A 115,343-nucleotide genomic window follows, 5' to 3' on the forward strand; every position below is an offset into this window, starting at 1 on the left:
CGCGCATGACGTTCACCGCCGAAATCGGCTCGACCGCGCAGCTGCAAAAGGCGCTGGGGGCGATCATGGAGGTAGGCGGCGTGCAAGAAGCGCGGCGGCAGTAAGTGGCGATGCTGCCCAAGTCGTTCCTCTACTCCAAGCCGCGCGACTGGGGCCGGCACGCCTTTCGTTTCGTGTTCAGCTGGTGGTACATGGTGTACCTGGGGGCAATCGCGCTGGTGATGGCGTTTTCGCCCTCGACCTACAACCGCGATAACCGCCTGACCACCTCGCGCTATATCTACACCAGCACCTGGCAGGTGCTGCCGTGGTTCACGGTGCTCGCCGCGCTGGTCAGCCTGGTGCTGATCCGGGTCGTGGTGGTCACGTCGCAAAGCTATGGCTTGTCGCGCTACGCGCTCGAAATGGTGGTGCGGGTGCTGGTGCTCGAACTCATTCCCCTTACCGCCGCCATGTTCGTGGCGCTGCGCGCGGGACTGGCCTTCAACGCCGGCGACGCGCTGGCGCTGGCCGCCGCCGCCACGCCGGACCGTTCGCGCCAGGCCCAGAACCGCCTGCGCCGGGACCTGGTGCCGCAGGTGATCGCCAACGCCTTTGCGGTGCTGAGCCTGGCCATGGTCAGCAGCGTGATCGTGCTGGTACTGGCGTATATGAGCGTGTACGGCCTGTCGCCGTGGGGCGTGGGCGATTACACGCGCACCGTGGGCCGCATTTTCAATCCGGCGGTGACCATCGGCTTCGTGCTCAAAACCGTGTTCTTCGGGCTGTCGGTGGCGGTCATACCGACCGCGGCCATCCTGGAATCGCACCGCTACGGGCGCACCTCGTCGTCGACGGTGCAGCCGGGCGCGGTGCGCCTGCTATTCGTGCTGCTGCTGATCGAAGCCGGCTCGCTGGCCGTCAAATACATTTAAATGGAATCGAAGATGAGCCAACCCAACACCAATCCGGCGGACGATGAGCCGGCCGAGGCGGTCGCCCATGTCGAAGTCAAGGCGGTCGTGCTGCTGGTGCTGATGAGCGCCCTGATCGTCACCTTTTTGCTGTACGTGATGTACGCGCGCGGCGTGTTCGAAAGCACGCAGCGCCTGGTGCTGCTGTCCGAGGATTCGGACGGCGTCATTCCCGGCATGGACATGACCTTCTCCGGCTTTCCGGTGGGGCGCGTGCAGCGGGTCGAGCTGGCGCCGGACGGCAAGGTGCGCATCCTGATCGACGTGCCGCGCAAGGACGCCAAGTGGCTCAAGACGTCGAGCGTATTTACCATCGAGCGCGGGCTGGTGGGCGACACGCGCATCAAGGCGTTTACCGGCATCCTGACTGACCCGGTGCTGGCGCCCGATTCGGTGCGCACGGTGCTGCGCGGCGACACCGCCGCCGAGATTCCGCGCCTGGTCGCGAGCGCGCGCGCCTTGCTGGAAAACCTGGACAACATGACGCGCAGCGATTCGGCCATTAATACGAGCCTGACGAATATCCAAGCCGCGACCGGGCGCCTGTCGGGCAAGTATGGCTTGCTCGGCACGGCGCTGGGCAGCGATACCGAGGCCAGGAAGCTGCTGCAAACGCTGGAGCACGTCGATACTCTGCTGCTCAAGGCCGACAAGCGCGTGTTCGGCAAGCAGGGCGTGATGGACGAGGCGCAGCTGGCCATCGTGCAGTTGCAGGTGGTGCTCAAGGACGCCAGCAACAGCCTCAAAAAGGTCGACGCGGTGCTGGTCGAAGCGCAGGCCGTCGGCGCCAACGCCAAGGTGGCGACCAAGGATTTGGGCGCCCTGCGCGCCGAAGTGGACGCCAGCCTGCGCAAGGTGACGCGCCTGATCGATGAAATCAACCGCAAGTGGCCATTTGCACGCGAGACGGAGCTGAAACTGCCATGAAAACCATTTGCCTCGCCGCGCTGCTGTGCGCGGCCTTCGCCGGCTGCGCCAGCAACCCGCCGCCGCCCGCCTGGAAGGGTAACGCCGGCAGCGCGCTGGCCGCGTTCAGCGATGCCTACCTGCGCGGCGACAGCCATATCGCCGATGCGGAATTCGCACGTGCGCGCGGCGAGATGGCCAGCACCGGCCGACCCGACCTGGTGGCGCACGCGGAACTGGTGCGCTGCGCCACGCGCGTGGCGAGCCTGGAATACGACGCCTGTCCCGCCTTCGAGGCGCTGGCGCAGGACGCCACGCCGGCCGAACGCGCGTACGCGGCCTATCTGGCCGGCCGCTGGGACGGACTCGATGCGGCGCTGCTGCCCGAGCAGCACCGCGCCGTGGCGGCGGCGGCGCGCGCGGCCGACGGCAAGAGCGTGCTGGCGGCAATCACCGACCCGCTGTCGCGCCTGGTCGCCGCAGGGGTCCTGATGCGCCAGGCGCGCATTGCGCCGGCCGATATCGTGGTAGCCACCGGCACCGCCTCGGAGCAGGGCTGGCGCAGGCCGCTATTGATGTGGCTGGGCGTGTCGCTCAGGCGCGCGCAGGCCGCCGGCGACACGGTGGAGGCGGCGCGCCTGCAGCGCCGCATCGACCTGGCGGGCGCCGCAACGGTTCCGGTACCCTGATTTTTTCCAACCCTGAAGGCTTTATGAACCACCCGCTGCGCACCCTGGCCACATGGAGCATGCTCGCCGTGTTGTTATCGACCGCGGGTTGCCAGGCCAAGGAGATGCCCGACGCGCGGCGCGACTACCTGCTGGCGCACGACCATGGCTGGATCGACCTGACCGTCAAGGCGCCAACCGGCGCGCCGGGCTTCAAGGCCGGCGAAGCCTGCCAGGTTGCCTTGCTGGTCAATGGCGAAACGCTGCTGCTGGAGAGTGCCAACCTGGCCGAGGCCGACGGCGCCGGCATCCCGGTCGGCTACCGTTTCGTGGCGCCTGCCGGCAAACTGCAGGCCGAGCTGCACATCGGCGCGTGCGTGAAGGAGGCACTGGTGGTGAAGGTCCCGCTGCAGCTGGACAAGGATCACCTGCTCGCGCTGGCGTTCGACGGCGCGGCCGCCAAGGCGGGCGCCGCGACAGCGTTCGAGCCGGCCTCGCTCGAATGGGTGCGCGCCGAAATGCTCAGGATGCAAGCCAACGGCCGGGCCAATGACGCGGCGACGGACAAACTGACCCGGCTCGCCATCTACAGCGCCGTCCTGAATGCGATCGGGGTGCTGGCCCTGCTGGGCTTTACCCTGAGACGGCGCAGCCGCTAATGCGTTCTTGATGGCCTGATCGCCACTTCCAGGTCGACGCACGAAGACAGTGCGCGCGCGCCGACCAGTTCCATGCGAAGCGGCACGCCCGCGATCTCGATCTGCCGGGTGCGCGGCGCTACCAGCTTGTAGTCGCCGCGCTTGAGGATATCGACGAAGAGCGGGCAGTGCGCCATGCCGTGCAACCTGGCGCTGAGCGTCCATTTACCCGCAGGCGTTTCGGAAAACACCACGGGTACGGAAAAGGCGCCGATGGCGGTCATGAGGATTTCATCCTTGCCGTCCGCATCGAAATCGATCAGGAACACATCGCACCGTCCTTGCCCCTCGGTCAGGCATGGCGGCACGCCGGTGTTGCGCTCCCAGTCCGATAGCGGAAAGCTGGCCGGCAGGCTCGCCGATGCGGGCCAGATTGACAATTGCCCAGGCTTGACGGTGTGCTCTTCAAATCCAGCGTAATAATCGGACTCGGCCAAAGTACGCGTGGCGTGCCCGGCGGCGAGCGTCGCTTGCGGGCCGGTTTTGCCTTCCTTGAGCTTGAGCAGGGCGGCGGCGCCGTAGCGCTTCGACTGCGTCTTGAGGAATTTGTAATCGAATTCCGCAGCGCTGACGGCGCCGCTTTCAAGACGGGCGATCTGGCTGTTGACGGCGATCCGGTCCGGGTCGGCCAGCGGGGAGAGTAGCGCCAGAAGGACGGTGATGGCCGCATACGCCGCCGCCAGGTTGACCGGCGCCACGCGGCGCAGCCAGGCGCCCCGATCAATGGCCGCGTACAAGTAGCCGAGTGCGTAAAAGCTGGCCACCAGCAGCGCGGCGGCCGCGAAAATGCGGTCCGAGGTCCAGCCGTGGTCAGCCACGCGCAGGCCCAGCGCATAGATGGCAATGGCGGTCAGCGGCAGCAGCAGTACGCAGGCGATGCGCGCGGAGAAGCGCACGACACGCGCCACGGAGTCGCCCATGTCGCCGTTCTGCCAGGCGGCATTGATCAGCACGACCAGCAGCGCGACCGCCGCCAGCAGGGCCACGGTGGCGTGGCGGGTGGCCCACAGCGCATCGAGACCGGTGAACGGCAGGCACAGCACGAAGCCGCCGATCAGCAGGGTGGCGACCGGTAGCAGCCACGACATCAGCACCAGCAGCAGGCCGCGGATGCCGTGCACGATGGCCGGGCGCACGTCGGTCAGGTGCAGGGCGCAGGCGAAAGCGCAGGCCAGGAGCGGGCTCAGGAACGCGGACGACTTCATCAGCTCGGTCAGGAAGCGGATCTTGACCAGATCGAACAGGGACGCTCCCAGCCACATGGCGAGATACAGCGCGCCGGTAAAGAACACCGAAAACGCCAGCTGGATGAAGAGTTTCCAGGCGATATCGAAATGGGTGGCATAGCTTGCAAGGCGGCGCCGGTCCTGGGCCGCGGCAAGGACCAGCGAGTGTGCGATGAAGAGGATGATCAGGCTGAAAGCGCACACCAGCGGCAGCATCGTGGGCCATGTCGGAATGGTCGCCGGATCCTCGAGCAGCCGCATTTCGCGCCACGCGGCATGCGTGCCGATCATGGTCAGCGCGGCCGCGGTGACGGCGCTCCACAGGCCAAGCATGGCGGGGCGCAGGTTGCCGAGGCCGGAAATGGCAACGACGGGGGTCAGCGCGCAGGCCAGCAGCGCCGCGGTATGAATGAGAGGGTTGGTGAAGACTTTGTCGGAGAACAGCAGGTAGAGCAGCAAGCCCTGCACCAGACCGATGGCGGCGCGCGCCAGGCCGATGTGTTTCGGAGTTTCCGGGGCGGTGAGAACGGGGTCGGTGGGCATGGTGGTGTGCTTGTGCTCGCTTATTGATCGAGAGCGGGCGGCGCCCACCCGGTGTGGCAGCCGCGTCGCCCCGTGATGGCGCGACGCGGTCATTCCTGCTTACTTGTGCTTGAGCGCCCAGTTGCCTGGCGCGGCGGCGCCGGCCAATGAACCGCTCATGTCGAACAGCGCTGCCTGGCCGACGTTGGTTTCGGTGGCGCCGCCGGCTACGCTCATGGTCAGTTTTACCACGCCTGCCTTGTCGACGCTACCCGTCACTGAGGTAGTGCGGGTGGCGGCCTTGCATGCGCCGGTAATCAAGCCCGTGAACGTGATGTTGACGTCGCAGGTGCCGTAGTACGCGCCGAAGCTGCCCGTCCATGGGCCGGCGAAGCGGATCGGATCGAGGAATTCGCGCTTGGTTGCCGCTTGCGAGAAGCTGACCAGTTCGCTGGCGCTGGTATAGCTCATGCCGCCAGTACCTTTGGAGTCGGTCGACGTGTTGCAGGCAATGATCAGGCCGGTGACGGTGTCGCGCCAGCAGGTTTTTTCAACCCAGTAGTTGGCCGAGGCGCCGGCGGTGCGCAGGTCGAAGTTGGTTTCGCTGGAAACGATTTTGAGGGCGGTAAACGTGCCCGCAGGAACGGTCTTGCTTTCGATGGCAACGACCTTGCCCTTGCTGGTGAGCGCGCGCGAGGATTCTTCTTTGGAACAAGGAATCGACATCGTGCTGGCGTACTCGAAGGTGGCGCCGACGGTTGCGCTTGGTGGCGCTTGCAGGGCGGCCGGCGCATAGGTAACGCTGCAGCCGTAGCCGGACGAGTTGGTGGACAGCATGCCGCCTTGCTTGTCGAACACTTCGATCGTTTGCGCGCCTTTTTCCTGGCTCACCGAATCGGCGTTTTCCCAGCCGCCATTGGCATCGACCTTGGTGATGCGCTGGGTAACCGACACTTTCCAGCCCATCGTCACGTCCGTATAGGTGGCGAAGTCGCCCACCGTGCGCGCGGGGAGGGTGTACGGCCCGGTGGAAGGCGTGGCAGGCACGGTCGGTTCGGTGACCGGTGGCGTGACAGGTACCGGTGGGGTGACTGGTACTGGCGGCGTGACTGGTACCGGTGGGGTGACTGGCACCGGCGGCGTGACTGGCGGTGTTACCGGCACCGGCGGCGTCACCGGCGTGGCTGGTGTCGGCTCGGCCGAGGTTGGCGGCACGACTGGAACTGGCGGGGTTGGCTCGGCCGGCGTGGACGGCGCGGGCGGAACTACCGGGGCGGGCGGCGTGACAGGCACGGCAGGTGCAACCGGGATAGCCGGTGTCGGGGCCGGTGTCGAATCGCTGCCGCCGCCACATGCAGTCAGGGCCGTCGCCGAAATCAGTCCAAGTATACGCATCCGCATCGCTGTCATTCCTTTTCAGTAAAGTGTAAGGTGCCACATATGTATATCCATACAACTATAAAAGTTAATATTGAATAAACAGCACCGAAGGGCGCGATTATACACGTGGCATAGCGTCGAAATTATCAGAGATTTAATTTTGTTGGAAAAAAATACTGGTGGTTTCGGTGACGTAAACATTAAATCGGCTGCACCAGGGGAAGACCGCAGCGGATAAACTGCGGTCCGGGGTTTTCGCCTTTCACCAATTTAACAATTCACGGACGAGTATGTATATCAGCGAATTAGGTCGCCGCGCCAAGGCCACTCCAAAAGCGATCCGGCTATATGAATCACTGGGATTACTGGGCCAGGTCGGCCGCAAGGGAACGTACCGTATTTACTCGGAACAGAATGTGTATCAGGTTCAATTGATCCGCCAGGTGCAGGCACTGGGATTCCGCTTGGCCGACATGGGGCCGCTGCTGCTGTCCGGCGAGGGCGCACCGGACTGGGGCCAGTTGGTGGCGCTGCTGGAGGCGCGCCGCGTCGCATTGCGCGTCGAGGTGGCACGTCTGCGGCAGCTCGACAGTAAACTCGGCGAGGTCTGTGCCGAGATTGGCGTTTGCCTGACCGCGCCGGTGCCGCCCACGCTGGCCGATTGCATCGACAAGCCGCTTGACTCTGTCCCAAGGGACAAGCTGCATACTTCCTGAAACTTTTTTCAGGGGATTACGATGGGTAATAAAACAGGATCGCGACGTGTTTTGGTTATTGCAGCGCATTCGTCGCAGGAGACCTTCGGCAGCGCCCTTGCGGTGGCTTATGCGGCAGCGGCGACGGCTGCGGGTCATGAGGTGCGGCTGCTGGAACTGGACCGGCTGGCATTCGATCCGATCCTGCATCACGGTTACAAGGTGGTCCAGGAACTGGAACCGGACCTGAAAACCGCGCAGGAGCTCGTTACGTGGGCCGATCACCTGGTCTTCGCCTATCCGGTCTGGTGGGGCAGCATTCCCGCGCTGTTCAAAGGTTTTCTCGACCGGATCATGCTGCCTGGCTTCGCATTCAAATACCGCAAGGGCAAGGCCTTTCCGGACAAGCTGCTGACGGGGCGCAGCGCGCATTTGCTGGTGACGATGGATACGCCGCCGTGGTATTTCCGGCTGGCGTACCGCGCACCTGCCATCCATCAGATGAAAAAGACCACGCTGGAGTTTTGCGGTGTGACGCCGGTGAAAACGCTGCTGTGCGGGCCGGTGCTCGATTCGACGCCGGAGCGGCGCAGCAAGTGGCTGGCCCAAGCCTGCGAATTGGCCGGGCGAATTTAAGCGCGCGCCTTGCCCTTCTTGCCTTGTTTTCCCTGTTTTCCTTGTTTGCCGCGGGCGAAATACAGCGCGAGGCCGGCCAGCGCGGCCGGCAGCCATATCCAGAGCAGTTCGGAGAGCATCACGACCACGCCCCGCGAGCCCAGGAACGTTTTCAGGGACAGCGGGCTGACCCGGATAACGCGGACTGGAAAGAACAGGCGCGCATCGGACACCGGCCAGGCCAGCGCCACGCCCAGCCCGCCGGTGGTGAACATGTCGAGCAGGCCGTGCGATACGGTGCACACCGTAATGAACAGGAATGCGGCAAGGCGCGATGCGCGCAGACGGCTCGCGAACGCCACCGCCAGCAGTCCCAGCACGATGGCGAACGCCAGCGAATGGGACGCGCCGCGGTGGCCCAGTTCGTTCGCATACGGAATTCCCAGACGTAAGCCGATGACATCGAAGTCCGGCACGATCGACGCCACCACGCCGGCGACCAGCAAGCGGCCGGGGATGATCCGGGAACCCAACGCCAGACCGATGGCGAGGGGAACGGCGGGGTGGGAGAGGATGGTTGGCATGGGAATCGGCGGATTGTGCGGTCGGTATTGACGGGCGATATCATAGCGTTTCGCCGCGGCTTATGGCTATCGCCGCTCATCTATATTTCACACCGGTAGAGGGTAGAACCGGCGCAAGCGAGTATGGATGCCGCGGTGAAGTCCGCTATTCATGTTTCCTTTCTGTGGGGTGTCCACTCTTAAACATCAATGGGATCAGCTGGCAACCAATAAAGTCTGCTGAGCTAGTCAGCATCGCCGCAGTGACATAATGGTTTATCGCACATGGCGGGCGAGCCAGACGAAAATGCTGACCTTGAGTTCGCAGAGTCAGGCTCGACCGCATCTTGCCTAGATGGTACTAAAATAGTCGGCGAGCGTCGTCGGGCCGCGGATTACTTCGCCGACCGCGGGCCATACGCCTTGCGTGGTCGCCCTAGCCATACATGCGTACGACTGCGCTGCCGCCTGCGAGAATCCCGCTTTCCGGAACCATCCGTTTAGATCTTGGCCGGCGACAACGCGCACCTCTACCGGCCTTCCTAAACGCTGCGCAAACACATCTGCAACGTGCCGGGGCGAGTAGCGTTCCGGCCCTTCCACAAAGGCCAAGCTACTTCCAACGTCGCCGCGCATGAGTTTGGCGCATTCTGCGCCAATATCTTCGGGCGCTGCCATCGGGAAAACGAGGTCAGCGGGAAGCACTGATTCTATGAAACCCTGGTCCTTGGCTGTCTCGATTCCAGCGCACCAGTTCGCGTAATGGTAGGCTGCTCTGATGATACGACTTGGAATTGGCTGGGCAGACAATCCCTGCTCAAGCTCATACAGTACGTTGAGATCCCCGCATGGAGCCCCAGGACGGGCTCCGTAGGTGGACTGTGCCACGATCAGCTCGAGTCCACTGCCTGTGACTGCCGCGAGCAAGTCCGCGACGGACTGGCGCTCAACGGCATCTGTATCTGTTGAAGGATCGGCAGGCGGGTTAAGTAGAAAGGCGCGGCTGCCGCTCTTGAATACTCGGCGCAGGCCTTCGATGTCGCGTACATTGACTTCAGCGAGCAGTGCGCCACGATCGCCCCACCCGGCCGCTGCCGCTGCGTCGCGAGTCACAATAGTTACCTTCTCCCCAGCGTCGAGTAATGCCCGCGATACAGCGCCGCCGACGTGCCCGGTTCCACCAACGATAATGTTCATAAAATGGCCTCCATGTGATGATTAATTCTAACGGCGATGTGCGACACGTTTTGTCAGTCATCGACGTGGCACCTCAGGCTCCTGGACGTACGACCGGTCCCGCTTACGTCTTCATGCGCAGACCGTAGGCGGACAGGACTGAAGCTTGGAAAATGGCCTGATGAGTGATTAAACCAGGTAGATCCAGGGGCAGTAGCGGCCATTCATGAGCGCTCTGAGCTCCCCACACGATACGCCGTCCCGGATCGTGCGCCCGCGATGACCTGAAGGCCGCGCTTGAGACAAGCTCTGCATATCTGCCTCATTGTTCCTAGCCTGATCGTCTTTAAGCATGGCTTAGCTGACTCCTTTCGGGCGACCGTAGCCAGCAGCCAGTTGAATGCGAGCCACCGGCCCAGTGGTGGGCGCCGCCGCTGCAGCTCCAGGCAAGTTGCTTGAATATGCAAACCGGGCCAATTTTGGCCAGTATACGGAGTTACCGTGTCAGCGTATGTCAGTCATGGGTAATCCCATTTTCTCGCTGCCACTCGGCCAGCAGAACTCGCCGGGGCTTGGGCAGCCGCTTCGCTGTCACTGTGACGGCAACCATTCGGCTAATCCGAAAATGGCGAAAAGCGTTCCGAAGTTCGCAGTGTGCGGCCAGCATTTGGCAGTCTTGAAACATACCGACGACTATGGGCCACAATATCCTTACCGTACTATTGCCCAGCGCGTCGCGATATGTAACTTTCAACTCGCAGCTCGCGCGTCATGGCGCCGTGGAGCACGTCGATGATCTGCGCGTGACCGGAATCGGGCGCGACAGTAAACGATGCGTGTCGGCTTGCCATTTCCATGGCATGGGAACTATCGACCATTTTCCGATGAGCTGAGCGTGCTGCTTCCCGTAATGGTGTGCTGCCACGTTCTTCAATCAAACGAAGTCCAAGATGGACGGCCTCAGCCTCCAAAGCAGAGAACGAGGCTGGCCGTAGGAAGCCTTGCGGATCGAGCAAATATCCTGCTTGCGGAATAGCGCGTATAGGCAAACCTTCGGCCTGCAGCGCGACAATGTTGCGATAAACTGTCCTGACCGATACCTGTAGCTCATCGGCGAGAACCTGCGCGGGTGTCGGCATCCGGCGCCCGCGCAGCAGCTCTAGCAAGCGTAGCGTCCGACCTATACGTGCCATTCATGTCTCCTGTATTGCCGCCCCATCGGCCTGCGCATAAGGCGCTGCGGATGGACGGTTGAATTCAACATCTGCGTTCAGTAATCCCAGGCAACGAGCACACTAACGGTTCCAACTTTTAAAAGCCAGCAACACGGCTTGCCCGGGTGCCTCGACAGATCGGTCCTGGAATTGACCCATGCTGGTCGTGCGTAAGCGATCACGCCCGCAAAGGTCATGCAAGTCCGAGCGTAGCGGGTTGTCGGCAAACATTTCTCATAAATTAATGTCTGCTGTGGCAGTAAGTCGTCTCAATTAAATACGCCCTATGGCTGCCGATAAGATGCGTTGCCATTCCAGTGAATCTTAAAGCAATTTGCTGTGCGATCTATTTGATACCGCCGTATGGAATCAAGGCGATTTCGGGCAAGGTGGAAGAGGCGGGGCTTGACGGCTTGATCAAAGCAGCCGGCGTCGTTGAAGAACGCCGGCCAGGCTTGAGCTGAAACGTCGTGGGCATGGCGACTTGCGCGCCTCTGCGGTTGCCTTGGGCATCAAGGCTTGGGTAACACGGTGTGGCCCGCTGCCGAATGGTGGCTTCGATACGATTACGCGCCGCGTGCCTATCTTATCTGGTGATCTTCTTCATATCCAGTTCAATCCAGGTCGGCGCATGGTCGCTCGGCTTTTCGCGTCCGCGCACGTCGCGGTCGACATTGGCGGCAGTCAGCGCGCCCGCCAGCATGGGACTGAGCAACAAGTGATCGATACGCAGGCCGGCATCGCGCCCATACGCATCGCGGAAGTAATCCCAGAAGGTGAAAATGCGTTCGTCCGGATGCATGGTGCGCAAGGCGTCGGTCCAGCCCTGCGCCATCAGGCGATGGAAGGCTTCGCGTGTTTCTGGCCGGAACAGGGCGTCGGTAACCCAGCGTTCGGGCTTGTAGACGTCCAGTTCGGTCGGGATGGCGTTGAAGTCGCCCGCCAGCACCACCGGCGCGCCGCTGGCCAGCAAGCCTTCGGCGTGGGTGATCAAGCGCTCGAACCAGGCCAACTTGTAGTCGAACTTGGGTCCGGGCGAGGGATTGCCGTTGGGCAGATACAGGCAGGCGACCAGGACGCCGTCGATGGCCGCTTCCAGGTAGCGGCTTTGCTCATCCGCATCGTCACCCGGCAAGCCGCGCCGCACCTCCACCGGCGCGGTGCCCCGCGCCAGGATCGCCACGCCATTCCAGCTCTTCTGGCCGATCCAGAGTGCCTGGTAGCCGGCTTCGTTAATCGCCGCTTCCGGGAATCTTTCCTGGGGGGCCTTGAGTTCCTGTAGGCAGGCGACGTCCGGTTGGGTCTCTTCGAGCCATTGCAGCAGGGAGGGAAGCCGGCTGCCGATGCCGTTGATATTGAAGGTGGCGATGCGCATGGGGTCTCCGCGTGAAATATCAGTAATGATATTTTGAACGCAGATGCGCATCGGCTGCCGCACAGTAGTACCGAGGTGGCGTCCCCACTATAAAAATTGCCATCATCTATCGGCAGACGAGCGTGACGCATTAACAACTTCCCGGCTAGGGATTGCTTTTAGGAATTGATAGTTTCGGATAGAATTGCTCTTCCTGGCGTACTTACGCGCGCATTCCCGAGGTACGCTGTTGTTCACTTTTCCATGACCCTACGCTGGCACAGCACGCCCCTGGCGCGCACGGCCGTGGTCTGCCTTGTGGTCGGTGCCACCTGCCTGCGGCTGGACTGGCTCGCCACGCAGTCCTTCCATGCGCGCGAACGGGCGCGGGTGGCCGAACAGGTCGCCGCTTTGCGATCCATGCTGGAACAGCGGCTGCACCTGCACCTGGCCCCGCTGGCGGCGAGCGCGGCGGTCGTCCAGCTGAAACCGGACCTCACGACGCTGCAGTTCCAGCGCCTTGGCCAAAGCCTGCTCAAGGAGGCGCCCGCAGTGCGCACCCTGGCGCTGTCGCCGCATGCGGTGGTGAGTCACGTGTTTCCTCCCGAGCAAGCCCGTGAGCTGCACGCGATGCCAGGCGAGAGCGCCGTGGCCAGGGTAGAGCAAAGCGCGCGCGAGGGCACCGTTCGGCTGGCCGGGCCGATGCAGCTCACCGATGGCGCGATCGGCATGCTGGCGCGCCGCCCGGTCTACCTGGACCCGGAGACCCGCCTGCAGTTTTGGGGCTTTGTCAGCGCGGTAATTGATTACGAGCGCTTCATCCTGCCTGCCCGACCACTGCTGGCCGGGGCGGACATCGACGTTGCGCTGCGCCATGTCGGTCCGACTGGCGCGCCGGGGACCGCGTTCCACGGTATGGCGGCCACCTTCGCTGGATCGCCGGAAACAGCGCTGATTGCCACGCCCGATGGGTTCTGGGAGATCGGCGCGCGCCTGCGCGGAGGCTGGGACCAGCCGCGCCCGTATTCGCTGGCGCTGCGCCTGCTGATGCTGGCCGTATTGCTCATCGTCGGCGCGGCCACGTGGCTGCTGCGCGCGCGCGGATTGCGCAACAAGATGCTGCTGCGCAAACTGGAGTCGGGCGAGGCGGCCCGGGTGCAGTGGGTGGCCGATACCTCGCACGAATTGCGCACGCCGATTACCATCCTGGCCACCCACCTCGACGCCATGCAGGACGGCATCATTGCGCCGACACCAGCCAATCTGGCGGTACTGTCCGACACGGTCAAGGAGATGGAAAGGCTGGTGTCCGACCTGCACGTGCTGGCGCGCGCCGACGCGGGCGCCCAGGCGCTGCAGTGCCAGGCGGTCGATCTGGCCGAGCTGTGCGCTGAGGTGGCGGCCGCCTTCGCGCCGCGCCTAACCAGCCATCCTCTGCGCTACAGCCTGGTCGACGCCTTGCCGCCCGGCTGCGTGGCCCAGGGCGACCGCCAGCGCCTCGGCCAGGTCCTGTCCAATCTGCTCGGCAATTCGCTGCGCTACACCGATGCCGGTGGGCAATTACAGATTGGGCTGGCGCTGGACGGCCAGCACATCGTCGTCAGCGTCGAGGATTCCACCCCTGGCGTGCCGGATGCCGCGCTGCCGCGCCTGTTCGAGCGTTTCTACCGCGTCGACGAGTCGCGCAGCCGGGCCAGCGGCGGTTCCGGGCTGGGCCTGGCGATCTGCGACGCCATCATCGCCGGGCATGGCGGCCGCATGCAGGCCAGCCATTCGCCCTTGGGCGGCTTGCGCATCGACATCCTGCTGCCGGCCCACGCGCCGCTCGCCCACCACGGAGATTGCCCATGACATTACCCCTTGTTTTGCTGGTCGAGGATGAACCGCGGATTGCCGAGATCCAGCTTGCTTACCTGGAGCAGGCCGGCATGCGCACCCATCATTTGCTGCGCGGCGACGAGGTGGTCGACTGGGTGCGCGCCGAACTGCCCGACCTGGTCTTGCTCGACCTGATGCTGCCCGGCCTGGACGGCACCGCCGTGTGCAGCCAGCTGCGCGCCTTTACCGACGTGCCGGTGATCATGGTGACCGCGCGGGTGGAGGAAATCGACCGCCTGCTCGGCTTTGACGTGGGTGCCGACGATTATCTGTGCAAGCCGTTCAGCCCGCGCGAACTGGTGGCGCGCGCGCAAGTCTGCTTGCGCCGGCGCGGCAAGGCGGCGGCCGGGCCGCGCGCACCCACCAGCGCGCTGTCGATCGACGAGGAGCGCCAGTGCGCCACCTGGAACGGGGCGCGGCTGGAACTGACGGCGCAGCAATTTCGCCTGCTGAGCGTGATGGCGCGCCAGCCCGGCCGCATCTTTTCGCGCGCGCAGCTGCTGGAACTCGCTTTCGAAGCCGGCAGCGAACGTTTCGACCGCGCCATCGACAGCCAGATCAAGAATCTGCGCAAAAAGCTGTCTCAGCAGGTTGCCGACCAGGAATTGATTCATTCCGTGTACGGCGTCGGCTACCGGTTTGAATGCCAGCCAGCCTGATTTATATTGCCCTGACACCACATCTTATTGCCCCTCTGCCACAATTGCGCCACATTTGCTCGTCAATATACAAGCTCGGCAAACGGCGATGCGACACGACACCAAGGTCCATCCGTTGCCATTCATGTACTAGGGAGAGAAAATGGGTATCGGAAAATGGGTCAAGAAAACGGTCAAGAAGGTCGGCAAGTCGTTTAACGATGTCGTCAACGACACGGTCAAGGATATCGGCGGCGGCATCGACGACATCGGCAACAGCTTCGAAGGCATGGGCGACGTGGCGCGCGATATCGCCGAGGACATTGCGGAACTGGGCTATACAAAGAAGAATTTCGGCAACGGTAACGACAATTTCACGTCCAGCTCGGCTGGCGGCAACTTTTTGTACGGCGGTGGCGGCAACGATACCCTGCGCGTCACGGCCGGAGCCTACAACGTGCTCAAGGGCGAAGACGGCGACGATACGCTCAGCGTGCAGGTTGGCGGCTACAACAAGCTCGACGGCGGCAACGGCAATGACAATCTGTCCGTCAGCGCTGGCGCGGACAACGTCCTGATCGGTGGCGAGGGCGACGATACCATCTCGATCGGCGCCGGCGCGAGCGCCGAGATCGATGGCGGTGGCGGCAACGACCGCATCAATGTGGCCGCTGGCGGCGCGGTCAAGGTGACCGACTGGAATGGCAACAACACCATCAGCTACAACGCCTTGTCGGGCTCGGTCAGCACCGGCGGCGGCAACGATACCGTCACCGGCAACGGCGCCAAGAACAACATCAACACCAATGACGGCGACGACAAGGTCGACATGACCGGCGCCAGCAATAACGTGAACGTTGGCAACGGCAACAATACGGTCAACCTGAGCGGCGGCAGCAATGTGGTCCACGCCGGCAATGGCAGCGACCGCATCACGGTCGGCGGCGGCAAGAATGTGGTGAACGCCGGCGATGGCGCCAACGTCATCAAGGCAGATGGTATCGCCAACAAGATCACGACCGGCAATGGCGCCGACAAGGTGACCGTGGGCGCCGTCTCGAACGAGATCAGCACCGGCCAGGGCAACGATGAAGTCATTGCCAACAGCGCCAGCAATATCATCGATAGCGGCGACGGCAACGATACGGTCAAGGTCGATGGCGCGTCGAACGTTGTTCGCACCGGCAACAATGACGACACCGTCACCGCGAAGGGCGGCTCGAACGTGCTGGAACTGGGCAGCGGCAACAACAACGCCAACGCGGCGGGCTTGTCCAACGTGATCAAGGCGGGTGACGGGAATGATACCGTGGTCGCCATGGGCGGCATCAATACCGTTGCGATTGGCCACGGCGACAACAATGTCACCGTGGGCGGCGGCGCCAATATCGTGACGACCGGCAACGGCCACGACAAGATCAACGCTTATGGCGGCACCAACACCCTCAACATCGGCAACGGCAACGACAAGCTGGTGGTGCTGGGCGGTGTCAATGTGGTGGTCGCGGCCGACGGCAACGACAACATCATCGCCGGCGGCGGCGGCAACGTGATCGGCAGTGCCGGCGGCAGCAACAGCATCCTCGCGGGTGGCTTGCTGAACGTGGTCTTCGCCGGCGGCGGCAGCAACAAGATCGGCGCGCTCGGCAATACCAACGCGCTGGTGAGCAATGGCGGATCCAACCTGACGGCGGCGGTCGGCAATACCAACGTGGTGCTGGCGAACGGCGGCAATAACACCGTGCTGGCCGCTGGCATGGGCAATCTGGTGGCCAGCACCGTGGGCGGCAACACGATTGCGGCGGTCGGCGGCGCCAACGTCATCCTGACCGAAGTGGGCGGCATGCTCGATGCCGCCAGCGGCGGCCTGGGCAAGGTGCTGGCCGGCGCGGTACCGGACAAGACCGTCTCCACGGCAATCAACAGCGCCACCGGCAAGCTGACCGGCGCCATCCAGAGCGGCAGCGGCAAGGATGTGGTGATCGCCGTCGGCGGCACCAACGTCATCTACACCGGCGCCCAAAACGATGTGGTCGCGGCCATCGGCGGCAATAACGTGGTGCTGGCCAACGGCGGCAACAATGTCACCACGGCCATCGGTGCGAACAATCTGGTGATCAATACGGCTGGCAACAACGTGGTCACCACGCTGGGCAACGCGAACGTGGTATTGACCGGCGTGGGCGAAGGCATCACGGATCTGGCCAAAAAGCTGGACAAGGCCACTGCCGGCAGCGCCACCAGCGCGATCTCCAAGTTCCTCGGCAACACCCTGGACAAGGGCGACGGCAACGATATCGTTACCGCGATCGGTGCGGCCAACGTGGTCTACACCGGCACCGGCAACGACGTGATCACGACCTTGGGCTCGACCAACGTGGTGTGGGCAGGCGCGGGCAACGACGTGATCACCACGGCCGGCTCGAACAACATCGTGTGGACGGATGGCGGCGTCGATATCGTCACCGCCGCCGGCAACAATAACTTGATCGTGACCGGCAATTACGCCGAAGTGGCGGCCACCGCCGTCGGCCTGGTCGATTCGATCGCCGCCGGCGTGGCCGCCATCGATCTGGTCGGCAAGGCTGGCCTGGGCGCTGCGGCCACCAGCCAGGGCGGCACCGAAGTGGTGACCGTGATGGGCAAGAACAATGTGGTGGTCGGCGGCAGCAGCGCGACCGTCATCACCGCACTGGGCAGCAATAATCTGCTGGCGACCGGCGCCGGTAACGACGTCATCAGCGCGGCGGGCAGCAAGACCGGCATCGTCTCCGGTGCCGGCAACGACGTGGTGACCGCGCTCGGTTCGTACAACGTGGTCGTGGCGGGCGAGGGCAACAACGTCGTCACCGCCGTCGGCAAGGGTAACCTGATCAGCGGCGGCAGCGGCAACGATGTGCTCACCGCAATTGCGGTCGGCTCGGCCGGCACCACCAAATCGAACCTGAACGTGGTGCTCGGCGGCGACGGCAACAACGTCATGACGGTAGTCGGCAAGGACAATATCGCGATCAGCGGCGGCGGCAAGGATGTGCTGGTCATGGCATCGTACGGCTCGCAAAAGAAAACGACCGAAAGCGGGGAAGAGGGCTCCGATACCACGACCACCAGCACCACCAAGTTCGACACCCAGGCGAACGTGGCGTGGACCGGCGGCGGCGACGATACCGCCCTGGTGTACGGCACCCACAACGTGCTCGTCACCGACAGCGGCAACGATACCGTCATCGTGGTCAATGCCGGCAGCAAGCTCGATTACAAGAGCGAAACGACCAACGGCGCCGACGAAGTCGTGTCCTCGACCAAGGTCAACGTCGATACGGGCTTCAATTTCGTGCACACCGGCAGCGGTAACGACAGCTTGATCCTGGCGGGCACCACCACCATCGGCATGGGCGGCGAAGGCAATGACCTGATTGTCACCGCCGCGCAAAACAATATCGCCATTGGCGGCGCGGGCAACGACGTCATCATCGGCCTGGCCGAAGCGACGGTGTTCAATGCGGTTGAAAGCCTGGTCGAGAACGACTACGAAAACGCCGGCGACTGGATCGGCGCCGCCATGAGCCACAATTTTGTCTCGTCCCAGATCAAGGCATTGACTAGCGGCAATTTGAGCAGTCTCAACCTTGTCGGCAACGTCTTGCTGGGCGGCGAAGGCAACGATACCGTGTTCGCCACCAACGCCGGCACCTACATCAGCGGCGGCAATGGCGACGACGTGATGATGGGCATGGGTTGGGGCGTCATTACCCAGTTGCTGGGCAAGGATGGCAGCAATCTGAACGGTGCCTGGACAGCGATGAGCGGTGGCTTTGCCGATGTCAGCAAGTATGTGGGCGATACCATGCTCAAGGACTTGTCGACCGGCTGGGACCAGATGGGCGCGGGCATCAAGGCCAAGCTGGCGGCGGCAACGAGCAGCGCCGGCAGCCTGGGCACCAGCCTCGACGGCGTAAGCGGCAAGGCGCTCGACGCGGTGTCGAACGTGAGCGGGCTGGAACTGAGCGACTTCAGCGTCGCCGGCGGCCTGAAAACGGCGGTCAATGGCGTATCGAGCGGCGTGAACAGCGCGGTGGCGGGCATCGGCAAGGGCTTCAGCTACGCGGCGGACGCCGATGTGGCGGGTGCGCTGGCGGACAGCGCCAGCTTCCTCGGCAGCAAGGTTGCCGCAGGCAGCGAGGCGACCTTCGACGGGCTGGAGTGGCTGACCGACAAGCTGGGCCTCGACATGAACTTCGGCAATTTCGATGGCGCCGAAGGCCTGGTCAGCGGCTTCCTCGCTTACATGATCGGCTACAAGTATGCTGGCGACAACGATCTGACTGGCGGCGCCGGCAACGACACCTTGTACAGCGGCATGGGCAACGACGACTTGCGCGGCGGCAGCGGCACCGACACCTACGTCATGTCGATGGGCGATGGCGAGGACACGATCTACGAAAGCGCGGGCGGCAACGACATCATCAAGTTCGCGGCCAACAGCATTTTCTCAGGCGTGACGATGGATGCGGCCGGCGTGAAGGCCAATGTCAGCGGCAAGGACCTGGTCATCAATTACGTCAACGACAAGGTCTCGTTCGCGAAAGTGACGATCGCCGACTATGCCAGCGTCAACATGAAGGAAGTGCAGTTGATCGACCAGTACGGCAAACTGGTGTCTACTATCAGTATGAATAGCCTGATCGCCGGCGCTGGCGACAGCGACCCGTACGCGATGACCTCGGTGTGGACCGCGAACCACCTCGATGCCTTCGCCGAGCTGATTCTCGTCGGCACGCAGCAGACGGCATAAACCGGTCTGCTCAGCACAGAAAACGCAGCGTGCGCAAGCGGCTGCGTTTTTTTGTTGTTGGGCCCGTTGCTGCATGTAGGCAAGACGGAAATATGTCAATTGGCATGGTAAAATTTCAAGATTGCCAGGGCGATTGGCGCCATCGGCTTCTCCTTTTTCCGGACGCAAAACATGTCGATTTCAGAAAGCACTGTCACCTTTTTCAACAAGACGGTCACCGAGTACGATTCCGAAGAGCCGGTCGAGTTGTCCGACGATACCGTCTACCGTTTGGCAATCGACTACGACGAAGAGGGCACGATGACGGAACTGATCGAAGAGTTCCTCGGCCGCGTCGACAAATCCAAGCTCGACGCGCTGATCATCGGCAAGTGGAGCGATGACTGCGATGAGAGTTCGGAGTCCATCGTCAAGACCCTGGTTGCCCACGCCGCCGAATTGCCTGCGCTGCGCGCCCTGTTCATCGGCGACATGACGTACGAAGAGTGCGAAATTTCCTGGATCATGCAGAGTGACGTGACGCCGCTGCTCAACGCGTTTCCTCTGCTGGAAGAATTGCGCGTGCGCGGCGCCAACCAGCTGGCGCTCCAGCCGTTCACCCATGCGAACCTGCGCACGTTCGCCATCGAAAGCGGCGGCCTGCCGGCCGAATTGGTCGAAGCCTTGATTGCATCGACCATGCCGGCGCTGACCCATCTGGAACTGTGGCTGGGTACCGAAGACTATGGTTTCTCGGGCGACGTGGCGCTGTACGAGCGTCTGGTGGCCAAACTGCGCACCCCGACCCTGGAATACCTGGGTTTGCGCGACTCCTACCTCGCCGACGAGCTTGCGGTGTGGCTGGCCGGAGAAGAATTCGTCGCTTGCCTGGAAACGCTCGACCTGTCGCTCGGCACGATCGGCGATGTCGGAGCTGAAGCCTTGTTCAACAGCCCGTACGTGGCCAAACTGCAAACCCTGGACCTGGAGCACCACTACATTTCCGAAGAATGGCAGGAAAAGCTCAAGACGCTGCCGATCACGGTTGACCTGTCCGATCCGCAAGAGATCGAGGACGAAGAAGACGGACGCTACGTCGCCGTCTCCGAGTAAGAGATGCCGCGGGTGAGCAAAGCCGGTCGCCGCGCATGCTAGACGGCGCCGGCGAGCGCTTGCCGGACGACCGGCCGAACGGCAAGCCGTACGGCCAGCCGAACGGCCAGCCGAACGGCGAGCCTTTGGTCTTGTTGGGCGTGCGTGGTGGCAAGCGGGAAAAGCTGATGCAGGCAGCACGCCAGGCGCTCGGCCTGCCTGCGGCGGTGGTTGTCGACTGGGCCGAGTGGCTGGATCAGCCGGCGCTGCTGACAGCCAGCCTGGCCCAGCGGCCTTGTGTGTTCAAGATTGACTCGCCCGGTGACGATGGGCGCCTGCACGGCATGCTGATCCGGCAGGGTTGCAAGGTGCTTGGCCTTGGCATGTCGCGCCTGCCTGATCGTGGGGAAATTTCCGTCTCCGGCGAATGGTTCGCCGGTTTCACGCAGGCCCTGCAGCGCGTGGCGGCGGAACTGTCGGCGCTGTCCCATGTCAAAGTAATGAACGCGCCGCATGAACTGCTGCTGATGATGGACAAGCTGGCTTGCCAGCAGCACTTTGCCGCGCGCGGCATTCCGATTCCCCGTTTGCTCGGTCCCATCGAAGGTTACGCGCACCTGCGCGCCGTTCTCGATGAGCATCATCTCAATCAGGTTTTCCTGAAAACGCGCTACGGATCGAGCGCATCCGGCGTGGTGGCTTACCGCCGCAATAGTCGCGGGGCCGAGCAGGCCACCAGTTCCGCCGACCTCGTGCAAGGGGAGGGCGGGCCGCGTCTCTACAACGTCAAGCGCTTGCGCAGCTACAATGCGCAGCCCGACATTGTGCAACTGGTCGACTTGCTGGCGGGCCAGCAAACCTATGCCGAAGCGTGGATTCCCAAGCCGCGCCACGGCGATGGCCATTACGACCTGCGCGTAGTGACACTGGGCGGCCAGCCGGCGCACCGGGTGGCGCGGGTCGGCACGCGCATGATGACCAATCTGCACCTCGACAACCAGCGCGCCGATGTGGCGAGCTTGCTGGGCGAAAAGGATCATGTAGCGCTGGAGCAGACCGCGCGCGCGGCGGCTGCCATTTTTCCACAAAGCCACGTCATCGGCCTCGATATGGTCGTGCGCAAGGGGCACGCTCATGTGCTCGAAGCGAACGCCTTCGGCGACCTGCTGCCCAAGCTGCTGTGGCAGGGGCACGATACCTATGGCGCCCAGTTGCAAACCGTCTCATCCCATGAAGCCTGATCCACGCTCGATTCCCGACATGAATCAGGTTGTCGGCAGTCACGACATTGTATTCATCACGCTCGACACCCTGCGCTACGACGTGGCCCAGCGCCTGTACGAGGCGGGCGAGCTGCCGGTGCTGGGGCCGCACTTGCCGCCCGGCGGCTGGGAGTGCCGGCACAGCCCGGCCAGCTTTACGTACGCGGCCCATCACGCGTTTTTTGCCGGATTTTTGCCCACGCCCGACCGCCCGGGACGTCATCCGCGCCTGTTCGCGACGGCCTTTCGCGGCAGCGAGACGACCTCGGCCCATACCCACGAGTTTGCGCAGGAGAGTGTGCCGGCCGGCCTGGCTGGCGCTGGCTACCGCACCATTTGCATCGGCGGAGTAGGCTTTTTCAACAAGGAAACGGCGCTCGGTTGCGTGTTGCCGGGCATGTTCCAGGAGAGCCACTGGAAGCGCTCGCTCGGCGTGGAAGGCCGCAACTCGACCGAGCGTCAGGTGGCGCTGGCGATTGCGCGTTTGAGCGAGCTGGGCCAGCAGCGGGTATTCTTGTTCATCAATGTCGCGGCCATCCATTCGCCGAACCGTGGCTATCTGCCGGGCAGCACCAGCGATACGATCGACAGTCACGCCGCGGCGCTGCGCTATGTGGACGGGGCGCTGGCGCCCCTGTTCGCCGCCTGCGCCGCGCGCGCGCCGACGTTTGCCATCGTCTGCTCGGACCACGGCAGCGCCTACGGCGAAGATGGCTTTCGCGGCCATCGCATTGCCCACGAAACCGTATGGAACGTTCCATACGCCCATTTCTTTATCGACTTTAACGGAACGACGCCATGAATCATCCCGCCACTCCCGGCACGCTCGCCCAGCGCATGCGTCACACGCCGTATCAGGCGTATTCCTATTCCTATCCGCACAAGGCGGCCTACCGGGCGCTGGCGACGCCGGCTTCGCTGGAGGATCTGTGGGCCGGGCAGGACCGTTCGGCCCTGTTCGCCTACATCCACATCCCGTTCTGCGAAATGCGCTGCGGCTTTTGCAATTTGTTTGCGATGGCGCGTCCGCAACCGGATATGGTGGAACGTTATGTGGCGCAGGTGGTCCAACAGATGCGCGTGCTCGACAAGGTGCTCGGCGAGCGCCGGTTTGCACGGTTTGCGCTCGGTGGCGGCACGCCCACGTTTTTGTCGGCGGCGCAGTTGCAAACGCTGCTCGATGGCGCGCGCGATATTCTGGGCATCGATTTGCAGACCACGCCGGCCGGCATTGAAGCCTCGCCCGAAACCGTGACGCCGGAGCGCATGGCGGTGTGCCGCAGCATGGGCATCGACCGTGTCAGCCTCGGCATCCAGAGCTTTGCGGCGGGCGAGATGCGTTCGCTGGCGCGGCCGCAGCAGAACGAGGTGGTGACGCGGGCGATCGGATATATCCGCGATGCAGGCTTCCCCACGCTCAACCTCGACCTGATTTACGGTATCGGCGGGCAGACGGTGGAGAGCTTGCTGGCGTCGATCGACAGAGCCCTGGCCTTCAGGCCGGAGGAGTTGTATTTGTATCCCTTGTACGTGCGCCAGCATACGGGGCTGGGCAAGATTGCGAACAGAAAGGGGGCCGCTTCATTCGATCCGATTGTGCTCAATCAGGAAGGCGACAGCCGCATGCAGCTGTACGAGGCGGCGCGCGATCATTTACGCGCGCGCGGCTACGTGCAGGTGTCGATGCGCATGTTCCGCGCGCCGCATGCGCCTGACGATACCGGGCCGTCCTATTGCTGCCAGAACGATGGCATGGTGGGCCTCGGTACCGGTGCGCGCTCGTACACGCGGGACCTGCATTATTCGACCGATTATGCGGTTGGGCGTGCGGACACGATTGGCATCATCGACAGTTACCTGGCGCTGGACGCCGACAGTTTTACCCATGCGCACCACGGCTTTGCGCTGGGGCAGGATGAGCAGCGGCGCCGCTACGTGATCCAGTCGCTGCTGACCGATCCGGGGCTCGACCCGGCGGCCTATACGCAGCGTTTCGGCGGCGATTGCATGCAGGATTTGCCGCAGCTGCACGAACTGGGCGAACTGGGTTTGCTGGAACAGGGCAGTGCCATTTTGCGCCTGAACGACCGTGGCTATGGCTATGCCGACACCATCGGCCCTTGGCTGGCGTCGGAAGACGTGCGCCTGCTGATGGCCGACGGCGGCACGGCATGCTGACCATGCTGCCGGCTGCCGCGCTCGATCAGGCGCAGCCGGCGCAACAGGCGCAGCGGTCCGGACAAATGGCGGAGCAGGCGGTACTGTCGCTGCTATACCGTGGCACCCTGTCGGGATGCAATTACGATTGTGCGTACTGTCCCTTCGCCAAGCGGCGCGACAGCCGGGCCAAGCTCGCGCGGGACGCCGCCGAGGTGGCGCGCTTCGTGGCCTGGGTTGGTGCGCAGGAGCGGCCCATCAGCGTGCTGTTCACGCCATGGGGCGAGGGCATGATCCGGCGCCATTATCGCGATGCGATTACGGCCCTGTCGGGCATGGCGCACGTGTGCCAGGTGGCGATCCAGACCAATCTGTCCGGGCCGCTGGCATGGCTGGAGCAGGCCGACAAGCGCAAGGTGGGGCTGTGGTGCACTTACCATCCGAGCCAGGTGCGCATGGATCGCTTTATTGACCGTTGCGAGCGCCTGGAGCGGATGGGCGTCCATTTTTCGGTGGGCATCGTGGCGATGCGCGAGCATTTCGACGATATCCGCGCCTTGCGCGCCGCGCTGCCGCCGCGGCATTATCTGTGGCTCAACGCCTACGACCGGCGCGGGCCGGGTTACTATCGGCCCGAGGACCTCGCGTGGCTCGACGGCATGGACCCGTGGTTCAGCTACAGCCGCAATCCCGAGATGTCGCGCGGAAAGCCATGTCGGGCCGGGTCGGAAGCGCTGTCGGTTGACGGTGACGGGGAAGTGCAGCGATGCCATTTTGTGACCGAGCGGCTGGGCAATCTGTACGCGGATCGCCTCGAAGACATGCTCGCCGAGAAGCCGTGCAGCCGCCTGCGCAAATGCGACTGCTACATTGGTTACGCGCACCGGCAGGAGCTGCCGTTTTATGATGACTTCGGCGCTGGCGTGCTGGCCCGCATTCCAGTGCGGCTGGCACCCGTGCAGGGGTAAACGCGACCTTGGAGCGCTGGGGCCTGATGAAGCGATCGTCACGTTTTCCATTGGCACCGGCCAAGACCGTGCTCGTGGAATGGCCGCCGCGCGGCGTGTTACCCAATGATCGGTCTTCTATGGAAGAGGATCAGCGCCGGCCATGTTGGAGTGCAACATCGCTTTGATCCGCCGAATATGGATGTTCGATTGCTCCACCCGCTCGACATACGATGGGCTGGCAGTGCCGTCCGCGCCCATCCGGACGAGCAGATTCTTGTTTTCTTCGAACATACGCAGGGCGACCCAGAGGGTTTCCTCCATCTTCGCCGTCTGTTCCGCGAGCAGCGTTGCCGCCGTATAGGCGTGACCGGTATGGCAACGGAAGCGCAGATGGTTTCCAATCTTCATTTGCCACAACACGCCGCCGCAGCCCGGACAGTTGAACGGCACCTGCGTACCAAGGAACTCGACCGATTCCAGGTCGCTCAATACGCGCTGGGCGATCTTGGCCTCGACTGCGACATCGTCAGGGACCCGGATGCTGGCTCCCCGGTCGTGAAGCGCGAGCCATGTGAGTAGGCTACCCATCTCCGCCAGCGGCACGCAGTGATCGACCTTGACATGATTGAGCACGTTTTGCGGCATATCCGGATACGCGGCGTCGGCCGGATCCTGGACGACGCAGATCCCGCCGCAGCGTCGGATCACCTCCATGCCCGACGTGCCATCGTCGAGATAGCCAGTGAGGACGACTCCAATGACCCGATTCCCGAATTCAATGGCGGCGGAACGGAACAGGGGATCGATCGCGGGCCGCGCCCGATTTTCGCGCGCGCCCTTGGTCACCAAGGTCTTCGCTTCCGAGATCATCAGATGATGATCCGGCTGCGCCAGATAAATACAACCGCTCTTGATAACGCCATGCTGCACCGCTTGTTTGCAGGGCAAATTCCCTTTGTCGGCAAGCATGCGCAACATGGCGTCGTTTGAGCCTGTCGCCGCCATGTGATGAACGATGAGAATAGCGGCGGGGAAATCCGCCGGCAGTTGTGCAACGAGAGCGCCAAGCGCACTTTGTCCGCCGGCGGAGGTGCCGATCACGATGACCGGGAAGTCGCTTCGTTTCGCCGCAGAATCCGCGTTCGCCGTCTTTTTCGTGGATGCCGCCGTCATAAAATTCCTATGAATTGCCAATGGGTGCTATCAGGAATAATGCCATACAAGACGCGTCGGCAGCGCGCAAGAGCGCGGCGATGGAGATTTCGATAAGGAGGAGGTGGCCGGACCGCCACCACCACGACCACGGGCGTTGAACCGGGCTTACGCTATTTCTATGTGGCGCAGCAGCTGGCGCGTAAAGGTGAGGTATGGCCCGATGCGTGCCCCCGGTGTCGCGGTGGCGCCCCGCTGACTATCTGGCGCAGCGCCACCGTACGCTATTTACTCCAGCACAGGCGTGCTGCCCTGGCGCACCGGCTGCCGCACCGGCTGCCGCACCGGTCCAGGAACGGCACGTACGGCAACCAGCCGAGCACGCCGTTTGCGCACCCAGATGATGACACCGGTGACGCTCAGCATTGCCACCACCACACCCAGGAACGACAGGACGATGCGGCCGGCCAAGCCGGCAATCCGGCCGGAGTGCAGGGGGAACTGGAGTTGCAGGAAAATATCGCCTGCGCTGCCGGTGCCGGGCACGCGCTCGGAGACCAGTTTGCCATCGTTGCCATCGAAATACAGCCAGGAGTTGCCCAGGCCGACGTCGCCGTGGTCGTTGCCCGGCTCAAAGAAGCCGATGCCGTACAGCCCGAACGCGGATGCGTAGAACACGCCGCCGACCGGCGCTGTCCAGCCGCGTTTGGTTCCTTCGGCATGGGCCAGCGCCATCACTTCGTCGCGGCTGATAAGCGCCGGAATCGGTTTTTCCGGCGGATTCATGGTGCGGCTGGCGAAGGCGTCCGGGCTGAGAGTGGAGACGGTGGACAACAGCGGCCGCACGACGCGGTCGTTCAGGTTCATCGAGACCGAGGTGATCGCCAGCACCAGCAGCAACAGCCAGACCCACACGCCGCCGGAGCGGTGCAGGTCGAAGTTGAGCTTGAGCCCGCCGGCTTTCCAGCGGAAGGCGAACGACTTGCGCCAGCTGCGCCAGTTGGGAAACGACAAATACAGGGCGATGAAGCAATCGAGCACCCACACGATGGCGATGATGCCCATGAACCAGATGCCCAGTTCGATCCCTTTGACTTCCGGAATATGCATCGAGTAGTGCAGCTTGTACAGGAACGGCAGCAGGTTTTCGCGCGAGAGCGAAATTTCGCCCCACTGGCGTTTGGCCTGCACCTTGCCGGTTACCGGATCGACGCCGATCTGGTTAAAGCCCAGCTCGTATGGCTTGCCGGTGGCCGGATCGATCTTGCCCTCGACCGACATCATCGAGGTGTGACCCGGCTCGACCTCGGTCAGCACGTAACCGATGCGCAGGCGTGGATCGGCCGCTTCGATGGCGCGCGCCAGTTCGGTGCCGGGAATCTGGCGCTGGGCCGTCTCGCCGCTGTGGGCGTGAAACAGGTCCGGGTTGAGGGCCGCATCCAGTTCGTGGTCGAAGGAAATCAGGGCGCCCGTTGCACCGGAGATGAACAGGAAGATCGCCACGCCCAGGCCGAACCAGCGGTGGAGCAAAACCAGTGCAGGGCGCATATCAGTATGTCCAGTTGAGGGTGGCGCTGGCGCTGCGCGGCGCCGCGTAATAGGCCTGGCTCCAGTACAGCGAGGTCAGGTACTTTTTATCCGTGACGTTGTTCAGGTTCACGGCCAGCGTCATGTTGCGGTTGATCTCGTAGCGCGCCATCAAACCCAGCACGGCGTAGCTGTCCTGGCGCGTGACGATGCCCGGTTTCTGCTCGCGCTCGATATCGCTCTGCCAGTTCACGTTGGCGCCGATCTTGAGCTGCGGCACGGCAGGCAGGCGGTAGGTGGTGGACATGCGCAGCAGGCGGCGCGGCACGTAGGTCTTGGCGGCCTTGCCCTGGCTGTCTTCCACCTTCAGGCGGGTGAAGCCGGCGCTGGCCAGCCAGCCTTTGGCCAGCTCGCCCGTCACTTCCAGTTCGGCGCCGGTCGATTCGGCATTGATGCCGCGGTAGTACGCCTTGCCGCCGTTCATGTCGACCTGCTCGGCGGTATTGTTCTGGCGCGCCCGGAAGATGGCGCCGGAGAAGCTGGCCTTGCCACCCAACAGATCGCCCTTGAAACCGGCCTCGGCGCTGCTGCCCATGATCGGATCGAGCGCGACGCCGTTGATATCCTGCTCGCTTTGCGGGCTGAAAATTTCGGTGTAGCTGGTGTACAGGCTGACCTGCGGCGCCACGTCGTAGACCAGGCCGACGTAGGGCGACGTCTTGCTGGCCGACTTTTGCTTGCTGCTGCCGTAGGACAGGCCGGTGGAATCGGCCTTGGTCGAGTTAAAGCCGGTCAGCAGCTTGACCTTGTCGGCCAGCGCAAAGCGTGCGGCCGCGTAGACGGTCTTGCGCACCTCTTCATAGCTGCTGCCATCGAAGCGGTCGTCGAATTCCGGCTGCGGATAGCCGCCGGTAAAGTCGGTCGCTGCGGTGAGCGGAGTGCCGATGCCGCGGCCGTAGCCGGACAGATCGTCCAGGCGCGAGCGCGACCAGCTGGCGCCGAAGGCCAGGTCATGCTGGCGGCCGGCGAGGTTGAACTGTCCGCTGGCGCCGATGTCGAACAAGGTCTGGCTGTGGTCGGAGCGGTAGGCGGACGGGTAGGAAAACAAGCCGTCGCCTGTCGCTTTGTCCGGCGTGCCGTACACGTAGAACAATTTCGAGCGGGACGCTTCCTTGTTGTGGCTCAGGGTCGACTTGAGCGCCCAGCCCTGGCCCAGTTGGTGATTCAGTTCGGCAAAGCTGCCATTGGTCTTGTTATCCCAGTGCGACCAGTCGGCCGAGGTGTTGGTGCCGGCCGGGTAGTTGGTCGGGCTGCCGTCGGTGTAGTACAGGGGCAGGGCGCCCCACATGCCGCCGCTGGACTTGTTGTCTTGCCAGGCATGGCCGATGCTGAGCAGGGTGTCGCTGCCCAGTTTGGCTTCGACGATGCCGTAGACAACGTTTTTCTTGGTCGCGTAGCGGTCCAGGTAGGAATCGCCCTGCTGGCTGACCGCCACCACACGGCCCTTGACGCTGCCGCTCGCGCTGAGCGGGCTCGACAAATCGGCATCGAGACGGCGCGTATCCCACGAGCTGAGAGTCAGGCCGGCGCTGGCGGCCAGGGCAGGACCTGGACGCTTGCGGATGAAGTTGACCGTGGCGGACGGGTTGCCCGTGGACGCGGCCAGGCCGTTGGCGCCGCGCACGATATCGACGCGGTCGAACAGCGCGGTGTCGAGGTTGCCCATCATGTTGCCGAACACCAGCGGCATGCCGACACCGTCGACCTGGAAATTGATGATATCGAAGCCGCGCGCGACGTAATAGGTGCGGTCGGTTTCGACTTTCTCGACGGTGACGCCGGTGGTGTTGGCGAGCACATCGTTGACATTGTCGAGACGGAAATCGTCCATGCGCGCGCGCGTGACGACCGACACCGACTGCGGCGTTTCGCGCAGCGTCAGGCTGAGTTTGCTGGCACTGTCGCTGTCGCGCGCCTGATAGCCGTTCTGGTCGTTCGCGCCTGTGATTGTGATGACTGGCAGGACGGCCGCCTCGGGCGCGTCGTCGGCGGCGCTGGCGGCACCGGCATGGCCGAGCGCGAGCGACAGAGCGAGCACCAGCGGACGCAGGCGAGGATGGGAAGACGACGGGACGGACGTGTTGATACGGCGGGGCATGCAAAAACTCCTGGTGTGAGAAAGATCGTCACTGGCTTGGAGACTGCAACCTGGCTTGTCAACGATGGGGTGCGCTGTCGTAAAGACAGATGCGAATGATTCTCATTTTACCAAAAATGGAAAGGTTTCGCAATCGACCCCGGCAAGACCATCGCGCGAATGAGCTGTTGCAATGCATGGATTTCTGCCAAGTTGTGCTGGGCTGAAGTGCGGCGGAAGGTTATGCTCGCCGGATAGACACTTGGCGAGCTGGCGAGCTGGCGTGCACAGGGCGACCGTCAGGTGCGCCTTGGAGAGTATTTCCGTGAAAGTGGCAACACAGTTAAGCAGCGTTGAAGGGCACCGCATGCGTCTTTTTGGATTGATTATTCCTGCCTTGCTGGCATGTCCGGCTACGGTAGCGGCATGCGACATTCCGTCCCCAGCGATTGCCGACTACCTCAATGGCCACGCTAACGGCCGCGTCGTGTTCGTTGGGAATGTGGTGGCGTCGACCGCGCGAAAAACCGACGGCTTGGTGATCGAAGACCTGACAGTGAGCGTGAGCAAGTCATTTGGAGTGGCTACACTTCCCCGGACCTTACCGGTGCTGAGCCGAATCAGCGGCGGCAGTAATCCATGCGGCCGTGCTGATTTTTCTGCCAGGGCGGGAGAGCAATGGTTGATCTTCGGACAACGTGACGCAGAGCGCGTCTGGCCGGATCTTTATCTGAGCCGCAAACTCGTCAATGGGCGCATCGGCGCGGCGCTCTTGCGGCAGCTCAGCCCAGCAGCGTCATTGAAGATGCGGGAATGACGGAGCTAAGTTTCGGAGCAACAATGGCATTCCCGCCTGACACCGGCTAGCGCCGGCGAACGTCCACGGCTGGCCAGGTTGGCTGGCGGTCGCAATACTAAAAACCGTTCAATAGTCGCAGCGGTAAAAATGCCCCATGATCGGCACCACGCGTCCGGCGCACTCGGAGAAAGGGAACAGCTCGCTGCTCGACCACGCCACGTGGCCCTTGGGCTCGGCAATGCGGCCGCTGGCATCGTAGATAACGTAGGTCGTATCGGTCCCGACGGTGCTCCAGTCGTAGGCCAGCACGGGGCGATTGCCCGGTGGGTGGGTTTGCATTTTTTTATCGAAGCTCTGGCCTTCCGACATCACGTGCACCACGTTGGAAGCGCGGCCCACGGTGGCCTGCAACAGTTCCGGCACTGAAAACAGCGCCCCAAGCACGACGATATACGTTGCCATCGAGGCTGCGCGGCGCCAGTGGTGGTGGTGCAGGGCGCGCACCAGTCCGAACACCGAACAGAGGCCGCCAAGCAGCGCGACGGGGAGGATCAGCATCCCCGCGACGCCCGAAAAGGGGACCACCAGCACGAACGTGAGCAAGGATGCGCTCAGGAGCCAGATGGGCCAGCTGAAGTAGGCATCGCCACGCTGTGCGTGGGATGCATGTTTGCTGCCGTGGGCGATTGTTGCCATGATCGTAAGCTTTCGCAAGTTGACTGGCGGCTTTATTTTGTCCTACTCGGCCAGTGGCGTGGCCTATATTGTCACTACCTTGCCGTTAGCGCAATTTGTTTTTACTGTCGTGCGGCGCTCCCTCTATGCGGAGTGCTTGCGAAAGTGATAAGGCAAGGCATTGTGAATGCGGGTTGCCGCCACCGCAGCTTGCCCTGCGGCTACACTAATCTGGTTCAATCCCTGGGCTACATCGCCGATGGCGTACAGGCCTTCCACGGTCGTCGACTGATGGTCGTCGACCTTCAGTTCCATGCAGGCCGAGGTTTGCGCGCCGAGCGATACCGCCAGGTCGGAGCGCGCCGTTTCGCCCAGCATGGGGTAGAGCACGTCGCTCTCGTAGGCCTCGCCATCTTCCGTGTGCATCACCGGTGTCATGCGCTCGCTCATGGTCACGCCCAGCAGTGGCGAGGTAACGTAGCGAATGCCGGCATCATGCAGGCGCTGGCGGTCGGCCGGGTCGACCAAGGCCTCCCTGGTGCGCTCGAACAGCGTGACGTCCGTGGAAAAGGTGCGCATGAACAGTGCGTGGCCGACCGGGTTGGTGTCGGAAGTGACGACGGCAATTTTCTGGTCGAGGACGTCGTAGCCATCGCATACCGGGCACAGGCGGACCGCGCCGCACGCCACGGCCTCAAGGAAATTTTCGATGGGCATGCCGGTGTCGGCGATGCCGGTTGCCAGCAGCACGGTGCGGGCGCGAATTTCGCCGCCCTCGTGCGCGGCCACGAAGCAGCCGTCTTCGCGCACCAGCCGGGTCACTTCGCCCTGGATCACCTCGCCGTCGTAGCGTCGCAGCTGGTGGCGCAATTTGTCGAGCAATTCCTTGCCGTGGATGCCGTCCGGGAAGCCCGGATAGTTATGTGTGACCGGAATCCAGCCGAGCCGGCTGTTACCTTTGTCGACCAGGATGATATTGCGCCGGAAGCGGCGCAGGTAAATCGCCGCCGTCAGCCCGCCCGGGCCGCCGCCGATGATCAGGGTGTCGTGGATGGTGGGGGAGGGGGTGTACGGGATCATGCCGCATTATCGGTAATGCGCGTTGGGCGGGGCATCGGTGCGCCCGCCGCCGCCGGGTAAGACAGGGCTTACAGCATCGCCTGGCGTCGCGCTAGTCGTGCGACTCGGGCTGCAGGGTCACATGGTCGATGCCGTGGCGGGTCAACAGCATGTCCTTGACTGTGGCCAGCACCTGGGGCCAGTCGCGCAGGTTGCCGATGCGCAGGTGGCCGATCAGGGCCGGTTGTCCCGGCGACATATCCCACACATGCAGATCGTGCACCGACAGCACGCCCGGTATGGCGGCCAGGTCGGCGCCGACCTGCAGGTAATCGATCTGGTGCGGCACGCCTTCCATCAGCGCGTGGTAGGAGTCGCGCAGGATGCCGGCGGTCGAGCGCAGGATCAGCACGGAGACGAAGAGCGACAGCAGCGGGTCGATCGGCATCCAGCCGGTGAAGTAAATCACGGCGCCGGCGGCGATCGCCGCGATCGAGCCGAGGATGTCGCCCATCACGTGCACCAGCGCGGCGCGGGTGTTGATGCTTTCCTGGTCGCGCGAGAGCAGCCAGGCCACCAGCAGATTGATGGCCAGGCCGATTGCGGCAACCACGAACACGGTGCCGCCCTGCACCTGCTGCGGGGCGCTGAAGCGGTGCACGGCTTCAAAGACGATCCAGCCGACCACGGCCAGCATGGCCAATGCGTTGACGAAGGCGGCCAGCGCTTCGGCGCGGCCGAAGCCGAACGAGTGGCGCGCCGAGGGCGGGCGCTTGGCGATCAGTTGCGCCAGCAGCGCCAGGCCCAGCGCGGCGGCGTCGGTGACCATGTGGCCGGCATCGGAAATGAGGGCCAGCGAATTGGAGGCGAAGCCGGTCAGCACTTCGATCACGGCAAATACCAGGGTCAGGCTCAGGGCAAAGGCCAGCGCGCCCTGGCTGCGGCCGACGGTGACGTGGGTATGTTTGGCGTCGCCCTTGTGGTGGGCGTGCAGGTGGGCGGAGGAGGGCGTGGGTTTGGCGTGCATGGGCAAAGTGTAATGGAAAAAAGCGTCCGATTTCCCTGCCGCCAGCCGGGGTACTTCCTGGCGCCTGAACATCGTGTTTAAAAAGCGCTTGTCATCCCGGGGATGCCTCTCTATAATGCTGGTCTTCGGGCGGTTAGTTCAGCTGGTTAGAATACTTGGTCGACATCCAAGGGGTCGGGGATTCGAATTCCTCACCGCCCACCAGTTTTAGCGGTAAAAAGCAGTAAAGCGCAGTAAGGCAGAGTTGTTCCAGCAACGCTCATGCTATATCAGGGCGGTTAGTTCAGCTGGTTAGAATACTTGGTCGACATCCAAGGGGTCGGGGATTCGAATTCCTCACCGCCCACCAGAACATGCAGTACCCAGTAAGAGAGAGAAAGGCACCATGGTTATGACACCGCGAACTACGACGGAGTTGTTCCAGCGACGCTAGTCGAGGTGCTTCCTTTTGCTTACTCAAAATGAAAAACGCGGCTAGTCCGCGTTTTTTTTCGTCCGCATTTTCGTTTGCACTTTTGTTTGTACTTAAATATCAGTTTTGTTCAGGAGAACAGCATGGTTTCAGTCCGCCTTCCCGATGGTTCCGAGCGCCAGTTTGATGGCCCAGTCACCGTAGCCCAGGTTGCAGCGAGCATCGGTACAGGCCTGGCCAAAGCGGCGCTGGCCGGCAAAGTCGACGGCAAAGTCGTCGACACCTCCTTCCTGATCGAGCAAAACGCCGATCTGGCCATCATCACCGATAAGGATGCGGAAGGCCTGGACGTGATCCGTCACTCCACCGCCCACTTGCTGGCCTACGCGGTCAAGGAACTGTATCCGGAAGCGCAGGTCACCATCGGTCCGGTGATCGAGAATGGCTTCTTCTACGATTTCTCGTACAAGCGCCCGTTCACGCCGGAAGATCTGGCGGCGATCGAAAAGAAAATGACCGAGCTGGTCAAGAAAGACGAGAAAGTCACGCGCACCGTGCTGCCGCGCGACGAAGCGGTGGCGTACTTCAAGTCCATCGGCGAAGACTACAAGGCGGAAATCATTTCCTCGATTCCAGCCGGTGAAGACGTGTCGCTGTATGCCGAAGGCGGTTTTACCGACCTGTGCCGCGGCCCGCACGTGCCCAACACCGGCAAGCTGAAAGTGTTCAAGCTCATGAAAGTGGCGGGCGCCTACTGGCGCGGCGACTCCAAGAACGAGATGCTGCAGCGTATCTACGGCACCGCCTGGCTCAAGAAGGAAGACCAGGAACTCTACCTGCACAATCTGGAAGAGGCGGAAAAGCGCGACCACCGCAAGCTGGGCAAGGCGCTCGACTTCTTCCACTTCCAGGATGAAGCGCCGGGCTTGATCTTCTGGCATCCGAAGGGCTGGTCGATCTGGCAACAGGTTGAGCAATACATGCGCAATGTGTACCAGGTCAATGGCTACCAGGAAGTGAAAGCGCCGCAAATCCTCGACCGCGGCCTGTGGGAAAAGACCGGTCACTGGGATAACTATCGCGACAATATGTTCGTCACCGAGTCGGAAAACCGCTCGTACGCACTGAAGCCGATGAATTGCCCGGGCCACATCCAGATTTTCAATTCCGGCATGAAGAGCTACCGCGACCTGCCGCTGCGTTACGGCGAGTTCGGCCAGTGCCACCGCAACGAGCCGTCCGGCGCGCTGCACGGCATGATGCGCGTGCGCGGCTTTACCCAGGATGACGGCCATATTTTCTGTACCGATGAGCAGATTCCGGGCGAAGTGGCGGCCTTCCACGCACAGGCGATGGAAGTCTACACCGCGTTCGGCTTCGACAATATCGATGTCAAGCTGGCCCTGCGTCCGGACAGCCGCATCGGCAGCGAGGAAAGCTGGGACATCGCCGAAGAGTCGCTGCGCAGCGCGCTGCGTGCCTGCGGCGTGTCCTGGACCGAACTGCCGGGCGAGGGCGCGTTCTACGGTCCGAAGATCGAATACCACCTGAAAGACAGCCTGGGCCGCGCATGGCAGGTTGGCACGGTGCAGATCGATCCGTCGATGCCGGGCCGTCTGGGCGCCGAATACACGGCTCCCGACAACACCAAGAAGGTGCCGGTCATGCTGCACCGCGCGATCGTCGGTTCGCTGGAGCGTTTCATCGGCATCCTGATCGAAAACTACGCCGGCGCGATGCCGCTGTGGCTGGCGCCGGTGCAGGTTGCGGTGCTCAATATTTCGGACGCGCAGGCCGACTACACCCAGGAAATCGCGACGAAGTTGCGCAAACTGGGGTACCGCGTTCACGCTGATTTGCGCAACGAGAAAATTACGTTTAAAATACGTGAACATTCCGTCCAAAAACTGCCGTACATCCTCGTGATTGGCGACAAGGAGCGGGATGCCAACACTGTGGCCGTGCGAGCTCGTGGCAATGTCGATTTGGGCGTAATGTCCATCGATGCCCTGGTGGAGCGCCTCAAACACGAGGTCGATTCCAAAGCTTGACGAGTTAATTCTCGACGCGGCTAATTCATCAGATTTTAAAAGGAAACAACATAGCTACTGACAAGTCGCATCGCATCAATGGCGAAATCACCGCCCCCGAAATGCGTTTATCCGGGGTGGAAAACGAGCCGCTTGGCATTGTGAGCCTGGCTGAGGCTTTTCGTCTGGCCGAAGAAGCGAACGTAGATCTGGTGGAAATTGCGCCAACCGCGCAACCACCGGTATGCCGTCTGATGGACTACGGCAAGTTCAAATATTCGGAACAGAAGAAGGCGCACGAAGCCAAATTGAAGCAAAAGATCATTCTCGTGAAGGAAGTCAAATTCCGTCCGGGTACTGATGATGGCGATTACAATATCAAGCTGAAAAACCTGATGAAGTTCCTCGATGAGGGTGACAAAACCAAGATCACGCTGCGTTTCCGCGGCCGTGAGATGGCGCACCAGGACATCGGCTTCCGCATGCTGGAACGTTTGAAGGCCGATCTTGAGCCGTATGGCCAGGTCGAGCAGTTCCCGAAGATGGAAGGTCGTCAGATGATCATGATCCTCTCGCCGAAGAAGAAGAAATAAGCAAAGAACGGGTTGCCCAGGCAGCTTGTGCAAAGAAGCGCCCCGCCACGCAAGTGCCAGGGGCGCTTTGTTTTGTGGGGTGGCCACGCAACGTCGTCGTCGCTCTCGCTATCTTTTGATCCGTGGTCATGGCGTCAAGGTGGTATCCACGTGCAAGCATATACCCCAAAGAAACTTTGCCACAACAAGCTTGCATTTGCAGGCAACTTCTGTGTTATGATCTCCGGCTTCCTCCTTCACTGGCGGAAGACAATGTGAAAGCAGGCATCTAAGTGCAGCACAGCGTTGCCACCTGCAATCCTATAATGGAGCTGTCCGGAAGGACAGAACTGCTATGCCTAAAATGAAGACCAAAAGCTCCGCGAAGAAGCGTTTTCGCGTGCGTCCAGGTGGAACCGTTAAATCGGGTCACGCTTTCAAACGTCACATCCTGACCAAGAAAACCACCAAGAGCAAGCGCCAACTGCGCGGAATCACGAACGTCGATGCAGCGGATGTCAAGTCCGTCATGCGTATGATGCCGTCGGCTTAATCTCACCACTCAATTTAAGGAGTTACTATGCCTAGAGTAAAACGTGGGGTTACAGCTCGTGCCCGTCATAAGAAAATTCTTGTACAAGCTAAAGGCTACCGTGGTCGCCGCAGCCGTGTATACCGTGTTGCCAAGCAAGCAGTCATGCGCGCTGGCCAATACGCTTACCGCGATCGCCGCAACAAGAAACGCGTATTCCGCCGCCTGTGGATCGCCCGTATCAACGCCGCTTCCCGTGAGCATGGCGTAACGTACAGCGTATTCATGAACGGCCTGAAAAAAGCATCTATCGAACTGGACCGTAAAGTCCTGGCCGATATGGCTGTGATGGACAAGCCGGCGTTCGCCGCGATTGTCGCAGCAGTGAAAGCCAAGATCGCTGCGTAAGCAATGATCGATGCAAGCGTTGCCTCCGGGTGGCGCGAAAAGAGCGGGGCAGAGGTTCAAACCTGTGCCCCGTTTTTGATTGTGGCGCGTGCGCCAGTCCCGCTCAACAGGAAAAAAACATCGCATGAACTCCCTGGAAGAACTCGTCGTCTCGGCACAGGCTGACTTTATCGCCGCCGAAGATGCTGCCGCACTGGAAAACGCCAAAGCCAAGTACCTTGGCAAGACTGGCCAGATCACCGAGCAAATGAAGGGCCTGGGCAAGCTCGACCCGGAACAGAAAAAGGCCCAGGGCGCGCTGATCAACGCCGCCAAGGTCCGGATCGAAAACGCCCTGACCGCACGGCGCGATGCGCTGGCCAATGCCCAGCTCGAAGAGCGCCTGAACGCCGAAGCGATCGACATCACCCTGCCGGGCCGCGGCCGCTCCGGCGGCGGCATCCACCCGGTGATGCGCACCTGGGAACGGGTCGAGGAAATCTTCCGCTCGATCGGTTTCGATGTGGCCGACGGCCCCGAAATCGAGACCGACTGGACCAACTTCACGGCGCTCAACAGCCCGGAAAACCATCCGGCCCGCTCGATGCAGGACACCTTCTATATCGAAGGCAACGACAGCACCGGCAAGCCGCTGCTGCTGCGCACCCACACCAGCCCGATGCAGGTGCGCTACGCGCGCACCCACACGCCGCCGATCAAGGTGATCGCGCCCGGCCGCACCTACCGCGTCGACAGCGACGCGACCCACTCGCCGATGTTCCACCAGGTCGAAGGCCTGTGGATCGCCGAAGACATTTCGTTCGCCGACCTGAAGGGCGTGTACCTGAACTTCGTCAAGGCCTTCTTCGAGACCGACGACCTGCAGGTGCGCTTCCGTCCGTCGTACTTCCCGTTTACGGAACCCTCGGCCGAGATCGATATTGCGTTTGGCAGCGGTCCGCTCAAGGGCCGCTGGCTGGAAGTGTCGGGCGCCGGCCAGGTGCATCCGACCGTGGTGCGCAACTTCGGGCTCGACCCTGAAAAATTCATCGGCTTCGCGTTCGGCTCCGGCCTCGAGCGCCTGACGATGCTGCGTTACGGGATCAACGACCTGCGCCTGTTCTACGAAGGCGACCTGCGCTTCCTGAAGCAATTTAACTAATTCAAGGTTCACTGATTATGCAATTTTCCGAAAATTGGCTCCGTACCATGGTCGATCCGAAGATGACTTCGGATGAACTGGCTCACCTGCTGACCATGTCCGGCCTGGAAGTGGAAGAAGTCGAAGCGGTCGCGCCGCCGTTCTCGAACGTGGTCGTGGCGGAAGTACTGGAAGTGGCCAAGCACCCGAACGCGGACCGCCTGAACGTGTGCAAGGTCAACGTCGGCACCGGCACCTTGCTCAACATCGTGTGCGGCGCGCCCAACGTGCGCGCCGGCATGAAGGCCATCTGCGCCATGGCCGGCGCGATCCTGCCGCCGGGTGCGGACGGCAAGCCGTTCGCGATCAAGGTCGGCGAGCTGCGCGGCGTGGAATCGCAGGGCATGATGTGCTCGGCCAAGGAATTGAAACTGTCCGAGGAAACGAGCGGCCTGATGGAGCTGCCGGAAGATGCGCCGGTCGGCCAGAACATCCGCGACTATCTCGCACTGAGCGACCTCAAGTTCACCATCAAGCTCACCCCGAACAAGGCGGACTGCCTGTCGGTGCTGGGCGTGGCGCGCGAAGTGTCGGCCCTGACCGGCACGCCATTGACCTTGCCGCAGATCCGCCCGGTGGCGGTCAATGGCAGCGAAATCCTGCCGGTGACAATCAGCGCGCCGGACCTGTGCGGCCGCTTTTCGGGACGCGTCATCCGCGGCCTGAACGCCAGGGCAGCCACCCCGGACTGGATCCGCCAGCGCCTCGAGCGCAGCGGCCAGCGTCCGCTGTCGGCCCTGGTCGATATTTCCAATTACGTCATGCTGGAACTGGGCCGTCCCTCGCACGTGTTTGACATGGACAAGATCCATGGTGCGCTGGATGTGCGCTGGGGCAGGAAGGGCGAGTCCCTCAAGCTCCTCAACGGCAATACCGTGGACGTGGACGACTGGGTCGGCGTGATCGCCGACGAGCAGGAAATCGAATCGCTGGCCGGCATCATGGGCGGCGACGCAACCTCGGTCACGTTAGAGACCACCAATATCTACCTGGAAGCGGCGTTCTGGTGGCCGAACGCCATCCAGGGCCGCGCGCGCCGGTTCAATTTTTCGACCGATGCGGCGCACCGCTTCGAGCGCGGCGTCGATTTCGCCACAACCGTCGAGCACATCGAGCGCATCACCGCGCTGATCGTCGAAATCTGCGGCACCCAGGACACCGTGGTCAGCCCGATCGACGACCAGATCGTCAACGTGCCGTTGCCGAAAGCGGTGACCCTGCGCACCGCGCGTGCGCAAAAGGTGATCGGCGTGCCGATCACCGACGCCATGGTGGCCGACATTTTCACGCGCCTGGGCCTGCCGTTCACGCAGGAACCCGGCCTGTTCGCCGTGACCGCGCCGACCTACCGTTTCGACATCGAAATCGAGGAAGACCTGATCGAGGAAGTGGCGCGCGTGTATGGCTTCGAGAACATCCCGGCGCTGCCGCCGGTGGCCGCCAGCCAGATGATCATCGCGCCGGAAAACACCCGGTCCCTGTTCGCCGTGCGCCACCAGCTGGCCGACCTCGGTTACCAGGAAGTGGTGAACATGAGTTTTGTCGATTCCGCATGGGAAACCGACTTCTCGGACAATGCCGACCAGATCAAGCTGGTCAATCCGATCGCCAGCCAGATGAACGCGATGCGTTCCTCGCTGATCGGCTCGCTGGTGGCCAATGTGCGTTATAACCTGAACCGCAAGGCGGGCAGGGTGCGCGTGTTCGAAGTGGGCGCGATCTTCCGCCGCAATGCGCAAGCGGCCGATGGTCCGCTGTCGGTGGCCGGTTTCGACCAGCCCAAGCGCGTGGCCGGCATCGCCTACGGTCCGGCGCTGGACGAACAATGGTCGCTCAAGTCGGCACCGGTCGATTATTTCGATGTCAAAGCCGATGTGGAAGCCCTGTTCGCGCCGCGTCCCCTGCGTTTCGTGAAAACGGCCCATCCGGCCCTGCATCCGGGCCGCTCGGCGGTCATCGAGCTCGACGGCAAGGACATTGGCTTTATCGGCGAACTGCACCCGCGCTGGCTGCAAAAGTACGATTTGCCGCAGGCGCCGGTCTTGTTCGAGGTGGATGCGATTGCGTTGCAGCAACGATCCGTGCCAAAATATGAAGAGATCTCGAAATTCCCCGGCGCCACGCGCGACCTGGCTTTCGTGGTCAAGAACACGGTTGCGGCGCAGGACCTGCTCGATGCTTTTGCCGCTGAACTGCAGGTAAATCCAGCAGGAAAGATTGTGCAAGCCATTGTTTTGTTTGATGAATATCGCGGAAAAGGGATCGAGGCCGACGAAAAAAGCCTTGCTTTCCGCTTTGGCTTGCAAGATACTCAAACCACCCTGCAGGACGATGTGGTCGAAGGCGTCATGAAGGCGCTGGCGGCGTCGGCCCAGCAGAAACATGACGCGAAGCTGCGTTCATAACCGATCCCACGAGCAGTAACGATACGAGGCAGGGCTGTAAAATTAATAACAACGACGTTGATTCCGCCGTACTCCAGTCGGCGCTGGCAGCCGACCTGCACCGTGCGATGCAGGTCGCCAGGGTTCGCCAGGACGCTGAGAAGAATCTCCCGACCCTGACCAAGGCCGAGCTGGCCGAACTGCTGTTCGAGCAGGTCGGCCTGAACAAGCGCGAAGCCAAGGACATGGTCGAGACCTTCTTCGACGAGATCAGGAATGCCCTCGAGCGTGGCGAAGCGGTGAAGTTGTCGGGCTTCGGCAACTTCCAGCTGCGCGACAAACCGCAGCGGCCCGGCCGCAATCCCAAGACCGGTGAAGAAATCCCGATCACGGCGCGCCGCGTCGTGACCTTCCACGCCAGCCAGAAGCTCAAGGGCATGGTCGAAGAAACCAGCCCGATGGCGCGCGCCGCCTAAAGTGAACCGATGAACGATCGTGCGAGCAAGGCTGATCTGATCGTGCTGCCGGCCATTCCGGCCAAGCGCTATTTCACGATCGGGGAAGTGAGCGAGTTGTGCGGCGTCAAACCGCACGTACTTCGTTACTGGGAGCAGGAATTTACCCAGCTTAAACCGGTCAAACGACGTGGAAACCGCCGCTATTATCAGCACCACGAGGTGTTGTTGATCCGTCGTATCCGCGAACTGTTGTACGAACAAGGCTTTACGATCAGTGGTGCGCGCAATAAACTCGATAGCCGCATTGGCGGACTGCTTGCGCCACCGTGTGATGACGACGCCGACGCGGCGGCGCTTGACGCCGTGGTGGCGCCGCCCGAACTCGACCGGGCCGTGATCCGCAGCGAACTGGTCGCCATACTAGCCCTGCTCAAAGGCCCGGGCTAGGACGGCGGCCGTGTCCCGTCGCCAATCGCGGGGGCCTTGTGCCCCTTTGCTGTTTTTGAAGGCCGGTGTGAGCACGCAGCGCCAGTGCGCTGTCATACGTGTTTGTACTGAACAGCCAGAGTGCTAGAATACTAACGCATGCGCAGTGCCGGGCGCGTGGTTTGCCTCGGCTCTTTCCTATGCAAGGATAATTTAAGGGAAGACAATGATACGCGTTGCCATATGTGACGATCACCAGATAGTACGTGCAGGTTTTAAACAGATTTTTTCTTCGTCACCCGACTTCGATGTCGTGGCCGAAGGGGCAACCGGGCGCGAAGCGCTGGACATTGCGCGTCGTGAAATTTGCGACGTGCTGCTGCTCGATATCGCCATGCCGGACCAGAGCGGCATCGACATTCTGCGCACCATCCGCCAGGGACAGCCCAACCTGCCGGTGCTGATTCTGTCCGGCTATCCGGCCCAGCAATATGCGCTGAACCTGTTCAAGATGGGCGCCAACGGCTACCTGAACAAGGAATGCGAGGCCGACGAGCTCAAGACGGCGGTGCGTACCGTGTTCCAGGGCCGCCGCTACGTCAGCTCGACCGTCGGCGAATTGCTGGCCCAGAGCTTCGACCGCGATCCCAACACGGCGCTGCACACCGAGCTGTCGGACCGCGAGTTCCAGGTGTTCCTGCGCCTGGCCAAGGGTGCGACCGTGTCCGACATCGGCGTTGCCCTCTCGCTCAGCATCAAGACCGTGTCGACCTACCGCACGCGGATCATGGAAAAAATGGGCTTGCAGTCGAACAGCGACCTGACCTATTACGCCATGAAAAACAACCTGCTCGACTGATCCTCCGGCGGACTTGCCGCGGCCCCGCCGCCCGGCCCCGCCGCCCGGTCCGGCCAATCTGCCCTGCCACCCGGCGGGGCGCCGCCGTCTCCGCCGCGCAGTGCGCGCGCACCTGTCCGTCACCACCTCCTACGGTCCAGCTCGGCTGCGCCCCGGCAATTCCCGGACTATAATTGCCCCAAGCCGGCTCTGCAGTGCGCAAAAGGATTTCCAGGATGTATTTTTCCACCGAACCACCCGTTACAACCGGGTTGCCCTTCTATAAGACGGTGGTGTGCCTGACGTGCGTGCTGATCCTGATCATTAACGGCGTCAGCCTGTTCCACAACCTCGGTTCGCTCAAGGGCGCCAACGAAATCCAGGGCCAGACCGCCAAGGTGATCGACAAGGTCCAGTATGTGAACGTGCTGATCATGGATGCGGAAAGCAGCCTGCGCGGCTATTTCCTGTCCGGTTCCGAAGTCTACCTGGGACCGCTGCGCACGGCCTCGTCCGAGATCGATGCCCAGTTCGCCGAACTGGAACGCTTGCTGGCCGACAGTCCTTCCCAGCGCCGCAACCTGGCCCAGCTGCATACCCTGGTCTACCGCAGGCTCGACACCATGAACCAGGTGCTCGATGTCTACCGCCAGGGCGGGCTGGACGACATTCTCAAGATTGCCGGTTCGTCCGACAGCAAGGCCGAGATGGATGAAATCCGCCTGCAGGTGGTCATCCTGGTGCAGGAACAGAACGAATTGCTGTCCGCGCGCAGCGCCACCTTTTACCGCCAGTACCGGCACGCCGTGTTTTTGGGCATCACCATCAACGCCATGGCGATCCTGGTGCTGGCCTTGTTTTACCGCCTGATCCGGCGCAGCTATTTCGCCCGCGACATGACCCAGCGCGCCCTGGAAAACGCCAACGATAACCTCGAGTCGATGGTGGCGCTGCGCACCGAACAGTTATCGGTGCTCTCGCGCCACCTGATCAGCGTCAGCGAAGAGGAAAAGGCGCGCCTGGCGCGCGAACTGCACGACGAACTCGGCGCCAACCTCACCTCCATCAATATCGACATGAATGCCGTGGCGGACGCCCTGCGCGCGGAGCGGCCCGAACTGGCCCTGATGCTCGACCGTGCGCGCGCGACCCTGGTCGACACGGTGGAACTGAAGCGCCGCATCGTCGAAGACCTGCGCCCCAGCCTGCTCGACCACCTGGGCTTGTCCGCCGCCGTGCAAAGTTATTGCGAGGAGTTCGGCCGGGTCGCCGGGCTCGATTGCGAAGCCCTGATCGATGGCGACGTCGATGTTGCCGGCCCCATGCATGCGATTGCCGTGTTCCGCATCGTGCAGGAGTCGCTCAACAATATCGCCAAGTATGCCCGCGCGCGCCACGTGATCGTGCACCTGGGCCGTGAAGCGGGTGGTTTGTCGCTGGAAGTGAGCGACGATGGCGTCGGCATCGACAGCGAAGCCGTGGCCAAGCCCAAGTCGCACGGTTTGCTGGGGATGCGCGAACGCGCCTTGCTGCTGGGGGGAAGTTTGCGGGTGAAGCGGGGAGTCAATGACGTGGGAACCTGCGTCGAAGCATTCATTCCCCTGTCGCGCGCCGCCGACGGCGGCGACGCGGCGCCGGAACAAGCGGCGCCCCTGCCGTTTAGCGGGCTACATCCATCAGAAGGCGATCGTATTCCGTCTTCGCGACCTTATAGCATTCGCCGGCGTACTCCTCCAGGCCCTGGCGGTCGATCACCGTGATATTGCCGCGGCGGTATTGAATCAGGCCATCATCCTGCAGCTTGCCGGCGGCGGCCGTGATGCTTTCGCGGCGCACCCCCAGCATGATGGAAATGAGTTCCTGGGTCACTTTCAATTCGTTCGATGCCGAACGGTCGAGGCGGTCGAGCAGCCAGCGGCACAGCTTCTGTTCGATCGAGCTGTGGCGCCCGCCGACAGCGTTCTGGGCCATCTGGGCGAACAGCGCATTGGTGTAGCGCATCAAGAGCTGGGGCAGGGCGCCGCCCTGGTTGAAGGCGTCGCGCAGGTACTGGGTCTTGAGGCGGTAGCCGTAGCCGGCGCTCTGGACCACGGCGCTGCACATGGCGCGTTCGCCCATGAACAGCGACATGCCGACCACGCCCTCATGCCCGACCACGGCGATCTCGGTGGTGGCGCCATCTTCCATCACGTACAGCAGCGACACGATGGCCGTGGTCGGGAAGTAGACGTTTTCGAGCTTGCTGCCGTATTCAAACAGTTCTTTGCCAAAAGGCAGGGCCACGAGTTCCAGGTGTTCGAACAGGGTCTCGAGATCGTGACGGGGAAGGGCGGCCAGCAATTCATTCTGCTGGGTACCGCTAAAGCTGACAACGGGGCGGGAAGCAACTTTTAACTCTTGCGCGCTGGCAGGAATCTGGGCGACCGGCGATGTATTCTGGGCGGTACCACCAAGTTGAGTGTTGTTCATTTTTATTCCTCACTATCTGAGACTATCTTCAAGGGCGCTTCACCTGGACTTGCAGCGAATCGCGATGTACGAACAGTAAAGCTTCCGTCTGTTGGCGAACATAAGACTGGTAGTCGCCCCCATGTAGGTTCAATGCATAAATCCTTGTGGGCCCAGTCCTACTGGGGGAAACCGCAATAAATTGTTTTTTTACTCACGCTTTAAGGTGGGTAAACGCACAGAACCTGCATAAAACCCCGATTTTGGCCTGCGGCAAGGCTTGGGATTTGCCCCCGCCATGCGTCATAATGTGAATATCGCAACTTAATGAGAGCCGCGCGCATGCACGTATTACTGGTCGAAGACGATGCCGTGCTGGCCGATGGCCTCACCCGCCTGCTGCAGGGCCACGGGATGGTGGTCGACGTGGTCGGCAGCGGCACCCAGGCCGACCAGGTGCTGCAGCGCGCCGAGGTGGCGGTGGTGGTGCTCGATATCGGCCTGCCCGGCATCGATGGCTTCGAGGTGGTGCGGCGCCTGCGCGCGCGCGGCAGCAACGTGCCGGTTCTGCTGCTGACCGCGCGCGACGCCATCGAAGACCGGGTGCGCGGGCTCGAGCTGGGCGCCGACGATTACCTGGTCAAGCCCTTCGCCACGCCGGAACTGGTGGCGCGCATCAAGGCCCTGGCGCGGCGCAATACGCCCAAGCCGGTCAGCCTGTCGCTGGGACGCCTGACGCTCGACACCTACACCAAGCGCGCCCGCATCGACGAGCGCGTGATCGACCTGTCGGTGCGCGAGTGGGCCGTGCTCGAATACCTGCTGCAGCACGGCGCGCGCGTGGTGTCCAAGCAGCAGATCATCGACGCCATCCTGCCGTGGGGCGAGGACCTGACCCTGAACGCGGTCGAAGTCTACATTTCGCGCCTGCGCCTGAAGATCGCCGACGCCGGCATCAGCATCCGCACCATCCGCGGCTTTGGCTACATGCTCGAACAGCATCCATGATCAGTATCCGGCTGCGCCTGCTCAAATGGCTGATCGTGCCGATTTTGCTGATCAACCTGGCGGGCGCCGCGCTGACCTACATGCTGGCCTGGATTCCGGCCCAGCTGGCGTTCGACCAGAGCCTGGCCGACGCGGCCGGTGCGCTGGCGGCGCGCCTGCGTCCCGGCAATGGCCGCGCCGAGATCGACCTGCCACGCCAGGCCGAGCAAGTGCTGCGCGCCGACGATGCCGATGTCCTGTACTTCATCGTGCGCGGCGCCGATGGCAATGCGCTGGCCGGCGACAGCGACTTTCCGGCACTGGCCGCGCCCAGCAGCCAGGCCTACGACGACACCATCCGCGGCGAGCCGGTGCGGGTAACGAGCCGCATGGTGCTCGCCGGTGGCGAGAAAATCCGCATCGGCGTGGCCAAGACCTTGCGCAAGCGCAAGCAGATCCGCTCGGCCACGGTGCGCGCGCTGATGCTGGTCGAGTCGCTGTTTACCGTGGCGCTGGTCGGGCTGATCTGGTTTTCGGTCACCAACGGCCTGCAACCGCTGGCGCGCATGCGCGCCAACCTGCTCGCGCGCGAGGGCAACGAGCTCGCGCCCATCGACGGTGCCGCCATTCCCGATGAGCTCAGCCCGGTCGTCAATGCCTTCAACGAGCTGCTCGACAAGGTGCAGACCGGGGCCCGCGCCCAGCACGATTTCCTGGCCGACGTCGCGCACCAGCTGCGCACCCCGCTGGCCGGGCTCAAGCTGCAGCTCGAATGGCTGGGCGCGCGCCACCAGGCCGACCCCGACACCGCGCAGTCGGTGCGCCTGATGCTGCTCTCGAACGAGCGCATGATCCGCCAGACCAACCAGTTGCTGGCCCTGGCGCGCGCCGAGCCGGCGCGCTTCGAAAAAACCCGCCTCGAACGGCTCGACCTGTCGGTCCTGATCGAGCAGGTGATCCAGTATTTCGTCGATGAAGCGGGCAAGAAGCGCATCGATATCGGCTTCGAGCTGCTGCCGACCCGGGTCAGCGGCGACAGCTTCCTGCTGCGCGACCTGATCGATAACCTGATCGACAATGCCGTGCGCTACACCCCGGATGGGGGAACGGTGACGGTGCGCTGTTATCAGGAAGGCAAGTTCGGGGTCTTGATCGTCGAAGACTCCGGCCCCGGCATCCCGCCCCACCAGCGGGCCATGGTGTTCCAGCGCTTCCTGCGGCTGGACGACAAGATTCCCGGCAGCGGCCTGGGCCTGGCGATCGTGCGCGATATCGCCCAGGCGCACGGCGCCACGGTCGAGATCGGCAACGGCCCCGGCGGCGCCGGCGTGCAATTTACAGTCAGGTTCCCCGCCAGCTGAGCACTATTGTCGTATTTACCTCGCCAAAGGGCGGTTTACTTCGCCTTGTCAGCATTCTGTCAGCCTTTCCTCAGTGTAATGCAAGCTTCGTTCTTTATAATTAGCAACAACAGGGACACTCCGTCCCGGCTATTTACTTCAAAGGTGCAGGATGATGTTATCTGCGAAACCAAACAGGGCACGCGGCTTTTCGCTCACCGAGTTGCTGGTCACGTTGACCATCGTCGGCGTGACCAGTGCGATCGGCTTTCCCATGCTGAGCGAATACGTTGAGGATGCGGCCGTGTCGACCCAGACCGATCTGGTGCTCGACACGCTCAATTACACCCGCTCCGAAGCGGTCAAGCGCAATACCCGGATCACCATGTGCCGCAGCACCACGGGAACCAGCTGCGCGGCGAGCAGCACGTCCAACGACTGGCGCATCGGCTGGATCGTGTTTGTCGATGACACCCTGGGTGGCACTGTCGGGGTGGTCGACGCCACGGAAACGGTACTCCGGGTGCAATCGGTGTTTTCGGGGCGTGGCAAGCTCGAGGCCACCGGCGGTACCCAGAATTATGTGTCCTATATCAGCAACGGCCAGACCAGGGATCAGAACGGCTTGGCCATTGTCGGTAATTTCTATATGTGCGGCAAGTCCGTCAAGACCAAGCGCAGGAGAATTGCGCTCACCGCCGGCACCGGCTGGGTCGGGGCCACCATCATCGCCCCTGCAGGCAGCTGCACAGCTTAACGAGGAGATTCAGAAATGCGACGTCAACAGGGTTTTTCGATGCTCGAAGTACTGATCACGATGATCGTGATCAGTGTCGGCTTGCTCGGCATTGCCGGGCTGATCATCACCAACATGAAGGCCAACCACAGCGCCTATTCGCGCGGCCAGGCGACCATTCTGGCGATGGATATCATCGACCGCATGCGCGCCAACCGCACCGTCGCCCAGGCCGGTGCGCCGTACATCATCGATGTCGAAGCGCCGACACCGGCCGCGGTGGCCACCGTGGGCGACCGTGACATCAGGGAGTGGCGCATGGCCCTGGCCAGTGCGATCAAGGAAGGCACCGGCGGCGTCGCCTTCGATGCCTCCGGCAATGTGACCGTCACCATCCAGTGGAACGACACGCGCGCCACTGGCGACGGCGCCACCATCGGCCTGAAGAAGCAACAATTTGTCCAGGAGACCCGGTTATGACAGTTCGTCCAAGCGCGCCGCGCAATCTCGGCACCAGCAAGCAGCAGGGTCTCGGCCTGGTCGAGGTGCTGGTGGCCATGACCGTCGGCCTGGTTCTGTTGGGCGGAGTGGGATACATGTTCATCGGCTCGAAGCAGATGAACACGGCCCAGACCGACGTCGTGCGCATTCAGGAAAGTACCCGCAACGCGCTCGACGTGGTCGGCATCGCCCTGCGCCAGGCCGGCTACCGGCTCAACATGAACCGGATGGAAATCGAGGGCGACGCGATCCAGGGAACCGTCGGCGCCGACTCCGATATCCTGATCGTGCGTCACGATCCGAACTGGGTCGTCGATCCGACCGTGCCGCCGAACCGCTTGCTGGGCCGCGAGCGCAATTGCGTGGGGGTCGACATTACCTCCGACAATGCGGTCAATGCGGCGACGGCGGACCCCCAGGTCAACAACAACCTGGTCATCTACCAGTTCAGGGTCGTCAACAGACAGCTGATGTGCTATGCCAGCACGTCCGTGGCCGCGCCCGGCGTGGGCGTTGTCGTGGCCGACAATGTCGAGCGGATGAAGGTGACCTACGGGATCGGGAACCGCCAGGAAGCGGTGACTAACTATGTTGCCGCGCCGCCGGATTTCACCAACGTGTCGGCCGTGCGCATCACCCTGCTGCTGCGCGGTCCGTCCGGCGGCGTCACCGTCGGCCCGCAAACGGTCAGTTTCAACGGCGCCGACGTCACCACCAACGACGGCCACCTGCGCCGGGTTGTCACCGCCACCTTCAACGTTCGCAATCGGTCGAGGTTCTAATGTCTCAAGCTACTTTTTTCCGGCCACGGGCCACGCAGTCGGGCGTCGTTCTGGTGACCGGGCTGGTGTTTTTACTGGTCCTGACGATGTTCGTTCTCGCTCTGGTGCGTAGCGGCACGCTCGAAGAGCGCATGACGCGCAATGCGCGCGATCAGCAGGTGGCGCGGGAATCGGCGGAAGCCATTTTGCGCGATGCCGAAGTCGTGTCGTTCAACAAGGCGCCGTTCGATCCCTACGAAGCCTCGGCGTTTTCTCCCAAATGTCCGAAAGGACTGTGTTTGAAGCCCGGTGGCGCGCCCAGCTGGGACACCATCGACTGGAAGGACGATGATATGACGCGCATATTCTCTGTTCCCGCCCTGAACCTGGTTGGCGTCACCACCCAGCCGCGTTACATCATCGAAATGATCACTCCACCTGTAAAGGCGAGCAGTTCCGGACAGTGCAGTGACGGCATTGCACGTCTTACCGCGCGCGGTCAGGGTAACGGTGGTGCAACTGCCTTTGTGCAGACCACCGTGCGTTTCCGTGTGTATTCCAAAATTTGCGATTAGTACTGCAACCACCATTCTGCGGGAGAATTCTCATGCAACTTAAAACAAAAATCGCCGCCGGGGCGGGCCTTGTCGGCCTGGCCACCGCGGCGCTCGTCACCGTCATGGCGGCGGCACCGTTCGATTCGGCGCAGCAGCCTATCGGCTATGTCGGGCAACCGGTGTCCTCGAGTACCAACGTGGCCGACGGCAAGGCCCGGATGTTCGCCATCGATTACAACGCCGCCACCCTGGGCGGCAATCTGCACTCGTTCCCGATCAGCTCCGGCGGTACCATCGGCGCCACGGATAACTGGATCGGCGGCGCCGAAGCCATGATCGCGGCCCAGGCCCTGGCCGGCACGCGCAATATCGTCACCATGAGCGACGCCGCATCCCCGGCCGGCATTCCATTCACGTGGGCCGCGCTGTCGGCCGCCCAGCGTGCCATGGTCGATTCCAAGACCGCGGCGGTCACGTCCAGCACGGTCTCGCCGGTCCTCGATTACTTGCGTGGCGTCAAAACCGCCGAGGGTACCACCTACCGTGTCCGTACCAGTTCGCTCGGCACGCTGATCCATTCGACCCCGGTCTACTGGAAAGATGCGACGGGTAATGAAACCGTGTACGTGGGCGCCAACGACGGCATGATGCACGCCATCGATGCGGTCACCGGCAAGGAACGCTTCGCCTATATTCCCAGGACCTTGTTGCCGCGCCTGGAAGTGCTTTCGAGCAAAGCTTTCACGCCGCAATACTACGTCGATGGCCGTCTGGATGTCCGCAAGTTCACCAACAAGACCATTCTCGTCGGTACCTTGGGCGGCGGCGGCAAAGCCGTGTTCGCCCTCGATGTGAGCAATGGCGCGACCGGCAACGAAGCAGGTGCCGCAGCAAAAGTCATGTGGGAAGTCAATAACAAGTCCGCCGGCTTTGCCAATCTCGGCGATACCTATGGCGCGCCGGTGCTGACAAGGTTGCTGAAAAAGAAGGCGGTCTTGCCGACGGAACAAAACGAGTACTATGATGCCCTGGTGATGGGCAATGGCTACAACAATACCGGCAGCGGTGCTGCAACCTTGCTGGTCATCGATGCCCAGACCGGTAAGCTGATCAAGGAAATCGCCACCCCGGGCGGCAGTGCCACCGCGCCTAACGGCCTGTCCTCGCCTTCGCTCTGGGACACGGACGAAGATGGCGTCAAGGATGCGGCGTATGCCGGCGACATCGATGGCAATATGTGGAAGTTCAATCTGAACGATCTGACGGCCTCGCCGGTGCAGTTGCATGCGCGTGAAGACAGCGACCCCGCGCGCGCCATTACCACGGCGCCGGGCTTGACGGCTCACCCGAGTGGCGGCGTGCTGGTGGCGTTCGTCACCGGCCGTTTGTATACCGCCGACGACATGAAAGTGAACAATACCGTTCATTCTGCTTACGGCATCCGCGACAAGGCCTCCAGCAGCCTGCCGCTGCTTGAGCAGACGCTGAGCGAGTACACCTTCGGTGCCGGGGCCAGCGCGATCCGGGTGCGGACATCGAGCAACAAGCCGATGAACTGGATCACCCACCGCGGCTGGAAAGTGCCGCTGCCGAAAGGCGAGCGCGTGGTTGGCGACGGCATCTTCATCATGGGCGACGTGTTCCAGTTTTTCAGCACCAATCCGATGGTCGATACCACGGCCAAACCGCCGGGCGAAAACTGGTGGATGCAGCTGAACTGGCGCAATGGCGGCACCACGGGCGAGGTCATTTTCGATCTGAACAACGATGCGAAGTACACCTCCGATGACATGGTCCTCGATAGCTTGAACAAGCCGCTGGCACCGGTGGGTCGCCACATGGGCGGGGGCGTGCGTTCCCAGCTGATCGGGCTGTCGGCCGGCGGCGTGGATGTGTACCAGTCCAATTTTGACCAGAACGATGCACCGAAGCCGGACACGGTCGACGTCAGCACGGCCACCGTCGGTGGTGAGCGCGGCGTCGCTGGCGGTCACTTCGATACCGATATTTTCTGCTACAACAAATGCGGCGGTGCCACCGAGGTCGGCTACTTTGGCGGCGTGTCGGCAGCCAGCGGACAGTATGCCATCGGACGCGAAGCGACCTATGGCGATGTCGCCAACCAAAACTATGTCCACGTCCACGAATACGACGATATTTACGACGTACTCGGCCTGAACATGCTGCATCCGAGCCAGGATGAGCAACGCCTGGCGCCGACGGTGGCCAGCACGCAGGAAGCCTATGCTCCCGACCTGCCGACCCTGATGAGCCAGAACGCCGGCCCGGCAAGTGCGACGGTCGTGTCGACCACGAACTGGACTGCCAAGACGTACAAAGGTATTCCTTATGCATACAGTAATTATTCGGAGGGAAAACGTACTGCGGTAACCGGTTATCCGAAGTCGACCGTGGCCACCGATGGCACGCTCACCTTCATTAACCAGGTCACCTATACGACGACGCGCCAATCCGTCGAGGTCAGGAATATCAAGAAAGTATCGGGTACCAACAACACCTATTCCTATGAGGAACGGACGATCCGCAGTACCTGGACCACGACCCAGACCACCACCGATGTCGTGCCTAACACGCGCTTCAAGGTACTGGTGGCCAACCAGGCTTATTCGCCAGCAATCAAACTGAGCATCGAGGGCTCGGACGGCACCGGCACCGGCGGTACGTACAAAGGCGTGGTAACGGGTTACCAGACCGGCGGCGGCCTGTCGGTCGCGACATTGCCTGCTTACAAGATGAACAACATCAAGGACTTGCAGGTTTCCATGCCGCTTGACGCATTCGTCGCCCGCGACTGGGTTGGCAACGGCATCTTGCGTAACGGCGTCCATCCGATCAAGCCGCAATGCGCCGGCGTGGTCGATGGCATATCGGAACTGGGTCCGAAAGGCGAATGGCGCAACGGCGCGCTGACCGTTCAGGTGGTGAAAGCCGATATCGCGCAAAGCGACATCCAGCTCAATGTGGCGAACCGGCCGGATCTGGGCTACCGCCTGATCACGTCGAAACTGCCGGAAAAGCTGATCGCCGAGTACTTGATCTACTGGCACCATCCGACCAATCTGTGCATGGGCGATCCAGGCTGGACATATGCCGCCGCGCCGGATAACAAGGCCTCGACCGCCGGCCAGGGTGTGCCGGCAGCCGGTTCGCTCGATCCGAAGGGCTCGTTCCAGCAAGGTAATGGCGATCCTGCGCCACCGACCAAGCCGGCGACCAATCCGCCTCCGGTGGTCGTCAAGAACCCTGATGGCAGCACGACCACGACGACGATCAAATATACCGACCTGGCCAGTGGCGGCTATGTGATCGAAACCACGGTCAAGATCAGCTGGCCAGTCTCGTCGGGCAGCCCGACTACCGGTATCGTAACGGGTGGCGCGGTCAGTTCCGGCTCGTCCGATCCGGCCTGCACGGTCAACTGCAAAGGCGGAGTCGATCCAACCGGGCCGAAGCTGGAAACAGCGACGCTGGGCCGTATTAACTGGAGGGAGTTGCAACGATGAAACGCTTTCATTTGAATCGGACGGGCAGCGGCTTCACCCTGATCGAATTGATGATCACGGTGGCCATCGTCGGGGTCCTGTCGGCGGTCGCGCTCGAGTCGTACACGAGGAATGTGCTCAAGTCCCAGCGTTCGGTCGCCCAGGGCGTGTTGATGCAAAACGCCCAGTTGCTCGAGCGTTACTACACGACCAAGGGCGACTACGCGGGCGGTCCGCTGTCTTCGGCGACCTCGCCCAAGGACGTGGCGCCGGCAGCGGTGCGGTATAACATCACCAACACCATTTCGGCGGACGGATCGACCTTCACGCTGACGGCAACGCCGACCGCGAAGCAGGTGAAGGATGAATGCGGCATTATGACTGTGAGCAACACCGGAGCACAGACCGCAGCCAAGCCGACCGACTGCTGGTAAGCAGGCAGTAAGCAGGCAGTAAGCAGGCAGTAAGCAGGCAGTAAGCAGGCAGTAACCGGGCGCGGCTCCCCGCCGCGCCCGAATCAGTTCACACGAGCAGGGCAAGTATCGGTAAAATCGACGGTTTTGTGCGAGGCCATGTTATGGCTGAGAATATGGCCAACGATACCGATACTTCCCTTCCCGATTCAGATCTTCCCGCGTCCGGCGCGACGCTCGCCCCCGCGGCGATTGCCCGCGAAGTTGCACGCCGCCGTACCTTCGGCATCATTTCCCACCCCGACGCAGGCAAGACCACGCTGACCGAAAAGCTGTTGCTGTTTTCGGGCGCGATCCAGATGGCCGGCACGGTCAAGGCCCGCAAGAGCGGCCGCCACGCCACCTCCGACTGGATGGAAATCGAAAAGCAGCGCGGCATTTCCGTGGCCAGCTCGGTGATGCAGTTCGAGCACCGCGACCACGTCATCAACCTGCTCGACACCCCCGGCCACCAGGACTTCTCGGAAGACACCTACCGCGTGCTCACCGCCGTCGACTCGGCCCTGATGGTGATCGACGCGGCCAAGGGCGTGGAGACGCAGACCATCAAGCTGCTGGCCGTGTGCCGCATGCGCAATACGCCGATCGTCACCTTCATGAACAAGATGGACCGCGAAACGCGCGATCCGCTCGACCTGCTCGACGAACTCGAATCGGTCCTGAAGATCCAGTGCGCCCCGGTGACCTGGCCGATCGGCATGGGCAAGAACTTCCGCGGCGTGTACCACCTGCTGCGCGATGAAATCATGCTGTTCAAGGCCGGCGAGGAAAAGGCCGACGGCGCCTTCGAGATCGTCAAGGGCATCGACAATCCCAAGCTGGCCGCCATGTTCCCGCTCGAAATCGAGCAGCTCAAGATGGAAGTGGAACTGGTGCACGGCGCCTCGCATCCGTTCGACCTGGCGCAGTTCCTGGCCGGCGTGCAGACCCCCGTGTTCTTCGGTTCGGCGATCAACAACTTCGGCGTGCGCGAAATCCTCTCGGCGCTGGTCGACTGGGCCCCGGCCCCGCGCGAGCGCGACGCCACGGTGCGCGTGGTGGCCCCCGCCGAGCAGCCGTTCTCCGGCTTCGTCTTCAAGATCCAGGCCAATATGGACCCGGCCCACCGCGACCGCATTGCGTTCTTGCGCGTGTGCTCGGGGCGCTTCGAGCGCGGCATGAAGGTCAAGCACCTGCGCCTGGGCCGCGAGATCAAGGTCTCGTCGGTGGTCACCTTCATGGCGTCCTCGCGCGAACAGGTCGAGGAAGCCTACGCCGGCGACATCATCGGCCTGCCCAATCACGGCAACATGCAGATCGGCGACAGCTTCTCGGAAGGCGAGATGCTGCAATTTACCGGCATCCCGTACTTCGCGCCGGACTTCTTCCGCTCGGTGCGCATCCGCAACCCGCTCAAGATCAAGCAGCTCCACAAGGGCTTGCAGCAGCTGGGCGAAGAGGGCGCGGTCCAGGTCTTCAAGCCGGTCCAGGGCGGCGAGCTGGTACTGGGCGCGGTCGGAGTGCTGCAGTTCGAGGTCGTGGCCAGCCGCCTGCTCAACGAGTATGGGGTCGATGCCGTGTTCGAAGGCACCAGCATCAGCAGCGCGCGCTGGGTCAGCGGCGAAGACAAGCGCATCCTGGCCGATTTCGAGTCGGCGCTGGGCCACAACGTGGCCTACGATGCGGCCGGCAACATGGCTTACCTGGCGACCTCGAACGTCAACCTGCGCCTGACCGAAGAGCGCTGGCCCAAGCTGACCTTCCACGCCACCCGCGAGCACGCGGTCAAGCTGGCCTAAGCCGTACCTACGTCCGCTCGCCCCAGCTGCTGCGCTTCTCGCGCAGCAGCGCGGTCACCTGCGCGGCCGGCATGGGTCTCGCAAAATAATATCCCTGCATGATGTCGCAGCCCGCCTGGCGCAGGAAGTCGAGCTGCGCCAGCGTTTCCACGCCTTCGGCCACCACGCTTAACTGCAGGCTGTGCGCCATGGCGATGATGGCCGTGGCGATCGCTTCGCCGTCGCCCGGCACGTCGTGCACAAAGCTGCGGTCGATTTTCAATTGGTCGATCGGGAAGCGCTTCAGGTACGACATCGACGAGTAGCCGGTGCCGAAATCGTCGATCGACAGATGGATGCCGGCCGCCTGCAAGCCATGCAGCAGGTCCAGGTTGGCGTTCACGTTCTCCATCAGGACCCCCTCGGTGATTTCCAGTTCCAGCAGGCTGGCCGGCAGGCCGGTTTCGTCGAGGATGGCGCGAATTTCATTCATCAGGGCGCCGTCGCGGGTCTGGCGCGCCGACAGGTTCACCGCCACGTGCACCAGCGTGTCGAGCAGCCCCTGGTCGCGCCACGCCGCGGCCTGGCGGCAAGCCGTTTGCAGCACCCAGCCGCCGAGCGCCACGATGATCCCGGTCTCCTCGGCCACCGGAATGAATTCGGCCGGGCTGACGTGTCCCAGTTCGCGGCAGTGCCAGCGCGCCAGCGCTTCCACGCCCACCACGCGCCCGCTGCGCACGTCGATCTGCGGCTGGTAGTGCAGTTCCAGTTCGCCCTTCTCGAGCGCGCGGCGCAGGTTCGCTTCGAGCTTAAGGCGTTTCTGGGCGCGCTGTTCCATGGCCGGCTGGAACGCTTCGAAGCCATTCTTGCCCCTGGCCTTGGCGTGGTACATGGCCGTGTCGGCGCTGCGCATGAGCGTGCGCGCGTCGCCGGCGTCGCGCGGATACATGCTCACGCCGATACTGGCGCTCACGTACAGCTGGTGTCCTTCCACCTCGAACGGCGCGGCCAGGGCGGCGAGGATCTTGCGCGCCACTTCGTCGACTTCGTCCGGCTGGCCGGGATCGTGCTCGCGCGGCTCGACGATGATCACGAATTCGTCGCCGCCGATGCGGCAGATGATGTCGTTCCCGCGCAAGGTCTGCACCAGGCGCGCGGCCACCAGTTTGAGCAGATGGTCGCCGCAGTCGTGGCCTAGCGTGTCGTTGACCACCTTGAAGTTATCCAGGTCGAGCAGGAGCAGGCCGACCCCGTCGCCCGCGCCCTCGGCCCGGTCGGCGCGCTCGAGCGCGAACGCCAGACGCTCGTTGTACTCGTGGCGGTTGGGCAGGTTGGTGACCGAATCGACATGCGCCAGGCGCTGCAGGTGGTCTTCGGCGCGGCGCACCGCGCGCCGCATCGACGACACCATCGCATAGGCCAGTGCGAGCGAGCCCAGGGCCACCGCCAGGGTCAGGCCGGCGTACGTGAGCAGGCGCGCGAACAGCTGGTCCAGGGTGGCGCGGATCAGCACCACCCCGACCCGCTGCTGGTTCACGCGCACCACGTGCGCCACTTCCACCACGTCGATGCCGTAGCGGTAGCCGGCAGCGAGCAGGGCGGCATCGGGCGCGCCCGGCTGGGGGCCGGTCCCGCGCTGGTAGTGCGCCAGCAGCACGCCGCGCGCGTCGAAAATGCTGGCGCTGCCCACGCTGGGCGAGACCGCAAGGCCCGCCAGCGTTTCTTCGCCCGCCTTGGCATCGTTGAACAGCAGCGCCGCGCTGCTGTTGTTGCCCACGATCTGGGCCTGCACCCGCAGGTCGTCAGCCAGCACGCCGCGCATCGACAGGAACTGGAACACGATCAGCGCCAGGCTGGCCACGAACAGTGCCGCGGCCGCCGTCAGGATGGTGGTCAGCGCCAGCTTCCTGCCGAGCAGGCGCGGGGCGCCGATGAACACCGGGCGCGCGCTCATTGCACGCTCCTGGCCAGGCGCAGCAGCTTGGAGCTCAGGTTCAGCCGGGCCGCGCGCGCCAGCGCCATGTCGACATCGAACACAAGGCGTTCTTCGATCACCGCCATGGCGATGACCACGCCGTCCGGACCGACCACGCGGTCGTCCGACACCGTCAGCACCGGCGCCCCGGCCAGCTCGCGCCGCAGCTCGCGCCAGCGTTCGCGGTCGATCCGTTCGACCACCAGCACATGACAGCTGCGCAGCGGCGCGCCGGCATGGCGCACCGCGATGCGGTGGCCGTTGACGACCTTGTCGTGCAGCTTGCTCAGCGACGCGAACAGCGCGCCGCCGGCGTTGGCGCACACGCTGATCGGAGCGCCGCCCGCCAGCGCTTCCGGCGGCCACTCGGCAAACACGCTGAAATTGAAGATAAAGGCCGCCTTCATCGCCGCTTCCGGCACCGGATCGGCGCGCGCCGCCGTAGCAGCGGCGGCCAGCCCGGCCAGCAGCAGCCAGCACAGGCGCCGCGCGCGTGGGAGGCGGCGCTCAGAATGCATACGCCAGCCTTGCGCGCAGGCGCCGTCCGTCCTGCGCGATCACGCGCTGGCGGTGTTCGATGGAGGCCGGATCGGCATAGGCGCGGTCGAACAGATTGGTCACGCCGAGCGAGAGTTCGAGATTGGGCAGCAGGCGCGCGCGCATCAGGTTGGCGTTGACCACGACATGGCGCCTGGCCGTGCCCGAGACGCCGTGGCGCGCGCCCACATACTGGCCTTCGAGCGCGGCGCGCCAGCCGCCGGCGCCGAGTGGCGCGGACACATTGAGCTTGGCCAGGCTGGCCGGCGCGTTGACCGGTTGCTCGAGCGCGTCGCTGACCCGGATCGCGCTGTAGCTGGTGCGCAGCGACAGGCCGCCCAGGGTGCCGCGTTCGTATTCGATTTCCACGCCGCGCGCGCCCAGGCGGCCGATATTCTCAAAACGCACGCTGGCCAATTCGTGCTGTTCGACCGGCGCGATCAGGTTTGACAGCGCGGTGCGAAACGCCGACACGCTCACGCGCGCGTTCTCGCCGAACTCCTGCACCAGCGCCAGTTCGGCCGAGCGCACCCGTTCCTCGCGCAGGCCCGGATTGCCGGTCTGGCCGCCTTCGCCGGGGAAGGCGTAGAATTTTTCGAAGCTGTTGGGCGAGCGGAAGGCGCTGCCGTAGATCGCCTTGATCGTGGTGGCCTCCAGCGGATTCCAGATCAGCGCGGCGCGCGGACTCCATACCCCGTCGCTGCCGCTGTTGCGGTCGTAGCGCAGGCCCAGGTTCAGCAGCACAGTCTCGCCCAGCGCCACCTGGTCCTGCAGATACAGGCCGGCGCGCCGGGCGCTACGCCGATCGTCCAGGTAGCTGTGGAACGGGGCGATGTCGAAACTGTACTGGTGCAGGCGGTAGTCGCGCTGCAGGTCGATCCCGGCCAGCACGGTGTGCCCGGCCAGGCGCGTGCTCACCACGCTCGCGTCGATGCCCCACCAGCGCGCGCTGCTGCCGTCGTGGCTGAGCGTGCGCGCTTCGTCGGAGGCCACGTAATCGCCGAACGAATCGTATTGGCCCCAGAACAGGCGTGCCTTGAGCTGTTCGACGGCGCCCGCCTCGCTGCGCCAGGCCGCATTGACATAGGTCTGGCGGTCGGTGGTGGCGGTGCGCGGGTCGTTGAAGCTCTGGCTGTAGGACGCGGTCGGGATGCCCTTGACCCGGTTCGCGTGGATCAGGCTCAAGGTGGCCGCGCCGTGCGTGGCGCGCGCGAAAAAACGCTGCCCGCGTTCGTCATCGAGGCCGCTCGCCACGCCGTGGTTCTGGGCGGGCGTGTCGAATTCGGGGAAGTACAGGTCGCGGCCATCGCTGCGGTGGGCGCTGGCGGCGATCAGGTACTCGCTGCCCTGGGGCGAGCGCCAGCCGACGCTGGCGGCGGCCTGGCGCGCGCCGTCCTGGCCGACTTCGAGCGATGCGCGCGTGCCCGCCACCGCGCCCGGGGTTTTGGTGATCACATTGATCACGCCGATGAAGGCGTTCGAGCCGTAGATCGACGAACCGGGGCCGGGCACGAACTCGATGCGCTCGATCAGGTCCAGGTCGAGCGGGAATTCGGCGCCCACCGGCGCCTGGTCGTAGACCGCGTCGTTCATGCGGTTGCCGTCGACCTGCAGCAGGAAGCGGGTATTGAAGTCGCCCGGGCGCAGGATGCCGCGCTGCCCGAGGTAACTGTAGTTGCGGTCATAACTGAGCACCATCCCGCGCACGCTGCGCGCCACGTCGGCCAGGGTGCGCCAGCCGAAATGGCGGATGTCGGCCTTGGTGATGACCGTCACCGACGAGGGCGCGCGGCTCGACTTCTGCATGAACTTGGAGGCGCTGTAGACCTCCATCGACATCAGCTGTTCGAGGGGCAGGGTGGTCAGGTCGGGCGGGTCGCCGGCGCGCGCGCCCGCGCAAGCGAGCATGGACAGCGCCAGTGCCCGCGTCAGTGCCCGCGCCAATGCCGGCGCATGGCGCCGCAGGCGGAACGGGGTCGGACGGGTGGGCGCTGGCATCATAGTGGGTACGTCTTGAAAATTGACGTACAACAACATTTTGGCAGCTTGTGGCCGGCTTGTACAGAAATGACCCCGCGCTTGTCGGCCCAGCGCCACAAACCTGGCCGCGGCGCCTCTTATTTGGCCGGGGTGGCCAGCGGTTTGCCCTGTTCGACCATGTACACTCCGACCAGGCGCATGGTGGCGGCGCCGGGGTTATGCGCATCATGCACGATGCCGGCCGGGATCACGAAGGCTTCGCCGGCGCGCACGGTGCGCGGCGCGGCGCCGTCGATCAGCAGCTGGCCCTCGCCTTCGAGCACGTAGCCGATTTCGTCGCCCGGGTGGCTGTGACGCCCGGCGCGCGCGCCGGCGGCCAGTTCGACCCGCATCACCACCGCCTCGGTGTTGGGAAACGAGGCCGCGGCCCGGAGCACCGGCGTGCGCACGATGCCGCTGGCCTGGGGCGCGGCGCAGCCGGCCAGCGCCAGCGCCAGCAAGCCGGCGCCAATCGAGGCGGGCCGGCTCATGATGCGCCTTCCTCTTTGCGTGCCAGCGCGCCCCGTTCCAGCGAACGCGCCAGCAGCCAGGCGTCGACCAGGCTGGCCACCCAGCACGCCAGCATCACCGCGGCGGCGATATTCATCAGCGGCGTGGCCGTATCGCCCTGCTGGTGCAGGCGCTCGGCGATCAGCACCGGGTCGGCCGGCATGGCGCCGCTCAGCACTTCATCGGCCATGCGCGAGGCGGTGTCGACCACCTGCTTGAAAAAATAGATGGCCGCGACGAGCGTCGGCACGATAAACAGGCAGGCACGCGCGCGCCGGCCCAGGTAATACTGCCCGGCGCCGGGAAACACCAGGCCTGACAATAGCAGTGCGACCACTGAACGATTCATCTCTCTTCCTTGACTGATAGGCGCGATCCGCACGATTGATCCCGCGCAAACCGGCGCCCCGCGCGAACGCGTAAATTAACCTATGCGCTCAGGAAACATTGCGCCAACTCATCTTGCGCAGGCCGGCTGGCAGCAAATCATACCTGTCCCGGCGCCTGAATGCGCGTTCACCGACGTTGAAGGACAATATTGTGAAGATACTCATCAAGGCTGGCATGCTGCTGGCCTGTTTGTGGAGCGGCGCCGGCTGGAGCGCCCCGGCCGCTGCCGAGCCGGGCGAAAAAGACGCGGTGGCGCTGGTGGAGAAGGGCGCGCGCTTCATGAAGTTGCGCGGCAAGGAGGAAATGATCCGTTTGATCAATACCCGCGACCCGGAGTACAACCGTGGCACCCTGTACGTGGCCATGCGCGACCTCACCGGCATCACGGTCGCGCACCCGACCACGGCGCTGATCGGCAAGGATTTGCGCGACGTGCCCGACGCCGACGGCAAGCTGTTCCGCCACGAAATGATTGCCATCGCCAACGGACCCGGCCGCGGCTGGGTCGACTACAAATTCAAGAACCCGGTCAACGGCAAGGTCGAGGCCAAAACCACGTATGTGTTGCGCATTGGCGACGTGGCCCTGGAAGCCGGCGTCTACAAGCACTGACATGCTGGAACGCCTGCGCATCGGTCCCAAGCTGCTGCTCGCACCCGGCCTGGTGCTGCTGTTGCTGATCCTCTCGTCAAGCAGCGCATGGTATGCGATGGTGCGCCAGAACCAGGCGGTCGACACCATCGTGGGCGAGCGCGCCGCCCGCATCCGCGATGCCAACGAACTGGTGGCCGATGCGCAGCACGCGCATGCGCGCATGTACCAGTTGCTGACCTGGATCAGCGCCAGCTTTTCGGCGCCGCGCATCGAGCAGCTGGGCCAGGATATCTATCAGCGCCACGCCGCCATCGAACGCAAGTTCGCGGCCCTGGCCGGGCGCACCGCCAGCGCCAGTGCCGAGCAGCGCTTCGTCACCCAGGCCGGGGCCGCGCATGCCGTCTACATGCGCGCCATTGTCGACGTGATCGAACTGTCCCAGGTCGACCACTCGATGAGCGCGAACGCCATGTCCAAGGCCGAACGGGCCTTCGGCGTGGTCGCCATGCGCCTGTCGGAACTGGCGCGCTTCGAGCAGGATCTGAGCGAACGCGCCTCGACCCGCGCCGCCGCCGACTTTGCCGCGCTGTCGGTGCTGATGCCGCTGCTGGTGGCCCTGTCGGTCGCCGGCACGCTCGGCATCACCATGCTGGTGCGGCGCGCGCTGCTGCGCGACGTGCGCGGCCTGAGCGAGACCGCCGGCGAACTGGCCAGCGGCAACCTGACGGTGAGAAAGCGCAGCTACGGACGCGACGAAATCGCCGACACCGCGCGCACGCTCGACGCCAGCATCGGCACCCTGAACGCGACCCTGAAAAACATCCTGGCGTCGGCGCGCTCGATCGACAGCGCTTCGCGCGACATTGCCCTCGGCAGTGCCGGCCTGGCCAGCCGCAACGCGGCCCAGGCCAGCGTACTGAAACAGGCCGCCAGCACGGTCGAGGAACTGGGCGCCACAGCGGGCGTTGCGGCCCACAGCGCGCGCAGCGCCAACCTGCTGGCCGACGAAGCGTCGGCGCAGGCCATGTGCGGCGGCGGTGTGCTCGACCGGCTGGTGCTGACCATGGCCGCGGTGCGCGGCAGTTCGCAGCGCGTGGCGCAGATTATCGGCGTGATCGACAACCTGGCGTGCCAGACCAATGCGCTGGCGCTCAACGCGGCGGTCGAAGCGGCGCGGGTCGGGGAGCAGGGGCATGGCTTTGCCGCTGTGGCGGGCGAAGTGCGCATGCTGGCGCAGCGCTCGGCCAGCGCCGCGCGCGAGATCAAGGAGCTCATTGCGCAGTCGCTCGCCGAGATCGACGGCGGCAGCGCGGGCGCGTCGGAAGCGGGCCTGCGCATGGCGGGCATTGCGCAATCGGTGCAGCAGGTGGGGGACATGGTCAGCCGGATCGGGCAAGCCAGTACAGGGCAGGCCGGCGGCATCGGCGCGGTGAGCGACGCGATCGTGCAGATGGACCAGATGACACGGCAAAATTCCGTGCTGGTGGAAGAAGCGGCATCGGCGGCGCAAAGGCTGCAGTGCCAGGCGCTGACCCTGTCGAAAGCGGTCAGCGGCTTTCGCATCGACGACAGCGTGCTTGACCCGGCAGGGCCGCCGAAGAAAACCATACCGCATCTGCGGCTGGCCTCGCGGCGGCCCTGACGATACTACCCGCTTACTCGTAGTCGCTGATCGGCGCGCAGCCGCAGAACAGGTTGCGGTCGCCATACACATTGTCGGCGCGACCGACCGGCGGCCAGTACTTCTGCTTGCGCAGCGACGCCACCGGGAAGGCGGCCACCTCGCGGCTGTACTTGTGCTCCCAGACGTCGGCGGTGACCACTTCGGCCGTGTGCGGCGCACCCTTGAGCGGGTTGTCCATGCGGTCGTACTCGCCGCGCTCGACCTTGACGATCTCGGCGTGGATCGCAATCATGGCGTCGATGAAGCGGTCCATCTCGGCCTTCGATTCGCTTTCGGTCGGCTCGATCATCAGGGTGCCCGGCACCGGGAAGCTCATCGTCGGCGCATGGAAACCGAAGTCCATCAGGCGCTTGGCCACGTCTTCGTTGCTGATGCCGGTGGCGTCGGTGATCGGACGCAGATCCAGGATGCACTCGTGCGCCACCAGGCCGTCGTGGCCCGTGTACAGCACCGGATAGTGCGGCGCCAGGCGGCGCGCGATGTAGTTGGCCGCCAGGATCGCCGTTTCGGTGGCTGCCGTCAGGCCTTCGCCGCCCATCATCGCGATGTACATCCACGAAATCGGCAAGATGCTGGCCGAGCCGAACGGCGCCGCGCTGACCGCGCCAATGCCGGCTTCGTCGCGCGTGTAGCCGCTCGAACGCTGGTTCGGCAAGAACTTGGCCAGGTGCGCGCCCACGCCGATGGGACCGACGCCAGGGCCGCCGCCGCCGTGCGGGATGCAGAAGGTCTTGTGCAGGTTCAGGTGGCTCACGTCGCCGCCGAAGCTGCCCGGCGCGGCCACGCCGACCAGCGCGTTCATGTTGGCGCCATCGATGTAGACCTGGCCGCCGTGCGAGTGGATGATCTCGCACAGCTCGGCAATGCCTTCCTCGAACACGCCGTGGGTCGACGGGTAGGTGACCATCACGCAGGCCAGGTTGGCGCTGTGCTGTTCGGCCTTGGCGCGCAGGTCCGCCAGGTCGACGTTGCCGCTGTCGTCGCAGGCGGTGACGACCACCTTCATGCCGACCATGTTGGCCGACGCCGGGTTGGTGCCGTGCGCCGACGATGGAATCAGGCAAATGTTGCGGTGGCCTTCGCCGCGCGATTCATGGTAAGCCTTGATCACCAGGAGGCCCGCGTACTCGCCCTGCGAGCCGGCGTTCGGCTGCAGCGACACGGCGGCGTAACCGGTCAGCGCGCACAGCATGTCTTCCAGCTGGCCGATCATTTCGCGGTAGCCGACCGTTTGCGCGTCCGGTGCGAACGGGTGGATATTGGAGAATTCGGGCCAGGTGACCGGGATCATTTCGCTGGTCGCATTGAGCTTCATGGTGCACGACCCAAGCGGGATCATGGTGCGGTCCAGCGCCAGGTCCTTGTCGGCCAGGCCGCGCAGGTAGCGCAGCATTTCGTGTTCCGCGTGGTAGCGGTTGAAGGTCGGGTGGGTCAGGTAGGCGCTGGTACGGGCCAGCGCTTCCGGATAGGCATCCTGCGCGCTCGCATCAAACGCGTCGAAGTCCGGCGAAGCAGGGGAGCTCGAGACGCCCTGGGCGAAAATGGTCCACAGCAGCGCGATGTCTTCGCGGGTGGTGGTTTCGTCGAGCGAAATGCCGACGTGGCCGGCGTCGACCTTGCGCAGGTTCACGCCATGCTCGGTGGCAATCGCGTGCAGTTCGGCCGCGCGCGCGCTCTTGATGGTGAGCGTGTCGAAGTAGGTCTTGTTGACGACGTCGTAGCCGAGCTGGCCGAGTTTGGCGGCCAGGATGGCGGTGAAGCGGTGCACGCGCCGGGCGATGCGCTGCAAGCCTTCAGGGCCGTGGTAGACCGCGTACATCGACGCCATCACCGCCAGCAGCACCTGCGCGGTGCAGATGTTGGACGTGGCTTTTTCGCGGCGGATGTGCTGCTCGCGCGTTTGCAGCGCCAGGCGGTATGCCTTGTTGCCCTGGGCGTCGATGGTCACGCCCACCAGGCGGCCGGCCATGCTGCGCTTGAATTCGTCGCGCGTGGCCAGGTAGCCGGCGTGCGGGCCGCCGAAACCGAGCGGCACGCCGAAACGCTGGCTGTTGCCGACGACGACGTCGCAGCCCCAGTTGCCCGGCGGCGCCAGCAGGGTCAATGCCAGCAGGTCGGCGGCGGCGATCACCATGGCGCCGGCCGCGTGCAGTTTTTCGACGGCGGCGCGGTAGTCGCGCACGTCGCCGTTCACGCCCGGGTACTGGATCAGCACACCGAAGCATGGTTCGGACAGCCCGCCGATGTCGGCCGCCGCGATGGTGCGCACTTCCACGCCGATCGGCTGGGCGCGCGTCTGCACCACTTCCAGCGTTTGCGGCAGCACGTCGTCGGCCACGTAGAACACGTTCGAGGCCGACTTGCCGACGCGCTGGATCAGCGTCATCGCTTCAGCGGCGGCGGTGCCTTCGTCGAGCATCGACGAGTTGGCGATGCCCATGCCGGTCAGGTCGGTGATCATTTGCTGGAAGTTCAGGATCGCTTCCAGGCGGCCTTGCGAAATCTCGGGCTGGTAGGGCGTGTAGGCGGTGTACCAGGCCGGGTTTTCAAAGATATTGCGCAGGATGACGCCTGGCGTATGGCTGTTGAAGTAGCCCTGGCCGATCATCGACTTCATGACCTTGTTCTTGGCGGCCAGCGCCTTGAGTTTGCCCAGCGCAGCCTGTTCCGGCATCGGGTCGAAGAACTGGCCCAGTTCCAGCTTGCTCTTCTTGCGGATGTTGGCGGGCACGATGGCGTCGATCAGCGCCGCGCGCGACGGATAGCCGAGCGTGGCCAGCATGGCTGCCTGTTCGGCGGTGGCCGGGCCGATATGGCGCGGGATGAACGAGTCGCGTGCTTCGAGTTGGGTCAGGCTGGTGCGGGTCATGGTAGTCGGGGCCGAAAAAGGACTGCCGCCGGCGCGGTGCGGCGGCGAACTGAAAGGAAAAGGCCGCCGGCGGGCGGCGGCCAGGAGTTTTATTCCGCGGTGGCTTTGCCGTAGGCGGCGGCGTCGAGCAGGCCGTTGATGGCGCCGGCGTCGCTAGGTTTGAGCTTGAACAGCCAGGCCGCGAAGGCGTCGGTGTTGATCGAGTCCGGCGCGTCGGCGACGGCGTCGTTGACGGCGATGCACTCGCCCGACACCGGCGCGTAGATGTCGCTGGCGGCCTTGACCGATTCGACCACGGCGGCGTCGTCGCCGGCGGTGAAGACCTTGCCCACTTTCGGCAGTTCGACGAAGACGATGTCGCCCAGCGCGTCCTGCGCATATTCGGTGATGCCGACGGTGAGGGTGCCGTCAGCTTCGGCGCGCACCCATTCGTGGGACTCGGTGTATTTCAGGTCGGCTGGGATGTTCATAATGTTTGCTCCAAGAGGTCGCGGTCGATGTAAATACTACTAATTGGTGTGTGTTGCCCCGATCAGGCAGCGAGGATTTTACCGTTTCGCACGAACGGCAGCTTGACGACGCTGGCGGCCAGCTTTTTGTCGCGGATTTCGACGTGCACGGTGTCGCCCACGGCCACACCCATCGGCACGCGTGCCAGGGCGATCGCTTCCTGCATGGTCGGGCTGAAGGTGCCGCTGGTGATTTCGCCGGTGGTGCCGTCAGCGGCCACCACTTTCTGGTGCGCGCGCAGGATGCCGCCTTTTTCGCGCAGGATCAGGCCCACGAATTGAAAGTTCTGGCCCATCGCTTTGAGCGCGGTCTTGCCGATGAAGTCGCGCTCGGCGTTCAGGTCGACGGTCCAGGCCAAGCCGGCGTCGAGCGGGTTGACCGTGTCGTCCATGTCCTGGCCGTACAGGTTCATGCCCGCTTCCAGGCGCAGCGTGTCGCGCGCGCCCAGGCCGGCCGGCTTGACGCCGGCGGCCACCAGCGCGTTCCACAACGCGTCGGCCTGGGAAGCAGGGAAGGCCAGTTCGAATCCATCTTCGCCAGTGTAACCGGTGCGCGCCACCATCACTTCGCCGAAGGCGGTGTCCTTGACGATGACGGCATTGAACGGTTTCAGGGGCTCGCAGGCGCCCTGGGTGGTCGGCAGCACCTGCCATACCTTGGCGCGCGCATTCGGGCCCTGGACGGCGATCAGCGCCATCGGCGCGTTGCCGTCGCGGCGCTCGGTGATGGTCACGCCGCTCTTGGTGGCGTCGTTCCGGGCGCCGATCCAGGCCACGTCTTTTTCGGCGGTGCCGGCGTTGACGACCAGGCGGAACCAGGTCTCGCTGAAGAAGTAGACGATCAGGTCGTCGATGACGAAGCCTTGCGGATTGAGCATGCACGAATACAGTGCCTTGCCGGCCACCTGCAGCTTGTCGACGTTATTGGCCAGCAGGGAGCGCAGGAAAGGGCGGGCATTGTCGCCTTCGATATCGACCACGCACATGTGCGACACGTCGAACATGCCGACGTCGCCGCGCACGGCCTGGTGTTCTTCGATTTGCGAGCCGTAGTTGACGGGCATGTCCCAGCCGCCGAAATCGACCATCTTGGCGCCGGCGGCGCGGTGTGCGGAATTGAGCGGGGTCGCTTTAAGCGTCATGGAATCCTCAAGGCAGAGTGAATGGGGGTACGACGAGCAGACGTGGAGCGGCTCTTGCCGTTCCTGAATGCTTCGCGCCCCTCTGTCCTTGGTACCTGAGAGATAGCGGATGATGCTCCGCCTGCCCCTTCGGTGGGCCGCCGGCATGGTGCCGCGGCCGCTCTCCAGAGTTCAGCCGGGGGCGCTGTGCGCCGCCGACCCCTGACCGGTCCTTTTGCCTGAGAGTTTTTGGGTGATGCCCCTTCGGCGGCAGCGTGCGCTGCCCTCTCCCGATCAAGACTGTGGAGGATATGCCAGCAGGGCGTAACTGTCAACCTTGTGGGGGCGCGCACGAATGAGCTACCCGTTGAAAACCATGCTTGTCCCGATTTGTTAAAATAATTCATCTACTTTGCGAGCATACAGCCATGAGCGAAGAAAAAACGATCCAACAGACTGATGCCTGGTTCACTTTGTCGGGCGATGTGAACAGCGATATGGTGCATCGCGTGTTCGAGGCGGTGTCCGGCATGAGCGAGAACGGCGTCGAAACGGCGCACGTGCTGATCCAGTCGAACGGCGGCTACGTCAGCGACGGGCTTTGCCTGTACAACGTCCTGTCGAACTCGCCGGTCAAGTTCGTCATGTACAACGCCGGGGCGGTGGCGTCGATCGCCGTCATCCTGTTCTTGTCCGGCACGCGGCGCTACGCCAGCGAAACGGCGCGCTTCATGGTGCACAAGTCGCATGCGACGGCCTCGCCCGGCGCGCGTCCGGATGCGCTCAATATCATCGTCGAAGGCTTGCGCGCCGACGATGCGCGCACCGAATCGATTTTGCGCAAGCACATCGAGCTGCTGCCGGAGCAGTGGGCGATTCACCAGTATTCCGACCTGCACCTGACCGCGCGCGATGCCAAGATTGCCCGCGTGATCAATGACGTGGCCGACTTTGCGCCGCCGAAGGGCGTTCATATCCGCAATATCTGAACAAGTGAACCAGCAATTGTGACTGGCCGTGCCGGTCACAATGGGTGCTTGCGGCGCGCAGTTAAAAAAAGAGCCTGTCAACGGCCGGGCCGGTGCAGACTCTTTCTATTGCTTCCTGTTTAATTAGTGCATGGCGCCGCCCGGAAACCCGGCGACGCCTGCGTCATGCTAGCGATCAGCGTTTGTCGCCGCCGCCTTTGCTGCCGCTGCTGCTGCCGGAATTCGATCCGGACTGCTTGTTGCCCGAACCGGAACCGGACTGTTTCGAGCCGCTGTCCTTGTCGTCATTCTTGTGGCTTTGACGGCCGGCTTCCACGTGCTGCTCATGGGTTCCGCCCTGAGTGCCGCCGCCGGAGCGCGATCCGCTGCCGGAACCTTGCGAGCCCGATTGCTTGTTCGAGCTGGAACTATCGCTTTGCTTGTTGCCCTGACCGCTTTTCTGATTCGAGTTCATGTTCATTCCTTTTGAAAGTTTGAAAATGTCGTGCTCGCCGGTGATGCTGAAGAGGCACTCTCTTCAGCGTTTCCGGTGACATCATCATGCGAGCCGCACCGTTGAAGAGGTATCGGAATTTACCTTGCACTCGTGTAGGAGTAGTTCCTACAGGATTGCAATTAATGCAGCAAAGAAATCGCCCGTTGTCGCGCGCTCAGCGGCGCACTGTCAGTGACGCACGTTCAGTGGCGCGGCGGCGCCTGTCCGGCGCGGGCCGCCTCGACCGCGGCGTTGACGGCGAGGATGGTGGTCTGGAAGGCGACGGCATCGATAATGCGGCTCAGCCGGGCCAGCCGGGCCGCCGCATCGCCAGCTCCTGCACCCGCGGTCCGTGGCGCCGGCAAGGCGCGCGCCGCGTTGCCCTCGCCATGCATGGGGAGGGCAACGCCGCACTGCGCGCTGCGCTCGATGGCACGCACGATCAGCCCATTGCCCGCGACCGTCAACGTCGCCGCTCCAGGCTTGCGCCGCACCTGGACGGGAGGCGTTACCATCGCTGCCTTGATCCACAGCCCCAACAGCACGGCCCCGGCCGCGTTGGCGCCTATGCAAAACCAGACCCACAGGCGGGCCGCGGCGTAATCGGCCTCGGCGCGCGCGGCGCTGTCGTCTGCCATGATGCCGGTCAAGGGACCCAAAGTTTCGCTTAAACTTTGGACCGCCGGCGCCGTTACCGCTTTCATCTGTTCAAGCTGACTGAGCAGTACAATGGACAGCCAGACGCCCAGCCCGACCAGAACGGCAAAGCCCAGATACAGGGTGAGCTTGAGATCGTGGCGGCGGATCGTTACCATGGCTAGTCCTCAAGAAATAAATTGCTGCGTGGAATTGTAATTATGTTAGAGAAACTTTTTATTTCGGGTTTGTTTTTCATCAACAGTCCAAATGACGAAAATCGGCTTTTGCTTTAGGGAAAAGCAAGAATGGTCATGAAAATAAGGCGATTGAACAAAAAATAACGCTTTGTTTCAAATTTTCCCGTTGCCAGTCGGCAATAATGTGAGAGAATGTTTGTTATGGCAAAAGATCTCTAACCCCCCCCCAACGAGCAGACAATGGCTCCACCTTCACCATCCGCCGCAGCAAGGAAGACTGGTCCGTCGCGCCACGAGCTGTTGGAGGCGCTTGTCGTGACCGTGACCAAGCATGCCAACGACCACTTGATGGCCGTGGCGACGCGTCTCGTTGCGGCGTTGCTTGATGTGACCGACCCGGCGCTCGATGCGCGCGCCGTGTTTCAGCGGGTAAAGTCGGGGAATCTGCTAAAAAACAACACCTACGCCTTCTTTCATGTCGCTGCCGCCGGTATCGGACGCGCCATGCGTGCCGAGGTCGACGTGCTGTTGCCGCCGCTTAAAAAGTCCACGATGGCCTTGCCCGCCGCGCTGGAACTGGTGCCCTACGAGGAAATGGACAGCCGCGTCGCTTTCGATGCCATCAGCCGTCCCTTCGAAATGCAGTATGCGACCCAGATCGCCACCCTCAATGTGCGCCTCGGCTTCCTGCTCGAGCGCGACGTGCTGCGCATCAGTCAGAATCCCTTCCGTCCCGAAATGTTCCTGTCGGCCCTGCAGCAAGCCTGGCGCGAGTTCGAGCCGGACGAGGAGGCCCACGGGCTGATCCTGCCGATGCTGCGCCCGTCGCTGCTGTTCGACTTCGCGCCGATGTACGACGCGCTGTGCGACCTGCTGATGAACAAGGGTGTCCAGCCCGGCTCGGTGGACGCCTTCAAGATCAAGAAAACCGAAAGCGCGGCCGCGGCCAAAAAAGCGCGCGCCAGCGGCCAGGCCGAACTGGCCAAGCAGCTGCGCCAGTTCCTGCGCGACGAGGATGATGCGCCGGCGGCCGCGTCCGCCTTCGACATCCCGATGATTCCCGACCTGCCGGCCATGGCGCCATCGGCCGGCGGCTGGCGTCCGAGCGGCGCCGCCGCCTTCCATGGCGCGCCAGGCGGCGAGGCGGGCGAGGCCAGCGTGCCGGCCGCGCCGTGGCATGGCGGCCCGGCGCACCAGGGCGGCGCGCCGGCGCAGGGCAGCCACGCCGCAGGCGGCTTCGCGCCGGCCCAGTTTGCCGGAGGCGGCGGCATTGCCGCGGGCGGCTTCGGCCAGGTCATGGATGGCGGCCAGGTGATGGTTCCCGCCTCCCTGCTCGAAGTGCTCAAGGGCTTGCAGGGCCGCATGCCGGAACAGTTCAGCAACGTGGCGCCGACCCCGGCCGAGGCGCAGGCGGGCAATGTGTTTTATTTGCCGCGCTTGAAGGAAAGCATTCCAAAAGGATCACTGTCGCGCGGCGATGAAAGCACCATCGACCTGCTGTCGAAGATTTTCGAGACGGTGTTGCTCGACCCGAACATTCCCAAGGATTCGCGCGACCTGATCCAGTCGCTGCAAATTCCGGTGCTCAAGGCGGCGCTGGCCGACAAGAATTTCTTCTTCGAGGAAACGCACCCGGCGCGCCGCATGATCGACCTGATGTCGACCATGGGCCTGGAGCAGCGCTCCGGCCCGGACGATCCGCTGTTCCAGGTCATGCAGCGCGGCGTGGAGCGGGTCGGGCGCGACCAGGATGACGGCGGCGCGCCGGCCGACGTGTTTTCGGAAGTGGTGGCCGAGCTCGAAGAAACCATCAAGGCCGAGGAAACGGCGGCCGCGACCGCCATCGCGGCGCCGATCGCCGCCGCATTGCGCCAGGAAAAAGTCACCGCCGCAACCCGTTCGGCGAAGAGCGCGGTCGCGGCGCGGGTCGGCAGCGGGCAGGTGGTGGCCATGCTGGAAACCTTCCTTGAAAACAAGTGGACCTCCGTGATGACGGTCGCCTACAGCGTTGAGGATGACAAGCCAGGCGCGGTCGGCAATGCCACCAAGACCATGGATGAACTGATCTGGAGCGTGAAGCCGAAGATCACGCACGAACAGCGGCGCGACCTGATCGGCAAGCTGCCGAGCCTGCTCGCCACCCTGAACAAATGGCTCGACGTCATCAAGTGGCAGGATGCCGACCGCATCCAGTTCTTTGCCGACCTGGCGGAGTGCCACGCGTCAATAGTGCGCGCGCCGCTCGACATCACGCCGGAACGCCAGCTCGAAATCGCCGTCGAAGTCGCCCAGCAAGACGCAATGCGCCGGCTGGAAAAGGAAAACGAAGCCCTGGCCGCGGCCGAAGAAGCGGCTCACGTCGAGCTGGACGATGCCGAACTGGGCGTCGACGCCCTCGAACGCAATATGTGGATCGAATTCACCGATCCGGACGGCAGCATCCGCAAGGTCAAGCTGGCATGGATCAGCCCGCTGCGCACCCTGTACATCTTCTCGACCGGGGCGCGGCAGGAAGCGTTTTCCCTCTCGTCCGACAAGCTCATCGAAGCCTACCGCGCCCAGCGCGTACGCGTCATGAAGGTCGAAGGCGTGGTCGGCCGCGCACTGTCGCAGGCAATGGACGAGGCGCTCGGCGACGCGGAAAAAACGGCGCAGTCGGTCGCTGCCTGAGGCAGGCGTGTTCCGTTAGTATTCGCACATTGTTTACATTCGCGTATCATTCGGGCCGGGCCTGAGCGGGCGTTGCACAGTTTCTGTACTGCCGCCCATGCCCGGCTTTGTTCACTACCGGCTTTTGTCTATGAATTGGTATCACCTTACCGCGCTCGGCGGCATCGCCGTCACCGCACCCCTGGGTATCGCCATTGCTGTCTGGCTCGCCGCCGCCCACTGCCGCCGCCGCGCCCTGTACTGGTGCCTGCTGTTCGGCGCCACCATGTTGATCGTCATCGGCAGCAAGATCGCCTTCCTCGGCTGGGGCGTCGGCATCGAAGCGCTGCATTTCGCCGGCTTTAGCGGCCACGCCGCGCGCGCCGCGGCCGTGTTTCCGGTGGCCGCCTACCTGGCCCTGTGCGGACGCACCAAGATGTGGCGCTACGTCGCGGTCAGCGTGGGGCTGGCGCTGGCGCTGGGCGTCACGCTCTCGCGCGTGATGGTCGAAACCCACAGCAGCTCGGAAGCGATTCTGGGCTGCCTGCTCGGACTGGCCTGCGCCGCCGGTTTCATCGCGCTGGTGCGCTCGAACCGCCAGTTTCAGCCCAGCTTGACCCTGATCGCGCTGACCTTGGCCGTGCTGTGCATTCCGTACAAGGGCGAATCGCATAATTCCCAGCAGTGGATGACGGGTCTGGCGCTCGGCCTGTCCGGGGCCGACCGCGTCTACACGACAGCCACCTGGGGCCCGACGCGCAATCCTTACTCCCCGCCGTGCCCCAAAGCCGAGCGCTACTTCAACTACGTCTGTTTTTAAGGTGAAATGTTGAGCGTACTGAGTCGTTTTTGTTGCCGCAACCCGTAAAACCGTCATTCCCGCGCCGGCGGGAATCCAAGGCCCCTTCGCTCAGCAAAGAACTCCGCCCCGGCCCCACGCCTCATCCCCCCGAAAACATGACAACAAATGGTATGATGGACACCTTTAGGATTCCCGAGCTAGCTATACAACGTGCGCCTGTCTTCCATTAAATTGTCGGGATTTAAGTCATTCGTCGATCCCACCAATTTCCAGGTGCCGGGGCAGCTGGTTGGCGTGGTCGGTCCCAATGGTTGCGGCAAGTCGAACATCATCGACGCGGTGCGCTGGGTGCTGGGCGAATCGAAGGCTTCCGAGCTGCGCGGCGAGTCCATGCAGGACGTCATTTTCAACGGCTCGACCCACCGCAAGCCGGCCGGGCGCGCCTCGGTCGAACTGGTGTTCGACAATAACGACGGCAAGGCTTCCGGCCAGTGGGGCCAGTATGCCGAAATCGCCGTCAAGCGCACCCTCACGCGCGACGGCACCTCGACCTACTACATCAACAGCCAGCCGGTGCGCCGGCGCGACATCCAGGATATTTTCCTCGGCACGGGCCTCGGCCCGCGCGCCTACGCCATCATCGGCCAAGGCATGATCTCGCGCATCATCGAGTCGCGCCCGGAAGAGCTGCGCGTCTTCCTCGAAGAAGCGGCCGGCGTGTCGAAGTACAAGGAACGCCGGCGCGAAACCGAAAACCGCTTGGGCGACACGCGCGAAAACCTGCTGCGGGTGGAAGACATCCTGCGCGAACTGAACGCCAACCTCGAAAAGCTCGAAGCGCAGGCGGTCGTCGCCAACAAATTCCATTCGCTGCAGGCGGACCAGGAAGAAAAACAAAAGCTTCTCTGGCTGCTGCGCAAGAACGAAGCGCAGACCGAGCAGAATCGCTACTTCCGCGAGATGGAGCAGGCCCAGACCGATCTGGAAGAGCAGACGGCCAAGCTGCGCCACGTCGAACTCGATCTCGAACACATGCGCCAGGCGCATTTTTCGGTGGGCGACCGCCTGCACACGGCGCAGGGCCACCTGTACCAGACCAACTCGGAAATCGGCAGCCTGGAAGCGCAGATCAAGTTCGTCATCGAATCGCGCAGCCGCCTGCAAAACCAGCTGCTGGCGCTGAACGCCCAGCGCAACCAGTGGCAGACGCAGGGCCAGGATTACCAGCAGCAGATCGAGGAAGCCGAGTACCTGCTCGAAGAACTGGGCGGGAGGGTCGAGCAGTCGCAGATGAACGCCGAAGCCCAGGGCGAGCGCCTGCCGGACCTGGACGCCGCCTGGCGCGCGGCCCAGCACAAGACGACCGAATCGCGCGCCCGCATCATGCAGGCGCAGCAGCAGATCGAACTCGAATCGGCGCACCAGCGCAACGCTTCGAATATCCTCAATGGCCTGCAAACGCGGCGCGAGCGCCTGCAGCAGGAAAAGAACGGCCTTAATCTGCCCGACAGCAGCCATTTGGCCAACCTGCGCATGCAGCTGGAGGAAAAGCAGCAGGCGCTGGAAGAGCAGACCATGCTGCTCGAAGAAGCGACCGACCAGCAGCAGCGCACCGAAGAGGAACGCGCCGCCGCCCAGGCGCAGGTGAACGCCGAAACCGCTGCCAACGCGCAGCTGGAAGCGCGCCTGTCGGCCCTGAAGCAGTTGCAGGAACGCGTGCAAACACAGGGCAAGGTCCAGCCCTGGCTGCAAAAGCACGAACTCGATGCGCTGCCGCGCCTGTGGCAAAAGCTGGGCATCGAACAGGGCTGGGAAACGGCGCTTGAATCGGTGCTGCGCGAGCGCACCGGCGCGCTCGAAATGTCGAACATCGAATGGGCCAAGGCTTTTTTCAGCGATGCGCCGCCGGCCAAGCTGGCCCTGTACGCGCCATCGCTCGCCGGCGCCGTGCTGCCTGCCGAAACGCCGGGCCTCACATCGTTCGCCAGCCTGCTCAAGCTCAATGAACCGGGCCTGCGCGGGTTGTTGGGCGACTGGCTGCACAATGTCTTCGCCGCCGAAGACACGGCCAGCGCCTTTGCCGAACGCGCGCGCCTGCCGCAGGGCGGCTCCTTCATCACGCGTCAGGGCCACGTGGTGACCCAGTCGAGCGTGCGTTTCTACGCGGCCGATAGCGAGCAGGATGGCATGCTGGGGCGCCAGCAGGAGATCGACAACATCGGCAAGCAGCTGCGCGCGCAAACCATGCTGGCCGACGAAGCACGTGCCCGTGCGGTGCGCGCAGACGCCGCCATGTCGGACCTCACGCGGCGCCTGCAGGATGCGCGCCAGCGCGTGGCCACGCTCACGCAAGGCGTGCACGCGCTGCAGATCGAGGTGGTCAAGCAGTCCGAGGTCGAGGCGCGCTTCAACCAGCGCAGCACGCAGATCCAGGCCGACCTGGCCGAAATCGCGGCGCAGGAAGCCGAGCAGCAGCAGATCCGCATGGAATCCGAGGAAAAATTCGAGCAGCTCGACATGGAACTGGCCGAGCTGCAGGGCGCGCACGAAGATGGCCAGACCGAGTTCCTGAACCGCGAACAGGCGCTGACGGACGCGCGCGAAAAGCTGCGCGAGCTCGAGCGCGCGGCCCAGGAAGCGCAGTTCGCCGAAAAAACCCAGCGCAGCAAGATCGAGGAACTGCGCCGCAATATCGCCACCGCCACGCAGCAGGCGGCCCAGGTGGGCGAGAGCATCGCGGTCGGCCAGATGGAGCTCGAAGCGCTGGAAAGCGGCGCCGCCAGCGACGGCCTGCAAGAATTGCTGGACCGGCGCACCAGCCAGGAGCGCGCGCTGTCGGATGCGCGCCATGAGCTCGACCAGATCACGCAGCAGCTGCGTGCCGCCGAAGACACGCGCACCCAGTCCGAACGCAGCCTGCAGCCGCAGCGCGACAAGATCATGGAAATGCAGCTCAAGGAGCAGGCCGCGCGCCTGAACCAGGAGCAGTTCGCCGAAGCGCTGAAAACGGTCGATGCCGACGAAGCGGCGCTCTCCGAAAAGCTCCATCCCGACATGAAGCCGTCCTACCTGCAGGGCGAGGTGACGCGTTTGACGAATGCCATCGCGCTGCTGGGCGCCGTCAACCTGGCCGCGCTCGACGAGCTGGCGCAGGCGTCCGAGCGCAAGAACTTCCTCGACGCGCAGAACAATGACCTGAACGAGGCGATCATGACCCTGGAAGACGCGATCGCCCGCATCGACAAGGAAACGCGCGAGCTGCTGCAGGATACCTTCGACAAGGTCAATCACCATTTTTCGGAACTGTTCCCTATCCTCTTCGGCGGCGGCAACGCCAAGCTGGTGATGACGGGCGACGAAATTCTCGACTCCGGCGTGCAGGTCATGGCGCAGCCGCCGGGCAAAAAGAACGCCACCATCCACTTGCTGTCGGGCGGCGAAAAAGCGCTGACCGCGACCGCGCTGGTGTTCTCGATGTTCCGCCTCAATCCGGCGCCATTCTGCCTGCTCGACGAGGTCGACGCGCCGCTGGACGACGCGAACACCGAGCGATTCTGCCGCATGGTAAAACGGATGTCCGACCATACTCAATTCCTTTTCATTTCGCACAATAAAATTGCGATGGAAATGGCCAATCAACTGATCGGTGTGACGATGCAGGAGCAGGGCGTATCGCGCATTGTGGCGGTGGACATGGAGTCCGCCGCAAATTTTGCTACCGAGGCACAAGCAGCATGACAGATTTACAAATGAGCCTGATCGGTGCCAGCGGCGTATTCGTCGCCGGCGTCTTTGCATACAACAAATGGCAGGAGCACAAGGCCAAGAAGAGTGTCGAACGCGCCTTCTCGTCCGAGCATGACGATGTGCTGCTGCGTCCCGGCGACATCGTGCGCAGCGAGCCGACGTTCGACGTCAAGCCGGCCCCGGTGGGCGACGACACGCCTGCCGCGGCCCCCGTGCCGGTCGCAGCGCCGGTCGCAGCAGCACCGGCAGCGCGTTTCGACGACGAAGCGGCGCAGCCGGTCGCGCCGGTGGCGCCCGTGGCGGCGCCGGTGGAAGCACTGAGCCCGGCCACCGAGCTGGCCACCAGCCTGGTCGACCCGCTGATCGATGTGCTGATTCCGCTGGCGCTCGAAGCGCCGGTGCGGGGCGACAAAATCCTGCCGATCCTGCACACCCTGCGCCACGTCGGCAACAAGCCGGTGCACTTCATCGGCCTGCACGTCAACGGCGACTGGGAACCGATCGTCCATGGCGGCGTCTACACCAAGCTGCAGGCCGGCGTGCAGATGGCCAGCCGCACCACGGCGCTGAACGAACTCGAATACTCCGAACTGGTCACGCGCTTGCGCGCGGTGGCCGACGACATCGGCGCCGAGCCGGAAATTCCGGACATGATCGAAGTCATGGGCGAGTCGCGCACCTTGCACCGCTTCGTGGCCGGGCACGACGCCCAGCTGGGCGTGAACCTGATGTCGTACGGCGCGCCGTGGTCGATCGCCACCTTGATCGGCGCGCTGGAGAAGCAGGGCTTCGATGTGCGTCCCGACGGGCGCTACATCATGCCGGATGGCGACGGCGGCCAGCTGTTCACGCTGACCACCAACGTCACCCTCGGCGCCGACACCACTTCGCGCCTGACCTTGCTGCTGGACGTGCCATGCGTGGCGCCGGCGCGCGACGGCTTCGGCGCCATGCTCAATTGCGCCAAGGCGCTGGTGGGGCGGCTGGACGCCGTCATCGTCGACGACAGCGACCAGCCGCTGACCGACCAGGCGCTTGCCGAAATCAACAGCCAGGTACTCGATTTCTACCAGGAGATGGAAGCGGCCGACATTGCGGCCGGTTCGACGCGCGCCATGCGCTTGTTCAGCTAATAAAAAAGATCATCGTGACGACAACAACAACAGCAACGCAGGATAGCGATTACCTCGGCCGCATGGCGCAGCTCACGGCCGAACTGAATCGCCACATTTTTTCTTACCACGTGCAGGATGCGCCGACCATTCCGGACGCCGAGTACGACCGCCTGTTCCGCGAACTGCAGGCGCTCGAAGCGGCGCACCCGGAAGCGGTATCGGTCGACTCGCCCACCTACCGCGTGGGCGCGACGCCCCTGCCCGAGTTCAAGCAGGTCACGCACAGCATTCCCATGCTCTCGCTGAACAACGGCTTCGAGGACGAGGATATAGAGAACTTCGACCGCCGCGCGCGCGAGGGCCTCGATTGCGAGCAGGTCGAGTATGCGGCCGAACTCAAATTCGACGGCCTGGCGATCAGCCTGCGCTACGAGAACGGCGTGTTCGTGCAGGCCGCCACGCGCGGCGATGGCGCCACCGGCGAAGACGTGACGGCGAACATCCGCACGGTGCGCGCCATTCCGCTGCGCCTGCATGGCGACACGGTGCCGGCGGTGCTGGAAGTGCGTGGCGAAGTACTGATGTACAAGGCCGATTTCGCCAAGCTCAATGCGCGCCAGCGCGACGCCGGCCAGAAGGAGTTCGCCAATCCGCGCAACGCCGCCGCCGGCAGCTTGCGCCAGCTCGACTCGCGCATCACCGCGCAGCGCAGCCTGCGCTTCTTTTCCTACGGTGTCGGTGCGCTGGAAGGCGCCGACATGCCGCCATCGCATTCGGCCCTGCTGGACTGGTACCAGACGCTCGGCCTGCCGGTGTCAAACGAGCGCGCCGTCGTCACCGGCGCGCAAGGCCTGATCGACTACTACCGCGACATCGGCAAGCGCCGTCCCACGCTGGCTTACGAGATCGACGGCGTGGTCTATAAAGTCAACCGCCTCGAACAGCAGCAAAAACTTGGTTTTGTGTCGCGCGCGCCGCGCTTTGCCATCGCCCACAAATTCCCGGCCGAAGAGGCGCTTACGCAGGTGCTCGACATCGAAGTGCAGGTCGGACGCACCGGCGCGATCACCCCGGTGGCGCGCCTGGCGCAGGTCAACGTGGGCGGCGTGAACGTCACCAACGCCACCTTGCACAACGAAGGCGAAGTGCGGCGCAAGGATATCCGCATCGGCGATACGGTCATCGTGCGCCGCGCCGGCGACGTGATTCCGGAAGTGGTGTCGTTCGTGGCCGACCGCCGTCCGCTTGATGTGCGCGAATTCGTCATGCCGGCCAACTGCCCGGTGTGCGGCTCGCCCATCGTGCGCATGGATGATGAAGCCGTGGCGCGCTGCTCCGGCGGCTGGACCCACTGCAGCGCCCAGAAGAAGGGTGGCCTGATGCACTTCGTGTCGCGCCGCGCGCTCGACGTCGAAGGCCTGGGCGACCAGCTGATCGAACAGCTGGTCGACAAGGGCCTGATTCATAACGCGGCCTACCTGTACACGCTCGACAAGGAAAAGCTGGCGGGCCTGGACCGCATGGCCGCCAAGTCGGCCCAGAACGTGGTCGACGCGCTCGAAAAATCGCGCGACACCACCATGGCGCGTTTCATTTACGCGCTCGGCATCCGCAACGTCGGCGAGTCGACCGCCAAGGCGCTGGCCCAGCACTTCGGCAACCTTGAAGCGCTGCTGCACGCGGCCAGCTTCGAAGGCGGCCTGCAACTGCTGGAAGTGCCCGACATCGGCCCGATCGTGGCGCGCTCGATCAGCGAATTTTTGACCGATGCCGACAACCTGGCGCTGGTGCGCACCCTCGCTGGCGTTCTGCGCTGGAAGGAAGGCGAGCACGTGATGAAAAACACGGGCGCCATGGCCGGCAAGACCTTTGTCATCACCGGCACCCTGCCGACCCTGTCGCGCGACGAAGCCGGCGCGCTGGTCGAAGCGGCCGGCGGCAAGGTCTCCGGATCGGTATCGAAAAAAACCTCCTATGTCGTTGCCGGTGCGGATGCCGGCAGCAAACTGGCCAAGGCGCAGGAGCTCGGCATCACGCTCCTCGACGAAGCGGCCCTTCTTTCACTGCTGGCGACAGCATCTTCCACGGAACCGAATCAAGATGAATCCAGTTAGAAAAGCAGTCTTTCCCGTAGCCGGTCTCGGTAGCCGTTTTTTGCCGGCCACCAAGGCACAGCCGAAGGAAATGCTGCCGATCGTCGACAAGCCGCTGATCCAGTATGCGGTCGAAGAGGCGGTCGCCGCCGGCATCACCGAAATGATCTTCATCACGGGCCGCAACAAGCGCGCCATCGAAGACCATTTCGACAAGGCCTACGAACTAGAATCGGAACTCGAAGCAGCCGGCAAGGAGGCGCTGCTCGAACTGGTGCGCAACGTCATCCCGAAGAACATCAACTGCATCTACATTCGCCAGTCGGCGCCGCTGGGCCTCGGGCACGCGGTGCTGTGCGCGCGTCCGGTGGTGGGCGACGAGCCGTTCGCGGTGCTGCTGGCGGACGACTTCATGGACACCGATCCGGGCGAGCGTCCGGTGCTGGCGCAGATGACCGACGTCTACGCCTACGAACAATGCAGCGTGCTGGCGGTGCAAGAGGTACCGCGCGCGAACACGCGCCAGTACGGCATCGTGAAAGCGACCTCGTACCGGGAAAACCTGGAACTGGTGTCCGAAATCGTCGAAAAGCCGATGCCTGAAGTGGCGCCGTCGACCCTGGCGGTGGTGGGGCGCTATATTTTGTCGCCCAAGATTTTCCGTTACCTGGAGCACATCGGCACCGGCGCCGGCGGCGAAATCCAGCTCACCGACGGCATTGCCGCGCTGATGGCCGCCGAACGCGTGCTGGCTTACCGCTATGCGGGCCAGCGCTACGATTGCGGCTCCAAGCTGGGCTACCTGACTGCGATGACGGCGATGGGCCTGAAGCACCCTGAAACCGGCGAGGGCTTCCGCACCTTCCTCGAACAGCTGCACCGCGAGCAGAATTTCTCATGACCGTCCGCGAGATCCTCAAGATGGGCGACCCGCGTTTGCTGCGGGTGGCCGAACCGGTCCGCGAGTTCGGCACGCCGGCCATGGAGGCGCTGATCGCCGACATGTTCGACACCATGCACCATGCGAATGGCGCCGGGCTGGCCGCGCCGCAGATCGGCGTTAATTTGCAGCTGGTGATTTTCGGCTTCAAGGACAACCAGCGCTATCCGGACGCGCCGGCGGTGCCGCAGACGGTGCTGATCAATCCCGTGCTTACGCCGCTGTCGAACCACAAGGAAGAAGCATTCGAAGGCTGCCTGTCGGTGCCGGGACTGCGCGGCAGCGTGCCGCGCTTCACCCACCTGCGCTATGAAGGCGTGGACCAGCATGGCCAGCGCATCGAGCGTGAAGTCGACGGCTTTCATGCGCGCGTGGTGCAGCACGAAGTCGACCACCTGCTCGGCATCCTGTATCCGATGCGGATCGAGGACTTCACCAAATTTGGCTACACGCAGGTCATGTTCCCTGACCTCGACCCTGACGAAGACGATTGATCACCATGATATTGAAGACATTGCCGGCCCTGGGCCTGGCGCTGCTCGTGTGCGCCCCGGTGCTGGCGCAGAATGCGGCAACCCCTGACGCCACCGCCACCGCCTTCGACGGCAGCGAAAAGCGCAGCCAGGTATGGCTCACCAGCGGTTTTGCGACGTACCACTTCCAGAGCGACAAGGACCTCAACGGGCGCAATCCCGGGGTCGGCGTCGAGTACCGCCTGTCGGAGCATTCGGCGCTGACGGCGGGACGTTTCTTCAACAGCGACCGGCAGCACTCGAAGTACGTGGGCATGTATTACCAGCCCCTGTCGTACGCGGGCGTGCGCCTTGGGGCGGTGCTGGGCGGGTTCGACGGCTATCCCAAGATGCGCGACGGCGGCTGGTTCCTGGCTGCGATTCCGACCGCCACGTTCGAATACAAGCGCGTGGGCGTGAACGTGGCGGTGGTGCCGACCTACAAAGACCGGCTGCATGGCGGGATTTCGGTGCAGCTCAAACTCAAGCTGTTCGAGTAATCCTACTTGAGGTGCTGCGCGAAAAAGGCCCGTGTCCTGTCGTTGGCCTGCGCGGCCGCCTGCGCGTCGAAGTGCACGCCGTTCCAGCGCGCGAAGGCGTGGTTCTGGCCGGGATAGGTAAAGATCTGCACGAGCGGGTTGCCCTCGGCCGCCTTGGCGATGGCGGCGCGCGCGTTTGCTGAAATGTATTCGTCGGCTTCGCCCAGGTGCATCATCAGCGGGCAGGCGAGATTGTCGAAGGCGTCGGTGTGCTTCTCGGTGCCGCCGCCGTAGTAGGCGACAGCGGCGTCGGGCCTGGCGCGGGTGGCGGTGAGGAAGGTCAGCAGGCCGCCCATGCAAAAGCCCATCACGCCCGCCTTGCCGGTTGCGCCGGGCAGGGCGCGCGCCGCTGCCAGGGTGGCGGCGATATCGTCCACGCCCTTGTCCACGTTGAACGCTTTATAGAGCGTCATGGCTTTTTTCCATTCGGCGTCGGTCTTGTCGGTCAATTCCACATTCGGTTCGAGGCGCCAGAACAGGTCGGGGCAAACCGCAATGTAGCCTTGCGCGGCGAGACGGTCGCACGTCTCGCGCAGGTCGGCGTTGATGCCGAAGATCTCTTGCAGGACGACGATGGACGGAGCGGGCGTGGCGGCCGGACGGGCGACGTAGGCACCAAAGCTGCCGTCAGGCGTGTCGATGGAAATGCGTTCGTTCATGTGCTGCCTCCTTGCGCTGGTGAGGAGACAATTGTGGCACAAACAGGCAATCCGGAACGCCCGCGTAACACGGGCGTCCTGCTCAACGCTTTACTTCCCCCAGCGGGTCACCCTTGTTCCAGGTCGGCATGGTGGCCGCGTTGGCCACCTCGTACCCGAGATTGAGGGTGAACTGCGCCTGCTGCACCATGCCGCGCAAATCCCAGGCCGGGTTGTACTCGTCGCTGACCTGGTGGTAGTGATCCTTGAAGCCGGCCATCTTCGCGTTTGAGGCGCCATGATCGTGGTCGAACTCGAAGCTGCCATCGCCCGAGAACACCGCCGATCCCACATTAAACGCCGGCACGCCCGCTTTGGCAAAATTGAAGTGGTCGGCGCGGAAGTAAGCCCCTCCCAGGTCGGGAGTTTGCGGTGCCAGGCGCAGGCCCATGGCCTTGGCCACCTTGGCGGCGCTGGCGTGCAGGCTGCTGCGTTCCGCGCCGGCCACGCCGATATCGCGCGTGAGGCCGACGAAGTTCATGCTGTCCAGGTTCAGGTCCGCCGCCGTTTTTGCCAGCGGCCAGACCGGGTCGCGCACGTAGCCAAGGCTGCCGATCAGGCCCTGTTCCTCGGCGCACGGCCACAGGAAAATCTGGGTACGGCGGGCCGGCTGGCGTACCGCCACCTGCGCCATCGCCAGCAGCGCGGCCGAGCCGGAGGCGTTATCGACCGCGCCATTCCAGATGTGATCGGGCCTGCCTTCGGCGCTGTCGATGCCGAGGTGGTCCCAGTGGGCCGAATAGATCACGGCCTGCTCCTTGAGCTTCGCGTCGGTGCCCGGCACGATGCCGACCACGTTGAACTGTTCGACCGGGCGAATGGCGCTGTCGACGGCCACCTTGGCGCGTGCTTTCAGATCGACCGCCTTGAAGCCGCGCACTTCGGCCTTGGCGCGCAGGGCGTCGAGATCCTGGCCGGCGGCCGCGAACAGGGCGCGCGCCGTCTCTTCCTGCAGCCAGCCTTGCAGCGCGTTGCCTTCGCCGGCCAGGTGGAACTGCTCCTTGCTCATGCCATTGGCCGGCACGCTCCACGGGTACGAGCTTGACTCGGTCGTGTGAATCAGCAGTACGCCAGCCGCGCCGCGGCGCAGCGCTTCTTCGTATTTGTACATCCAGCGCCCGGGGTAGGTGAGCGACTTGCCGCCGAAGCGGTTCGGTTCCGCCGCGGTGGGCTTGGGGTCGTTGACCATCATGATCAGCAGCTTGCCCTTGACGTCGACGCCCTTGTAGTCGTCCCAGTTTTCATCGTCGGCGCTGATACCGTAGCCGACGAACAGCACCGGCGCGTCGAAGCGCACCTTGGATTTGCCGCTGGCGTTGTTGAAGACGATCTCCTTGCCGAGCTGCGGCGACATCGTCTTGCCGCCGACATCGAAGCTCACCGCGCTGGTGGACAGCGTCTTGGTGCCGACCATGTTCACGGACTGGCGGTACACCTTCCCGACGCCGGGCAAGAGACCGATGGCGGCGGCCTGGGTTTCGAGATAGCGCACGGCCAGTTCGCCGCCGCGCTGGCCGGTGCCGCGCCCTTCGAGCATGTCGTCGGCCAGAAAGGAGAGGTGGGCGCGCAGCGGCGCTTCCGTGACCACTGGCGTTGCCGCGCTGGCGGCGCGTTTCTGGGCGAGGGCCGGCTGGCTGGCGAGGACGAGGCCGATGGCGAGTGCGGAAACGCGGCGCATTGATGCTCCAATAAAAATGGAGCATCGTGCCATGAATGGGGCAGGGGCGCAATCCGGCATCCTCGCGTGCAATGGTTGCCACGTTGCGCCGCACCGATATATCAATTACAATTTTGCAACTTTCGGCGCGCATGCGCCCTTCATCACGTTCACGTGTTCGCGCACGATCATTTTTGCCGCAGCTTGCCTGCCCGGAGAAACACGATGTTCCATCTTTCCGTCGCACTCGTGACGACCTACGGTCTTCTCGCGCTTGCTGTTTGTTCAGCGTGGTTCGCCCCGATAACGTTGCGTTCCGAACTGGTGGTTCCGCCATGGTTGTGCTTGCTGACGCTTGCGTGTGCAAGCGGTGTGGCGACCGGCTTGCTGTCCCTGCAAGCCATCGCGGCGCTCATTGTCCTCGGTGCGCTGGCGTATGCCGCGAAGCGCAGCAAAACCGGGCCGCTGCACGTGCTGCTGATGGTGGCGATGGGGTGCATGCTGCTGGCCATGTCGATGCACCGTTTCCCCGGTTTCGTCAATCCGCCGCTGGTGTCCGATCTGCTGATCAGTGCCGCGGCGGACCCGGTGACGCAACGGCTCAATTTCGATACCGCCGCCGCCGGACTGATCCTGTTCGCGCTGTTTTGCGTGCCGGCCCGGACCGGCGCGCAATGGCGCCCGGTCAGGCGGAATTACTGGATCATCCTCGGTACCCCGCTGATCGTGCTGCCGGTCGGGGTGATGGTTGGCTATGTCGACGTGGACTTCAAGCTGTTCGCTTACACGCCCGTGTTTTTCGCGATTAACTTGTTGTTTACCTGCGTGACCGAGGAAGCATTCTTCCGCGGCTTCATTCAGGAGCAGCTGACGCGCGCGATGAGCCGCTGGAAGGCGGGGCCGACCATCGCCCTGTGCGTGGCGGCGCTCCTGTTCGGGCTCGCGCACGCGCGCGGAGGGCCACTGCTGATCGGCCTGGCGACCCTGGCCGGGCTGGGATACGGTTATGCCTACCTGCGCTCGAAACGCATCGAAACGGCCATCCTGACGCACCTGGCGCTCAATGGCATCCACTTCATCGCATTCACGTATCCACGCTTGAGCCCAGCCTGAGGTAGCGGCGCGGGCGCGCACGTCTGTCGCTGCAACATGATCAAATCCGCAATTTTATTGTTGCGATAGTTGTTTATCAATGGCAATATGCTTGCTCAACGGCTACAGATCCCTCTGTCGCGCGACGACCCCGTTCGTCCCTACCACCTCACTCATAAGGATAATTTCATGAAACAGTACAGCGCCGAATTTCTCGGTACATTTTGGCTCGTGCTCGGCGGTTGCGGCAGTGCCGTGCTGGCGGCGGCGTTTCCGGGCGTCGGCATCGGGTTGCACGGCGTTTCGCTGGCCTTCGGCCTGACCGTGCTCACCATGGCGTATGCGATCGGCCATATCTCGGGATGCCACCTGAACCCGGCGGTGTCGATCGGCTTGTGGGCCGGCGGGCGCTTTCCGGCGTCGAAACTGCTGCCTTACATCGGCGCCCAAGTGGTCGGGGCGATTGCCGCCGGCGGCGTGCTGTATATCATCGCCAGCGGTGCCGCCGGCTTTGACGTGAGCAAGGGTTTTGCCTCCAACGGCTACGGCGCGCATTCGCCGGGCGGCTACTCGCTGCTGGCGGCGCTGGTGACGGAAGTGGTCATGACGATGTTCTTCCTGATCGTGATCCTGGGCGCGACCGACAAGCGCGTGCCGGCCGGTTTCGCGCCGCTGCCGATCGGGCTGGCGCTGACCCTGATCCACCTGATCAGCATTCCGGTCACCAACACCTCGGTTAACCCGGCGCGCAGCACCGGCGTGGCCCTGTATGTGGGCGATTGGGCAGTCGGCCAGCTGTGGCTGTTCTGGGTCGCGCCGATCGTTGGTGCCTTGCTCGGTGCGCTGGTTTACCGTTTCATCGCCAGCGACGACAAGTAATCCGGGCCGGCGGCCGCTGCGCCACCTCAGGCTACTGCCTGCACGGTGTATCCCACCACCAGATACAGCTCCGTGAACGTGGCCGGGTCGAACGCCTCGAAATCGGCCCCATTGTCGCGGAAACGGAAGCGCCACTGGGCGCCGCCCGCGCCCAGGACCGCCGGGGCGAACGCGCTGACCGTGCTGGTGGCATAGCGGGTGTCGTCCGGGTCCACCGCCAGCGCACTGATTGCCGCCGCGGCCAGCGGTGGCGCGCCCACTTCCCATTCCACATCCGGTTCGCTGCCGGCAGGCCGGCGCGGGTACTCCGCCAGCAGCTGCACATTGCGCAGGCGTATCAGCCGCTCGTCGCCGCCGATGATGCGCTCGCGCTGCAGCTCCACACGCAATTCCGGCGCGGAACCCGGGGCCGGATTGCGCAGCGCGGTCCAGGCGGAGGCGAAATCGGCCGACACGCGGAAGACGCGCCGCAGTTCAAGCCGGCTTTGCGCCGCCACCAGCTGGGCGCGCAGATTGGCCATCGCAGCGGCCCTGAACGCGCCCGCTTCCTCGCGCGCCGTATAGCGGATGTGCAAAATGACATCGGCGATGCTGTCGTAGTCGAAGCCGCGCAGCGTTTCATCATCCATCAGTTCGATCGACCAGCGGCTGATCGCGCCTGCGCCCTCGAACGGCAGGATACGTTCGTCGCGCAAAGCCGGCTCGAACAGGCCCGCGTCGTTCTGGCCGGTGCTGGTCGCAATCGCGCTGACCGGTACCTGCTCGTCGCGAAAGCGTGCGTCGTCGAGCGCCATGCCGTCCTGCATGCGGCGCGCATACCCCGCCGCCCCGCCGGGCAATTCCACGCTGGTGCGCACGCTGTTGCGCAGCAGGCGCAGGGTGCAGGCCAGGGTCGTGTTGGCGCCCGTTACGCAGGGAATCGAGATGGCGACCGATTTGATGCGCCGGAAATAGTGCCCGGGGTAATCCAGGTCGAACAGCTCTTCGGGCAACTCGATCTCGCAGCGGCCGTTGCGCCGCAGGCCGATCAGTTCCAGCGGCGCCGCCAGCGCTACCGACACGTTCTTGGTCAGCTCGAAGCAACGCCGGTTGGCCGCCAGGTAGGCGCTATCGAGGCGGCGCAGGTCGAGCTGCAGGCGCTCGCCCGATTGCAAGCCCTTGCGCGCGCTGTCCCAGGCGCCGAAACCGATGATCGCCGAGGTGGCCAGGCCATGGTCGAAACGGTAGCAGCGTTCGGCCAGCTTGGCGTGCGCGTAGGCCAGCTTGTAGGTCTCGAAAAAAGTCTTGCCGATTTCCGCCGCCTGCCAGCTGTACAGCTCCTGGCCGGTGTATTTGCTGCGCATGAACTGGTCGACCGCTTTTGCGTTGTCCACCTGCTGCTCATGGTTGGCCAGTTCGCGCCTGGCGTTGGCTACGCGGATGCCGGCGCCGGCGATCTGGATGCCGACCTGTTCGATCTCGCGCGCCGTCACGCTGGCCTGCATCTGCCAGTCCTCGAAGCGGCGCTGGTAGCCAGCCACGGTGGACACCATGCCGGCGCCCTTGTCGATGATGCCGGCGGTCTGGGTGAGCGCCTTGGCCGCCATTTCCAGCGCGCGCGAAAAGGCCATGCCGCCGGTCTGCACCGCCACGTGGGGCGAGCCGCCGAACCCGGACGCGCCGGCCGAAAAATTCGGAATCGCCGCCATCACGCCGCCCAGGGTGTCGGCCACCACGGCGCCGACCGAGATCACCAGCGAGGCCGCGCTCATCGTCTGCGCGGTCGATTCGCCGGCGTTCATGAAGGTACGGGTGACGTAGAACTGGTTGCGCAGGCGCGCCATGGCCAGCGCCACTTCCAGGTTGGCGACCGTGCTTTCGGCTTCCGCGATGGCGGCCAGCTTGATGGCGCGGGTGGCGTCGAGCAGCTTGAGTTCATGGCTCTGGCGCAGCAGGGCCAACGCTTCGCCATCCTTTTTCTCCAGCGCCGACAGCAGCGAGCCGGCGGCCGCCTTGAGGTCGGCGGCCAGTTCGTTGGCTTTTTGCAGATAGGTGGCAAAGCGGTAGGGCGGCAGCGGCGCGGCGCTGTCGGCCAGCAAGTCCCCGGCGGACACGCCCGCCATCATCGCCGCGATCGCCGCGGCCGGATCGATTGGCGGCGCGAACAGGGACGTCTTGCGGGGCTGGCCGAGCAGGTCGAGGCACGCCTGGTACTTGTGCACGCGGTCGTCGACCAGGCGCCACATCGAGAGCAGCTTGTCGTTGCGCGGAATGCAGAAGTGCAGCACGGATGGCGGCGCGGCCCCGCTTTCGGGCGGCCCCATGGGCGGCAGGGCCGGCAGCAGGTCTTCCACCGCCACCATGGCGTTGCCGAAGGCATCGATATCGAGCTCGATCTCGGCATAGGTGCGCGCCACGGGTTTCACGCGCGGCGCCACTTCCTCGGGCATCTCGCCAATGAATGACTTGGCATACAGGTACAGGGCGCCGCCGGCCATCACGCTTTCGACGTCGGAGGCGGCAAACAGCTTGTCGCCCCAGGCCACCAGGTTTTCGACGAAGCGCAGGAAGGCGGCCTTCTGGTAGGCGATGTTACGGCTCGATGCGATCAGGTGCGGGTCGAAGGGATGGTCGCGCCAGGTGGCGACCTGGCGTATCAGTTCGTCGCGCGCGGCCATGTCCACGCCCGGGTCGCCCGGCTGCGCCGCCAGCAGGCGCATGATGCTGTCGATGCGGCCGGCCGCATAGCCGGGCGCTTCACGCTCGAAAAAGGGCTTGGTGATCCAGAAGCGCCGCTTGTCGCCGGCCGCCAGCGGCACCCCGCTGACCGGGTCCTTGCCGTCGGCGCCGGTAGGATCGAAGATATGGCGCAGCCAGCGCATCGCTTCTTCGTGCCGGCCGGCCCGCATCAGCTCCGTCCCGACCATGAAGGGTGCGTGATAAAACAGTTCCCAGTTGTACAGCGAATAGGCCCCGCGCGCGCTGAAGTCGACCTCTTCGCGCGGGTGGTAGACCGCGTTGCCGTGCTGGTCGTCGCGCAGCACGACCGCGTCGTTCGGGTGGTAGCTGGCCGCGAAATCGAGCTCGCCGCGCAAAAACTGGGTCGGGCGCGCCATCAGCCGCGCCACGCCGCCTTCGAGCAGCCTTTCGCGCAAGGCGCACACCATCGGATGATAAAAGGGCGACATGCGCAGGCGCCGGTTCGGATCGAACATGAGGATGAAGTCGATGATCAGCTGCACCAGCGGTTGCAGTGCGCTGCCGACGCTGCGTACCACGGTGGTGCTCCAGTCGAGCAGGGTGGAGCCGGTGAGCAGGCGCCCGTCCGGCGGCGCCGACACCGGTTCGACGAAAAAGCTGCGGCGCTTGTCGGCCAGGATCCACGGTGCCCGCGTGCCGGTCAGCACGAACTGGCGCCGGTCGTTGCCGTGCGTGGACGCCACCGACTGGCCCATCAGAATGGCCAGCAGGCGCATCGACTGCAGAAAATTGAGGTCGAAGTTGTTGATGTGGTGCGGGTAGGTGATGCGCTTCCAGGACGGCGTCTCGCCCAGGATCAGGGTGCCGGCGCCGTAGGTGCTGCCGCCCACCGCGACCAGCGACGAGTTGGTCTCCATCTCGACGTCGCGCGCGGCCTGCAAGTGCATGTTGACGAAGGTCACGTTGGCGACCGTGACGCTGCCTCTGGTCGGCTCCGGATAGCCGCGGCAGCCCAGAAACTCGTAGTACTCGCCGCGGCCCGAGTAGTAGCGCGCGTCGGGATCATGGAAGTAGAAGTTGCCGCCATCGAGTTTGCGCAGATCGAGCGGGGTCCAGGCGAGCCGTGCCTGCAGCGGCAGGACCCAGGTCGAGACCACGGTGGCGGTCGGCAGGAACTGGGCTGCCACTTTCTTGGGCGACCATTTGCCGTTGCGCAGTTCGGACAGCGCCACGCCGGTCGACAGGCCAGGATTCTTCACTTCCGCGGCGCCGCCGCCGCCCGCGCCGGGAATGGTGATCGTGTCCCCGGTTGCCGGCTTCTGTTCGCGAAATTCGGGCCACGCCAAAAAGATGCGGCGGTCGTACATGAAGGGCACCACCGGCGCACTTTTCAAGTCCAGGTCAATTTTGGACCAGGCGCTCCAGCGCTCGGCCGGATGCTCGAAGCGGCGGTAGAACCAGGCATGCGGCTCTTGCCCCGCCGTGCGCCCGACCACGTGCACGGCGCCGCGTCCGCTGCCGCCGCCGTCTTCCCAGTGGACACCGGTGACGTCCAGGTTGGCCACCTGGTCGAGCTTATCGATATAGTTGAGGAAGGCTTCGCGCGCGCTGTCTTCGGTCAGTTCGGTCTGCAGCAACTCGTCCTGCAATTCCTTGAAGGCGTAGGATTTGTCGCGCCGTAGTTCCGGCTCGACCCAGTTTTCCGGGAACAGGAAGACCTTGCGGTTCGCTTCCCACAGCCGGTACGCCTTCATCCAGTCCCACTGGTCCCAGCGCGCGTCGCTGGCCATGGTGGGCGATACTTCCGGCTCGAAGCCGAGACGGCAGCGCTCGACGAAGGTCTGGACCGCGATGGTCGCCTGGACGATGCGCGATGTCATCTGGCAGGCGCCCATCTTGGGGTCGATCAGCAGGTAGGCGAAAACGTCGGTCGGCCGGCGCCAGCTTCCCGTGGGCGAGGGCGGCAAGGTGCCGCCGCCCGGCTGCACGTGGGCCAGCAGGTAGTCGTGCAAGGCGTCGCGCCGCAGCGTGCGCAAGCGATCCTGGACCTGGCGCAGCGCGACGGCGAACTGTTCGCCCAGGCGTGCGCGCATGGCCATGCGCGCCAGCGCCGCTTCATCCTTGCCGGGCGCGGCGCGGCCCAGACGCAGCGCGTCGGCCGCACCGAGGCCGGTCTTGAGCACCTGGCCCAGGGCGCGCTGCAGGCGCAGCCAGCCCGACGCGGCGAAAAAGTCGGCAGGATAGGCTAGCCCGAGTCCGGCGCCGGGCTGGGCCAGCGGCGCGACGTCCGCCGTGTTCCATCCGAGCGCGCTGTTGGCCGCGCCGTACAGGTCGAGCGTGGCGCCCCCGCCGCCCGGGCTGACCGTGCCCGGTGCTGCCAGGATGCGCGCCATCAGGTCGAGCAGGCGCAGCGGCTTGCGCGCACTCTTGCGGTCGAGCAGCAGGATTTCCCCGAGTCCGGCCAGGCGGGCCAGCGGCGGCGCGACCGGCGCGGCACCCGTGTACGCAAGCGGCAGCGCCTGGAACGCCAGCAGGTCGCTGCCGGAGGTGGCCAGCGTGATGGCCAGGTCGAGCTCGCGCGCGCCCATCAGGAACAGGGTGGCGATGCGGGCGCTGCGGTGCAGCAGGTCGACGCCCTGGAATTGCGCCAGCAGGGCGGCGGGCGTGAGCGGTCCGGCCAGATCGACGAAGGCGGCCCGGTCGCCAAGTACCGCCATCAAGCTGCGCGCACCCAGGTTGATGCGCTCAAGCAGGACCAGCATGGCGTCGCGTTCCAGGCCGGTGATGGCCTGCAGCGCCGCCGTGATGGTTTCCTCCGAGGCGGCGCGGCGCGCGCGCGGCAGCAACACCGCCAGCAGCGCCTGCAGGTTGGCGCGTACCTTGACGTCGGCGGCCGCCTCGTCGTCGCCGGCGGCGGCGAACTGCCACGTGGCGAAATCGGCCAGCCGTTCGGCCGCTGCCACGGGCGTTGCGCGCGGCTGGGCATACAGCGCGGCCAGCGCCGCCGCCCAGGCCGGGTCCGGCGAGAGGGCCAGCAGCGCGTCGCGCTCGGCCGCGCTCATGACGCCGTCGAACTGGAACACGTGGCGCCGCGCCACATAGCGGGCGCGCCGCTTGAACTCTGGCGGCAAGGCCAGTCCGGCGGGCAGGGCGGCCAGCGCCGCTTCGTAGCGGGTCGAGACGGTGGCCAGCGGCAAGCGCCATTGCGCTTCCAGCGTGTCCAGCGCCGCCAGCCAGAGCGGGTCGGCCGCCACCGGCCCGGCCCCGGCCACGCCGGAGAGCAGGGTTTTGGCCGCTGGCGACAGGATGCCGGTGTAGTTGAGCACCATGCGAGCGCCATCGTTGACCACCGTCAGCGGCAGGGCCAGCACGGCGCTTGACGGCGTGTAGGCGCCCGCCGGCGCCGGCGCGATCTCGGCGCGCGCCACCAGGCGGTGCTCGACGATGGCGCCGATCAGCGCGGCGCGCTCGGGATCGGGGTCGAGCAGCGCCAGTCCTTCACGCAGGCGCGCGAGCAGGGTGGCGCGGCCAGCGTCGGCCGATGGCGCCGCCGTGTCGGCATCGACCGTTCGCAGTTGCTCGCGCAGCGCGCCCAGCGCTTCGCCGATGGCGTCGGCCGCCAGCGCACCGTCGGCATCGAGGCGCGCTTCCAGCAGGTGCGCCAGGGTGGGGCCGTCCAGTCCCAGCGCGCGGGTGCGCGCGACCAGCTCGAGCACGGCCAGCAGGGCGGCCGGCGAGGCGAATGGATCGCTTGCGGCCAGGCGCGCGAACACGGTCCATTCGGCCACCCCGAGGCCAAGGGCGCGCGCCACTCGCGCATGGCGAAACAGCAGCGACAGATTGTCGAGCGACAGCGCCGCGCCGGCCAGCGGCAGCAGCGCTTGCAGGTCGGCGTCGCCCAGCTGCAGGGCCGCGCCGAGCGCCGCCCGGTGATCGGCCAGCAGGGCGGTGGGCGCCGGCGCGCTGACCGCGTCCAGCGCAAAGGCCGGATCGAGCGGGCGCTGCACCAGCGGGTCGAGGAACAGGCGCGCATACAGCGACGGCAGCGGCATCTGGTGCGGCTGCTCGAAGCGGTCCTGCGCCGGAATCGGTCCGAACAGGGCCGCCGCTTCCTCGGGCGGAATGTCGCCGAGGGCGCTGCGCACTTCCATCACCTGCGCGATCGCCACCAGGTCTTGCGGCACGCCGAGCGCGCCGCCGGCGCCGAAGCGGCGCACCAGCAGGTCGGCGTCGGCGGCCGGCAGGGCCAGCGCGCGCGTCAGGCGCAGGAAACGGTGCAGCCGGTCCAGCACGGCCGCATCGAGCCCGGTCAGGCGCTTTTGCGCCAGGTCGCAGCTATCGTCCAGGTGCGCGATGGCGAGCGCGCCGCCACTGTTCGCGTAAGGCAGCGCCAGCAGGCGCAGCAGGTCGGCATAGGACAGGCCGGTCAGGTCGAGAAAAGCCGGCACGTGCTCCATGCGCGCCACCGCCTGCGCCACGTTGGCCGCGCCCCATTGGGCCGACGGATCGGCCGCCGGCGTCACCAGGATGCTGGCCAGCGCCGGCGAGATGCCCAGGCGCGCGGCGGCGATGTCGAATTCGGCGGGATTGTTGGGCAGCGCGGGGCCGCGCAGGGTGCGCATCAGGCGATGCCGTTCGATGCCCAGCTTGGACAGCGCCTGCGCGGTTTCGGCCCCTTCCAGGTCGAGCGGCAGGGTCCATGGGTAGCTGATGCCGGCCAGCGCCGTCTGCGCGCTGGCGTTGGCGTATTCGGGCATCAGTTCGCGCTCGCGCGCGCTGCCGTGGGTATTGCGCAGCACCAGCACCGCCAGCGGTCCGGCGCCATCGGGCACGCGGAAATGGCGCTGGCCGTCGCGCACGATCCAGCTGGCGCCAACCTGGCGCACGCGCGCCGCCGCGCTCAGGGCGACCGGTTCGGCGAAGCCGGCAAAGGCGGCCACCACGGCGGCATCCGGCGCGTGGTCGGCGCTGTCGGTGGGCAGGGTCGGACGCAGGGCCGCGCCCAGGGTGCCGACGCGGTCGGGGGCGACCAGCTCTTCCATCGCCTCGATCGCCAGGTCGACATACGGCAGGGGCGTGTGGGCGTTGGCGCAATCGAGGTCGATCCAGGCCAGGTCCGGACGGCGCGCCAGCAGCACGTCCTTGGCGTTGCGGCCGGTGCCGAGCTGGCGGTTGAAGAGGAACAGCAGCAGGTCGGCCAGGTAGGCCGCCGGACTGAGTACCGAGCGGCAGTCCTCGCAGGCGCAATCGTTACCGAGCGCGAACAGGGGCGCCAGTTCAGGGAAACTGGCGTCCTCCTCCAGCGCGCCCATGACCATCGACGCGCCCACCTGCACCTCGGCCGCGAGGCCAACCGCCACCTGCAGGCTGGCGGCGGCGGTGGTCGCCGCCCGCGCGTAGGCCAGGCGGGCCGCGCGCGCGCTCATGCCGGCTTCCTCGCGCAGCATGGCGACGATGGCATCCTCGCCGCGCCGGTAGACCGCCTGCGCCGAGTGCAAGCCATGGCGCGCCATGACCGCCACGGCCGGGTAGTCCGGGCTGACCTTGTACAGCCGCTGCAGCGGCTTGAGCACGGCGGCCGCCTGCCGTCCTTTGCCCTCGCCGCGCTTGGCGAAGTAGCGCTCCAGCGAGAGGTCGGCGAATTCTACGTCGGGCTGTTCGCGCAGCAGCGCCTCCAGCTGCGCCGTGGCGCGGCCCGCTTTCGGGTCGCGCGCGGCCGCGCCGGCGAAGGCCTGGGTCGGGTACAACTGGGCGAAGCGCGCCTCCAGCAGCGCGCCATAGCGGGCCAGGTCGCCGCCGGCGGCGGCGATGAAGGCAGGCGGCGTGCGGTCCGGATTGTGCTTGAGCAGCAGTTCGTGCCAGGCGCCGGCGTCGAGGCGGGCCAGCATGCGCACGTCGTCGGCCGAGCGCAATTGCTCCGCCAGTTGCAGCGTCAGGTCGGTGTCGCCCAGGCTGGCTGTCCCCAGCGCTACCACGCCTTCCACCCGCCGCACCAGCTCCGGCGCGACCTCGGGATCGGCCTGCAGGCGGCGCAGGAATTCGGCGCTGTCGGTGGCGTTGTCGAGGTGCTGGCGCACGGCGCCGGCCTGTTCGCCCAGCACCCGGTTCAGGGCCGCCAGCGGGATGCCCAGGCGCTGCCTGGCCTGCTCGTCGCGGCTGGAAAAGTCGGCGAAGGCATCGGCGAAGCGCGCGATTTCGTCCTTTGACGCCGCGATGATGGCGCGTTCGGCGGCGTTGTCCAGGGCCCCGGCGACCTGGCGCCGCGAGACTTCGCCGAAGCGCTCGCGCAAGGCTTTGGCGCGCGCATCGAGTTCGGCGGGTGCGGCGTGTTCGCCCGTGGCGGGCTCGCTCCACAGGCCGCCCAGCACCAGCGCGAACAGCATGTGGTGCTCGAATTTGGTATCGCGCGCCAGCCGCGCGGCCACCGCCAGCGCGGCGATTTCGGACGGCGCGAAGCCGGTTTCGCCGGCCAGGAAGCTGACGTCGCGAAAGCGGGCGTTTTCGTCGATTTCCTCGATCCGTACTTCCTGCTGTTCGGCCAGCGGCGCCAGCGCCGCCATCAGGCGCCGGAACAGCGAGGGGCCGCGCGTAGCGAGGCGCACATCATGGACCAGGTGCGCCGGGGCGTTGAACAGGATGGCGCTTTCGTACAGCGGCGTCTCGGCCTTCGGTTCGCCCACCTGCACCACGATGTCGGCGTAGCCTTTCTCGGCGCGGGCGAAGGCGGCGCCGTCGTAGGGAATCAGGTAGTTGCCTTCATGGTCGGTATGCACGCTGCCCAGCATCTGGCGCACCCGCAAATCCTGGTCGTAGACGCGCACTTCGATGGCGGCCACCGGCACCCCGTCCGAGCCGCGTACGGTGCCTTCGACGTACAGCAGGTCGGCGGCCTTGCCGTCGGTGTTGAGCGCCAAGCCGGCCGCCTCCAGGCGGCGGTTGATCTCGCCGGCCGCCGCCGCGCCCAGCACCATGCGGGTATCGATGCGCAGCTTCGCCCCGCGCTCGACCGCGCGAATCGCCGCGACCGTGCTGGGACCGGCCACGCCGGCGCTCATTTCGGCGTCGGCGATCGGAAAGCGCAGCGCGCGCAAGGCCTGCTGCAGGCGCGCGACCTGGCCGGCATCGGCTACGCCGATACTGGTGACGTAAGCGATGGACTCGTTCATGGTGACTCCGCGTTGATGGGGGAAAGGTCTTGCTCGTGATAGGTCTTCTTGAGGCGCTTGCCGTCCTGGCTCACGTAGTACATCGGCGCCGCCTCCTTGAAATGCCAGCCGACCCGCGCCACGATGCCGCGCTGCGGCACGCCGGATTTGATGAACCGGACCGTGTCGCCCACCCAGTAGCGTGGCGCCGGCAGCGGCCGCAACAGGTCGGCGCGTACGCGGAAGCTGGCCTGGCCGGCATCGAGCAGCACCCAGCCGGCGGCGTCGGCCCCCACCCCGAATACGGTGGCCGGTGGTCCCATCGCGGCGAAGGCGGCCAGGTCGTCCGGATGGACCAGGTCCGCTCCGTCTTCCGGAAACCAGTTATACAGCGCGAAGCGCGAAGGGCGTGGCGGCATCGTGCATCCTCAGTAAAGGTTCAGGAATCCCTGGAAAGCGCGGTGGAAGGCGTTGTCCGGCAGGCGCCCGAAGGCTGCCGCGGCTGCCTGCAACGATTCGGCCGATGGCCGGAAGTGGCCCGAGTCGTTGTCGACCGAAAAAATGCGCCCGCCCCGGATATCGACCATGCCGGCTGCCTGCACCTGCGGCTCGGCCCCGCCCACCAGCGTCGGGTGCGGCATGCGCTGGCGCACCCCGTCGACCAGCCCGCCGCGGGTGCCCATGATGATTTGGCCATCCTCGTTGACCACGTACATGAACCGTCCCGACATGCGGCTATTTTCGATCAGCCCGGTCGGGCTGAGTCTTTCCTCAAGCAAGCGCGCGGTGGGGTTGACCCGATACACACCATCGCTCAGCACACCGGCCGCTTCGTCGCCCGGCATCATCGCCAGCTGGCTGTTGTAGTTTGGCGTGGGCTGGGCGTTGAAGGTTTCCGCGATGCTGCCGGTGCGCACCACGCGCTCGCTGGCGATGCGCCCGATGCTGCCCTGGCGGTACAGCCCGCGCGACACTTGCAGGCCGCGCTGGGCCGAGGCCTGTTCGAGCGCCGCCACGCGCCGTCCCACCGCTTCCACGCCGCGCCGCACGGTCTGGCCGGCGGCGGTGGAGCCGGCCCGCGCGGCCGTGCGCGCAATGGCGCCGGCGGCGCCGCGTGCGCCGGACGCCACCGCCGACCTGATCGCGGCCGGCACCACGGCGCGTGTGGCCGCCGCAGTGGCGCGCCCCGCCACACCGATCGCGGCGGCGCCGGCGGCAGTGCCGGCAAAGGCGGCGGCGCCACCGATGGCGCCACCGATGGCGGCGCCGGTCACGGCGCCGGAACCGGCTTCGCTCAGGATCGCGCGCCCGGAAAACTCGGCCGTGCCCAGGCCCAGGGCGCGGCTGTTGACGGTCTGGCGCGTGGCTTCGCCGGCCGCGCCCGAGACAAAGCCGGCCGCCGCGCCCGAGGCGATGCCCACCCCGACCCCGGTGGCCACGGTGGCGGCGGTGCCGGTCAGGCCGATGCTGGCCACCGCGCCGGCCACGATCGGCGCCGCCGCGCCCGCCGTGGCGACGGTGACGACGGCGCCCACCACAACCACCGCCGCCACGATGGCCACCGTGCGCCAGCTCGGCATTTCCCACAGGCCGGTCGAGTCGTTTGAGCCGATCGGGCGGTTGCCGGCGTAGACGTACAGGTTATTGCCATCGCTCGCGCCGAGCGGGTCGGGCGAGGTCCAGCGGCACAGCCAGGGCGCCATGTAGCGCGCGCCATGGTAGTAAAAACCGGTTTCGGCATCGCGCTCCTTGCCGGTGTAGCGGTAGCGCTTGGGCACCTCGCGCCGCAGCGTGGACACCGATTGCAGCGCGCTTGAGCCAAACGGATGGAATTCTTCGTACGAGATGACGGCGCCGGCGTCGTCCAGTTCCAGCAGGGCGGTGCCGAGCGCGTTGCCGAACTGGTAGCAGACCAGCTGCGCGAGACCGCCGTCGCTGCCGGCGGTGCGCCGCTCGATCATGGCGATGCGCGCCTGGCCGTCGAGCACGTGCAGCGTTTCGCGCGCCACGCGCAGGCTGCCGTCGGCGCGCCCGTGCTCGACCCTTTCCCAGCGGCCCACGTAGACGCGGTCTTCGGTGGTGCCGTTGGCGCGCACCACATACTTGCGCACGCGGTTGCCTTCGCTGTCGTAATTGTGCCAGACATGGTCGCCGGCGCTGGTGACCACGTGCACCAGCCGGTTGTCCTCGTCCCATGCCAGGCTGGCCAGGTGGGGCATGGCGCTGGTGTTGCCGTGCAGGTCGTAGGCATAGTTCTCAGCCGGCGCCGCGCCCACGCTCGAGGCGAGCAGGCGGTTGTCGGTGCCGCCATGGGCGAAGCTGCGCGTCCACGCATGCGCCAGCGCGCCGCGCCCGGCGCTGTGGACGATCTGGTGCAGGTTGCCGGAGGCGTCGTAATCGAACCATTGCTGGTAGCGCTGCAGCGCATTGCCGTCGGCCTTGTGCGGCAGTCCCACGCGCCCGGCATCGCCCCAGTCGGGCGCCTCGCGCGCGGAGGCGTGTTCGCGTCCGCTGGCGCCGGCCAGCCGGTACACCGCGTCGTAGCTGAAGGTGCCGCCCGGCGCCACCGCGGCGTTGTTGAAGTACAGCGTGGACAGGGCGGCGTCGTCGATGGCGGTGACGTTGCCGACCGGGTCGTAGGTGTACGCCAGTTCCTGCAGCAGCGGGCCGCTGGCGCCGCGGCGCAGGCGGATGCGCGCCACGCGGTCGGTCTCGGCATCGTAGTCGTAGTCGGCCCGCACCCCGTTGCCGTAGCTGATGAAGCGGCGCTGCCCCTTGGCGTCGTAGTCGATGTCGGAGACGAAGCGGGTGGTCGCGCCGCCCACCGGCGTGACGTCGACCGTCTCGACCAGGTTGGTTTCGCTGTAGGCATACACTTCGACGCTGCCGTCCGGCGCGGTGAGGCTGGTCAGGCGGTTGAGGGCATCGTGGCGCGTGAGCGTCACATGGGCGGCAGCCGCGAGTGCCGGTGCGTGTCCGGCTTGCCAGTCGGGGATGGCGCGCGGGTCGGCCAGCACGCGGCGCGCCGTTTCCAGCACATTGCCGCGCAGGTCGTAGCGCGGCGTGGCGACGCTGCCGGCGCTGTCGTGCAGTTCGACCAGGCGGCCGTTGGCGTTGAGCGGCGCGTCGGCCGCGCCCCCGTAGCGGTGGTGCTCGCGCAGCACAGCGGGGCCGCCCGGCGTCCTGACCCAGAATTGCCACGGGCGCTGCATGGCGTCGTAGACGATCCACATCCGGTTGTCCTTGGCGTCGCCGGCCAGCGCCATCTTGCCCAGTGCGTCCGACAGGCGCCAGCGTGCGCCGCTGTCGGCGCTGACGGACGCGGCGCGCGTGCCGGACATGTCGTAGGCATGGCGCACGATCTCGACCCCGCGCGGGTCGCGCACGCGCCGCACATTGCCTTCGATGTCGGTCTCGCTGCGGGTGACCAGGAATTCGTCGACCGCCAGGCCGCTGGCGCGGTCGATGCGGCGGTTATGGTCGATCCGCGCCAACAGGTGGCCCAGGGCGTCGCTGTGCTCGACGGTCGGGGTGGCCGCGTGCAGGTCGGTCTGCAGGGCGGCATCGCGCGCCGCCGGGCCGCGCGCGCCGCCGATGCGCGCGCTGCGCCACGCCGAGGAAGGCGCCAGGTCGTTGCGGTCGTGCCGGGTGCGCGACCAGGCCGCGATGCGGGTTTCCTCGCGGCTGCCGTCGGGATGGTCGACGGCCACCAGCCGGCCCAGGCCATCGTGGTGGTTGCGGCGCGAGTGTCCCGCCGCGACCAGCGCGTCGGCGTCCTCATAGACATGGGTGAGCGCAAAGTACGGGCTGTATTCGAGCACCACGTTGCCCTTGTTGTTGGCCACCTTGCGTCCGCTGGCGACCCAGCGCGGGGCGCTGCCGCTGTCGACCGTCACGGCGACCGGTCCGTCCGGGGTGGCGCTCATGGTCAGCGCTTCGCCCGGTTCGGCCATCAGCTTGCGCAGCGCCACCCGTCCCATGCCGTCGGTGTAGTCGAAGGCGACCTGCAGCTGCCCCTGGACCCCCGCCGCACTTTCGTCGGCGGCGTGCATGGCGCGCCCGATCACGGCCGACCAGTTGGGCTGGCGCCGGTGGTCGCTGACGACCCGCGTGGTGGCGTTGCCCAGCAGGGCGCGCGCCTGGCCGGGCGGATCGGCGAAAAAGGCATCGATCTGGGCCTCGCTCAGGTCGGGGGCGAAGCCGGCCAGGGTATCGGCTTCGGCGCCCTTGCCCATCAGGGCGGAGCCGGACACCAGGCCGAGGCGGTCGTAGGCCACGCCAGAGAGGTTGTCGTTGATGTCGCGCACCTCGCGCGGCGCGACCACGTAAAAATCGATGTCCGTCACCGTGACGTGGTTGCCGGCGGCGTCGCGGATACGGTCGATCAGCAAATAATAGTCGCGGTATTCGCGCACTTCGGTGCGCTGGCCCATCGGGTCGATATACGCGTGCGGCCGGAAGAAGGCCGCTTGCGGGTCGGGCGGGTATTCGACCCGCCCCGAAGCGCTCCACCAGCGTCCCGCTTCTTCCAGGGGGAACAGGCCGGCGGCGGCCAGCGCCGCTTCGGCGCGGTAGCCCGCCGCGGCCAGGTCGGCCGCACCGACGTGGCTGCCGTACAGCAGGGCCGGCAGGGTGCTGTCGAAGGCGAGCCGGTAGCGCTCGTGCACGATGCCGCGCGCGGCCGCCACCCCCAGCGCCAGCGCGGTGTCGGGGTCGGCGTCGGCGGCGAACAAGGTGCGGTCCAGTTCGGTCAGGCGGCGGGCCGGGGTGGCCGGTTCGGGCGCGCCGTAGCTGCGCACGGCGGCGCCCAGGAAGGCCGCGTCGAGTTCGCCCGCGCTCCACGGCGCCACCGGTGCGCCGAGACCGGTCAGTTCGTAGGCGGCGCTCTCGAACAGGGCCCGGCTGCGCCACTGGCCCGGGGTGTCGATGTCGGCCGTGTAGCGGCGCGTTTGCACGGTGATGTGGCTGCGCCGCTGGGCCGCCGCCACCTCGGTGTCGAGGCCGGCCGGCGGCGCCGCGCGGCCGTACGCCACCTGGGCGCTGCGCAGCGGCAGGCCGCGGTCGTCGACGGCGAGGCTGAGCTGGGAGGTGATGCGCGGGTCGGCGGCGTCGCGTTCCATGTGGATCTCGGACGAACCGCTGTCGAGCGCCTGGTACACGCCGTAGCGTTGCCCGCCCTGCGCTTGCAGCAGGCCGATGCGGTAGGAATGGATGGTGATTTGATAGGGCAGTTCCTGCTGCGCCGTGCCGTCCAGCACGCATACCTCGGTGCGCAGCGGTTTCCCCTTGAGCACCCGGTGCGCCGCCAGGCGGTCGCGCGGCGCGTCGGGGGCGAGGTCTTCGTCGACACTGCCATCGAGGCCGGCGGCGGCGGCCGGCAGCGGCGCGAATTCGCCGGCCAGGCGCCGGTACAGGTCCCAGCCGGGAAAGGCGCCGGTATGGAACCACTGGCGCTGGCGTGTGGGCGCTTCGTGCAGGTCGGGCGCCGGCGCATTGCCCGCTTCGGCGCCGGCCAGGCTGGCGTAGCTTTCGGTGTCGGTTTCCTCGACCATGGCGAAGCCGCGAAATTCGCGGTCGCGCTGGTCGTAGTAGCCGTGCCGGTAGCGGTAGGTGGTGACGAAGCGGCTGTTGGTGACGCTATCGCGGATCTCCACCCGGGCCACGCAGGCGACCGGGAACGGCAGCCGGGTCAGCCACGGCTGGCCGGCGCGTTCGTCGTCGAGCAGGTACTGGGCCGAGCTGCGGTAGCCGATGTTGACCGTCTTGCCGGCGCCATTGTCGACTGCCGCCAGCAGGTAGGGCTTGGCGCCGCGGTACAGGTCGATCCAGGCCAGCGGGGTGCCGGCGTCGGCCGCCAGGCTGCTGGAGCGCACCAGGCAGGGCGTGCCCTCGGCCAGCAAGTCCATGACGATCAGGCGGGTCGCCGGCGCCGCGCCGCGCAGGTTCGGGAAGCGCACCGGCTGTGCCCAGCCGTTGCCGCCCTGGTTGATCGCCACCAGCGGCCCGGCATCGGATTCGTAGACCAGGTCGGATGCGCCGGTGCCGCTCAGGTCGGCCAGCTGCACGCGGCGTGCGTCGAAACGCTCCGGGCTGTCGAGCAGGGGGGCGCCATCCATGTCGATGCGCGCGCCGAAGCGGCCGTGGCCGAGATTGGGCCAGTAGGCCACGCTGTCGTGGCGCACCCGCACCACGTCGGCCAGGCCGTCGCCGCTCATGTCGGCCACGTGAATGCCCTCGCTCTCGTCGCCGAAGGGCAGGCGTTCCGGGCCGGCCGGCAGCGGCGCGCTGCGCCAGCGCCCGTGGCCCTGGCGGCCCAGGCTGTCGAGGTAGCGCAATTCGTTGTGGGCGGCGACGACGATTTCGGGGCGCCCGTCGCCATCGAGGTCGATCAGCTTGCGGCGCGCCTGCGGCGCCAGCACCGCCGCCCGCATGAAATGCACCAGCGGCCGGACCTTGCCGTCGTCGCCGATCGGGAAGTAGCCGTTCAGGCCGGGCGACTCCACCACGATTTCCTTGGCGCCATCGGCATCGAGGTCGCGCACCTGCAGCACGGCGCTGTCGATGCCGCTCAGCGATGGCCTGGACCAGACCTGCCGCGCCGGGCCGAAGCGCCCCTGGCCCAGGTTGCGCGCATACAGCCATGCATTCTCGACTTCGGACAGCAGGCCCGGTACGCCGTCGCCGTACAGGTCGAGTGCGTGGACTTCGCCCATCAGGCCCTCCGGGGCGTTGGGCAGGTCGGCGCGGCTGGCGCGGCTGACGCTGCGCGCCGGTTCGGCGGGGTGATAGGCGAACGTGGTGGGCGCCAGCGCGGTGCGGGCGACGCCGCCGGCGCCATCCGGCCGGTAGCCCGCTTCGGCCAGCGCGAGCAGGGTGTCGCATTCGATTGGCGCGCCGGCGGGCAGGCTGAAGTCCGCATGGGCGTAGCTCAGTTCGAGTCCCTTGACCGGAATCCAGGGCGTGATGGCGGCGCCCGGATCGAGTTCCTCGAAACGGTTCAGGAACAGAATGCGTCGGCATAACCGATACGTGCGCAGCTCGAAACCGGCGCGCCGGTCCGACAGCGGGTCGCCGCGCGCCATCCAGTCGCGCAGCTCGGCGGACCCGCGCTCCTCGCCGTGCTCGCCATAGTCAAACACGGCCTGGAAAAAGTAGCCGGGATCGAGCGGGCGCGGCGGGTCCCAGGGCGGCGCCTCGCCGGTCGAATAGGGATGGCGGTTGTTGTGGAAGATGCGCTTGAGGTAGCGGTTGGCAAACGTCGTGGCACCCGCGTGGCGGTTGGCCTCGCAGGCGCGCCGCGGCACGTTGGCCAGGTCTTCGGCCTTGTAGACGTATTCGAGGCAGTTGCCCTGATCGTCAAAGCGCCACTCGGGCAGCCAGCGGAACACGCGTTGCGGCGCCTGCGGATCGGCAATGCGGGCCGCGCCGCTGCGTCCGAAAATGGTGGTGGTGCCGTCGCCCGGCGAGATGCGCCAGTAGCATGCGGGCTCGCCGGCCAGGCTGATGCGTTCGATGCGCCAGAAGGTGCCTTCGCTGCGTGGCCGGTAGCGCTGGATGCGGTAACCATCGATCTCGTCGATGTCGGGTTCGGGTTCGCCGCCAAGACCGCTGCGCATGGCCGGTACCAGGTCTTCCACGCCGCTGAGCTGGAAGTCGTCACCGTCGGCTGCATCGTCGTAGCCCGGCAGGCGTTTGCCGGTGGCGCGCGTCACGCTCGGCAGGTCGAGCGTCCAGCCGGCACCGAACACGCCGGCGCCGCTGCCGGAATCGTAGTTGAGCGAATGGCCGGGAACCAGTGCGCCGCGGCCGGCCTGGAAGGGAAGGGGGATGGAGAGGGCCGACGTGCCATTGGCCGCGTTGACGCGAAATTTTTCATCGATCGCGCGGATGGCCCCGCCCCCCTTGGGCAACTCGAGCTTGGGGATCTCGATCCTGTTGCGCCTGGCTCCAGCGCCCGCGTTCGATTCGTTGTCCGTGTTCAAGGCTGGCCTTTAAACGTGGGGAATGCGGGCTCGAGGTGTAGGGAATAGTCTAGTCCGTGTTTCTGTAATTTCCACGACAAATTGAACTAGCTGTGGGGTGATTGATACACAAATAACTGCGAGTAATGGTTGCTGCATTCCGAAAATGCCAGCGCGCCCTGCGTGGGTCTGGATGTCCGATCAGCGCTGGCAATAGCGCCAGAAAAACAGTGCGACTCGTTGACGATGAGTTGTATTTTTCGGTATCGAATCAGCGGTCGCCGGAAGAGAATCGCGTTTTAACCACTCTTCCAGCGCGTATGCATGCTAAACATTTGAGTCGACTGCCTGTGCCGGGCGGAACATCGTTTGCCGATATCTGAGGTTCATGAGGGCGCGATGGCGGCTTTGTTTGAGCGAACTTTTCGCAGGAAAGCGAGTCTTGAATGTATTGATATTTCAAATGGCGACGGCAGGTCGGTACCGTTGGCAATCATGCTCTTGTCGGAGGGCTATCCAGCGCTCGATTGTAGCGGTCAGCGCAGCGTTTTCCTTTGGTACCTCGCCGCAGCGCCATCGAATGCTTTGCAGGCAATGAGCTTCACGCATCAGGGTCGATCTCCTGCTGGCGCGGTCTTTGTCCGCCAGCCTGGATTACCTACGTTAAGGAGCAGGGTCATGGATCGGGAACTTAAGACCAGTCCGTTAGCGGATTCGGATGACATGTCCGTCGAGGTTGGCTCAGCAATCTTCGGGGCCGCAGGTTTGTACACGTCGAAGATCAATACTGCATTGCAAGAAGAAATGATGCGATGGTTTTTCGAGTGGTACTCGCCACATGCCTGGAAAAAAAATTGGGCACCTGGGCGCGACTGTTTGCTACATCGACGCATGGCCCGGGTTACCGCTCGGCTTGATCGCGCCGCTGATGCCAGCCGTTGCACGCGGCCCCGACGGCAGTTCGGTACGCGCTGCGTCGGCGGGGCCCGGCCCTGTTTCAGGATTGGCGCCAGGCGAGGGCAACCATGCCCAGGACGGTGGCGCGACATTGCCGGAGGATTTAACCGAGGACGCAGACGGCCCCTGGCCCGACATGATTGAGCAGGTGAGCGAAGATCCACTTGCCCATATGCCCGCCGGGGACTTCAACGTTGCGCTGCATGAGCTGGAAGCCGCCGTGTACTCAGGCGAATTCACGCGCGACAATCCCTATGAACCGCCGCCCGGATACAAGCCAGCTTTCCGCCCGTGGCCAAAAGACAAGAGGACGGAGCCGTACGAGCTGTAAGCGCGCGCCGCTGCCGCCGAGGCCGGAGCTGTTCGTCAGGCTCGCACATAGCGCCGCAGCTCACGGCGACCGGGGAGGCACGATGACGCGATCAGTTTGCCCGCTCCAGGCGCCAGCGTTGCGGCGCCAGCCCATTCCCGCTCCACTGCTGGATCACGGCGCCGTCGAGCAGGCTGCCGTCGCGGTTGTCGAGCATCAGCCCACTGTTGCGGTTGCGCACGCCGACATGCTGGGTCGTGCCCGGCACCAGCTGCCACTGCTGGTTATAGGTCGCGCCGTAGGGCTGGGTCTTGACCGCCACCCCGGGCGCGGTGCTGTGGCCCGCCACGTCGACCACATTGCCGTTGTAGTTCGAGGTGAGCTTGAACCAGGCGCCGTCGACCGGGTCTAGCGACCACAATTGGTCGGAATTGTTGAGGTTCGTGAATTGCCAGATGGCGGCGCCGTTGGCCGCGGCGGCGCGGTCGATGCTCATCACCTTGCCGCTGGCCTCGTTGCGCACGCGGTACCAGATCGTGCCGCTTCCTTCGCCCGATGGGCGCGTCACGGGCGTGCCGGCAGCGAGCGGGGCGCCGATCACGGGAACGTCGCCATTCCAGCCCACCTTCTGGATGCGCGTGGTGCGCGAATCGCCGCAGCCCTGGCCGGTGGCGGGATTGGCATGGTAGACGATCCAGTCTTCGGTGCCGTCCGGGGACTTGGTAAAGCCGTTGTGGCCGGGACCAAAGGCGCCGTTGCCTTTTTGCAGGATCGGCGTGGCCGCCTTGCTCCAGTTGGACGGCATGGTCAGGTCCGCGCCCAGATTGGCGGTGAGCAGGCCGAGCTTGTAATCGTCGGTCCAGCAACCGCTGGCCGAGATACTCAGGTGCACCTTGTTGCCGTGCACGATGAATGCCGGCGCCTCGTTGACTGCCGCGCCGGACTTTTCCCAGGCGAGGGTCGGGGTGGAAATGACCGCGCCCATGCCGATGAGCGTGGTCGGACTGCTCATGCGCGCGATCTTGATGCGCTGCGGCTGCCCTCCGGAGATGTCCGACCAGGCCATGTAAAGCTGGCCGTTGATGTTGGCCACGGTCTGGTCGATCGCCCAGCTGTCCTCGCTGTCGGCCACCTTGACCGGTGCGCTCCAGGTGCCTGTGGTCGGATCGGCGCTGGGGTTGCGGATGGCAAACACGCGGTGCTGGTTGTCGGTGCCGGCGCCCGAAAAATAGATGTACCAGGCGCCGTTGATATGGTTGATCTCGGGCGCCCAGATTTCCTTGCTGGTGCAGTTATTGCCGCTGCAGGCCGCTGTCTTGACGAACACCGTGACCGGCGTGCGCGCGCCGATGCCCGACAGCGAGGGCGACTTGCGCAACTCCAGCTTGTCCCAGCCGGGCGCGGTCGAGACGAAGTAGTAGTTGCCATCGCTGTGGCGCATGACGTGGGGATCGGCCGAGGAGGCCGTGCTTGGCCCGACCGGGTTGATGAAGGTGGTCGAGGCGGCGCTGGCGAGGGCGGGCAAGAGCAGGGCGGCGACGCAGGCGGCGAGCCGTCCCGCCGGGATCACGGGTTGTTTTGACATTGGCAGTCTCCATTGGTGAACCGCCGCCTGTGGGCGGACGGTACGGCCATGGTGTGCCACGGCTCGCCAGCAGAGTATGGTCGCCGCGTCAAGGGCCGTCTAATCCCAAAGCGGACATCACGGACGATAAAAAAGTGATCGCAGATGGCGCGCTCGGCACGCGGCCGCGTTTGGCGGCGGCAGCGCTGAGCAGGTTCAAGAGCGCCGCCATGCGGGAACAGCCTGCGGCATGCGACTGCGTGCTGCTTGATCGGCCCATTGCCAGACACGCCACGGCGCCGCCGTCAACACTGTCGGCCCGGCCGGACGGTGAACTTGGGAACGCTTCATCGCCAATCAGCGCGACCAGTTTCCATTGGGCGTTGTTTGCCAACGTGTCCAGATGGCGTTGTCGGTGCCGCGCATGAAGGCGTTGAGGCGTCCATCCAGATAGAGCGCCGCTCCAGGACCGCTTGTGCCAACACCACCGAGCGACTCCCAGGCGTGCCAGTTCCCGTTGATATGGTCCTGCCAGGTATGCCAGAGCGCGTTGTCGGTGGACCGCGCGAAGACGGTCAGTCCACCGCCCGCATTCAATGTGGCGGCCGGCCCGCTTGTCAGTACGCCACCAATCGACTCCCAATCGGACCAGTTGCCATTGGGGCTGGTTTGCCATCGCGTCCAGATGGCGTTGTCGGTACCGCGAATGAACGCGTTCAGGCGTCCATCTTGATAGAGTGCGGCGCCCGGGCCGCTGGTACAGCTGCCTCCGAGCGACTCCCATGCGTGCCAATCCCCATTCATATGGTCCTGCCAGGTATGCCAGAGCGCGTTGTCGGTACCGAGTGCGAAGACCACTAGCCCCCCAGGTGCATTCAATGTGGCAGCCGGCCCGCTGGCGAGCACGCCACCGATCGACTCCCAATTCGACCAATTGCCGTTGGGGCTGGTTTGCCAGCGCGTCCAGATGGCGTTGTCGGCACCGCGTACAAATGCGTTGAGGCGGCCGTCCCGGTAAAGCGCGGCTCCTGGTCCGCTGGTACAAATTCCACCGAGTGACTCCCAACCGTGCCAGTTCCCATTGATATGGTCCTGCCAGGTATGCCAGAGCGCATCGTCCGATCCCCGTGCGAAGACGACCACCCCACCCGGCGCATTTAATGTCGCAGCAGGATCACTGGTCAGTCCACCGCCGATCGATTGCCATACGGGCCAGGTGATCCAATCCTCATAAATATCATCAATAAAGGCATGCCAAAGCCAGAAAATTGCCGCACAAGGAGAAAGGTCCAGTTGCGCCATGGCGCCACCCACGGTCCCGTGAACGGTGCCATGCCAATGTTGGAGCGGCATATCCGCCGCCAACGCAGCGACGCTGGGAAACGGGGACATATTCAGCAGGTGGGCGGGCATGGGCAGATTGGGCGTGGCGTTCAAAATGGTTGGCCCAACGCCTGCGTTAATCACGGCCGGCAGCATCTTGACCAAGGTAAACGAATCTGGAATGCGGGTGGCGGGGTCCCATTTCGGAAGCGGGACGAACTGAGGCAATCCTTGAGAAACGAGCCAGGACTCAAGTTTTCCGATGAATTGGCGATGTCCGTCGAAGAACGCTGCACTGCCGAGGTGATGCCATTGGTGCCCATTGCTGTGTTCGAGCCGTACCGCATCATCGATATAGGCGAGAATTTTCGAACTCAAGAGTTGTATATCTGCCGGTGAAAAACTTCCATCATTGATATGACGACGTTTTGCCATCTTGTTCTCCAAGAATTGTTTGCTGCAGGCCCTGTGCGCTCGAGAGCGCGCGGGATGCCGTCTTGCCGTGAGCGCCAGCATTGGCGTCATGCATTACGGTACCAGCGATTTGAAGCTGGCTTGACAGGGAAGGGGAATCGGCAGTCCTGCCGTTGCCCGCGTTGATGCGGAATTTTTTTCGATCGCGCGGATCGCGGCGCCGCCTGTGGGCAACTCCAGCGTGGGAATCACGATCCTGTTGCGCCCTGTTCCGGCGCCCGCGTTCGATTCGTTGTCCGCATTCACTGCAGGCCTTTCAACGTCTGTACCTCCGCGCTCGAGGTGTATGGAATAGTCTAGTTCATGGGTCTGCAATTCCCACTGTAAGATGAACTAGCTTGTGGGGCCGCTGATAGGCAAACTCGCTGTGGATGGCGATATCCGGGACATTGTTTACCCGCATAGGGGGTAGTCGGTCTGCACTGCGGCGTGGGCAATGCTTATCGCGTTTCCGGTGGCCTTTTATGCACGGCGACCGGATTGTGTCGTGGTCTTCGACGGATGGGCGCGGCAGGCGATGCAATCCTCGGCGCCGCCGGTAGTTGGCAGCGCCGTTGGGAGGAAGCATCGTGGCTTTTTTTCAGGATTGCCGTGCCCTTCGTGCTTCAGTTGGACGGCATGAAATAGGTGTACCAGGCGCGGTTGAGATGGTTGATCTCGGGCGCCCGGAGATCCATGTGGCGCAGCGCGAAAAAGTGATCGCAGCCGTCAAATTCAGAACTGCTCGTCAGGGCGCAGATAGCGCCATTGCCCGACCGGCAGGTCGCCCAGCTTGACCTTGCCGATACGCACGCGCTTCAGGCCAAGCACTTTCAAACCCACCATGTCGCACATGCGGCGGATCTGGCGTTTCTTGCCCTCCTTCAGCGTGAAGCTGAGCTGGTCGTCGTTTTGCCAGCGCACCTTGGCCGCCAGCAGCGGCTTGCCGTCCATCCACAGACCAAAGCACAGCTTTTTCAAATCCGATTCCGGCAGCTTGCCTTCCTTGGTGTACTGCACGCGCACCAGGTATTCCTTTTCGATGGCGGTATCCTGCCCGATCAGGGTCTTGGCCACGCGGCCATCCTGGGTGAGGATCAGCAGGCCGACCGAATCGATGTCGAGCCGTCCGGCCGGCACCAGCGAGCGCAACTGGGTCGGGTGGAAGGTTTCCGGCGACGGGTCGTCGGCCCAGCGGTTCTCGGCCTTGATGAGGGCCACGGCCGGCGTGTAGCCATCCTCGGCCTGGCCGCTGACGTAGCCCATCGGCTTGTTGATCAGCACGGTAACGCGCTTGGATTGCTCGGCCGCGGCCTGGCGCTCGACGGTGATTTTCTGGTGCGGCAGCACTTTGCTGCCCAGTTCGGAGATGACCTGGCCATCGACCCGCACCCAGCCGCGTGCGATCCATTCATCGGCTTCGCGGCGCGAAGAGAGCCCGAGTTCGGACATGCGTTTGGAGAGGCGTACTAATTCAGTCATGGCTTGCTTTGTAAAGGTTGCTAAGGGTTGCTGGAAAGGGGAGTTTTAAAACTTACACGCGCAGCGCGTCGAGCAGGTCGGTTTCGAGCTGGATCTGGTTGCGTGCGTTGTTGAGCACGGCGCTATCGACCAGGAACACGTCTTCCACCCGCTCGCCCAGGGTCATGATCTTGGCCGTGTGCAGGTTGATGCGGTAGCGCGTGAGTACATTGGCGATGGCGTAGAGCAGCCCGGTGCGGTCGTTGGCCGCGATCGAGAGCAGGTAATACTGGCCGCGCTCGTCGGGCCGCAAGTCGACCGTCGGCGTGAGCGGAAAGGTACGCGACAGGCGCGAGAGGCGTCCGCGCGTGGGCGCCGGCAAGGGCGCCTGCGAGGTCAGCAGTTCGCAAATCTCGTGCTCGATCAGGTTGATGATGTCGCGGTAGCTCTTGGCGAAGCTCTGCTCGGTCACCATGAAGGTATCGAGCGCGTAGCCGTGCCGTGTGGTGTGGATCTTGGCGTCGAGGATGCTGAAATTCTTGCGGTCGAAATAGCTGCAGATGCGCGCGAACAGATCGGGCTGGTCCTTGGCATACACCGCCACCTGCAAGCCTTCGCCAATCGGCGCCAGGCGGCATTTGACGACCGGCTTGACGCTGTCGAGCTTATCCCACAGCGAGCGCGTCTGCCAGGCGATGTCGGAAGCGTCGTGGCGCAGGAAGTAGGCGACGTCGAGCTGCTTCCACAAGTCGACGTGGGCGATGTCCGGCAGGCCGTACAGGCGCAGGGTGGCCATCGCTTCTTCCTGGCGGTTTTTCAGTTCGCGGTCGGCCGAATGCGGCTCGCCCCCGAGCACGCGCAGTGTCACGCGGTACAGGTCTTCGAGCAGCTTGGCCTTCCACGCGTTCCACACCTTGGGGCTGGTGCCGCGGATGTCGGCCACCGTGAGCAGGTACAGCGCGGTCAGGTGGCGCTCGTCCTTGACCACCTTGGCGAAGCTTTCGATCACGTCCGGGTCCGACAGGTCTTGCTTTTGCGCGACCTGCGACATGGTCAGGTGGTTTTCGACCAGGAACACCACCAGTTCGGTATCTTCCGAGCCGATGGCGTGCTCTTCGCAGAACTGGGCGGCGTCCACGGTGCCGAGCTTGGAATGGTCGCCGCCGCGGCCCTTGGCGATGTCGTGGAACAGCGCGGCCACGTACAGCAGCCAGGACTTGCGGAAATTGGCGATCAGCTGGCTGCAGAACGGGTATTCGTGCGCGTGCTCGGTCATCGTGAAGCGGCGCATATTGCGCACCACCATCAGGATATGCTGGTCGACCGTGTACACATGGAACAGGTCATGCTGCATCTGGCCCACGATGCGGCGAAAGTTCGGCAGGTAGCGCCCCAGGATGCTGGTATCGTTCATGCGCCGCAGCGCGTGCACCAGGCCCACCGGCGCCTGCAGGATGCGCAGGAAGAGGGCGCGGTTGACCGGATCTTCGCGGAATTTGGCGTCGATCTCGAAGCGCGCGTGCCACAGCGCGCGCATGGTGCGCGCCGTCATGCCCTTCAGGTGCGGGCGCTCGGTCATCAGCACGAACACTTCCAGCACCGTCGAGGGTTGCCGGGTGAAGGTATCGTCGTGCGCAATGTCGATCAGGCCGTTGACATCGTTGAAGCGCTCGTTGATCGCCTCGGCCTCGTTGGCCTCGGGGAACAGCTGCGCTTCGATATTTTGCAGCATGATGGTGTTGAGCTGGGTGACCGTCTTGGCCGCCCAGTAGTAGCGCTGCATCAGGTATTCGCTGGCGCGGCGCGCATTGATGCCTTCGCCGGTGGTTTTCAGTCCAAAGCTTTCCGCGATCGGGGTTTGGACGTCGAACACCAGGCGGTCTTCGCGCCGGTTGGCGTGCAGGTGCAGGCGCACGCGGATATCCTTGAAGGCGCGCTCCTTTTCCATCAGCTGGCGCGCTTCGGTCTGGGTGATCAGGCCGCGCGTGGCCAGCTGGCCCCAGGAGTTCGCCAGTCCGGCCGCCTTGGCCACCCACAGGATCACCTGCAGGTCGCGCAGGCCGCCCGGGCTTTCCTTGACGTTGGGCTCCAGACTGAAGGCGGTGTCTTCGTACTTGGCGTGGCGCAGGCGCATTTCGGCCGCCTTGGCGTGGAAAAACGCGCGCGGGTCGAGCGTGCCAAGGTAGCGTTCCTGCAATTGCTCGAACAGGACCGCAGCGCCGCACACCAGGCGCGCCTCTAACAGGCTCGTCTGCACCGTGATGTCGGCCTTCGACTCGCTCATGCACTCCTCGATGGTGCGGATGCTCGAGCCGATTTCCAGGCCCAGGTCCCACAGCATCTGCACCAGTTCTTCCAGCTTGGCCCGGGTGATGGCGTCGGCCGGTTCGGACAGTAGGATCAGCAGGTCGACATCGGAAAACGGAAACAGTTCGCCGCGCCCGTAGCCGCCCACGCCCACCAGCGCGGTAGAGGCGGGCAGGCCGACCGTTTGCCACGCTTCGGTGAGCACCTCGTCGACGCTGTGGCGCAGGCCGCGCAGCAGCTTTTCGGGCTTGCCGTCGGCGCGGAAGGCGGCGATCAGCACTACCCGCTCCGCCTTCAGCCTTTGCTTGAGGAGGTCGCGGGACTGCTTCTTGAGCGCGGCGGCGGGCATGGCGGCTCTGGCCTTAGGCCGTGACGGCGGCGCTGGCCTCGGTGATGAAGGCCGGCGGCGGCGGCGAGCCGGCCGAGACGGTCAGCACTTCGTAGCCGGTTTCGGTGACCAGGATCGTGTGTTCCCACTGGGCGGACGGTTTCTTGTCCTTGGTCTTGATGGTCCAGCCATCGCCCATTTCCTTGATCTCGCGCCGGCCGGCGTTGATCATCGGCTCGATGGTGAAGATCATGCCCGCTTCCAGGCGCTCCAAGGTGCCGGGACGGCCGTAGTGCAGCACCTGCGGCTCTTCGTGGAAGACCTTGCCGATGCCGTGGCCGCAGAATTCGCGCACCACGCTGTAGCCGTTCTTTTCGGCGTGCTGCTGGATCACGTGGCCGATGTCGCCCAGGTGCGCGCCCGGCTTGACCTGGGCAATGCCGAGCCACATGCATTCGTAGGTGACTTCGGAGAGGCGCTTGGCCAGGATCGACGGTTTGCCGACCAGGAACATGCGGCTGTTGTCGCCGTGGTAGCCATCCTTGATGACGGTGATGTCGAGGTTGACCATATCGCCATCCTTGAGCACCTTATCGCCCGGAATGCCGTGGCAGATCACGTCGTTGACGGAGGTGCAGATGGCTTTGGGGTAGGGCGTGTAGCCAGGCGGGCAATAGTTCAGCGGGGCGGGGATGGTGCCCTGTACGTTGACCATGTATTCGTGGCAAAGACGGTCCAGTTCGCCCGTGGTGACGCCGACCTTGACGAAGGGTGTGATGTAGTCGAGCACTTCGGAGCCGAGCCGGCCGGCGATGCGCATGCCTTCGATGTCGGCGGGGGATTTGATCGAGATGTTGGACATAGTTAGCAATCGGCAATAAAACAGTAAGAATCAGTAACAGGGGGATGATGGTGCGAAAACCCGTGCAAATATGGCGACCATTATAAGGGATAACTCCCTGTCGTTCCCGCGCCAAGGCGGCACTCGGCGGGAACCCAAGGCTGTACTGCAGTCGCTGGGCGGCCAACTTGGACTCCCGCCGAGTGCCGCCTTGGCGCGGGAGTGACGGGGACTTGAAATAATCCCCAAATGCGGTTAGAATCTCGGGTTGCTTGAATTCGCTTTCGGGCAATGTTGTCAAGTAATGCCACAAATCTTGTTAAAATCGCGAATCCGGTCGCAAAGGGTGCCTGTATGGTGACTGACCGGATTCCAGACCCAACCCTGGAGAATTACATGTCCGTAACAATGCGTGAAATGCTGGAAGCCGGTGTCCACTTCGGTCACCAAACCCGTTTTTGGAACCCAAAAATGGCGCCGTTCATTTTCGGCCACCGCAACAAGATTCATATCATCAACTTGGAAAAGACGATGGGTATGTATCAGGAAGCCATGAAAACCATCAAGCAAGTCGCGTCGAACCGCGGCACGATCCTGATGGTCGGCACCAAGCGCCAGGCGCGCGAAATCATCGCCGCCGAAGCTGCACGTGCTGGCGTCCCTTTCGTCGACCAGCGCTGGTTGGGCGGCATGCTGACCAACTTCAAGACCATCAAGACCTCGATCAAGCGCCTGAAAGACATGGAAGCGCAAGTGGAAGACGGTTCGGTTGAGAAGCTGTCGAAAAAAGAAGGCCTGATGTTCCAACGCGAAATGATCAAGCTGCAAAAAGCCATCGGCGGTATCAAGGACATGGGCGGCGTTCCTGACGCAATCTTCGTCGTCGACGTCGGCTACCACAAAGGTGCGATCACCGAAGCCGGCAAGCTGGGCATTCCTGTTATCGGCATCGTCGACACCAACCACTCGCCAGAAGGCGTGACCCACGTCATTCCGGGCAACGACGATTCGTCCAAAGCCATCATGCTGTACGCCCGTGGCGTTGCTGATGCGATCCTGGAAGGCCGTGCAAACGCCTCCAACGAAATCGTTGAACTGGTTAAATCGGCTGGCGACGAGTTCGTCGAAGTCTCCGAGCAGGCTTAATTGCCTCAGGCGCCCCTGAGGCGCCGCGGAAACCAAAAGGGGTAGCAGCAGCTCCCCCTTTTTTTTAAACAGAATATGTCACAAATTTAGGAGAAACACATGGCAGCGATTACAGCAGCGATGGTAGGCGAACTGCGCGCGAAAACCGACGCACCGATGATGCAATGCAAAAAAGCACTGACCGAAGCCGATGGCGACATGGCTCGTGCGGAAGAAATCCTGCGCGTCAAACTGGGC

At 64.5% G+C, this 115,343-nt stretch carries 85 protein-coding genes, 2 tRNA genes and 2 riboswitches (2 of these 89 only partly in view); of the genes, 53 read left to right on the forward strand and 34 right to left on the reverse strand.

Translation table 11 applies throughout. The annotated features are described in order from the left end of the window. The 5 genes in view from RBA40_RS09750 to RBA40_RS09770 are tightly spaced (at most 23 nt apart) and all read left to right on the forward strand, a layout consistent with a single transcriptional unit that may run on beyond the window. Positions 1-104, forward strand: partial view of a RelA/SpoT family protein gene (locus tag RBA40_RS09750; RefSeq protein WP_306647722.1) — the final stretch only. It extends 2,137 nt beyond the left edge of the window; 104 of the gene's 2,241 nt are visible here — the last part of the coding sequence; its start codon lies off the left edge, out of view; the stop codon is at positions 102-104. A 6-nt stretch (positions 105-110) separates the two neighbouring features. Beyond that, entirely contained in the window at positions 111-914 is an 804-nt protein-coding gene (locus tag RBA40_RS09755) for an MlaE family ABC transporter permease (protein WP_229413487.1), read from the forward strand. Positions 915-926: 12 nt separating this feature from the next. Next, entirely contained in the window at positions 927-1,880 is a 954-nt protein-coding gene (locus RBA40_RS09760; RefSeq protein WP_306647723.1) for an MlaD family protein, read from the forward strand. Further along, on the forward strand, positions 1,877-2,548 hold the full coding sequence (locus tag RBA40_RS09765; RefSeq protein ID WP_306647724.1) for a hypothetical protein: 672 nt from the start codon (positions 1,877-1,879) through the stop codon (positions 2,546-2,548). The genes RBA40_RS09760 and RBA40_RS09765 overlap by 4 nt, the downstream gene beginning before the upstream one ends. A 23-nt stretch (positions 2,549-2,571) precedes the next feature. Beyond that, positions 2,572-3,186: a hypothetical protein gene (locus RBA40_RS09770; RefSeq protein ID WP_306647725.1), complete on the forward strand. Its 615-nt coding sequence runs from the start codon at positions 2,572-2,574 to the stop codon at positions 3,184-3,186. On the opposite strand, the gene RBA40_RS09775 is transcribed toward RBA40_RS09770, so the two are convergent. Next, positions 3,183-4,994 carry a DUF4153 domain-containing protein gene (locus tag RBA40_RS09775; protein ID WP_306647726.1) on the reverse strand — a complete coding sequence of 604 codons (1,812 nt, stop codon included), beginning with the start codon at positions 4,992-4,994 and terminating at the stop codon, positions 3,183-3,185. The two genes, RBA40_RS09770 and RBA40_RS09775, sit on opposite strands and share 4 nt — an antisense overlap. 99 nt (positions 4,995-5,093) lie before the next feature. Further along, positions 5,094-6,368, reverse strand: a complete 1,275-nt coding sequence (locus tag RBA40_RS09780; protein ID WP_306647727.1) for a hypothetical protein — start codon at positions 6,366-6,368, stop codon at positions 5,094-5,096. A 275-nt stretch (positions 6,369-6,643) separates the two neighbouring features. Between RBA40_RS09780 and RBA40_RS09785 the strand changes: the two genes are divergently transcribed. Next, complete coding sequence (locus tag RBA40_RS09785; protein WP_306647728.1) at positions 6,644-7,069, forward strand: MerR family transcriptional regulator; 426 nt, start codon at positions 6,644-6,646, stop codon at positions 7,067-7,069. A gap of 21 nt (positions 7,070-7,090) precedes the next feature. Next, positions 7,091-7,684, forward strand: a complete 594-nt coding sequence (locus tag RBA40_RS09790) for an NAD(P)H-dependent oxidoreductase (RefSeq protein WP_306647729.1) — start codon at positions 7,091-7,093, stop codon at positions 7,682-7,684. Here RBA40_RS09790 and RBA40_RS09795 read toward each other — a convergent pair. The 5 genes from RBA40_RS09795 to xth all read right to left on the reverse strand — a co-directional run bounded on the left by RBA40_RS09795 (position 7,681) and on the right by xth (position 11,991). Then, the gene (locus RBA40_RS09795; protein ID WP_306647730.1) at positions 7,681-8,247 is read right to left on the reverse strand and encodes a metal-dependent hydrolase; all 567 of its coding nucleotides are present in this window, start codon (positions 8,245-8,247) and stop codon (positions 7,681-7,683) included. The two genes, RBA40_RS09790 and RBA40_RS09795, sit on opposite strands and share 4 nt — an antisense overlap. Positions 8,248-8,577: 330 nt before the next feature. Then, positions 8,578-9,423 (reverse strand): NmrA family NAD(P)-binding protein, encoded by an 846-nt coding sequence (locus RBA40_RS09800; protein WP_306647731.1) that lies wholly within the window; start codon positions 9,421-9,423, stop codon positions 8,578-8,580. A 493-nt stretch (positions 9,424-9,916) separates the two neighbouring features. Next, positions 9,917-10,156: a helix-turn-helix transcriptional regulator gene (locus tag RBA40_RS33540; RefSeq protein WP_374710472.1), complete on the reverse strand. Its 240-nt coding sequence runs from the start codon at positions 10,154-10,156 to the stop codon at positions 9,917-9,919. Continuing rightward, positions 10,122-10,568, reverse strand: a complete 447-nt coding sequence (locus RBA40_RS09805; protein ID WP_306647732.1) for a helix-turn-helix transcriptional regulator — start codon at positions 10,566-10,568, stop codon at positions 10,122-10,124. Before RBA40_RS09805 ends, RBA40_RS33540 begins: the two co-directional genes overlap by 35 nt. A gap of 634 nt (positions 10,569-11,202) precedes the next feature. Beyond that, on the reverse strand, positions 11,203-11,991 hold the full coding sequence (xth, locus tag RBA40_RS09810; RefSeq protein ID WP_306647733.1) for an exodeoxyribonuclease III: 789 nt from the start codon (positions 11,989-11,991) through the stop codon (positions 11,203-11,205). Between the two features lie 243 nt (positions 11,992-12,234). On the opposite strand from xth, the gene RBA40_RS09815 reads away from it, so the two are divergent. From RBA40_RS09815 to RBA40_RS09850, 8 genes are all read left to right on the forward strand, one after another. Then, the gene (locus RBA40_RS09815) at positions 12,235-13,821 is read left to right on the forward strand and encodes an ATP-binding protein (RefSeq protein ID WP_306647734.1); all 1,587 of its coding nucleotides are present in this window, start codon (positions 12,235-12,237) and stop codon (positions 13,819-13,821) included. Next, positions 13,818-14,507, forward strand: coding sequence for a response regulator (locus RBA40_RS09820; RefSeq protein ID WP_306647735.1), 690 nt, complete (start codon positions 13,818-13,820; stop codon positions 14,505-14,507). The genes RBA40_RS09815 and RBA40_RS09820 overlap by 4 nt, the downstream gene beginning before the upstream one ends. A gap of 142 nt (positions 14,508-14,649) precedes the next feature. Continuing rightward, positions 14,650-19,281 (forward strand): beta strand repeat-containing protein, encoded by a 4,632-nt coding sequence (locus RBA40_RS09825; RefSeq protein WP_306647736.1) that lies wholly within the window; start codon positions 14,650-14,652, stop codon positions 19,279-19,281. A 171-nt stretch (positions 19,282-19,452) separates the two neighbouring features. Continuing rightward, a complete protein-coding gene (locus RBA40_RS09830; RefSeq protein ID WP_306647737.1) occupies positions 19,453-20,373 on the forward strand; it encodes an STM4015 family protein in 921 nt (306 codons plus the stop codon). A 35-nt stretch (positions 20,374-20,408) separates the two neighbouring features. Next, on the forward strand, positions 20,409-21,593 hold the full coding sequence (locus RBA40_RS09835) for an STM4014 family protein (RefSeq protein WP_306647738.1): 1,185 nt from the start codon (positions 20,409-20,411) through the stop codon (positions 21,591-21,593). Continuing rightward, positions 21,583-22,416, forward strand: coding sequence for an STM4013/SEN3800 family hydrolase (locus RBA40_RS09840; protein ID WP_306647739.1), 834 nt, complete (start codon positions 21,583-21,585; stop codon positions 22,414-22,416). The genes RBA40_RS09835 and RBA40_RS09840 overlap by 11 nt, the downstream gene beginning before the upstream one ends. Continuing rightward, entirely contained in the window at positions 22,413-23,792 is a 1,380-nt protein-coding gene (locus RBA40_RS09845) for an STM4012 family radical SAM protein (protein ID WP_306647740.1), read from the forward strand. Before RBA40_RS09840 ends, RBA40_RS09845 begins: the two co-directional genes overlap by 4 nt. Next, complete coding sequence (locus tag RBA40_RS09850) at positions 23,786-24,739, forward strand: STM4011 family radical SAM protein (protein ID WP_306647741.1); 954 nt, start codon at positions 23,786-23,788, stop codon at positions 24,737-24,739. Before RBA40_RS09845 ends, RBA40_RS09850 begins: the two co-directional genes overlap by 7 nt. A gap of 117 nt (positions 24,740-24,856) precedes the next feature. On the opposite strand, the gene RBA40_RS09855 is transcribed toward RBA40_RS09850, so the two are convergent. The 3 genes from RBA40_RS09855 to RBA40_RS09865 all read right to left on the reverse strand — a co-directional run bounded on the left by RBA40_RS09855 (position 24,857) and on the right by RBA40_RS09865 (position 29,558). Then, positions 24,857-25,894 (reverse strand): chemotaxis protein CheB, encoded by a 1,038-nt coding sequence (locus RBA40_RS09855; protein WP_306647742.1) that lies wholly within the window; start codon positions 25,892-25,894, stop codon positions 24,857-24,859. Positions 25,895-26,161: 267 nt separating this feature from the next. Continuing rightward, positions 26,162-27,421 carry a PepSY-associated TM helix domain-containing protein gene (locus RBA40_RS09860; RefSeq protein WP_306647743.1) on the reverse strand — a complete coding sequence of 420 codons (1,260 nt, stop codon included), beginning with the start codon at positions 27,419-27,421 and terminating at the stop codon, positions 26,162-26,164. A gap of 1 nt (position 27,422) precedes the next feature. After that, complete coding sequence (locus tag RBA40_RS09865) at positions 27,423-29,558, reverse strand: TonB-dependent siderophore receptor (protein ID WP_306647744.1); 2,136 nt, start codon at positions 29,556-29,558, stop codon at positions 27,423-27,425. Positions 29,559-29,862: 304 nt separating this feature from the next. On the opposite strand from RBA40_RS09865, the gene RBA40_RS09870 reads away from it, so the two are divergent. Next, positions 29,863-30,354, forward strand: coding sequence for a hypothetical protein (locus RBA40_RS09870; RefSeq protein WP_306647745.1), 492 nt, complete (start codon positions 29,863-29,865; stop codon positions 30,352-30,354). A gap of 108 nt (positions 30,355-30,462) precedes the next feature. Here the strand turns inward: RBA40_RS09870 and RBA40_RS09875 are convergent, their stop codons facing one another. The 3 genes from RBA40_RS09875 to RBA40_RS09885 all read right to left on the reverse strand — a co-directional run bounded on the left by RBA40_RS09875 (position 30,463) and on the right by RBA40_RS09885 (position 33,097). Further along, complete coding sequence (locus RBA40_RS09875; RefSeq protein WP_099878053.1) at positions 30,463-31,032, reverse strand: hypothetical protein; 570 nt, start codon at positions 31,030-31,032, stop codon at positions 30,463-30,465. A 123-nt stretch (positions 31,033-31,155) separates the two neighbouring features. Then, entirely contained in the window at positions 31,156-32,091 is a 936-nt protein-coding gene (locus tag RBA40_RS09880) for an NAD(P)/FAD-dependent oxidoreductase (RefSeq protein ID WP_306647746.1), read from the reverse strand. A gap of 91 nt (positions 32,092-32,182) precedes the next feature. Further along, positions 32,183-33,097, reverse strand: a complete 915-nt coding sequence (locus RBA40_RS09885) for a cation diffusion facilitator family transporter (protein WP_306647747.1) — start codon at positions 33,095-33,097, stop codon at positions 32,183-32,185. Between the two features lie 127 nt (positions 33,098-33,224). Here RBA40_RS09885 and RBA40_RS09890 point away from each other — a divergent pair. The 12 genes from RBA40_RS09890 (at position 33,225) to RBA40_RS09945 (ending at position 44,097) form a co-directional block, all read left to right on the forward strand. Beyond that, a tRNA-Val gene (locus RBA40_RS09890) sits at positions 33,225-33,301 on the forward strand. Between the two features lie 68 nt (positions 33,302-33,369). Beyond that, a tRNA-Val gene (locus RBA40_RS09895) sits at positions 33,370-33,446 on the forward strand. Positions 33,447-33,652: 206 nt separating this feature from the next. Next, the gene (gene thrS, locus RBA40_RS09900) at positions 33,653-35,560 is read left to right on the forward strand and encodes a threonine--tRNA ligase (protein ID WP_306647748.1); all 1,908 of its coding nucleotides are present in this window, start codon (positions 33,653-33,655) and stop codon (positions 35,558-35,560) included. A gap of 32 nt (positions 35,561-35,592) precedes the next feature. Continuing rightward, a complete protein-coding gene (gene infC, locus RBA40_RS09905) occupies positions 35,593-36,132 on the forward strand; it encodes a translation initiation factor IF-3 (RefSeq protein WP_099878062.1) in 540 nt (179 codons plus the stop codon). Between the two features lie 334 nt (positions 36,133-36,466). Then, positions 36,467-36,664 carry a 50S ribosomal protein L35 gene (gene rpmI / locus RBA40_RS09910; protein WP_054262960.1) on the forward strand — a complete coding sequence of 66 codons (198 nt, stop codon included), beginning with the start codon at positions 36,467-36,469 and terminating at the stop codon, positions 36,662-36,664. A 27-nt stretch (positions 36,665-36,691) separates the two neighbouring features. Next, complete coding sequence (rplT, locus tag RBA40_RS09915; RefSeq protein WP_054262959.1) at positions 36,692-37,051, forward strand: 50S ribosomal protein L20; 360 nt, start codon at positions 36,692-36,694, stop codon at positions 37,049-37,051. Positions 37,052-37,175: 124 nt separating this feature from the next. Next, complete coding sequence (gene pheS / locus RBA40_RS09920; protein ID WP_306647749.1) at positions 37,176-38,192, forward strand: phenylalanine--tRNA ligase subunit alpha; 1,017 nt, start codon at positions 37,176-37,178, stop codon at positions 38,190-38,192. Positions 38,193-38,209: 17 nt separating this feature from the next. Continuing rightward, positions 38,210-40,636 (forward strand): phenylalanine--tRNA ligase subunit beta, encoded by a 2,427-nt coding sequence (gene pheT / locus RBA40_RS09925; protein WP_306647750.1) that lies wholly within the window; start codon positions 38,210-38,212, stop codon positions 40,634-40,636. A gap of 107 nt (positions 40,637-40,743) precedes the next feature. Next, positions 40,744-41,091, forward strand: a complete 348-nt coding sequence (locus tag RBA40_RS09930) for an integration host factor subunit alpha (protein WP_054262956.1) — start codon at positions 40,744-40,746, stop codon at positions 41,089-41,091. Between the two features lie 9 nt (positions 41,092-41,100). Further along, positions 41,101-41,520 (forward strand): MerR family transcriptional regulator, encoded by a 420-nt coding sequence (locus RBA40_RS09935; protein ID WP_306647751.1) that lies wholly within the window; start codon positions 41,101-41,103, stop codon positions 41,518-41,520. Between the two features lie 205 nt (positions 41,521-41,725). Next, positions 41,726-42,358, forward strand: coding sequence for a response regulator transcription factor (locus RBA40_RS09940; RefSeq protein ID WP_054262954.1), 633 nt, complete (start codon positions 41,726-41,728; stop codon positions 42,356-42,358). Positions 42,359-42,573: 215 nt separating this feature from the next. Next, complete coding sequence (locus tag RBA40_RS09945) at positions 42,574-44,097, forward strand: CHASE3 domain-containing protein (RefSeq protein ID WP_306647752.1); 1,524 nt, start codon at positions 42,574-42,576, stop codon at positions 44,095-44,097. Here RBA40_RS09945 and RBA40_RS09950 read toward each other — a convergent pair. Then, a complete protein-coding gene (locus tag RBA40_RS09950) occupies positions 43,997-44,806 on the reverse strand; it encodes a Crp/Fnr family transcriptional regulator (RefSeq protein ID WP_306647753.1) in 810 nt (269 codons plus the stop codon). The genes RBA40_RS09945 and RBA40_RS09950 overlap by 101 nt on opposite strands. A 321-nt stretch (positions 44,807-45,127) precedes the next feature. On the opposite strand from RBA40_RS09950, the gene RBA40_RS09955 reads away from it, so the two are divergent. The 9 genes from RBA40_RS09955 (at position 45,128) to RBA40_RS09995 (ending at position 55,421) form a co-directional block, all read left to right on the forward strand. Continuing rightward, positions 45,128-45,793, forward strand: a complete 666-nt coding sequence (locus RBA40_RS09955; RefSeq protein ID WP_054262952.1) for a response regulator transcription factor — start codon at positions 45,128-45,130, stop codon at positions 45,791-45,793. Continuing rightward, a complete protein-coding gene (locus RBA40_RS09960) occupies positions 45,790-47,133 on the forward strand; it encodes a sensor histidine kinase (RefSeq protein ID WP_306647754.1) in 1,344 nt (447 codons plus the stop codon). Before RBA40_RS09955 ends, RBA40_RS09960 begins: the two co-directional genes overlap by 4 nt. A gap of 151 nt (positions 47,134-47,284) precedes the next feature. Further along, positions 47,285-47,869 (forward strand): GspH/FimT family pseudopilin, encoded by a 585-nt coding sequence (locus RBA40_RS09965; RefSeq protein ID WP_306647755.1) that lies wholly within the window; start codon positions 47,285-47,287, stop codon positions 47,867-47,869. A gap of 15 nt (positions 47,870-47,884) precedes the next feature. After that, positions 47,885-48,328, forward strand: a complete 444-nt coding sequence (gene pilV, locus RBA40_RS09970; protein WP_306647756.1) for a type IV pilus modification protein PilV — start codon at positions 47,885-47,887, stop codon at positions 48,326-48,328. After that, positions 48,325-49,131: a PilW family protein gene (locus tag RBA40_RS09975; protein ID WP_306647757.1), complete on the forward strand. Its 807-nt coding sequence runs from the start codon at positions 48,325-48,327 to the stop codon at positions 49,129-49,131. Before pilV ends, RBA40_RS09975 begins: the two co-directional genes overlap by 4 nt. Next, positions 49,131-49,685, forward strand: coding sequence for a pilus assembly PilX family protein (locus RBA40_RS09980; RefSeq protein ID WP_306647758.1), 555 nt, complete (start codon positions 49,131-49,133; stop codon positions 49,683-49,685). Before RBA40_RS09975 ends, RBA40_RS09980 begins: the two co-directional genes overlap by 1 nt. A gap of 32 nt (positions 49,686-49,717) precedes the next feature. Further along, positions 49,718-53,191 carry a pilus assembly protein gene (locus RBA40_RS09985; RefSeq protein WP_306647759.1) on the forward strand — a complete coding sequence of 1,158 codons (3,474 nt, stop codon included), beginning with the start codon at positions 49,718-49,720 and terminating at the stop codon, positions 53,189-53,191. Further along, positions 53,188-53,604, forward strand: a complete 417-nt coding sequence (locus tag RBA40_RS09990) for a type IV pilin protein (RefSeq protein ID WP_306647760.1) — start codon at positions 53,188-53,190, stop codon at positions 53,602-53,604. The genes RBA40_RS09985 and RBA40_RS09990 overlap by 4 nt, the downstream gene beginning before the upstream one ends. A gap of 143 nt (positions 53,605-53,747) precedes the next feature. Beyond that, on the forward strand, positions 53,748-55,421 hold the full coding sequence (locus RBA40_RS09995; RefSeq protein ID WP_374710473.1) for a peptide chain release factor 3: 1,674 nt from the start codon (positions 53,748-53,750) through the stop codon (positions 55,419-55,421). 7 nt (positions 55,422-55,428) lie between these two features. On the opposite strand, the gene RBA40_RS10000 is transcribed toward RBA40_RS09995, so the two are convergent. The 5 genes from RBA40_RS10000 to RBA40_RS10020 form a co-directional block, all read right to left on the reverse strand. Then, positions 55,429-57,354 carry a putative bifunctional diguanylate cyclase/phosphodiesterase gene (locus RBA40_RS10000; protein ID WP_306647761.1) on the reverse strand — a complete coding sequence of 642 codons (1,926 nt, stop codon included), beginning with the start codon at positions 57,352-57,354 and terminating at the stop codon, positions 55,429-55,431. Then, positions 57,351-57,893 carry a YfiR family protein gene (locus RBA40_RS10005; RefSeq protein ID WP_306647762.1) on the reverse strand — a complete coding sequence of 181 codons (543 nt, stop codon included), beginning with the start codon at positions 57,891-57,893 and terminating at the stop codon, positions 57,351-57,353. The genes RBA40_RS10000 and RBA40_RS10005 overlap by 4 nt, the downstream gene beginning before the upstream one ends. Beyond that, the gene (locus tag RBA40_RS10010) at positions 57,883-59,913 is read right to left on the reverse strand and encodes a TonB-dependent receptor plug domain-containing protein (protein WP_306647763.1); all 2,031 of its coding nucleotides are present in this window, start codon (positions 59,911-59,913) and stop codon (positions 57,883-57,885) included. Before RBA40_RS10010 ends, RBA40_RS10005 begins: the two co-directional genes overlap by 11 nt. Positions 59,914-60,029: 116 nt before the next feature. Next, the gene (locus tag RBA40_RS10015; protein ID WP_306647764.1) at positions 60,030-60,422 is read right to left on the reverse strand and encodes a cupin domain-containing protein; all 393 of its coding nucleotides are present in this window, start codon (positions 60,420-60,422) and stop codon (positions 60,030-60,032) included. After that, the gene (locus RBA40_RS10020; protein ID WP_306647765.1) at positions 60,419-60,790 is read right to left on the reverse strand and encodes a hypothetical protein; all 372 of its coding nucleotides are present in this window, start codon (positions 60,788-60,790) and stop codon (positions 60,419-60,421) included. Before RBA40_RS10020 ends, RBA40_RS10015 begins: the two co-directional genes overlap by 4 nt. Before the next feature lie 215 nt (positions 60,791-61,005). Here RBA40_RS10020 and RBA40_RS10025 point away from each other — a divergent pair, with 215 nt between their 5' ends. Next, positions 61,006-61,443 (forward strand): cache domain-containing protein, encoded by a 438-nt coding sequence (locus RBA40_RS10025; protein WP_099882615.1) that lies wholly within the window; start codon positions 61,006-61,008, stop codon positions 61,441-61,443. A 1-nt stretch (position 61,444) separates the two neighbouring features. Next, positions 61,445-63,067, forward strand: a complete 1,623-nt coding sequence (locus tag RBA40_RS10030) for a methyl-accepting chemotaxis protein (protein ID WP_306647766.1) — start codon at positions 61,445-61,447, stop codon at positions 63,065-63,067. Positions 63,068-63,080: 13 nt separating this feature from the next. Here RBA40_RS10030 and gcvP read toward each other — a convergent pair whose 3' ends face one another. From gcvP to gcvT, 3 genes are all read right to left on the reverse strand, one after another. Continuing rightward, on the reverse strand, positions 63,081-65,978 hold the full coding sequence (gcvP, locus tag RBA40_RS10035) for an aminomethyl-transferring glycine dehydrogenase (protein WP_306647767.1): 2,898 nt from the start codon (positions 65,976-65,978) through the stop codon (positions 63,081-63,083). 89 nt (positions 65,979-66,067) lie between these two features. Continuing rightward, positions 66,068-66,448, reverse strand: a complete 381-nt coding sequence (gcvH, locus tag RBA40_RS10040; RefSeq protein ID WP_054262937.1) for a glycine cleavage system protein GcvH — start codon at positions 66,446-66,448, stop codon at positions 66,068-66,070. Positions 66,449-66,510: 62 nt separating this feature from the next. Beyond that, on the reverse strand, positions 66,511-67,629 hold the full coding sequence (gene gcvT / locus RBA40_RS10045; protein ID WP_306647768.1) for a glycine cleavage system aminomethyltransferase GcvT: 1,119 nt from the start codon (positions 67,627-67,629) through the stop codon (positions 66,511-66,513). Positions 67,630-67,701: 72 nt separating this feature from the next. Then, a riboswitch (glycine riboswitch) is annotated at positions 67,702-67,807 on the reverse strand. A gap of 18 nt (positions 67,808-67,825) precedes the next feature. Then, a riboswitch (glycine riboswitch) is annotated at positions 67,826-67,911 on the reverse strand. A gap of 125 nt (positions 67,912-68,036) precedes the next feature. Between gcvT and RBA40_RS10050 the strand changes: the two genes are divergently transcribed. After that, the gene (locus RBA40_RS10050) at positions 68,037-68,597 is read left to right on the forward strand and encodes an ATP-dependent Clp protease proteolytic subunit (protein ID WP_306647769.1); all 561 of its coding nucleotides are present in this window, start codon (positions 68,037-68,039) and stop codon (positions 68,595-68,597) included. 175 nt (positions 68,598-68,772) lie between these two features. Here RBA40_RS10050 and RBA40_RS10055 read toward each other — a convergent pair whose 3' ends face one another. Both RBA40_RS10055 and RBA40_RS33545 read right to left on the reverse strand, forming a co-directional pair. Further along, a complete protein-coding gene (locus RBA40_RS10055; RefSeq protein ID WP_306647770.1) occupies positions 68,773-69,051 on the reverse strand; it encodes a hypothetical protein in 279 nt (92 codons plus the stop codon). A gap of 224 nt (positions 69,052-69,275) precedes the next feature. After that, complete coding sequence (locus tag RBA40_RS33545; RefSeq protein ID WP_374710474.1) at positions 69,276-69,887, reverse strand: methyl-accepting chemotaxis protein; 612 nt, start codon at positions 69,885-69,887, stop codon at positions 69,276-69,278. Between the two features lie 261 nt (positions 69,888-70,148). Between RBA40_RS33545 and RBA40_RS10065 the strand changes: the two genes are divergently transcribed. The 8 genes from RBA40_RS10065 to RBA40_RS10100 all read left to right on the forward strand — a co-directional run bounded on the left by RBA40_RS10065 (position 70,149) and on the right by RBA40_RS10100 (position 82,266). Next, entirely contained in the window at positions 70,149-72,578 is a 2,430-nt protein-coding gene (locus tag RBA40_RS10065; protein WP_306647771.1) for a DUF1631 family protein, read from the forward strand. A gap of 130 nt (positions 72,579-72,708) precedes the next feature. Continuing rightward, a complete protein-coding gene (locus RBA40_RS10070) occupies positions 72,709-73,377 on the forward strand; it encodes a phosphatase PAP2 family protein (protein ID WP_306647772.1) in 669 nt (222 codons plus the stop codon). Between the two features lie 192 nt (positions 73,378-73,569). Beyond that, entirely contained in the window at positions 73,570-77,097 is a 3,528-nt protein-coding gene (gene smc, locus RBA40_RS10075; RefSeq protein ID WP_306647773.1) for a chromosome segregation protein SMC, read from the forward strand. Next, positions 77,094-78,239: a cell division protein ZipA C-terminal FtsZ-binding domain-containing protein gene (locus RBA40_RS10080; RefSeq protein ID WP_306647774.1), complete on the forward strand. Its 1,146-nt coding sequence runs from the start codon at positions 77,094-77,096 to the stop codon at positions 78,237-78,239. Before smc ends, RBA40_RS10080 begins: the two co-directional genes overlap by 4 nt. A gap of 62 nt (positions 78,240-78,301) precedes the next feature. Further along, positions 78,302-80,335: an NAD-dependent DNA ligase LigA gene (gene ligA / locus RBA40_RS10085; protein WP_306647830.1), complete on the forward strand. Its 2,034-nt coding sequence runs from the start codon at positions 78,302-78,304 to the stop codon at positions 80,333-80,335. Then, complete coding sequence (gene galU, locus RBA40_RS10090) at positions 80,322-81,215, forward strand: UTP--glucose-1-phosphate uridylyltransferase GalU (RefSeq protein ID WP_306647775.1); 894 nt, start codon at positions 80,322-80,324, stop codon at positions 81,213-81,215. Before ligA ends, galU begins: the two co-directional genes overlap by 14 nt. Beyond that, positions 81,212-81,748 carry a peptide deformylase gene (def, locus tag RBA40_RS10095; protein WP_306647776.1) on the forward strand — a complete coding sequence of 179 codons (537 nt, stop codon included), beginning with the start codon at positions 81,212-81,214 and terminating at the stop codon, positions 81,746-81,748. Before galU ends, def begins: the two co-directional genes overlap by 4 nt. Positions 81,749-81,753: 5 nt before the next feature. Then, the gene (locus tag RBA40_RS10100) at positions 81,754-82,266 is read left to right on the forward strand and encodes a hypothetical protein (protein WP_306647777.1); all 513 of its coding nucleotides are present in this window, start codon (positions 81,754-81,756) and stop codon (positions 82,264-82,266) included. Positions 82,267-82,268: 2 nt separating this feature from the next. Here the strand turns inward: RBA40_RS10100 and RBA40_RS10105 are convergent, their stop codons facing one another. Both RBA40_RS10105 and RBA40_RS10110 read right to left on the reverse strand, forming a co-directional pair. Beyond that, complete coding sequence (locus RBA40_RS10105; protein ID WP_306647778.1) at positions 82,269-82,964, reverse strand: dienelactone hydrolase family protein; 696 nt, start codon at positions 82,962-82,964, stop codon at positions 82,269-82,271. An 82-nt stretch (positions 82,965-83,046) separates the two neighbouring features. After that, positions 83,047-84,681, reverse strand: coding sequence for a M28 family peptidase (locus RBA40_RS10110; protein WP_306647779.1), 1,635 nt, complete (start codon positions 84,679-84,681; stop codon positions 83,047-83,049). A 363-nt stretch (positions 84,682-85,044) separates the two neighbouring features. Between RBA40_RS10110 and RBA40_RS10115 the strand changes: the two genes are divergently transcribed. Together RBA40_RS10115 and aqpZ are read left to right on the forward strand one after the other, a co-directional pair. Beyond that, a complete protein-coding gene (locus tag RBA40_RS10115; RefSeq protein WP_306647780.1) occupies positions 85,045-85,773 on the forward strand; it encodes a CPBP family intramembrane glutamic endopeptidase in 729 nt (242 codons plus the stop codon). Positions 85,774-85,941: 168 nt separating this feature from the next. Then, entirely contained in the window at positions 85,942-86,631 is a 690-nt protein-coding gene (aqpZ, locus tag RBA40_RS10120) for an aquaporin Z (protein ID WP_306647781.1), read from the forward strand. 26 nt (positions 86,632-86,657) lie between these two features. Here the strand turns inward: aqpZ and RBA40_RS10125 are convergent, their stop codons facing one another. The 3 genes from RBA40_RS10125 to RBA40_RS10135 are packed head-to-tail and all read right to left on the reverse strand — an operon-like array spanning position 86,658 to position 104,437. After that, complete coding sequence (locus tag RBA40_RS10125) at positions 86,658-96,476, reverse strand: Tc toxin subunit A-related protein (protein WP_306647782.1); 9,819 nt, start codon at positions 96,474-96,476, stop codon at positions 86,658-86,660. Continuing rightward, positions 96,473-96,874 carry a DUF6960 family protein gene (locus RBA40_RS10130; protein ID WP_306647783.1) on the reverse strand — a complete coding sequence of 134 codons (402 nt, stop codon included), beginning with the start codon at positions 96,872-96,874 and terminating at the stop codon, positions 96,473-96,475. The genes RBA40_RS10125 and RBA40_RS10130 overlap by 4 nt, the downstream gene beginning before the upstream one ends. A 9-nt stretch (positions 96,875-96,883) precedes the next feature. After that, positions 96,884-104,437, reverse strand: a complete 7,554-nt coding sequence (locus tag RBA40_RS10135; protein ID WP_306647784.1) for a SpvB/TcaC N-terminal domain-containing protein — start codon at positions 104,435-104,437, stop codon at positions 96,884-96,886. A gap of 817 nt (positions 104,438-105,254) precedes the next feature. Between RBA40_RS10135 and RBA40_RS10140 the strand changes: the two genes are divergently transcribed. After that, complete coding sequence (locus tag RBA40_RS10140) at positions 105,255-105,704, forward strand: hypothetical protein (protein ID WP_306647785.1); 450 nt, start codon at positions 105,255-105,257, stop codon at positions 105,702-105,704. 91 nt (positions 105,705-105,795) lie between these two features. Here RBA40_RS10140 and RBA40_RS10145 read toward each other — a convergent pair whose 3' ends face one another. The 5 genes from RBA40_RS10145 to map form a co-directional block, all read right to left on the reverse strand. Beyond that, entirely contained in the window at positions 105,796-107,268 is a 1,473-nt protein-coding gene (locus RBA40_RS10145) for a family 43 glycosylhydrolase (protein ID WP_306647786.1), read from the reverse strand. A gap of 336 nt (positions 107,269-107,604) precedes the next feature. Then, the gene (locus tag RBA40_RS10150) at positions 107,605-109,005 is read right to left on the reverse strand and encodes a PLL family lectin (protein WP_306647787.1); all 1,401 of its coding nucleotides are present in this window, start codon (positions 109,003-109,005) and stop codon (positions 107,605-107,607) included. A 753-nt stretch (positions 109,006-109,758) separates the two neighbouring features. Then, the gene (locus RBA40_RS10155) at positions 109,759-110,505 is read right to left on the reverse strand and encodes a pseudouridine synthase (RefSeq protein WP_306647788.1); all 747 of its coding nucleotides are present in this window, start codon (positions 110,503-110,505) and stop codon (positions 109,759-109,761) included. A 52-nt stretch (positions 110,506-110,557) separates the two neighbouring features. Next, positions 110,558-113,140 carry a [protein-PII] uridylyltransferase gene (locus RBA40_RS10160; protein ID WP_306647789.1) on the reverse strand — a complete coding sequence of 861 codons (2,583 nt, stop codon included), beginning with the start codon at positions 113,138-113,140 and terminating at the stop codon, positions 110,558-110,560. Between the two features lie 13 nt (positions 113,141-113,153). Beyond that, positions 113,154-113,981, reverse strand: coding sequence for a type I methionyl aminopeptidase (gene map / locus RBA40_RS10165; RefSeq protein WP_306647790.1), 828 nt, complete (start codon positions 113,979-113,981; stop codon positions 113,154-113,156). 375 nt (positions 113,982-114,356) lie between these two features. On the opposite strand from map, the gene rpsB reads away from it, so the two are divergent. Continuing rightward, a complete protein-coding gene (rpsB, locus tag RBA40_RS10170) occupies positions 114,357-115,106 on the forward strand; it encodes a 30S ribosomal protein S2 (RefSeq protein ID WP_099878156.1) in 750 nt (249 codons plus the stop codon). A 99-nt stretch (positions 115,107-115,205) separates the two neighbouring features. After that, positions 115,206-115,343 carry the 5' end (the start) of a translation elongation factor Ts gene (gene tsf, locus RBA40_RS10175; RefSeq protein ID WP_099878159.1) on the forward strand. It continues 771 nt past the right edge of the window, so only the first 138 of its 909 coding nucleotides appear in the window; it begins with the start codon at positions 115,206-115,208; the stop codon falls past the right edge of the window.

Source organism: Massilia pseudoviolaceinigra, assembly GCF_030846505.1.
GTDB classification, from domain to species: Bacteria; Pseudomonadota; Gammaproteobacteria; order Burkholderiales; family Burkholderiaceae_D; genus Telluria_A; species Telluria_A violaceinigra.

What these genes read in the sequence shown, in the direction of transcription:
- RBA40_RS09755 (WP_229413487.1), top strand. Translation starts at nt 111, where the DNA reads ATGCTGCCCAAGTCGTTCCTCTACTCCAAGCCGCGCGACTGGGGCCGG.
- RBA40_RS09760 (WP_306647723.1), top strand. Translation starts at nt 927, where the DNA reads ATGAGCCAACCCAACACCAATCCGGCGGACGATGAGCCGGCCGAGGCG.
- RBA40_RS09765 (WP_306647724.1), top strand. Translation starts at nt 1,877, where the DNA reads ATGAAAACCATTTGCCTCGCCGCGCTGCTGTGCGCGGCCTTCGCCGGC.
- RBA40_RS09770 (WP_306647725.1), top strand. Translation starts at nt 2,572, where the DNA reads ATGAACCACCCGCTGCGCACCCTGGCCACATGGAGCATGCTCGCCGTG.
- RBA40_RS09775 (WP_306647726.1), bottom strand. Translation starts at nt 4,994, where the DNA reads ATGCCCACCGACCCCGTTCTCACCGCCCCGGAAACTCCGAAACACATC.
- RBA40_RS09780 (WP_306647727.1), bottom strand. Translation starts at nt 6,368, where the DNA reads ATGCGTATACTTGGACTGATTTCGGCGACGGCCCTGACTGCATGTGGC.
- RBA40_RS09785 (WP_306647728.1), top strand. Translation starts at nt 6,644, where the DNA reads ATGTATATCAGCGAATTAGGTCGCCGCGCCAAGGCCACTCCAAAAGCG.
- RBA40_RS09790 (WP_306647729.1), top strand. Translation starts at nt 7,091, where the DNA reads ATGGGTAATAAAACAGGATCGCGACGTGTTTTGGTTATTGCAGCGCAT.
- RBA40_RS09795 (WP_306647730.1), bottom strand. Translation starts at nt 8,247, where the DNA reads ATGCCAACCATCCTCTCCCACCCCGCCGTTCCCCTCGCCATCGGTCTG.
- RBA40_RS09800 (WP_306647731.1), bottom strand. Translation starts at nt 9,423, where the DNA reads ATGAACATTATCGTTGGTGGAACCGGGCACGTCGGCGGCGCTGTATCG.
- xth (WP_306647733.1), bottom strand. Translation starts at nt 11,991, where the DNA reads ATGCGCATCGCCACCTTCAATATCAACGGCATCGGCAGCCGGCTTCCC.
- RBA40_RS09815 (WP_306647734.1), top strand. Translation starts at nt 12,235, where the DNA reads ATGACCCTACGCTGGCACAGCACGCCCCTGGCGCGCACGGCCGTGGTC.
- RBA40_RS09820 (WP_306647735.1), top strand. Translation starts at nt 13,818, where the DNA reads ATGACATTACCCCTTGTTTTGCTGGTCGAGGATGAACCGCGGATTGCC.
- RBA40_RS09825 (WP_306647736.1), top strand. Translation starts at nt 14,650, where the DNA reads ATGGGTATCGGAAAATGGGTCAAGAAAACGGTCAAGAAGGTCGGCAAG.
- RBA40_RS09830 (WP_306647737.1), top strand. Translation starts at nt 19,453, where the DNA reads ATGTCGATTTCAGAAAGCACTGTCACCTTTTTCAACAAGACGGTCACC.
- RBA40_RS09835 (WP_306647738.1), top strand. Translation starts at nt 20,409, where the DNA reads ATGCTAGACGGCGCCGGCGAGCGCTTGCCGGACGACCGGCCGAACGGC.
- RBA40_RS09840 (WP_306647739.1), top strand. Translation starts at nt 21,583, where the DNA reads ATGAAGCCTGATCCACGCTCGATTCCCGACATGAATCAGGTTGTCGGC.
- RBA40_RS09845 (WP_306647740.1), top strand. Translation starts at nt 22,413, where the DNA reads ATGAATCATCCCGCCACTCCCGGCACGCTCGCCCAGCGCATGCGTCAC.
- RBA40_RS09850 (WP_306647741.1), top strand. Translation starts at nt 23,786, where the DNA reads ATGCTGACCATGCTGCCGGCTGCCGCGCTCGATCAGGCGCAGCCGGCG.
- RBA40_RS09855 (WP_306647742.1), bottom strand. Translation starts at nt 25,894, where the DNA reads ATGACGGCGGCATCCACGAAAAAGACGGCGAACGCGGATTCTGCGGCG.
- RBA40_RS09860 (WP_306647743.1), bottom strand. Translation starts at nt 27,421, where the DNA reads ATGCGCCCTGCACTGGTTTTGCTCCACCGCTGGTTCGGCCTGGGCGTG.
- RBA40_RS09865 (WP_306647744.1), bottom strand. Translation starts at nt 29,558, where the DNA reads ATGCCCCGCCGTATCAACACGTCCGTCCCGTCGTCTTCCCATCCTCGC.
- RBA40_RS09875 (WP_099878053.1), bottom strand. Translation starts at nt 31,032, where the DNA reads ATGGCAACAATCGCCCACGGCAGCAAACATGCATCCCACGCACAGCGT.
- RBA40_RS09880 (WP_306647746.1), bottom strand. Translation starts at nt 32,091, where the DNA reads ATGATCCCGTACACCCCCTCCCCCACCATCCACGACACCCTGATCATC.
- RBA40_RS09885 (WP_306647747.1), bottom strand. Translation starts at nt 33,097, where the DNA reads ATGCACGCCAAACCCACGCCCTCCTCCGCCCACCTGCACGCCCACCAC.
- thrS (WP_306647748.1), top strand. Translation starts at nt 33,653, where the DNA reads ATGGTTTCAGTCCGCCTTCCCGATGGTTCCGAGCGCCAGTTTGATGGC.
- rpmI (WP_054262960.1), top strand. Translation starts at nt 36,467, where the DNA reads ATGCCTAAAATGAAGACCAAAAGCTCCGCGAAGAAGCGTTTTCGCGTG.
- rplT (WP_054262959.1), top strand. Translation starts at nt 36,692, where the DNA reads ATGCCTAGAGTAAAACGTGGGGTTACAGCTCGTGCCCGTCATAAGAAA.
- pheS (WP_306647749.1), top strand. Translation starts at nt 37,176, where the DNA reads ATGAACTCCCTGGAAGAACTCGTCGTCTCGGCACAGGCTGACTTTATC.
- pheT (WP_306647750.1), top strand. Translation starts at nt 38,210, where the DNA reads ATGCAATTTTCCGAAAATTGGCTCCGTACCATGGTCGATCCGAAGATG.
- RBA40_RS09930 (WP_054262956.1), top strand. Translation starts at nt 40,744, where the DNA reads ATGCAGGTCGCCAGGGTTCGCCAGGACGCTGAGAAGAATCTCCCGACC.
- RBA40_RS09935 (WP_306647751.1), top strand. Translation starts at nt 41,101, where the DNA reads ATGAACGATCGTGCGAGCAAGGCTGATCTGATCGTGCTGCCGGCCATT.
- RBA40_RS09940 (WP_054262954.1), top strand. Translation starts at nt 41,726, where the DNA reads ATGATACGCGTTGCCATATGTGACGATCACCAGATAGTACGTGCAGGT.
- RBA40_RS09945 (WP_306647752.1), top strand. Translation starts at nt 42,574, where the DNA reads ATGTATTTTTCCACCGAACCACCCGTTACAACCGGGTTGCCCTTCTAT.
- RBA40_RS09950 (WP_306647753.1), bottom strand. Translation starts at nt 44,806, where the DNA reads ATGAACAACACTCAACTTGGTGGTACCGCCCAGAATACATCGCCGGTC.
- RBA40_RS09955 (WP_054262952.1), top strand. Translation starts at nt 45,128, where the DNA reads ATGCACGTATTACTGGTCGAAGACGATGCCGTGCTGGCCGATGGCCTC.
- RBA40_RS09960 (WP_306647754.1), top strand. Translation starts at nt 45,790, where the DNA reads ATGATCAGTATCCGGCTGCGCCTGCTCAAATGGCTGATCGTGCCGATT.
- RBA40_RS09965 (WP_306647755.1), top strand. Translation starts at nt 47,285, where the DNA reads ATGATGTTATCTGCGAAACCAAACAGGGCACGCGGCTTTTCGCTCACC.
- pilV (WP_306647756.1), top strand. Translation starts at nt 47,885, where the DNA reads ATGCGACGTCAACAGGGTTTTTCGATGCTCGAAGTACTGATCACGATG.
- RBA40_RS09975 (WP_306647757.1), top strand. Translation starts at nt 48,325, where the DNA reads ATGACAGTTCGTCCAAGCGCGCCGCGCAATCTCGGCACCAGCAAGCAG.
- RBA40_RS09980 (WP_306647758.1), top strand. Translation starts at nt 49,131, where the DNA reads ATGTCTCAAGCTACTTTTTTCCGGCCACGGGCCACGCAGTCGGGCGTC.
- RBA40_RS09985 (WP_306647759.1), top strand. Translation starts at nt 49,718, where the DNA reads ATGCAACTTAAAACAAAAATCGCCGCCGGGGCGGGCCTTGTCGGCCTG.
- RBA40_RS09990 (WP_306647760.1), top strand. Translation starts at nt 53,188, where the DNA reads ATGAAACGCTTTCATTTGAATCGGACGGGCAGCGGCTTCACCCTGATC.
- RBA40_RS09995 (WP_374710473.1), top strand. Translation starts at nt 53,748, where the DNA reads ATGGCTGAGAATATGGCCAACGATACCGATACTTCCCTTCCCGATTCA.
- RBA40_RS10000 (WP_306647761.1), bottom strand. Translation starts at nt 57,354, where the DNA reads ATGAGCGCGCGCCCGGTGTTCATCGGCGCCCCGCGCCTGCTCGGCAGG.
- RBA40_RS10005 (WP_306647762.1), bottom strand. Translation starts at nt 57,893, where the DNA reads ATGCATTCTGAGCGCCGCCTCCCACGCGCGCGGCGCCTGTGCTGGCTG.
- RBA40_RS10010 (WP_306647763.1), bottom strand. Translation starts at nt 59,913, where the DNA reads ATGATGCCAGCGCCCACCCGTCCGACCCCGTTCCGCCTGCGGCGCCAT.
- RBA40_RS10015 (WP_306647764.1), bottom strand. Translation starts at nt 60,422, where the DNA reads ATGAGCCGGCCCGCCTCGATTGGCGCCGGCTTGCTGGCGCTGGCGCTG.
- RBA40_RS10020 (WP_306647765.1), bottom strand. Translation starts at nt 60,790, where the DNA reads ATGAATCGTTCAGTGGTCGCACTGCTATTGTCAGGCCTGGTGTTTCCC.
- RBA40_RS10025 (WP_099882615.1), top strand. Translation starts at nt 61,006, where the DNA reads ATGCTGCTGGCCTGTTTGTGGAGCGGCGCCGGCTGGAGCGCCCCGGCC.
- RBA40_RS10030 (WP_306647766.1), top strand. Translation starts at nt 61,445, where the DNA reads ATGCTGGAACGCCTGCGCATCGGTCCCAAGCTGCTGCTCGCACCCGGC.
- gcvP (WP_306647767.1), bottom strand. Translation starts at nt 65,978, where the DNA reads ATGACCCGCACCAGCCTGACCCAACTCGAAGCACGCGACTCGTTCATC.
- gcvH (WP_054262937.1), bottom strand. Translation starts at nt 66,448, where the DNA reads ATGAACATCCCAGCCGACCTGAAATACACCGAGTCCCACGAATGGGTG.
- gcvT (WP_306647768.1), bottom strand. Translation starts at nt 67,629, where the DNA reads ATGACGCTTAAAGCGACCCCGCTCAATTCCGCACACCGCGCCGCCGGC.
- RBA40_RS10050 (WP_306647769.1), top strand. Translation starts at nt 68,037, where the DNA reads ATGAGCGAAGAAAAAACGATCCAACAGACTGATGCCTGGTTCACTTTG.
- RBA40_RS10055 (WP_306647770.1), bottom strand. Translation starts at nt 69,051, where the DNA reads ATGAACTCGAATCAGAAAAGCGGTCAGGGCAACAAGCAAAGCGATAGT.
- RBA40_RS33545 (WP_374710474.1), bottom strand. Translation starts at nt 69,887, where the DNA reads ATGGTAACGATCCGCCGCCACGATCTCAAGCTCACCCTGTATCTGGGC.
- RBA40_RS10065 (WP_306647771.1), top strand. Translation starts at nt 70,149, where the DNA reads ATGGCTCCACCTTCACCATCCGCCGCAGCAAGGAAGACTGGTCCGTCG.
- RBA40_RS10070 (WP_306647772.1), top strand. Translation starts at nt 72,709, where the DNA reads ATGAATTGGTATCACCTTACCGCGCTCGGCGGCATCGCCGTCACCGCA.
- RBA40_RS10080 (WP_306647774.1), top strand. Translation starts at nt 77,094, where the DNA reads ATGACAGATTTACAAATGAGCCTGATCGGTGCCAGCGGCGTATTCGTC.
- ligA (WP_306647830.1), top strand. Translation starts at nt 78,302, where the DNA reads ATGGCGCAGCTCACGGCCGAACTGAATCGCCACATTTTTTCTTACCAC.
- galU (WP_306647775.1), top strand. Translation starts at nt 80,322, where the DNA reads ATGAATCCAGTTAGAAAAGCAGTCTTTCCCGTAGCCGGTCTCGGTAGC.
- def (WP_306647776.1), top strand. Translation starts at nt 81,212, where the DNA reads ATGACCGTCCGCGAGATCCTCAAGATGGGCGACCCGCGTTTGCTGCGG.
- RBA40_RS10100 (WP_306647777.1), top strand. Translation starts at nt 81,754, where the DNA reads ATGATATTGAAGACATTGCCGGCCCTGGGCCTGGCGCTGCTCGTGTGC.
- RBA40_RS10105 (WP_306647778.1), bottom strand. Translation starts at nt 82,964, where the DNA reads ATGAACGAACGCATTTCCATCGACACGCCTGACGGCAGCTTTGGTGCC.
- RBA40_RS10110 (WP_306647779.1), bottom strand. Translation starts at nt 84,681, where the DNA reads ATGCGCCGCGTTTCCGCACTCGCCATCGGCCTCGTCCTCGCCAGCCAG.
- aqpZ (WP_306647781.1), top strand. Translation starts at nt 85,942, where the DNA reads ATGAAACAGTACAGCGCCGAATTTCTCGGTACATTTTGGCTCGTGCTC.
- RBA40_RS10125 (WP_306647782.1), bottom strand. Translation starts at nt 96,476, where the DNA reads ATGAACGAGTCCATCGCTTACGTCACCAGTATCGGCGTAGCCGATGCC.
- RBA40_RS10130 (WP_306647783.1), bottom strand. Translation starts at nt 96,874, where the DNA reads ATGCCGCCACGCCCTTCGCGCTTCGCGCTGTATAACTGGTTTCCGGAA.
- RBA40_RS10140 (WP_306647785.1), top strand. Translation starts at nt 105,255, where the DNA reads ATGCCTGGAAAAAAAATTGGGCACCTGGGCGCGACTGTTTGCTACATC.
- RBA40_RS10145 (WP_306647786.1), bottom strand. Translation starts at nt 107,268, where the DNA reads ATGTCAAAACAACCCGTGATCCCGGCGGGACGGCTCGCCGCCTGCGTC.
- RBA40_RS10150 (WP_306647787.1), bottom strand. Translation starts at nt 109,005, where the DNA reads ATGGCAAAACGTCGTCATATCAATGATGGAAGTTTTTCACCGGCAGAT.
- RBA40_RS10155 (WP_306647788.1), bottom strand. Translation starts at nt 110,505, where the DNA reads ATGACTGAATTAGTACGCCTCTCCAAACGCATGTCCGAACTCGGGCTC.
- RBA40_RS10160 (WP_306647789.1), bottom strand. Translation starts at nt 113,140, where the DNA reads ATGCCCGCCGCCGCGCTCAAGAAGCAGTCCCGCGACCTCCTCAAGCAA.
- map (WP_306647790.1), bottom strand. Translation starts at nt 113,981, where the DNA reads ATGTCCAACATCTCGATCAAATCCCCCGCCGACATCGAAGGCATGCGC.
- rpsB (WP_099878156.1), top strand. Translation starts at nt 114,357, where the DNA reads ATGTCCGTAACAATGCGTGAAATGCTGGAAGCCGGTGTCCACTTCGGT.